We start from the raw sequence: 115343 nt of genomic DNA, 5'->3' as shown, positions 1-115343 counted from the left end.
TGTTTTACTGACTTGCTGAAAATTTATCATTTTAGTTATCAATCATCCGCAGCTAAAAAGGGAGCAAGCTCCCTTTTGAAAATTAAACTTCGTCCTCATCTTGGCTAAATAGCGCATCAATGAAGTCATTGCTATTAAATGCGCGTAAATCTTCAATGCCTTCACCCACACCAATATAGCGGATCGGAATATTAAACTTATCTGCCACAGCGAAGATAACTCCACCTTTAGCTGTACCGTCTAACTTAGATAAAGTGATCCCGGTAAGACCCACGCATTGATTAAATAAATTAACTTGGCTAATGGCATTTTGTCCGGTGCCCGCATCGATAGTTAACATTACTTCATGTGGTGCATCGGCATCAATTTTCTTCATTACGCGAGCTATTTTTTCAAGCTCTTGCATTAGGTTATCTTTATTTTGCAAGCGCCCAGCTGTATCGGCAATTAATACATCTACATTTCGAGCTTTTGCAGCTTGAAATGCGTCAAAGACCACTGAAGCACTGTCTGCCCCCGTGTGTTGTGCAATTACAGGGATTTGATTACGCTCACCCCACACTTGTAATTGCTCAACAGCTGCAGCTCGGAAGGTATCACCCGCAGCAAGCATTACTGATTTACCTTGATCTTGAAATTGCTTAGCAAGTTTACCAATAGTGGTCGTTTTACCCACTCCGTTAACCCCTACCATCAATATCACAAAAGGCTTTTTATCAGCAGGAATTTCTAATGGTTGCTCTGCCGTTTTAAGCATAGCCGCCATTTCTTGCTTCATTAACTCATACAGCGCATCACCATCTTTTAATTGCTTGCGATTGGCAGCATCAGTCAGACGGTCAATCAGCTTCATGGTGGTATCAACACCTAAGTCGGCTGTTAATAGCTGGGTTTCAAGATCTTCAAATAATTCATCATCAATTTTCTTACCACTAAAAATCGATGCAAAACCAGAACCTAAATTTACTTTGGTTTTCAGTAAACCTTTTTTAAGGCGTGCGAAAAACCCTTCTTTTTTAGGCTTTTCTGCCTGTTTAGCTTCATCTTTGGCAAGCTCTGCAGTTAAGCGTTCTTGCTCTACACGTTCAACTTCTGCTTGCTCTGCTGCAATACGTGCTTGTTCTACACGCTCAGCCTCAGCTTGCTCTGCTGCAATGCGTTCTTGTTCTACACGTTTAGCCTCTGCTTTTTCTGCAGCGATACGCTCTTGCTCTACACGTTCAGCCTCTGCTTTCTCTGCAGCGATACGCTCTTGCTCTACACGTTCAGCCTCTGCTTTCTCTGCAGCGATACGCTCTTGCTCTACACGTTCAGCCTCTGCTTTCTCTGCGGCAATACGTTCTTGCTCTACACGTTCAGCCTCTGCTTTTTCTGCAGCGATACGCTCTTGCTCTACACGTTCAGCCTCTGCTTTCTCTGCAGCGATACGTTCTTGCTCTACACGTTCAACCTCTGCTTTCTCTGCAGCAATGCGCTCTTGCTCTACACGTTCAGCCTTTTCAGTCGCAATGCGTTGTTGTTCTAATTCAGCATCATGTTGCGCTTGCTCTGCAGCTTTGCGCTCAAGTTCCAAACGCATTGCTTCTTCTTGCTGTGCTAAGCGCTCAGCTTGCTCACGACGAAGTTGCTCAGCCTGCTCTGCTGCGAGTAGCTGCTCTTGCTCTAAACGCTCAGCTTCTGCCTTTTCTGTAGCAATGCGCTGTTGCTCTGCACGTTCGGCTTCTGCCTTTTCTGCTGCAATGCGTTCAGCTTCACGTTGCGCTTGCTCAGCAGCTTGTCGTTCTTGCTCTAACAACATAGCTTCTTGTTGCTCAGCTAAACGAGCTGCTTCGTCACGACGTTGTTGCTCTGCTTTTTCAGCTGCGGCTAATTCAGCATTTGCAATTGCAACACGCTCGGCTTCCGCCTTTTCTGCTGCAATGCGTTCTGCTTCACGTTGCGCTTGCTCTTCAGCAAGTTGCTGTTGCTCTAAACGCTCTGCTTCTGCTTGTTCTGCAGCAAGTCGCTCTTGCTCTAAACCCTCAGCTTCAGCTTGTTGGTTATTGACCTCTTCGGTGTTTTGCTCTGTTTGTTGATTTTTATCTGACTTACCAAAGCCGAACCAAGACAGGAATTTACTTTTTTTTGCCATACTTGCTAATAACCACTTATAAAAATCTGATAAACTAACGGAAATAATGTGTGAATTTGCAGCCTGAATTAAAACTTAGCCGTAATAATCACACCATATTGTCTAAGATGCTCATAGTAACACTTTTAGTGCAGTTGAAAAATGACCTGCTGCTTTATGTGTACAATATTATCTGAGCTAGATTCTAGATACCATTTTTTAGTGAGCTAAATGAGAAATAAATCACCACAAAAACAAATGAGTAATAAAACTAATGATGGCGTTATTAGGATCATTAGTGGGCAATTTCGTGGCCGAAAACTACCTGTAAAAGATGTGCAAGGCTTGCGCCCAACCACAGACCGCATCAAAGAAACGGTCTTTAACTGGTTAATGCAAGATACACGTGATGCCAAAGTACTCGATTGTTTTGCAGGATCGGGCGGATTAGGGTTTGAAGCATTATCTCGCTTTGCTCAATCGGCCTGCTTTTTAGAAATGGACAAACTCGCTGCGACGCAACTAAAAGCCAATATAGAAACGTTAAAGCTCACTAATGCAGAAGTTGTGTGTACTGACAGTTTACAATTTTTAAGTAAAAATCCACATCAGCAACAATTTAATTTAGTGTTTATTGACCCACCATTTCGTCAAGGTCTGGCACAACAATGCTGTGATTTACTCACACATAATGCTTGGTTAGATAAAAATGCTCTTATTTACGTCGAAGTAGAAAGCGACATGCCAGCATTACACACACCAAGCAATTGGCTGTTACTAAAAGAAAAAGTAGCTGGGCAAGTACTTTCCCGCCTCTATGAATTACAGTGAAATTAGTAACATACAAATATTTTAGGGTTCCTATAAGAACAGACTTATATTTATCCTTTACATGTGGTGTAGCTTCGGATTACAATACTGCACCATTTTTGAACCACTTGATCATTGTTTGATCAACTTGAGCAACGCTCATTATTTAGGTAGGTGAATTTTTAATGCCAGTAATTAAAGTAAGAGAGAACGAACCGTTTGACGTAGCACTTCGTCGCTTCAAGCGTTCATGTGAAAAAGCAGGTATCCTTTCAGAAGTTCGTCGTCGCGAGCACTATGAAAAGCCAACAGCTGAGCGTAAGCGTAAAAAAGCTGCAGCGGTTAAGCGTCACATGAAGAAGCTTTCTCGCGATAACGCACGTCGCGTTAAATTATATTGATCAGTATTGGTCTTGTATAAATGAGCCTTTTAATAAAGCTAAAAGATGCGCAAAAAGATGCGATGAAAGCGAAAGACAAACAACGTCTTAATCCAATTCGCATGGTACTTGCTGCAATCAAGCAGCGTGAAATTGACGAGCAAATAACACTTGATGATGACGGTATTACCGCAGTATTAGTGAAGCTTGTTAAACAACGCCGTGATTCTTACACTCAGTACAAAGATGCTGGCCGTGAAGATTTAGCCGAAATTGAAGCCAATGAAATAGCAGCACTTGAAGAATTTTTACCTCAACAACTGAGTGAAGATGAAATCATTGCTCTCATTGATGCGGCTATTGCTGATACAAACGCAGCCGGTATGCAAGACATGGGTAAAGTAATGGGTATAATCAAAAGCAAAGCTGAAGGTCGCGCCGATTTAGGCAAAATTTCAGGTTTAATTAAGCAACGATTAACAGCCTAATACTCCCACATACAGATGTATGATTAAGCAAACCGAGCCATGTGCTCGGTTTCTTCGTTTTTAGCTTTAATAAAAATAGCATTTGTGTTCAAATCTAAATTTGTAGAACTAATACCAATCGTGTTAAGTTACTGACCATTTATAGCGACAGATAAATGGAGTGATAACAAGGCATAAATTTTGAAATGTAGTTGTTCTACATGAAAAATTTATAACGCAGTTAGCGCTTTATTTAGCCCGCTAGAATGGTTAAATATTTAAGTCGATTGGTATAAACCATTTTTCTATTTATCTCAGGACTAGACTTTACCAATGGCTGGAAAGATCCCACGTAATTTTATAGACGACTTACTTGCCAGAACCGATATTGTTGAGCTAATAGACTCCAAAATTGGCTTAAAAAAAGCGGGCAAAGATTACCAAGCCTGCTGCCCTTTTCATAACGAAAAATCACCATCATTTACTGTATCTCAAGACAAACAGTTTTATCATTGCTTTGGCTGTGGTGCCAATGGCAACGCTATTTCATTTGTAATGGAATACGACAAACTTGAGTTTGTTGACGCAATTGAAGAACTTGCCAGCCTCATGAATCTTGATGTGCCGCGCGAGCAAGGCACAAGCAGTGGCCCAGAGCGTACAGCAGAGCAAAAGCGCTCTGATTACGATTTGATGCTGCATGCTGCACGTTTTTATCAACATCAGTTAAAGCATCATGCTAATTCAGCCACCGTCATAAACTATGTAAAAGGCCGGGGATTAAGCGGTGAAACCGTTAAAAAGTTTATGATTGGCTATGCTCCCAGCGAGTGGGAGGGCCTATGCCAACAATTAGGTCGTAATAAAGAACAAAAAGAGCAACTCGTTGAACTAAAGTTGGCGTCAGAGAAAACCCCTGGGCGGCAGTTCGACTTTTTCCGTGATCGATTAATGTTCCCTATTCGTGATAAGCGAGGTCGTGTTATCGCCTTTGGTGGTCGTGTAATGCAAGCTGACCAAGGCCCAAAATATTTAAACTCGCCGGAAACCCGAATTTTCCATAAGGGCTTTGAACTGTATGGTTTATACGAGGCTAAACAAGCCCATAAAAAACTAGACCATATCCTTATTGTAGAAGGTTATATGGACGTAGTGGCGCTCAGTGAGCAAGGTATAGAATACGCAGTAGCAGCACTAGGAACAGCCACCACAGCCGAGCACATGCATACGCTATTTAGAACCACAGACCGTGTAATTTGCTGTTACGATGGCGACCGTGCCGGGCGTGATGCAGCATGGCGAGCACTTGAAAATGCCCTACCTTACCTAAATGACGGTAAAGCATTACAATTTGTATTTTTACCCGATGGCGAAGACCCTGATTCTCTAGTACAAAAAGAAGGTAAAGACGCGTTTGAACAGCGTTTATCGCAAGCTGATAACTTTACCAAAGTGCTGTTTAATAAACTCAGCCAAGAAATTGACTTAACGACCGACGCAGGAAAAGCAAAGTTACTCAGCGCGGTATTACCGTTAGTTGAAAAAATCCCTAGCGAGTTTTATCAAGAGAACCTACTAGAGCATTTAGGACGCTTAATTGGTCGCACTAAAGAGCAACTCAATAATCGCTTGAAAACGCCCAAACAACAGCATGCTATTGAGCGAAAATTTAAAATTACACCTATGCGCCGTGCCATTGGCCTGTTGATCCAACATCCGCAACTCGCTCACGCAGTACCTTACTTACCTGATTTAGCACAAATGAACATTGCTGGTATCGCGTTACTAATTAAGTTACAGCATTACGCATTACAAAAATCACCGATAACCACCGCGCAATTACTTGAATCATTTCGCGAAACACCTGAATATGAAGCATTGATCAAACTAGCAACATGGCGACATGAGATCAACGACGACCGTTTAGAAGCTGAATTTAAAAATACTTTTAAATTTATTGAAGATCAGTGTTTAAATTATCGACTCGAGACCCTATTAATAAAAGACAAGACTCAAGGCTTGAATGGTGAAGAGCGACTTGAATGTCATCTCTTAACACAAGCTTTAAAAGGCACTAACAACTAGTCAAAAATGATTTATACTGTTATACTGTGCTATTCACTGCGTCACATTATACTTAGCTTGGCTTAATAAATAAGCAAGCTGGCGCCTGTTGTATCAACTTATCAGAGTGGAAGAAACAATCTCTATGGATCCAACTCCTCAGTCACAATTAAAACTTCTGATTCAAAAAGGTAAAGAGCAAGGTTACTTAACTTTTGCAGAAGTTAATGATCACCTTCCACAAGATATTATCGATTCAGATCAAGTAGAAGATATCATTAGCATGATCAATGATATGGGTATCAAGGTTAGCGAAAATGCGCCTGATGCCGATGAATTGATGATGCAAGAAACGACAACAGATGAAGACGCAGCAGAAGCTGCAGCCGCTGCGCTTGCTACTGTAGATAAAGAAATCGGCCGTACTACGGATCCGGTTCGTATGTACATGCGTGAAATGGGTACTGTTGAACTACTTACCCGTGAAGGCGAAATTGTTATCGCCAAGCGTATTGAAGAAGGGATCAACCAAGTACAAATATCGGTTGCTGAATACCCTGAAGCAATTACTTATCTTCTTGAGCAGTGGGATAAATTTGAAGCAGAAGAGATGCGCTTAAGCGACATTATTTCTGGTTTCTTTGATCCTAATGAAGATGAAGCCCCTATTTCAGCCACGCACATTGGTTCTGAATTAAGCGAAAAAGAGCTTGATGATGAAGACGACGATGATGTGGATAGTGATGATGATGAAGACGATGAAGAAGTAGATACCGGCCCAGATCCTGAAGAGGCCCGTGTACACTTTGAAAATCTTCGTGATCTTTACAATAAAGCACGCGACACATTTGAAAGTAAAGGTCGTTCACACCCTGAATCACAAGCCGCGATTTTTGAAATTGGTGAACTATTCAGAACATTTAAATTAGTACCAAAACAGTTTGACCGCATGGTTAATAACATGCGTGAAATGATGGATAGAGTGCGTGTGCAAGAACGTATCATCATGAAGCAAGCTGTACAAATTGCTAAATTACCAAAGAAAACTTTTGTTAAGCATTTTGCTAACAATGAAACTGATACTGCGTGGATTGACCTTGAAATCGCTGCTAATGAAAAATATTCAGCGAAGTTAGATGAAATCAAACCAGAAATCATTCGTTGTATTAATAAACTGTGTGTAATAGAAGAAAGCACAGGCTTAAGCATTGAACGTATTAAAGACATTAACCGCCGCATGAGCATTGGTGAAGCGAAAGCTCGCCGTGCGAAAAAAGAAATGGTTGAAGCTAACTTACGTCTTGTAATTTCAATTGCTAAAAAATACACCAACCGTGGCTTACAATTTTTGGACTTAATCCAAGAAGGTAACATTGGTTTGATGAAAGCCGTTGATAAGTTTGAATATCGCCGTGGTTATAAGTTTTCAACTTATGCTACATGGTGGATCCGTCAAGCAATCACCCGCTCTATCGCTGACCAAGCGCGTACAATCCGTATTCCGGTACATATGATTGAAACGATTAACAAACTTAATCGTATTTCTCGTCAAATGCTGCAAGAAATGGGTCGTGAGCCAAATCCAGAAGAATTAGCAGAGCGCATGATGATGCCTGAGGATAAGATCCGTAAGGTACTTAAAATCGCAAAAGAGCCAATTTCAATGGAAACACCAATCGGTGATGATGAAGATTCGCACTTAGGTGACTTTATCGAAGACACCACTATTGATTCGCCAATTGATTCGGCAACAATGGAGTCTCTTCGTGGTGCTACCAACGATGTGCTAGCAGGCCTTACCGCCCGTGAAGCAAAAGTATTACGTATGCGTTTTGGTATCGATATGAATACTGACCATACCCTAGAAGAAGTAGGTAAACAGTTTGACGTAACCCGTGAGCGTATTCGTCAAATCGAAGCGAAGGCACTGCGTAAACTACGCCACCCTTCTCGCTCTGACTTACTGAAAAGCTTCTTAGACGCTAAGTAATTAGCTGCTAAAAACATAATCAAAAGGCCGCTGTAGCGGCCTTTTTTCTATTTACAGGAAATAATCATGGCTTGGATCCAAATTCGTATCAATGCAAATGCCACTACCGCTGATGCAGTAAGCGACCTATTAATGGCAGCAGGTAGTGCATCTGTTACCTTTATTGATGCTAAAGATACCCCTATTTATGAACCAAAAATTGGCACGGTCGAATTTTGGGCTGACACTACCGTAATTGGTCTATTCGAAGCTAACCACGATATGAATGCCGTGATTGCGCTATTAAAACGCCATGACGAGCTAAAAGACACGCTAGTATACAAAATAGAGCAACTAGAGGATAAAGACTGGGAACGTGAATGGATGGATAACTTCCACCCTATTCAGTTTGGCGAAAAATTATGGATTTGTCCAAGCTGGCGTGACATTCCAGATCCTGACGCCGTTAACGTGCTACTTGATCCTGGCCTTGCGTTTGGTACTGGTACTCATGCCACCACCGCTTTGTGTTTAAAATGGCTTGAAAGCCAAGATTTAACGGGTAAAACCGTGGTCGACTTTGGCTGTGGCTCAGGCATTTTAGGCATTGCAGCAATCAAACTCGGTGCTGAGCGCATGATTGGTATAGATATCGACCCTCAAGCGCTTGAAGCCAGCCTTGATAACGCACAACGCAACGGTGTTGCCGACAAGCTTGAAGTTTATCTGCCAGAAAACCAGCCTGAATTTACCGCCGATATTGTGGTGGCTAATATTTTAGCTGCGCCATTACGTGAACTGCATAATGTAATATTGGGCTTATTAAAACCTGGCGGTAAAATTGCTATGTCAGGTATTTTAGAAGAACAAGCACAGTCTGTAGCTGATGTTTATGCACCATTTTTAACCCTTGATGACATAGCCGTTGAAGGTGAGTGGACCCGTGTTAGCGGGACTAAACACGCATAATTAACTACTGTAAATGCGTAAGATCATTAACTCAAAACCACCATGTAAAGCCTGTAATTAACAGGCTTTACCTATTATTTACACACTGCTAAACAGAATGATTTTCTTATCGTAAATTAGTTCTGTATAAAATTCAGACAAATAAAGCCATTCGTCAAACTGTTATCAAATGTCAATACACAAAAGCCAAAAAAAAGTCACTTTTGTTCAATTTATAGCCTTTGATTTTTGCAAAAAAAACCGTAAACTTAGCGCCCCTTGAAAAGAGGCCTATTGAATACAGTGCGTATCGGATCATACCAATTAGAAAACAATGTAATTGTAGCGCCTATGGCGGGAATTACTGATAGACCATTTAGACAACTTTGCCGTCGCTTAGGTGCAGGGCTTGCTGTGTCTGAAATGCTCTCGTCAAATCCTTTGGTATGGAAAACCGAAAAATCGATGAACCGTATGGACCATAGTGGTGAATCGGGAATACGCGCGGTGCAAATCGCAGGAGCTGATCCTGAGCTTATGGCTCAGGCCGCACAATTCAATGTAACTAATGGTGCACAAATCATAGATATTAATATGGGGTGCCCAGCTAAGAAAGTGAACAAGAAACTCGCAGGCTCCGCCTTGCTACAGTTTCCTGATTTAGTGGAAGAGATTATAGATGCAGTGGTTAGCGCTGTTGAAGTACCTGTAACACTGAAAATCCGAACTGGATGGGATCAGGATAACCGTAACGGTGTTGAGATTGCGAGAATAGCTGAACGTTATGGCATAGCTTCATTAGCCGTACATGGGCGTACACGCGCATGTATGTATAAAGGTGAAGCAGAATACGCCACAATTAGGGATATTAAGCGTTCAGTGTCGATACCTGTCGTTGCTAATGGAGATATTACGTCTCCTGAAAAAGCAAAGCAGGTTTTGGACTATACGGGTGCAGATGCCATTATGATTGGTCGAGCCGCCCAAGGTCGCCCTTGGATATTTAGGGAGATAGACCACTATTTGCGAACCGGTGAACATTTACCTGTACCTCCGATTGAGGAAGTGCGTGGTATTTTGATGGAACACTTAGTGAACCTTCATGCGTTTTACGGCGAACCAATGGGAGCGCGCATCGCTCGCAAACATGTATCTTGGTATTTGCAAACCCATGACAGTGACGGTCAGTTTAGGCGAGTATTTAATGCTCTCGATAATCCACAGGCACAAATCGAGACATTAGAGCAATACTTTAAAACACTAGCAGCTAACTAAGAAAGAAAGAGATATAAACAATGTTCGAACAAAACGTGACTTCTCCATTTATCACTAACCCTCATGTTCAGTCACACGAGAAACCGCAGCCATTACGCGATGCAGTGAAGAAAGCTGTTCATCACTATTTAAAACAGCTTAACGGTCAAGATGTGCAAGACGTTTACGACCTTGTTCTTTCAGAGCTAGAAGCACCATTACTTGAAGAAGTAATGACTTACACACGTGGTAACCAAACACGTGCGGCAATCTTACTAGGTATCAACCGCGGTACTTTACGTAAGAAACTAAAGAAATACGGCATGAACTAATACCGTGCTGTGATTTATCACAGTACTCGTTTGAAAAAGCACCTTAGGGTGCTTTTTTTATCTGCAAAAAATATTACTTAATTGCAAAATCCTCACTCTTTAAACATCGTTTTTTAAGCGGTTTTCAGTTAAAATATCGCCTTTCTAAGCTAGCTCAAACACTGAGGTAATCAAACTACAATGGATATACATCGTCCAATTCGTCGCGCACTACTAAGTGTGTCAGATAAAACCGGTATTGTTGAATTTGCTCGCGCTCTTGAATCACAAGGCGTAGATATCTTGTCAACTGGCGGTACTTGTAAATTACTTGCTGATAACGGCATTAAAGTCACTGAAGTATCTGACCACACAGGTCACCCTGAGATCATGGATGGTCGCGTAAAAACTCTTCATCCAAAAATTCATGGCGGCATTTTAGCGCGTCGTGGTCAAGATGAAGACGTAATGACTGAGAACAACATCTCAGCTATCGATATTGTTGTAGTTAACTTATACCCCTTTGCGAATACAGTCGCTCAAGAAAACTGCAGCCTTGAAGATGCTATTGAGAACATCGATATCGGTGGCCCAACTATGGTTCGCGCTGCGGCTAAAAACCATAAAGACGTGACTATTGTAGTAAACGCGAAAGATTACGATCGCGTGATCAGCGAAATGCAAAGCAACAATGGTTCAACAACCTACAAAACACGTTTTGACCTTGCTATTGCGGCTTACGAGCACACCGCACAGTATGACGGCATGATCGCTAACTACTTTGGTAAAATGGTTGCTGATTATACTGATGAAGCAGCTGAGGAAACTAAATTCCCACGCACTATCAATATGCAGTTCACTAAAAAGCAAGACATGCGCTACGGTGAAAACTCACACCAAGACGCGGCGTTTTATGTTGAAAATGACGTACAAGAAGCCTCTGTAGCAACAGCTGTTCAGCTACAAGGTAAAGCATTGTCGTTTAACAATATTGCTGACACTGATGCCGCCTTAGAGTGTGTTAAAGAATTTGATGTACCGGCTTGTGTTATCGTAAAACATGCAAATCCGTGTGGCGTGTCAATCGGTGAAAATATCCTTGAAGCTTATGACCGTGCATTCAAAACAGATCCTACATCAGCATTTGGTGGCATCATTGCCTTTAACCAAGAGCTTGATGCTGATACCGCAGAAGCAATCGTGTCACGTCAATTTGTTGAAGTGATCATTGCACCTAAAGTATCAGAAGCGGCAGCACAAATTGTATCTGCAAAGCAAAACGTGCGTTTACTAGAGTGTGGTGAATTCTCTGCTAAAGGCACAGGTCACGACATTAAGCGTGTAAATGGTGGTGTATTAATTCAAGACCGTGATTTAGGTATGGTGACGCAAGGCGACTTAAAAGTTGTGTCTAAACGTCAACCTACTGAGCAAGAGCTTAAAGACTTATTATTCTGCTGGAAAGTCGCTAAGTTTGTTAAATCAAACGCCATTGTTTATGCCCGTGACGGTATGACCATAGGTGTAGGCGCAGGCCAAATGAGCCGCGTTTACTCAGCTAAAATTGCCGGTATTAAAGCCGCTGATGAAAACCTTGAAGTTAAAGGTTCAGTCATGGCGTCTGATGCATTCTTCCCATTCCGTGATGGTATTGATGCAGCTGCAGAGGCTGGTATTACTGCTGTAATTCAACCAGGTGGTTCAATGCGCGATGAAGAAGTTATCGCTGCAGCTGACGAAGCTGGCATGGCAATGGTGTTTACTGGCATGCGTCACTTCCGCCACTAATCACACAAAGAGCTAACGACATCAGTTAGCTCTTTTTGTTTGCACCAAATTCACGTATTCTGCTTATTCTATAACCTCTATAAAATTATAATGTGAAGGAACAGATGATGAAATTTGCACTAAAAACGCTACTAGTTACCACTCTTGCTATGAGCTCAACGCTAGTCGTTGCCCATAATCATGAGCAAAGTTCTGCCGTTGTTCAAGCCGTAAAGTCAACTGAGCGAAACTCTGAACGTGACCAATATCGTCACCCTGTAGAAACGCTGGAGTTTTTTGGCCTAAAGCCAACCATGACTGTGGTTGAAATTGCACCAGGCGGTGGTTGGTACAGCGAAATTTTAGCACCAGCACTGAAAGAGCACGGCGTTTATTATGCTGCTCACTTCCCTGCTGATTCATCGGTTGGCTACTATCAACGCTCACTCGCTGGCTTTAAAAAGAAAGTCGCCGAAGATGAGCGATTCAGTAAGGTAAAAATCACTGAATTTGCCCCTTCAACACATGTAGATATTGCACCTGCTGGTAGCGCTGATTTAGTTTTAACCTTCCGCAATGTGCATAACTGGTACATGAGCAAAGATAAAGACGCCGCAGCCAATGCCTTTAAGTCTTTTTACACAGCACTTAAACCAGGTGGCACATTAGGTGTGGTTGAGCATCGCCTACCTGAAGAGCGTGCTGATGATATGCAAAAGTCATCGGGTTATATGAAGCAAAGTGTCGTTATCGCACTTGCAAAGCAAGCAGGCTTTGAACTTGAAGCAAGCAGTGACATAAATGCAAACTCACTTGATACAGCCGATCACCCTAAAGGGGTGTGGACCCTTCCACCAAGCCTTAGACTTGGCGAGCAAGATGCCGCTAAATATAAAGCCATTGGTGAAAGCGACCGCATGACGCTGAAATTTAAAAAACCGCTTTAAATAGGATATTCGCCATGAATGTATTAGTCATTGGCAGCGGCGGCCGCGAACACGCACTTGCGTTTAAGGCCGCTCAAAACACCAAAGTTAACACTGTATTTGTAGCCCCAGGTAATGCGGGTACTGCGCTTGAGCCAAAACTTGAGAATGTTGCCATTAACGTTGAAGACCTCGATGGTTTGCTTAACTTTGCAAAACAAAATAATGTAGAGCTGACCATTGTTGGCCCTGAAGTACCATTAGTGCTTGGTGTGGTAGATAAATTCCGTGAACACGGTTTAGCTATCTTTGGCCCAACGGCTGGAGCTGCACAACTTGAAGGCTCTAAGTCGTTCACTAAAGACTTTTTAGCACGCCATGATATTCCTACAGCTGATTATCAAACATTTGAGCAAATTGACCCTGCCCTTGCGTACTTAAAAGAAAAAGGCGCACCAATTGTTATTAAAGCTGACGGTCTAGCTGCGGGTAAAGGCGTTATAGTTGCCATGACGGAAGCAGATGCTGAAGCAGCTATCCGCGATATGTTAGCAGGTAACGCATTTGGTGAGGCTGGTAGCCGCGTAGTCATTGAGGAATTCTTAGAAGGCGAAGAAGCGTCATTTATCGTGATGGTAGATGGTAAAAACGTATTGCCGTTTGCAACCAGCCAAGATCATAAACGTGCTTATAATGGTGATGCAGGTCCAAATACTGGCGGTATGGGTGCATACTCACCAGCACCTGTGGTGACTGACGAAATCCACCAACGTATTATGAATGAAGTTATCTATCCAACAGTCGAGGGCATGGCAAGTGAAGGCCATCCTTATACTGGCTTCTTATATGCAGGCCTGATGATCGACAGCGACGGTACACCTAAGGTTATCGAGTATAACTGTCGTTTTGGTGATCCTGAAACACAACCTATGATGCTACGTCTACAATCAGACTTAGTTGAGCTGATTGAAGCGGCTAACCGTGTAGAACTTGATAAAACCACCATTGAGTTTGATCCTCGTGCAGCTGTAGGTGTTGTTTTAGCGGCTAAGGGCTATCCTGACAGCTATCCGAAAGGTGATGCAATCAGTGGTCTAAAAGTTAGCTACCCAGAAGGCGAAAAAGTCTTCCATGCGGGAACTAAACAAGACGGCGACAACGTGGTGACTGCCGGCGGTCGTGTATTATGTGCTACAGCGCTTGGAAATACAGTAACCGAAGCACAACAACGTGCATATAAACTCGTTGATGAAATTAGTTGGCAAGGTATGGAGTACCGTACCGATATTGCTTATCGTGCTATCGCTCGTGAAAAATAGGTCTAACCAGTACCTATAAATAACTAAGCGCAGTTTATCTGCGCTTTTTTAGTGCTACACTAAAACGGTGATGTATTACAAATAAGTAGCCCTTTGGAACAACAGCCATTTAAATACCATATTATTGCAATGTTTATTTTGAGCACTTTGGTGTTCATTATCTATACCTTTGCAAATCATTTAGCTACCCCTACCCGTTATACAATTAATAAAACCGCTGCTGTTTATTTAGAGCAAAGCTATCGTGTCGATCCATCAAAATCACTCTCACTTACTGAGTTTTTAAGTGATTCGAATAAACGCGTTACAAAGCCATTTGACACTATTCCATGGGGTTTAAAGTCACAAGATTATTGGCTTTTATTGAAGCTGGAAAATAAATCAGCCAAGCCACAACAGCTATACGCTCACTTTGACAATCCTATGATTGATTACTTAACCGTGTACCAATTAGACAATCAGGGGCAATTAGTAAACACCAATAATTTAGGCGATCGGCAAACCGAGTTAAGTTTATTTAAATACAGTGTTCCTCATATCAGTTTAGCGATTGCAGCACAAAGCCACCTTTTTTTAGCCATCAAGATAGATACGACGGGGATCAGCAAAACCCCTATAAATTTATATGGTGAAGCTGAATTTAAAGATTTACTCCGCGCTCAAACAGCTATTTGGGGAATTTTCGTTGGCGTACTCATTATGGCGGCTTTATATAATTTAGTACTGTATTTTGGTATCCGCGATCGCGTATACCTGATTTACATAGGCTATATACTGTCGGCACTCATTTTAATGGGGTCAGTATTAGGCTTTGGTTTTTACTTATGGCCAATCGCGTTACAACAACTTTTTAATCACTATATTGTGGTGAGTAATTTTGCAATTGCATTTTTTACCCTCGCTTTCTGTACAATGTTTTTACGCTACCATAAAGATAAGTGCTGGCGTTATAAACTAAGCCTTGCACTATTGAGCCTCATGCTATGCTTAGGCATTGCTAGTTTTTTTATTGTCGAATATATTTCTTCACAAATATTCTTTGCTGTCTTAGTTTTACTTTATATTGTATGTATCACATTAATTTACAACAAATTACGCAGTGGCTTTCGGTGGGCTAAGTTTTATGTAATTTCATGGATCCCACTTATCATTGGCGCCGCTGTTCAACCATTAGAACTAACGGGTGTAGTAGAATATAGCTTTACTACCCGCCACGCATTCTTAGTGGCAATTCTGTGTGAAGTAACATTAATGGCCATGGCCCTCGCTGATCGCGTACGCTACCAGCGAGAAAAAGCGCTCTATCACGCCACCCACACTGAACAAACAAAACTTTTAAACAGCGCGATGCTAAAACAGGCATACACAACGTTGCAACTCAGCCAGCGCCCAAGCAACCTGTGCTTAATTAGGATCACCCATTTTCACTCACTAAATCATATATTAAATCAAACCCAACGGGCTGAATTAATTATTAATGTAGCTAAAGCGCTGGAGCTACAACTTAGTAAAGAGAGAGAGTTCATACAGTTAGAAAATGACTTAGATACTTGCCCGCGAATAGCAGACTTAGGCAACGGCGTACTCGCATTTGTTTCCGTTAAAATGCAAAGCAACCTCACTTTGCATAATAACCTCAGCAAAATAATGAAGAGTTTACCAAAGCATTATCCTGTCCAAGGGTTTGATTTACAGCTAAGTTATTCAATTGGTTATTGCGCTTTGGAAAACGACAGCGACTTTGATAACTGGCTGCAAAATGGTTACCTATCACTGACCGAAACAACCCACCTTAGCAGCCCAATAAGCTCGCCACAAACTATGCCTGCTATGATGAATATAAGCTTAGCAACCGCATTTCAAAAAGCCTTAAAAGCAGATCAGTTAGCAATTTATCATCAACCACAAATACACTTACTCTCTGGAAAAACGATTGGTAGCGAAGCTTTATTACGCTGGCCTAACGCTCCTTACGAGCAAATCAATATTGAGTCATTAATTTTATTAGCTGAGCGAACAGGGCTAATAAACGAACTCACCTTGTGGGTACTCGATAAGGCTTGCCAAGATATCGTCAAATTAAATAATGCTGGATTTATCGAGCATAAAGTCAGCGTTAATTTAAGTGCTAAAAACTTGCAGATCCATAGCTTAATTGAAAAAGTCGAAAACACTTTGATCAAACATAACGTCTCTGCCACACAGCTTAAGCTTGAATTAACTGAGTCCGCTTTAATTGATAACCAACAACAGATGGTTCGCTTAGTAAATCAGTTAACAGAACTTGGTATAGAAGTTATTTTAGATGATTTTGGTACTGGTTATTCGTCACTAAATTGCTTTGTTAGCTACAACTTTTCAACCTTAAAAATAGATAAATCATTTATCTTCGACTTACCTACACACAGCGCCAACAAGGTCATTGTTAAGGCTGCAATTGAAATGGCTCATAGCCTAGGTTTAAAAGTCACCGCTGAAGGCATAGAAGATGATGCAACACAGCAGCTTTTACACACCATGGGGGCCGACTATGGTCAAGGCTACTATTACTCTAAAGCTATTATTATTGATGATTACTTGCTGTGGTTAGCTGATAAGTAAGGGCTGTATAAAAACATCTTAAACGACTGCCTACACTATTGGACAGCCATGGTATACTGCCCTTTTTTTCACATCTTTAGGGGCGTAAAGATGCAAGGCACTATTAAAAAACTAAAATCATCACTCACACAGCCAATCCAATATCATTTGCCTGTGGGTGATGAGTTAGTCGATCTTAATGCATATATCGGTAAGCAACTCACTTTAACGTTTAATGGCGTCATTTTCTGTTCAAGCTGCGGTAAAAAAACCAAAAAAAGCTACTCGCAAGGACATTGCTTTGTTTGCATGCGCAAACTTGCTAGCTGCGACATGTGTATTATGAAACCTGAAACCTGTCACTACGACCAAGGCACTTGTCGTGAGCCACAGTGGGGGGAAGAAAACTGCATGATCCCACACTATGTTTACCTTGCGAACACATCAGGGCTTAAAGTTGGGATCACGCGTCACACACAAATTCCAACTCGCTGGATTGACCAAGGGGCAACCCAAGCCTTGCCTATTTTTAAAGTGCAAACACGTTTGCAATCAGGTTTAGTCGAAGTGGCGCTGGCGCAATTTATTGCTGATAAAACCAATTGGCGTAATATGCTCAAAGGGCAAAGCGAAGAGCTTGATTTAAAAGCGGCGGCAGCTGAGCTTATCCCGCAAATTGCAGATAAACTCAATGAACTTGCTGAGTTATTTGGCGCAACAGCCATTGAACAACTAGATGAAGAGGTTGTTGATTTGGCGTTCCCTGTCACCGCCTACCCAACAAAAATAAGCTCCTTTAATTTTGATAAAGAGCCTGTCGTTAGCGGCATATTAATGGGCATTAAAGGTCAATATTTAATTTTTGATACCGGCGTTATTAACATCCGTAAATTTACCTCTTACGATGTAACTGTAGGTTGATTTTTTAACTGATAAAACGCTAACCATTGCCGCTGCGTTAACGGGCGGCTATAGTAATAACCTTGGATCACTTCACAGCCTAGCGCCAGCAAATAATTATACTGCTCAGGCTTTTCTACTCCTTCGGCAATAACCTGTAAATTTAAACTATTCGCCATCGCGACGATGGCTGCAACCACTTCACTATTGCCATATTCATCGGGGATTTTAGCAATAAAGCTAGCGTCTATCTTTAATGTATCTATAGGCAGTTTTGTTAGGTAACTCAAAGCTGAGTATCCGGTACCAAAATCATCCAAAGCAATGTTTACGCCCATTTCTTTAAGTTGCTGCAATTCTTTTTTAGCCTGACTAAATGAACTAATAAAGCTACTTTCAGTAAGCTCAATCTCCAAGCAATGACCTAATAAATTATAACGCTGTAGCATCTGCTCAACACTGTTTGATAACTTCCCCTGACTAAGGTGAAAAGCAGAAATATTGATAGCTAAACGTCCCGCTGTGATCCCTAGCTTTTGCCATAAAGCCAACTGCGCACCGGCATTATTAAGCACCCAAAGGTCAAGCTTAACAATTAGGCCTAACTCTTCGGCTAACGGAATAAATTGTGCAGGTGAAATCACCCCTAGTGCAGGATCATGCCAACGTAACAGTGCTTCAACGCCTTTAATTTTACTTGTTTTTAAGCATTGTTTAGGTTGAAAATACAATTCAAACTCATCATTTTCCAAGGCATGCTGAAACCGACTGTTCATCGCTAGGCGCTCTAATGAGCGTGCATTCATCGATGATTTAAATAACTGAAACGAATTGCGACCCACTGCTTTTGAGCGATACATCGCAATATCAGCATGCTTTAGTAACGTTTCACTATCAAGCCCATCTTCAGGGTAAACCGCTGCGCCAATTGATGCCGTTGCCCCTACTTCAAAGCCTTCAAGTTGAAAAGGCGTGTTTAAGTGGCTAAGTATGTTATCAGCTAAGTTGATTACGGCTGTAATATCATCTATCTCACAAAGTACCACAAATTCATCACCACCTAGTCGCGCTAAAGTATCCCCTTCACACAACGCGCCCTGAAGCCGCTTAGCGACCATTTTCAGTAATACATCACCAGCACTATGGCCTAAGCTATCATTGATTTCTTTAAAGCGATCGTGATCAATAAACATGACTGCGAGCATTTCATTGTTACGGTGCGCCGCGGCTAATGCCATGCTTAATCGATCATTAAATAAACGTCGATTTGGCAACCCTGTTAGTTCATCAAAATATGCGAGTTGGACTATTTTTTCTTCTGTGTTTTTACGCTCAGTAATATCACTAAAAATAGCCGCGTAAACAACCTCATCACTAGTAGGCTCATGTATTTCAATAATGGTCAGCCACTCAACATAGACATCACCATTTTTCTTGCGGTTACAGATCTCCCCTTGCCATACCCCTTTTTCTGCGATCGACTGCCACATTTGGGTATAAAAACTTTTACTGTGCTTGCCCGAGCTTAAAATGCGAGGGTGCTGACCGATAACTTCTTCCGGTTTATAACCGGTGAGCACCGTAAAAGCCGGATTAACTTGAATGATCACTCCATCTTGTTGGGTGATCATAATGCCATCTAAAGAGGCATCAATAATTTTATTCGCTAAGAATAAATTGCGCTGTGAATGCTGCAGTGCCATATCACGTTGCTCAAGTACTTTTTCAAGTTCGCTGCAATACGCGTTTTCTATCTCATTAATAAGATGTTCGAGAGTAAGCACACCTTTAATTTCTTGTTCTTCACTCACAACCAAATGACGTACATTATTTTCCGACATTAACCGATAAGCATCAAACAAACTACTTTTAGAGTGAATTTGGTACAGAGGGTGGCTTGCCAACTGCCAGCAGGATACATAGTTATTAGGTGTAACAATCAAATGCAGTAAGTCTCGCGCAGTAATAATGCCATGTTCATTTTGTTGCTGGTTGTAGACTAAAATAAATTGCTCTGCGCGCTCTCGCATCATATTTACAGCCTCATTCAACGCACAGTGACTTGGTACTACAAGTACATTTTGATGGTATTGATCTTTGATTGGCCTAAACTGTAAATAGTGATCCAGCCCTTGATTTCGTACGATATCAGTAATACTCACAACGCCACAGGGCAATTCATTTTCATCAACAACTAATAAATGACGTACGTTATGTTGATGAAAAATAAGCGCGGCATCACTCAATAATTGTGAATATGAAATACTTAAAACAGGGCTCGACATTACATTTTGTATTTCAAGATGCTGAATTGTGTTGCTAGTAAAATCAAGTTTAATACAATCGGCTTCAGTCCAGATACCGCATATCTGCTGATCTTCTTGCACAAAAATAGCGCTAACATTATGCGCTCGCATTAATTTTACGGCATTGATAAGTTGCGTGTATTTAGTACATGAAAGTACTTTATCAGTGAATACATCACAGACTTTTTGATAACGGCTACTTTTTGGCATTAGATCACCCCTAGCTTTACACGAACTTGCAAGTATAATTAGGCAAATAAATAGAAATTTGATTTAGGACAATAAATTAGTATGCCATACCCAAAAATCATTATTTATAATGAGGAAATAGAGGTAGCTCATCAGCCAGGTGACGTAGATGATTTTTTATATGGAATGAATACAGACACACAAACGCAAATAACCGTTTTGGATCAGGACGGCAATTACCGCATCCTTGATGGCAAACTTAGCCAACCACTAAGTAGCGAAGTACTTACTCGCTGCGTAAAGCACTATTTAGCAAATGAAGGACAATGCTGCTTGAGTAAAATAGAGCAATTGACCCCTCAACAAGCATTTAATTTACTCGTTATCGACTAGCGCTTTAACATGTGCAATAGCGCTGCGTCCAAGCGCTGAGAGTGCATACCCGCCTTCTAAATAAGAGATAATACCTTTACAACCAAGTTCTTTACTAAGTATTGCAAGTTGTTCAGTAAGCCAACGATAATCATCTTCAACAAACTTCAAACTGGCCATATCATCTTCAAGATGGGCGTCGAAACCTGCACTAATAAATAACAGCTCAGGCTTAAACTCAGTTAATTTAGGCTGCCACTGTTGCTTATACAGCACTTTTAGATCATTGCCATCACTGGCAATTGGTAATGGTGAGTTAACTAATGTATCGTTATTTTCAATGGCTGTATTTGGGTAAAATGGATATTGAAATAACGAACAAAATAATACATTTTCATCATCTATAAAAATGTCTTGAGTGCCATTGCCATGATGTACGTCAAAATCAACAATAGCGATACGCCTTATTCCTTTGCTTTGCGCGTATTTCACCGCAATTGCTAAATTGTTAAAAACACAAAAACCGGCTGAAGTTGTACGATTAGCATGATGCCCTGGAGGACGCACCGAACAAAATGCAGCATCAAGGTTATCTGCTAATATTTCATCAACCGCTAAAACCCCGGCACCTACTGCACGCTCAATAGCCAATAATGAATCAGGGCACAACCAAGTGTCACCATCAAGTGACGTTAAACCCTGCTCTGGTATGGTATTTTCCACTAGTGCAACCAAGGCTTCATCATGGGCTAACAAGTAATGCTCGCGAGATGCTTTAGGTGCTTGCTTTTGCTGTATAGCAATATCTAACCCACTTGCTAATAAACGATCAGCAATCGCATCTAAGCGCTCGGGGCACTCTGGATGCTCGTCAATCATTTTGTGTTTACGACAAAAAGGATGTGAAATAATCGCAGTACGCATAACAGCTCCAAACTAGTTTACGCGATAACTATAACAAAGCCACTAAACAGTGGCTTTGCGACTTTGGTTTACTATTTTATAGTAAAGGTTACTTTTTGGCTTTCAGTGTAAGGTTTCTAAAGTCAAAGCTAAAATCGGTTACAGCTGTTGATACAGCGCGCATTTTTGCCTCAACCACACGATTTTCAGTACTCATATCAAAAGTAATGTAAGCATCAGCTTCAAGTAATTTTTCATCCCACTTTACAATGAAGGTATTGCCCGTGTAATGCTCAAGTTGCCCTTTCAAACGCTTAGTATGAGTAAAGTCAATTCGCAGCTTTTCATTTAGCTGTTCAATTACCACATCACCATACCAATTATCATGTAAGGTGCCAGTGTAACTAATATTAGGCAATTGCGGTTGGTAGTCTGCAGGGGCTTCAGGTTTAGCATTTGCATATGCTTTTTGCTTACCTTCAAAATGCTTTTTAGCTAAGTCTTCAACCCAATCTTTATCTTCAAGTTCGAATGCATCTTCTAGTACTTCATAAGTAACCGCAGATAACGCACTAAACGCTTGTTGATTACTTAAAATCACAATACCGAGGTTTTTCTCTGGCACCAAAGTTACTTGCGATACCATACCTAAAATACCGCCTCCATGGCCTAACTTTTTAATGCCGTGGAAATCTTCGATGCTCCAACCTAAACCATAACCTCGAAACTGTTGATGATATGCTTCGTACGCACTTTTTGAAGCTAATGAAGTGATATGCGGGTGCCACATTTGTGCCTGTTGTTTTTCACTGAACAATTGTTCGCCATTTGGCATTTTGCCACCAGCAAGCTGGGTACGAAGCCACTGGCTCATATCGTTAACACTGGAGGCAATAGCCCCTGCGCCACGAAAATCTTCTAAATAATTAACGAAGAATGGGTGTAATTGCCCATCCATAGGAATGTGGCCCGTTGCCCAGTTTTTATTACTTTTCGGAATACGCGAAAAGCCAGCGCGCGAGTTATCCATGTGCAAAGGCTGAAGAATATTCTTTTCAATATAATCGTTCCAGCTCATGCCTGAAACACGTGCAACCACTTCACCGGCGGTGACAAACATCAAGTTGTTATACGCGTATTGGCTGCGAAAACTACTTGCGGGTTTTAAATATTTTAGGCCAGCTAGAATATCCTCTACCGATTTATCGGTATCAGGCCAAATCATTAAATCACCTTGTCCCAGCCCTAAACCACTGCGATGGCTTAATAAATCACGAATGGTCAGTTCACGGGTTACATAAGGGTCATACAGACGAAACTCAGGAAGGTGATCAATTACTTTATCATCCCAGCTGATTTTTTCTTCATCGACTAATTTAGCCAATGCAGCTGCGGTAAATGCTTTGGTATTCGATGCGATGCCAAATAAAGTGTCTTTATTTACTTTATTACCGGTATCTAAATTACTAACACCAAAGCCTTTAGCCAAAATAACCTTATCGTTTTCAACAATTGCTACCGCCATGCCAGGGACATCAAAACGTGCCATTGAATTTTCAATTACTTGTTCAATCTGTGCAGTATCAATGTCGGCATAACTATTAAATGCGCAACCTGTTAATAGTGCGCCAGCAATCGCTAATTTTGTTAACTTCATAACAATCCTTGGGGTTAGTTCTCGTTTTTATTTTTATGCACAGCAAACTCAATGGCCGCACGTACAGTATCGCTATCTTGGCACATTGGCCGAGATTTTATGGCCTCACTGTACGCATTTGGCACGCCTGCTTCAAGCGCCCCGCGATAAACGTGCTGCATATACCAATCATAAGGCAAGGTGTTTGCGTCTGTTGTATTGGCGATATAACAATGTGCGGCTATTTTTTCTCCATCAAGAAGGGTTACTTGAATATCGACACAGTCATAACGTGGTCCTTCAATGGCATCTAAAATCTCTTTTTCGGCATCATTGAGTTGGTACACCACGCCATAAACTTGCGCATTATCGTCATCAACAGGGCGAATATTGCCTTTTCCAGAGCCATCACAACTTAGCATATCAAATGTAAGTTCGTAGCCTGCCAATGTAGCTGTACCAATACGCGTGGCGTTTGGTAAACGCGCTAATAACCGACTTGATGACATATTGGAACCAAACGAAAAATTATATACAGCCATAACTACCTACTTTACTTAATCAAAATCCAGAACACTGATACTTTCTTTACACCACAATTCTTATCGCTAATGCAATCAGAATAACGCCAATACCACGGTCAAACCAATGACCACTTTTTTGAAAAAAACCACGTACATTGGGCTTTGATAACACTAAAGACAAACACGAAAACCACAGCCACGTTGCCAACGCCATATAAAGTCCATAACCTGCTTGAATAATTAACGGTGTTGATTGGCTGATCACCAAGGTAAATAACGACATAAAAAATAAAGTCGCTTTAGGGTTTAATGCATTAGTAAAAAAACCACGGCGAAAGGCAATCCAACTTGATTCAGCCACAACAGAATGTGATGTGGTTTCGTGTTGTGCGGTTGCAGGCTTTGCAGCTCTGAGCGCTTGTACGCCTATATATGCCAAATATGCCCCCGCTAAATATTTTAATGCCATAAATACGGTTGGTGATTGCGTTAAAAGTACCGCAACACCTAACAAACAGTAGCTAACATGCAGTAAGATTGCCAAGCCAACCCCAAAGCTAGTCCATAGTGCATTCGTTCGCCCTTGTTGAATACTTTGCTTAAGTACAATTGCAAAATCAGGACCGGGGCTTGCTACAGCAAAAAAGTGAGCCAGTGCAATTAATAAAAATTCATCTAAGTAAGCCACTTATCACCCTGCTTTTTGTTCATCAAGTGCTAACAATAACGGGTTAGCAGTATCATTAACCAAGGCTTTAATTTCTTTTTGCGCTTTTTTAAATTGACTGCGTAAATGCGGCTTTAAATACTTTTTAGAATTTTGATGGCCTTTAAAGTGGCAAACCAGTGCGTGCATAAATAAAGTTTGCGGTTCACTCAGTGCTGCTTGCCTGTTTGCATACGGGTTATAACACGAACCACAGCCCCCTTTAAATTGGTAAACTGTGTTACTCATCATCACCCCAAAGCCTAAAAAGCACGCCAATGCATCTGCCGCTTGCGGTAAAAACTCTTTCCCACCAGGAGGTAATACGCCAACATGGTGGATCATTATGGTAGCTAAGGTGCCAGCAAAGCTGGCAACTAAGTCTTGCGGCTGGTTTATTTGATTGGGGTTAAACGATATATGTACATTATGACTGGCAGGCACAATTAATTGACTGCTTTCACCTCGTAGTTGATTGCTAAAAGCGAAATGAGGAAATACTTGCGGTTGTAATTGCTGCGGAGCAACTAGCTTAATAGGCCATGCTTGCAGCCCAGCATAACCAACCACTCGCTCAAACACCTTACTTGCCATTTCCTCAATACTTGATACCGCATCAGGAAAACACTGATGATTAGGGAGCACTAATTGTGAATGACTCAGAAAATAGTCACTGTCAAAGTTTTCCACCGCCCACACAAAAGTATCAATCAGCCATTGCTGCTCTTGTTGTTCTAATAATGGTTTACTTTTAAATAACGCTAACATAGCTTGCTCTTTTTACTTTTACCGATTGCATTGAATTACTCTTGCTGCTGTTGTGCCCACGCCCAAGCTTGGGTGTTATACAAAGGTACCGTAGATAGCGCATGATGATGACTACCCGTCGATTCTTTAGTCGAATATGATAAATACAATAAAGTACGAGTCGGTGCATCATAAATACGACGCACTTTTAAGGATTTGAATAAAATACTTTTTGATGATTTAAATACCACTTCACCTGATTTGCTTCGATCAATCGCCTGTAATTGCTCAGCGGTAATTGCCCCTGTTTGACGACATGAAATTGACATATCAGATGGATCTGAAAAGTCTAAATTAGCTTCAACATGACTTATATGGCAAGTAACCCCAGTAACTAAAGGATCCTGCTGTGCTACCACTTTAATATCCTTGGTGGTAAATAACCCTAAACTTACTGAAGCTGCATCATCAGAGCACCCTGATAAAGTGAGCAGTAAACTTGCCAATACACCAAATATAATCGCTTTCATAATTTTCCTTGCTCCAAATAGGTAGAACGGTTTGTGGCTTACATTTAACTATGCTTCAATACTAACTCAAATAAATCACAACAACGAGCACCGACACTATGAAAAAAGCATTCACTGCATTTTGTTTACTGTTTATAAGTCACAGCGCAGCAGCTGGCTACTCACTCAGTGTTTACACGGGTAAAAGCTTTAACCAATCATTGCAGACAGAAGAAGGTTTAGCGATTGAGCTTGATGATAGTAATCATCTTGCTTTTAGTATTGATAGAACAATCGATTCTGCTCGCTATGGATTTTATTTTTCTAATACCAAAAGTGATTTTGAATTCTCTCCTGAACTCGATGTAGAAATGCAGTATTTTTTGTTTCAAAGTGCTATTGAAGTCCCGTTAGGTAACCGCGTTAACGGCTATGTTGGCGCGCAAATTGGTGCTAACTATGTAAAACCTAATTTTGTCAGTTCAGATATCTTCTTTGCCAGTGGCTTATATGGCGGATTTGAATACTTATTTAACGACCAAGCCCGGGTTTTATTTGAAACTCGTTGGTTAGCAACGATAGTTAATAACGCCAGTAACGTTTCGTGTACATTACCGACTGATGAAGACAATCAATGTTTATGGCATTTTGATGGTGATGTACTTAATCAGTTTCAAACAAGCTTAGGCTTCACCTACCGTTTCTAAAGGAGGTCACTAGATCCCATGCCGCATATTATTATTGAGCACTCAGAAGATTTACCTGTATTACCGCAAGTATTGGTTGAAAAAATACACAATGCGGCATTTGCCACTGGTTTATTTGAACTACCAACAATCAAAACCCGCGCCATTGCCTACACCCACTATCAACTAGGCGATGGTAAAGAAGGCTTTATACATATTGCTGTACATATTATGGCTGGGCGCAGTATTGAACAAAAACAACAACTCAGCGAAAGTTTACTGCATTGTTTACAAATTTACTGTCGGGATTCTGATAGTTTAAGCGTCAACGTACACGACATGGAACACGAGATTTACCGTAAATGCTAGAGGCTGTTGACCGTTAAGGATTAACCTCGAAAGATAAACAGACCTTAAGGTAAATACTCCGCTTTAATACGTTTAATATCAATTTGCGGTGACTTATACGAGGTATATACCAACCACCCCACTTCTTTGATATAAGTTAAACCTGAGCTACGGCTAAATGCCCGCTCAGGTAAACGAATCACATCATGCTTTGTTTGCGATGCAAAATCATAATAACTTAGCCGATAATCAGCTTGCTCAACATTAAAATAATACACGCGAGATGTAGCCTGTGTAGCACCTTCGACGTAATACCATGATAAATGATTTGATAAGTTAATAGCATCAACGAGTAGTTCAGCGTGCTTGCTATCTGGTTGTTTTATCCATAACTGCCGCGCATTCAGATCAGCAAAAATGATTGCGCCATGGCGATCTTCATACCCATACAGCGTAGCTTGCTCAATCACCTTACCTAAGTTATTACCGTTAAGATCAAACCGATATAATTCATTACCATTTGACGTCAAAATACTGCGACTGTCTTGTGCCCAGCTCGGCTTACCATGATAGTTAAAGCCCGTTTTTAACTCTGTCGTTGTTTGCGTATTAAAATCATATAACTGCAAAGTATTCATAGCGTTTTTTGATGCAATAAAAGCAATATAGCGCCCGTCAAAAGACCAGACAGGGCTGTAAATAGTAGCATTTAACTCGGTAATTTTTTTTCGCTCGGTGCCATCTTTGTTAGCGATCCACAATTCAGTGCTGCCAGACTCATTAGATACAAACGCCAATTTATTTTTTATAGCACTGTAATCAGGGAAACGCGTATTAAAGTGGGTCGATAGAATCGGAAATGGCGAACTGGCAATTGCATTATCTGTCTCTACCCGCATCAACGCAGAATCGATATGCCATTGATGAAAGTATAAACTACCATCTTGACCATATTCAGGATAACTTAACCCATTAACTTGCGAGTCGATTAACCGTCCCGTTGCTAATTCATAAAAATAACCATGGCGCTTGCCTTGCTCAACGCCCGAAAACACCAGAATGTCTTTATTTGGGTGCCAATCAACACCGCGAATATCAACAAATTCTGGGGTTAGTTGCTTCGCTTGGCCAGTAGCCAGTTCAACTAAAAACAGCGCTTCATAGCCTGACGCTAAATTACGCGATACCAGCAACTGCTCCCCGTCAGGAGAAAATACCACAGACTCATCATAAAACTGACAATCATCAGGACAAGGAACTTGAGTAATCGCCATGTCCGTTCTTTGCAAATCTATAATATTTAGCTTTGTTTGACCTAGAGTCTTGTTACCCTCACTAATAAAGACCAACTTACTACCTGCTCTATTTATATCAAGGTCAAGGTTTCCACCTTGCCCGCATGAAGCCAATACCGTTACTTTTGCCGTTACGATTTGCTGTTTCACGATTTCGCAGCGTTCTTGTGCATCCAAACGAAAATAAAAAATATCATTGAGATCATCACTAAATACCGCACGCCCCTCAACATATAAACTATCGGTCAGGGCAATAGCGGCTTGCTCTGGGGAAAATAAATCTCGTAGATAAAGATTTGTTTGTTGGCCAGGACGACGCCAAGAATAAGCAAGAAAATGACTGTCGTTTGAGATAGCCGGAAATAACTCACGCCCTGGGTTAGTTGTAATGGTTTCTATATGCTCAGCTAAAGTGGTAGTAACTAGCGGCGCAGAAATGATTGGCGTGCGTTGAAAATAAAAAAATGCAATACACATCATAGTAATCATTAATACAGTGGCTATTTGTAGGTTACTAATGCGCCCTTGCTTTGTTGCAATTACAGTTGGCTGTAATTCTTGTGATGAGGTCTCACTTTTGTGTAACTCAGCAAATATCGGTGGCTGATCTAAACGATAACCGGTTTTACGCAACGTAGTGATATAGCTGCGCTCAGGATCAAGCTCTTTAAAGGTTTTTCGTAAATGCCATATCGCATTTGTCAGTGCTTTTTCACCAACAAATTGATTTCCATCCCACACGTTAGTGATTAACTCTTCACGAGTCACCGCCGCAGGGTAGCGTTCTACTAAAAAGCACAACAACTCAATAAATTTAGGCTGTAGTACATGCTCCTTGTCAGCACAAATGAGCTTATTTTCAAACGCACAAACTTGGCACTGTCCAACAAGAAATGGCTGATTTGTTTTCATAAGTAACGCTTTGACACCTTTATGTTTAGCAGTCTAGAAGGGTACCTCATTGTTAGTAGAAAAAGCAAAACAACGCGATAAACGGCACAAACTTAATTTATTAGGGTGCCACATATAATAACGCAAACAATTGATAACAAAAGAATAGATATTAAATAGATGTAAAATAGGGATATAAACGAGATACCTTTCATTGTGTTTTTGTTCACGGTTACTTAAAAACAACTCCGTAAACCCCATCCACTGATGCATTAGCCGAAGTATTTTGAACTGCCCGTCAAAATGGCTAATGCATTAGTTTTATAAAATTAAAAATATAAGGGAAATCTGTGAGCAAAATATCAACAAGAAAATGCGCTCTAGCACTGGCTATCACGGCAAGCTTTTCGGGCCATTCAATTGCAAACGATGCACAAATTGAACGCCAATTAACACCGAGTCAAACAACAATCAATGAAGCTAAGCAAGCAGAACCTGAAAAAATTGTCGTGACCGGATCTCGCTTAAAACGCGATAGTTTCTCTGTTGCTACGCCGCTAGTCACTATGGATCGCTCTGCCATTCAGGATACAGGGCTTGGTAACCTATCTGATGTACTTGTCGACAACATGCCAGCACTGAGCCAAAGCATTGGTAATAATACGAGTCAATCAAGTATTTCAGGAACCGGGCTTTCAACCGTTGAGTTACGTGATTTAGGCGCTAATCGTACTCTCACTCTTATAGACGGTCGTCGTGTAGTCTCAAATAGCTACGGCGGTAACTATGTCAGTTTAAATACCATTCCCAGTGGCATGGTTGAACGCGTTGAAATCATCAGTGGCGGTGCGTCTGCTACTTATGGTGCCGATGCCGTAGCCGGTGTGGTAAATATTATTACTCAGTCAAAGAAAGAGGGATTTGATTTTCAGGCACGTGGTGGTCAAACAACCGAAGGCGGTGGTAAAGAGTTTACTTTGGATTTAAATTACGGTGATTCATTTGCCGATAATAGAGGTTATGTATTTTTTAGTGCTAACTGGGATCGTGATTTTGGTATTAGCTACTATGATCGCGACCGGGCAAAAATAGAAGCAGCACACAGCTATAGTAACGATTTAATGTGTAATCAAATGGTAACCGCAACCGGCTCTCAATGTATGCGAGATATTACTCAAGCAGACTGGATGAGTAAAAGCGACGGTACTTTAGGGGGCGTTTTTTTAGAAAATAGCAATAACGACACCCAATTTTGGTATGACGGTCAAACTCTACGTGATGACTGGAAAGACAATGAAGAAATCTATGGTATTAACTCAAACCAATTCGTAATGCTGGATGTACCCAGTGATAACTTTTCAACGGCTGTAAAAATCGATTTTGATGTCACCGACGACATCATGAGTTACTTTCAACTGCAATACAGCAAAAGTGGTTCATTCAACGATAAATCACCTGAGGATGAATATGAAGGTGCATTTGTGCCTCGCTATGATGCTGTAACAGGCGATCCAATTGCCGATATAGCGCCTGGCTATATCCCCATTGATAACCCTTATGTACCGCAGCAAATTTTAGATGCCAACCCATACAGAGATCGAATTTACTGGGATCGTCGCTTCGGTGAAGTGGGTAACATTAGTACCGATAACGACCGTACTACAATCCGCACTTGGGCAGGATTACAAGGCACTATGTTTGATCACCAGTGGGATTGGGATGTATCAGCCGGTTACGGGCAATTTAAACAGCATCAAATTCGTAATAACGAGTTAAACGTGGTTAACTTAAATCAAGCATTACAAGCTGAAAAGTTAGCCGACGGCACTATACAATGTATTGATGACGCGGCACGTGCTGCAGGCTGTGTACCAATTAACTTATTCGGTGAAGGCTCAATCACACCAGATATGGCCGATTGGATCCGTACCAACCCAATTATTGATACTAAAATTCAGCAATACACTGTGATGGGTTATATCACTGGCGATTTATTTGAACTGCCAGCCGGTAATGTGTCAGCTGTATTTGGTGGTGAATACCGTAAAGACACCCAAAGCCTAGACACCAGTGATGATATGAAAGTGGGTGGCATTACATTTAATGTGGTTCCTTCATTTTATGGTGAAGTTGAAGTCTATGAGGCTTTTGCAGAGTTGGCTATTCCACTTCTACAAGATGCACCATTAGCAAAAAGTTTATCCGCTGAAACTTCACTGCGCTTAGCAAATTACAGTATGGAGAACGTGAACACTGTAGCCAGTTATAAACTAGGTTTGTTATGGCAACCTATTGATGGCTATATGGTAAGAGCTAACTATGCTCGTGCGCAGCGCGCACCGACTATCACTGAATTAATGTCGCCACCACGTGGAGACTTTGATTCATATGATGATATTTGTGATGGCTTAACTGCTACTTCAACTAAACCGGGTCATGCTAATTGTCGTTTAGAACCAACTTTAGCTAAACAGCTTGCTGAAAATCCAGACTTTAAATTTGAAAGTGAAGATAACAACTATTCACCGGGCACTGGTAATCCAAACCTTAAAGAAGAAACTGCAGATACTTACACCTTTGGTGTAACATTATCTCCAGAGTTTTTCAGCGGCTTCAACCTTGCTGTAGATTACTACGATATTGCTATTGTGGATGCCATCGACGAGATCAGTAACGAAAACATAATGCGTGAATGTTATGACTCAGAAGCAGCATGGGGCAGTGACAATGAGTTCTGTAATGATATTACCCGTAATAGCGAAGGTAACATCATCAAAATTCTACAACGCGAGTATAACTTAGATGAGTTAACTGCCCGTGGTTATGACGTAGTTGCCACCTATGACTTTGAGCTAGGTAGTTATGGTAACGTCGCATTAAAACTTGATTACAATCACGTTATTGAAAACTCACAAACTTATGAAGGTTTAGATGGTAACGATGTTGTCACTCAGTATGCTGGATATGGCCGCAGTAAAGATAAAGCTGCAATGTCTATTGCGTGGAGTTTTGATGACCTACGGATCCGTTGGCGTACTAACTTCTTGGGTTCTTTTAAAGCCGATCAACAAGACGAAAAAGACTACCTAGCGGCCGTGGCAGACAACGATAAAAACTGTGCTGCTGCAAATGCAGACTGTATTGCCAACCCTGAGCCCCTCGCTTATCAAGACTACGGTTCATACATAAAGCATAGTTTATCAGCCTCTTACACTATGGCCTTAACACCACAGAGCGATTTACGCGTATTTGGTGGCGTTAATAATATTTTTGACAATAAGGGAGCATTCTACCCTAGCGGCAACGGTAACTATTACAGTGGATACGGCGGCGGTACAGGTCGTTATGTGTACTTAGGTGCACAATATAGTTTTTAAGATAGCGTCTAAATTTATTGCTGTGAAGCCATAGTGCTTCACTTGCTTTATACCTACTAGGTTGTTGTCAAAGGTACGTCTCGCTAGAGCGTACCTTTTTTCTTTTTATTACTTAGCGCCAACTTTGCATTTCGATTAGCCGTGATTCAGTACGGGCATACTCAAATGCTAACTTTTGCCCTTGATATAAATCTACAATATCTACTTGCGCACTGAGTACCAGCAGTTTACCGCGATCATAAAACTCATCCACTAAGGCAATAAAACGCCGAGCTTCATCATCCAAAGTATGTTCTTGTAAATCTTGTTTTTCTCGCTGATAGCTATCTTCAATACCATGGACAATTTGCTTATTTGTTGCCAGAAACCCCATTACAGGTACACCGCAAACATACACTCGTTGGTAATACTGTGCTAAATATATGTAATCAGCAGTACTGCGAGGACCTGAGCACAACGCCATAAAATCAAACATAATGGCATTATTACTGCGTTGTAGACATTCAATGTTACGTCCACAAATAGTCACACTTTTATCTGTGAGCAATTGATCTGCAAAAGCTAAAAAATTGCTTTGTAACTGATTTTCAACAGCGCTATTAAAGTAATAAGTCGTATGTGTACCAAAACGAAAACGGTGATCAACAACGCCTTCAATATTAATAATGTGACAGTGGCTTTTTAATAGCTCGATGGTGGGCAAAAATCGCGCGCGCTGTAAACCGTTATAATAAAGCTGATCTGGCTGACAATTTGACGTAGCCACTAATACCACACCTTTGGCAAATAAAGCCTTAAACAGCCCAGCCATGATCATCGCATCACCAATATCAGAGACAAAAAACTCATCAAAACAAATAAGCTTTAATGTTTTTGACCACTCTCGGGCTATTTGCTGTAGGGGATTTTGTAAGCCTTGTAATTGTCCTAATCGGGTGTGAACTTGCGCGATAAAATGATGAAAATGCAATCGTGTTTTTTGCTCAATTGCGACACGCTCATAGAACGAGTCCATTAGCATCGATTTACCCCGCCCTACTGGACCATATAAATAGATACCTCGCGGACTCACCGACTTACGCCACCAAACTTGTGGCCGTTGTAGCGCTTGAGCAAGCTCATCAAGCGCCTTTACAGCCTTAAGTTGGGCATCATCGCGCTGAAGCTTGCCACAATTAATTTGCGTATAGTAATGCTGTAAAATTTGCCCGTTTGGCACTGTCATAGACTGTACTGATTCGTTATACTCGCCACCATTGTAGCTGACTCAAAATGTGAACCCAATGAAATTTCCTTGCCGCTTAGATAAATTTATTAGCCATCTAGCTGAAATACCACGCACTAAAGCACGAGCTGGCATTAAGCGCAAAGATGCAACAGTCAATGGTGAAGTGGTCACAACCTATGATCATCAAATCACAGCCTCCGATATAATTGTGTATCAAGGCCAGCCTCTAGCATTTTTGGGAAAGCGCTATTACATGCTCAATAAACCGGTTGGTTATGTATGTGCGAATAGCGATGATTTGCACCCTACAGTATTTGAACTCTTGGACGAGCCTAACATGAGTGATTTTCATGTTGCAGGCCGTCTTGATCTTGATACAACAGGGTTGGTACTGATCACCAATGATGGTGATTGGTCACATAAGATCACATCGCCTAAGCACAATAAATTTAAGACCTACCTCGTTGAAACACAAGAAGCACTCACCGAAGATGCACTTGAACAACTTCGTCTGGGCGTACTGTTGCACAACGAAAAAGAACGTACCCGCCCCGCCACCGCAGAACAACTTGCGACTTACAGCTTACGGCTATCAATTTGCGAAGGGAAATATCACCAAGTAAAGCGTATGCTTGCTGCCGTCGGTAATAAGGTAGTTGAATTACATAGAGAAAAAATAGCCGACATTGAACTTGATGAAAATTTAAACAGTGGTGAATATCGACTTTTAACAAGCGATGAAGTGAAACTCTAAATACCCATAATGGAAACTTGAGTAAAAGTCACGTAAAATTATCCTGTAATTATTAATTAAAACTTACTCTTGACCGATAAACATGGTAGAAATTTAAGGTCATAATAATAATAAGGGGCGCAATGTGCTGTCAGGTTTAGCATTAAGAACTAAAATAATCTTGTTTGCTGGAGCGATGTTTATAGCACTTAATGCTATTGCATTACTGGGCTTACAATCTCTTCGTCACGCAAGTGAAAGCGATAATATCGCTCGTATAAATCAGTTAATGAAAAGCACTGCTAATATTGTAGAGCAGTTTGAATTGCTAGCAAAAAACGGGCAATTAAGTGAGCAACAGGCGCGAGACTTTGCCACAAAAATGTTACGTGAGAACAAGTATCACGACAGTGAATATGTCTATGTCGTAAATGACAAACTCGACTTTATTGCCACTCCCCATGATCCTGAACTTCATAATACCAGCTTTAACGACTTCAAAGATGCCAGTGGCAAGAGCATTGGTCATATGGTTGAGCAGCTAGTGGGGAATCAAACGAATAAAATAATTACTTACCACTGGGATTCAGTCCGTGAAGGCGAAACGGTTGATTTAACCTCTGTAGTACAAAAAACACCGTATTTTGGCTGGTATGTTGGCACTGGGATCAGCGCTAAAGAAGTCGATGAGCGTTACTGGAATACCGCAAAATGGTTGCTAGGACTATCATTGCTCATTGCCCTTGGTTTAACAGCAGCGATCGCTCGTTTTGGTATCTCACTCAGTAATGCCTTAGGCGGTGAGGTAAAAGAGGTTATTAATATCGTTACGCAGGTTTCACACGGTAATTTAAATTCTCATATTAGAACGGATGCACCACCTGAGAGTATCATTGCAGCTATGCATTATATGCAACAAGGCTTACGTGGCGTAGTAGGCGGCATAAAAGATGTAACTGATAGCTTAAAAAATCAAAGTCTCGATAATGAATCTCGCTCGACAGAGCTTGATAAATTGACTCGCAGTCTGAATGAAGAAACTCATATGGTCGCATCAGCCATAACTGAGCTGACGGCATCAGCACAAACCGTTGTAGAGCATGCCGAGCAATCCGCATATTCAGTACAAGAAGCGGAGCGCCAAGGCCAAAGTGCAAATCATCTAACAACCGAAGCAGCAAACACTATTGTGCTTTTAGAGCAACAAATTGACAGCGCTGGTAATAACATCCAACTACTTGATGATGAAGTAAATAATATCGCAAATGTGTTAAGTGTTATTCAAGGTATTGCCGAGCAAACTAACCTCTTAGCACTTAATGCCGCCATTGAGGCTGCCCGTGCCGGCGAGCAAGGGCGAGGTTTTGCTGTTGTTGCTGACGAAGTGCGCCAATTAGCGCAACGCACGCAAACCAGCACTGAAGAAATTCGCACTATGATCAGTAAATTGCAATCAGCAACTAAAGATGCGAAAACATCAGTTAACTTAAGTATTGCAACTAGCGAGCAAACAGTTGCGAAATCAAAAGATGCCAGCGAAGAGTTACAACGTGTTGCGACATCATTAAGTGCTATTGCTCAAATGAGCCATCAAATAGCGATCGCCGCTAAAGAGCAACTTGATGCTGGAGAAGATACGGCAAGACGAATTGTGACCATCTCAGATACCGCATCACAAACTGCCGATGTATCACATCAAGCACATGCCGCAACAGACTTAATAAAAGGCCTGACAAGCGATTTAGAAGCTGAAACGGGTAAATTTAGGTCGTAACAATGTAGCTAAAACGTTAAATAAATATAAAATAAATTGACAGCGCTGTCTTTGATGGTTATTTTGGGAACTGGAAAAGGTAGTAAGCGTTTCCAAATTCTTAACTAAAAAGGAACTAGTCATGAAAAAAAAGAAACTCTTAACAGCAATTCTAGGTCTGTCATTTGGTATTGGAATGACAGCAACTGTTTCAGCAGTTAGTGACTGCAACTGGGAGCCCTATGGCTCTATAGATAATTATTGCGGCTATGAATATTATAAATGTGCAATGTCATCGAATAATTCTTACTTAAACTGCAGGGATGTAAAAGCAAACTGCATAAGTAAGTGCAGCAGTTAAAAGTGAGGGGGCTTTCCCCCTTTTCCAACTAACGTAATGAAAAATACATAGATGAAATCACTCGCTAAATACACGACTATTTTCTTTATTACAGTATGCTTAGGTGCGCTGCTAGGTCAGTATGCTTTACCCACGGTTAAGGGTTTATTCAAAGAACCGGCTATAGAAGTTGGTAATTATCAACATGTGGGTATCACTGATATAGATAAGGTAAAAATTTATACTGTTGATTGGTGTGACTTTTGTGCAAAAGCTAAAGAAATGTTAGATAAACATCACGTCAAGTACATCGAAATTGACATAGAAAAAAATCCGCAAGGCTTAAAGGAGTTTGAACAACTTTCCGGTGACGGCTTTCCTTTAATAATTATAGAAAACATGCTTTTCAGAGGTTTTTTCGAAGGGCCTATTAAGCAAAAGCTTATTGATTCAAATATAATTACTGCATAGCAACTACGATTTAATTTGCACTAAGTCAAAATCAGCCATACTGGGTACTATCATTTGTAATCGTGACTCAGTGACATCTAGTGAATTTAAACATTCGCAGTACTCTGAGGCTTTAAATTCGAGTTGTTGGGCTTTCTTCTGTAAGGATTTATCTATTTCTTTTGAAATAATATCCATCCGTTGACCCATATCATTAATGCGATCTTCAATATTACCTTCGCGAGATTTAAAAGCGTCGCCAAGTGATACTAATATTGCGCCAAGTGAGCCATGAACGGCCGAATGAATTTTTTTACTAATTTCTTCTGTGAAAAAATCGTCTATTTTTGACAGGGATTGTGGTGCAATGAAAAAGAAATCATCACCACGTTTAAACTTATCCATTAAAGCACGTTCTACATATTGCAGTTGTGTTTTCAATACCTCTGGTTCTTTATCAGACATACCTTCAACAACTTGCTCTATCGCACTTAACCCAAGGTTTACACCATCAGTTGCAAGTTCTACCAATTCAGGCACCGTATCACGAATACCTGCGCTGAACTGCATTAATACTTGGCTTTCTTCAGGGCTTAAATCTATCCAATACCCACGAATAAACAACTGGTTATCATTATTTATCTGTACGCGTGTTTGGCCTTTATCAACAATACGTATTACATCATCAGTAATGATCAAGCCATGCCCTAATTCAACGTCACAACTGACTTTCGCGCAGACATTAAAACTTGATAGTGCTATGGACATCGCCAATATCGAACGAGATAAGAACGCCATAAACACCTCAAAAAAGACTAAAAATGAAAGGCAGCTAGGTTAACAAAAACCCAGTTTTATGCAAGAAAAACTAAACCTAGGCCCTAGCAGCTAGGGCCTAGCTGGTTGTGTTAAATCGGTGACCCCGGTGGAATAGGAAGTACTTTGAAGTTCATAGGCCAAGCACCATTTATTAGAAACTGATTAATTTGCTCTACCAGATACTGCTTAAATGCACTTTCACCCACATCGACACTGCCAAGCAATGAACGCTGTTGATATTCTTCACTCAATTTCACTAAATAATAGCGCAACTGAGCTTGCACCTCTGGTTCAACTTTATCACTAGCAATTAAATCAGCAAATTGTTTAGCTGTAAGTAGCTGCACTCGCTGCGCAATTTTCTGCGCCATAGTCGTAGTTGTTTGAACTTTAAAAACCTGTTCATATAACTGTGCGAGGAGCTCGTCTAAACTAAAGAATGCTTCACTGCGTGCCTGCTGTTGCGCTAGACGATTTAGCCGCTGAGCATTTAGTAGTAACGATAAGCTATGCTGAGCAGACACTTCAGGTAATGCCATAGCATCAAGTGTTAAACCTGTACGGCCAATGACACTTTCGCGGTTTTTAGATTCACCGTACGCTTTGGGCGGAATTAAAGCGAGTACAGTCTCGGGTAACAGCAAATTATCGGCTTTTAACGTACTTAAAATAGCGCTTAATGCCTGCTGCTGCTGCTTTTTAGCAACCACCAGTGCACCTTTAACAGGTGAATTTCCGCGAACCTCGTAATCATAATCAACGCCGGCAATCAGTTTAACCACAGACTCCACTTGATAGCGATGAAATAAATAAAGCGGCACCAGCATTTCTTCTAGCTGCGATAACGCCGTCCCCGTTTTTATGTTATGAATACCAAATTGAGCAAGTGCCTGTTTTCTTACTTCCAGTACCCTTCTCAGTTCTTCACTGGGTGAACTACCGTTATCCCAAAGATGTGCGGTTGGGTGCGCGCCACCTTGCGCCCTAGCATCACTATCAGAGATAAACTCCAACCCTTTATTTTGATTATCAGCCAAAATAGCAGCTAACCCTTTGCTTTCATCAAAACCAGTAAAATCACTGTAACCGTACTTAATTACTTGGGTATCCCATTGCCCCATACCGTGTGCATAACCACGGCTAACATCCAGCTCACCTTTATCATTAAAGCCAACTAATGGATGAGGGTAATCCATAACAGAAGCACGATCGGCCACTGACGCTGAAAAGTTATGCGCAATACCTAGCGTATGACCAATTTCATGGGCACTGAGTTGACGGATACGATCAAGCGCCATCGCTTGCAGTGTTTTAGCCACTTCGTTGCCTTGTAAATAAGGCGCCGCTAGGGCTTCAGCAATTAAGATATCTTGGCGTACACGCAGTGATCCTAAAGTCACATGCCCTTTTAAAATTTCCCCAGTACGAGGGTCAATCACCGAGCTACCATAAGACCAGCCTCGGGTGGCACGATGTACCCACTGGATCACGTTATAACGAATATCCATAGGATCCGCGTTATCTGGTAATACTTTAACGATAAAAGCATTCTTATAACCCGCCTGGGCAAAGGCATCATCCCACCATTTGGCACCATCAAGTAACGCCGTTTTCACCGGCTCAGGTACACCAGGATCTAAATAATAAGTTATCGGTTCAACAGGTTCACTAATCGGTAGTGTCGGATCTTTTTTACTAAGGCGGTGGCGCGGTATATAGCGCACTAACATAGACTCACCAAGCGGGGCTGCATAATCTTTGTGTTCGATACTCCAATAACCAGACTGAGGATGAAATGCACGTGGTGTGTAATTATCATCCGGTAATTCGATTAAAGAGTGATGCATATGCACTGTTAACGCATACGGATCAGCACTGACTTGACGGATATACTCACCGGGCTGGCTGCCTTTAAACGTTAATACGGCTTCGAGTTCGGTATTCTTCATAAATGCTTTTGAGCGCTCAATATAGACAGCGCTGCGGCTTTCATCAAGATTAAAGTTGCCTTGCTTACGCGCAGCTAAAGTGCGACTCACCCCATGTACATCACTGAGTAAGTAAGGCGTGTAGTCAATCAAAGCGGCCTCTGAATTTTGCGCCACGACATTGAAGCCAGCCAAAATACTCGATGCAAACGCTTCTTGAATGCTTTTTTGCTCAGCTTTATTACTGGTATTAGCTCGGTAATAACTGTTAATAGCTCGCAACATCACTTTGTCGCCAAAGCGCTCAAATTGTACCAAATGAGTATTACCTAATTGACCACGGTCAAGGCCAATATCATTAGAGCCGACGCCATAAGGCAAGCTTTGCTGTAATAGAAATTGCTGCTTGAGTTTATCGACTTTTAAGTAAACTTTGCCATTTTGAGTATCATAATAAAAAGAAAAATAGCCCGGAAAATGATTCATTTGCTCAGTAAAATCACTAATAGACTTAATTGCTGCGTGCGCTTGGGTTATCATAGTCAGCAACACAGTAAAGAGTATGTAACGTATCAATGGTATTTTTTGCATAATCTTATCTTTGTTATTCGCGTTTTAAATACATTCAAGGTGTTTCCAGTATAGGATATTGCGCCTAAAATACAGTTATTTAAGACGAAATTCAGCGCTTGCTTTGATAATCCCTCTCACCCCTTATGATTATCATAGCTCATAACGTTATCAGGAAAATAGAATGCGTAGACTACCTCCAGTATTACTCGAAGACGGTTGCCCTAGAGATTTAATCTCGTTGATCCGAACAGTTTTAGCAGCATGTAAAGAAATTTCTTTTCGCGTAGGCCAAGGCGCATTATCTGGCGTACTTGGTTCAACTCTCGATGAGAATATTCAAGGTGAAACCCAAAAAAAGCTAGATGTGTTAACCAATCAGCTACTAAAAGACATTTTACTGGAATCAGGCTATGTAAAAGCCATTGCCTCTGAAGAAGAAGATTACACCGTGGCTGGTAACCCAGATGCAAGCTATATTGTTGCATTTGATCCACTTGATGGCTCGTCAAATACTGACATCAATTCATTAGTGGGCACTATTTTTTCAATAATGAAAGCACCTGAAGGCTCAGATCCTGCCGATCAAAGTATTTTCATGCAACCAGGTAAAAACCAAGTTGCGGCAGGTTATGTTTTATATGGTCCATCAACAGTGCTAGCACTAACTACAGGTAAAGGCACGCGCTTTTTCACACTAGATAAAACCCACGGCACATTCTTATTAACTGAAGATTTTGCGAAGGTTCCTGAAGAGACCAACGAATTTGCTATCAATGCATCAAACCAGCGTCATTGGCAGCCAGCCATGCAAAATTACATTAACGACTTAATTGCAGGTGAAACAGGGCCACGTGCACGTAACTTCAACATGCGTTGGATTGCAGCCATGGTTGGTGACGTGCATCGCGTATTATGCCGCGGTGGTATTTTTACCTACCCTACAGATACTAAAGATCCGAACAAGCCAAATAAACTGCGTCTACTTTACGAAGCAAATCCAATGGCGATGCTAATCGAACAAGCTGGCGGCATCGCCTCAACGGGTACTGAGCGTATTATGGATATTCAACCTGATGCTATCCACCAACGCGTAGCGGTGATTTTAGGTTCGAAAAACGAAGTAGAAACCTGCTTGGGGTATCATAAGTAGCTCTCAGCTCTCAGCTCTCAGCTCTCAGCTCTCAGCTCTCAGCTCTCAGCTCTCAGCTCAAAAATAAGGGCCATGCTTGTTAAATCAAGATGGCCTTTATTTTACAGGGCTCAGATCACTAAACTGACGGCTGACGGCTGACGGCTGACGGCTGACGGCTGACGGCTAAGTTTTCAATAATTCAACCAACTTCGCCACTTTATCTTTATCTAATTCACCCATTTGTTCGCTGTTACTCAGTGCATATATCACACCTTCAACGGCGCTGTAGTCGATGTCGGTTCTTGATTCTATTACGTTAGCCCACAGCTCAAGGTCGTCTAAATCTATTTCGCCTGCAAGGCATCGATTGAGCACATCAAGTACGCTTTCGAGCGTTAATACATAGCATGGGATCGGCTCAGCATCATTTGCTGAAATAATTATACCAATGGCTTGATCCCTGTTTTTACCAAAAGTAACGAATTCTGCTAGCGCTTGTGCTCTGTTCATAGTTGCTTATCTGTTATTCTAATAATGATTACTTTAAAAACTGAATGAATATAAATGACGATTTTAGCCTGCTCGCAATGCCAAACAACGCTAACATGTAATGTTGATAACATTAATGCCTGTTGGTGCAATGAACTGCCCGCTATTTTACCCCTTGATAGCACAACCACCAGCTGTTTATGCAAAGCGTGTACGCTGGTTAAAATTAATCAATTCTTAACTACCTTGTATAACCAACCTTTAAAAGAGCAACTGGCTTTTGCTAAACACTTTCAAAGCAATGCTAATTTAATAGAAAACCTCGACTATGAAATGCAAAATAGCTACATGGTATTCACTCGTTGGTTTTTCTTAAAGCGTGGAAAATGCTGTAAAAACAACTGTAAAAACTGCCCTTATAAAAACGCATAGAGTATTTATTCAAAATAATGACATAAAGCTGCAAATAACGCATGACTAAAAGAATAAAAATACACTATAATTGGATATAAATTCACTAAACATCCACCGTATTCTGTTTAAAAAATCAAATTACTTTGATTTTTAAGCATAAAATTACTGTAACTTATTCGGAAAATGAACATGAGCACCTTTAGGCCAGCACTTCTTGCATCAGCTGTTTCAGCTATTTTATTTAATAGCCAACACCTTGCAGCTGAAGAATCAACAACCCAACTAGACAAAGCGATTGAAACCATTCAAATTACTGCTACTCGTCGTGCGGGCTCAGTGCAGGAAGCACCACTAAATATTACTGCTCTTGATGGGGATGTGATTAAAGATCAAAACATTACTGATCTTGAAGATGTCGCACGTTGGGTGCCTGGTTTAACGATTTCTGATCAGGGTGGTCGTGAAGGCTCACCGATCATTGTACGTGGTTTAAATACCAATACCTCTGATCGTATTTCTGATGGCGGTACGGTGGCAACTTACGTTGGTGAAATCCCACTTAATATTGATTTACGTTTAACTGACGTTGATCGTGTTGAAGTGCTTATTGGTCCACAAGGGACTTTATACGGTGCAGGTACGTTAGGTGGCGCTATTCGTTATTTATTAAAGCAACCAGAGCTTGATATTACCGAAGGCCAAGTTACTGGTGACGTATTTAGCTTAAATGAAAGCGACGGCACCGGTGGTGAATTTGGTTTAGTGTTTAATACACCATTAATTGATGATGTATTGGCAATCCGCGCCAGTGTTAATTATTACACTAACCCAGGTTATATCGATTATAACTACGTGGTGCAAAACCCTGGGGTATCGAACCCAAATCCTGATTTTACGAATGAGCAAGACGTTAACGCCAACTTACGCAGTGTCAGTGACGTGAACGATGAGCAGATTACCACAGGTCGTGTATCACTGCGCTGGCAAGCCAATGAAGCTGTAGAAGCAACGCTTAACTATTTTTATCAAAAACAAGAAAATGGCGGCAACTCTACGTCACAATATAACTCATTAAGCGACAGCAGCGCCTTACACGGTATGGTTGGGCAGTATGAAAATGCCGCCCGCATACTTGAGCCGGGTGAAGAAGAAAACGACTTACTAAGCTTAGAGATCAAGGCTGACTTAGGCTTTGCTGAGCTTGTTTCAGCCTCAGGCTGGTCAAGCTACGAGCAATCTGGGCAACGCGACCAAACCGATTTACTTTACGATATTTGGAGTGGCTATGCAGAGTTTCCTGCGTTTGTAGCTCAAACTTTGGATACTTCAAAACGTGATAGTTTCACTCAAGAAATTCGCTTAGTGTCTAACTCTGATAGCGCTTTCAACTGGATTGTCGGTGGTTACTACAACAAGCTTGAGAGCCACTCAGACGATCGTGAATACACACCAGGTTTAACTGAGTTTTGGGGTGGTGGTATTCCAAATGTACAAGATGATCTTGAGTATATTTTAATCAGCGATTCTGAAACCACCGAAACGGCCCTTTTTGGTGAAGTCGGTTATGCTTTTACTGAGCAATTTAACGTAACGCTAGGTGCACGTTTTTATGAGTATGATGTATCAACCACATCAGGCTCTGCAACACCGCTGTACTCAGGTGACTTTACATCTCTTGACGATTTAGTAATGGAAAACGTTAGCGCTAGCGACAATGGAAACTTGTTCAAATTTAACGCCAGTTACACATTTGATTCTGGAGTGCTTGCTTATTTTACCGTCAGTGAAGGCTTTAGAATTGGTGGTGGTAATGGTATCGCACCTTGCCCAGAGGTACTACCTGAGCAACAAATTGTCTGTGCACTACCAAGCGAAGAAGATTATAAACCAGACACTACGGTAAACTATGAACTTGGTTTTAAATCGAGCTGGCTTAAAAACCGCTTACACTTTAACGCGGCACTTTTTAATGTTGATTGGAAAGATGCTCAGGTTGGTACTGCAACCGTAAATGGCCAAGAGCTAATCACCTCAAATGCCGGTGCAGCCAATTCAAAAGGTGTGGAAATTTCATCACGCGCTATGATTGCTGATAACTGGACTGCCTACGCCACTTATGCTTACGCAAAGGCAGAGCTAACTGAAGATGCTCCTGGATTGTTAGGCATATTAGGCGAAGATTACGCACAGTATCAATCATACTACGATGGTGCTGATGGCGATCGTTTACCAGGTGCGCCTGAGCATCAATTTTCATTCGGCCTGCGTTATGAGCAAGATGTGTTAGACGATAAACTATTAAGTATTAACTATGGTATGACTGCACAAAGTGATGTGATCACAAAAGTTGGCTTAAAAGCCGATGGTGAAACGCTTGCAGGCTATGCTCTGAGTAACTTATCAGCCAAATTAACAGGCGATATGTGGTCAGCCACTCTCTATGTTGATAACTTATTCGATAAGTACGCGTTTACCTCAGTACGTCGTGATAAATCATGGGCGGGAATGGCTAAGTATGAAGAGCTAAACAAAGACCTGCCTGAACTACAACGTGTGTATGGGCACTACACCACAGCCCCTCGTACTATCGGCATGAAGTTTACGTATAATTTTGAACTGTAATAACGGTTCTTTATAAACTAAAAAAGCCTTGGTGTTTTACGCCAAGGCTTTTATGCTTATTGCTATGCTGACATCTATACAAAAACACCTACAACAACGCGTTGAGCACGCCATTAATCAAGGTAAGCTTAATGACGCGCATTTATTCCTGATCAGTAATATAAAACAAAACCCAGATGACCACTTTAGCTACTTTTTACTGGCGCAAGTAAATATTGCAGCTAAGGATATTAACAAGGCCAATAAACTACTCGCCAAAGCGATTAGCATTGCCCCTGTGCCAGTGTACTTTGCTCACTCGGCTAAACTTGCTGTGCTCAGTGGCCAGCTATTAGATGCGCAACTAGCTATTGATGAAGCTATAAAACATCCACAATTTGCAGCTATTGAATGCGATTTAATTGCCAATGTATTAACGCGTCTAGGACACTATCAGCTCGCACTCGAATGGCAATCACGTGCCTATCAACAAGCCCCTAAAAATCCACAAATCTGTTATAACTTAGCCGTAGCCTATAAAATCATGGGGCAATTTAGTGATGCGCAACAGCTGCTACACAGATTAATAAAACAACATCCACAGAATTTTCAAGCTCACTATTCGCTAGCTGAATTAAACGACAGCCAACAGGCTAAACACCATCTACAACAACTATTATCTTTGAGCGAATCCGCTAAAACGCCCATGCAACAGCAATTTTTACACCACGCGATCGCACTGAACTATGAACATTGCGCTGATTATCAACAAGCCTTTGTACACTTTACTACCAGTAAACAAGCAATCTCTGAGCATGTGAAATATGATGCACAAACCCACCATCAATTTTGTGAGCAACTGATAACACTCAGTAATGATTATAAGGCGCGCTCAAGCGACAGCAATTTTGCGCCGCTATTTATCGTAGGTATGCCACGCTCAGGCACAACGTTGTTAGAAAAAATAATGAATCAGTCAACACAAGTACATGGAGTGGGTGAACTTAATGATATTGCCCAGCTTTGCCAAGGCAAGCATGCTCAGGTATTGAGTAAGCATGTGCTCAATGAGGCATATAAAAATACAAAGCTGCCAGTTCAGCTTAGCCACTATCAGCAGCGTATTAAGCAATTAGTGGCACCACTACTGCGTAGTTGTGACAAACAACCGTTTAATTTTTACTATATTGATTTAATTTTAGCGGCATTTCCAAAAGCAAAAATTATTTGCATGCAACGAGGACGCGAAGACAGCTGCATAGCTAATTATCGTCAACTATACAGCCCAGCCAGTGCGTTTCATCACTACAGTTATAACCTACAAGATATAGACAGCTTTTATCAGGATTACAGCGATTTGATCAATCACTTTGCAGCAAAACACTCCGCTAATGTGATGATTATGCAATACGAAACATTAGTGTCAGAACCAATAAAAAGCACGCAACAACTCTATGATTTTTGTGATTTGCCTTGGCAGGCGCAATGTCTTGATTTTTATCAGCACCTCAGCCCGTCAGCAACGGCGAGTAAAGTACAAGTGCGCCAGCCACTTAATAACAAAGCAATTGACTACTGGCGGCACTACGCGTTTGCATTTTAACGTGCGGGGCAAGGGCCTGTTTCAATAGGCAACTCTTCTCGAGCCCCCCATTCACTCCATGAACCATCATAGACATGCAAGTTTTGATAACCACATTCATCGGCAAATAACGCCAAAATACAAGCAGTCACACCTGAGCCACAACTAAATTGCAAGCAAGTGTGTAGATCAGCTTGATCGCCAAGAACTACATCAAATGCTGCTTTAATGTCAGTTAATGGTTTTGCTTCGCCGCCCTCTAACAGTTCCCCAAAAGGCAAAGCACGGCTATTAGGAATATGGCCGCTGCGCATACCCACTCTTGGCTCTGCCATTTCACCTAAATAACGCTGATAACCCCGCGCATCAAGCAGTACCGTGTGCTCATCATCAATACCGTTAAATACCGCTGCTGCATCTATAAAATAATCTGTTCTTGGGTTGGCAATAAAGTTACCTTTATGATGATTATGGCTGTATTCAACTTGGGTGAGATACCCGAGAGATTGCCATTTTTCTAAGCCCCCACTGAGAACTTTAACATTATCAAAGCCCATGGCTTTAAACATCCACCAACCTCGGGCCGAACTAAATAATCCTTTATCCTCGTAGATAACCACCAGCGAATCTTTATCAACCCCCAGCAACTGCATTTGCTGAGTAAATTGCTCAGCACTACACATAGTATGTGGTAGTGGATTTTCTTGATCGGCTAATTGCTTTTTAAAATCAAAACGTAAAGCATTCGGTAACTTAGCTTGAGGTTTATATTCACCCGGCTTACCAGGGCGCACCATGCCGGCATCAAAAATAATCAGCTTGGGGTCGTTCAAGTGCTCGTTCAACCATTGGCAAGTTACTATGTTTTTCATTATGGTCCTTTACTTCATTAATTTGCTGAGAAAAAACATCTAACCCGAGTAAACGTTGCTCCACAGCTTTAGCATGCTCTTTGCAGCAATCTTGCCACCTTCCTTCAATACTGTAAACATGCTTTAAATAATTGAAAAATTGATCCCTAAGTTGAGGGTTGAATTGCCAACCTTGGCTCATTAGTAATATTCGCTTAATTAATTCCTCGCTGTTACCTGCATGTAAAACCAATTCATCAATGTTATAGCAAGCCTGCCCTAATGTAATAACGCGTCGCCCCAACAATAGCGCCTCCAAGCCAACGGTTGAATTAATTGTAATCACATACTCTGCGTTATTAATTAAATCAGCTGCCATATTACCATTAGCAAATACTGCTTGAGGGTGCTTTTTATACAAATGAGAATAATGTTTATGCCAAGAAGGGTGTTCTTTAAATACGACTTTTAGGTCTGGATCATTTAGCTTTTCAATCGCAGTCATTACCTCTGTAAATAGCATCTCCATCGAATTAACCCAAGGCGAATAACATACTAGTTGCGTATCATGAGGAACTTGAAACGGCACAAAAATATAACGAGCTGGCAGCTTGCTTTTCATAAAGGCTTTGCGTTTTCTATGATTTACTCTAGCTGTTAATTCTGATGCTTCACAAACTACAGTTTTTGAAGGTGCAATATCGAGGTAAAAATGTTTCTCACGTTGAATTGAAGATGCATAATTAACGCCTTTGGGATCCAAACAAGTTGTATTAGGTAATAAGCCATTTTCATAATAAATAACACTAATACCTAACTTTTTGGCTGCATTTACGACTGTAACATTAGGCAGTTTATGACCATTCCAAATAACTAAATGGGTGGCCTGCTCCTTCTTGAATAACGCTAAATACTTAGCATAACGACAGCGTTCAACTACATTCATTAAAAAAGAGTAAACTAATATTAATAAGTAGTTATGCCAAATAGCATGCTTTGCTTGTTTACGCTTTAATTGCGTAGCAATAACGCTATCAAAGGATACTTTAAATGCGTCGGGTAAATATGTTAATGCACTGAGCATTGGTTTACCAAAAATATGTAAACTTGCATGCAGATCTAGTTGAGCAATTAACTTTTTATAATATCGAGCATGTATATTACGACGAGATACAAAGAGGAAATGCATAGTAAGATCGCACCCATATAGCTTCTTTAGATGGTAATACTAAGCTGTAATTATGACTAATTTATGAACAACAAAAATCGACTCGGCTTTTTTGACAGAGAAAGTACATTATTTTCTTTTAATGTAATAAAACTGTATTATAGGAAACTAATTCCGGTAAATAGAGTCTTTACCAATACCTTCGAGATGTATTTTATTGCCAACTTAAAGTCGAAAAGTGACTTCACATGCCTAAACATTATTTATTCTATGTAGAACAACCCTATAGCTTTGCTATTTTACGCCCTATTCAAGCAGCTATTAAAGCAAATGGAGATAAAGCTTGCTGGTTTATTACAAAAAAAAGCGGTATTACCAACAGCTTATTAGACGGTGAGAAACAACTTCATACTATTGAAGAAGTTAAAAACTTTAACCCGTGTGCCGTATTTGTGCCAGGTAATGTTGTTCCGGATTTTTTCCCTGGGGTAAAGGTACAAGTGTTTCATGGCTTAGAATATAAAAAGAAAGGGCATTTTGCGATCAGAGGCTTTTTTGACTTGTACTGCACTCACGGTCCTCTCACCACTGAGCCATTTAGACAACTCGCGAAAAAACACGGATATTTTAGAGTCACTGAAACTGGCTGGCCAAAACTCGACCCTTACTTCGATTATCAAAAACAACAGAATATAAAGCCGGTTATTTTATATGCGCCAACATTTTCGCCAAACTTATCTTCGCTTGAGAGCTTATTTGAGCAAATAAAAGCACTTGTAAGTAGTGGTGATTACGACATTAAACTGAAGTTTCACCCAAAAACTAAACCGCAGTGGCAACAATTGTATCAGTCACTTGCTGAGTTAGCACATTTTGAGATCTGCCAAAGTGATAACTTAATTCCTTTAATTCAACACGCAGATGTTGTTATTTCAGATACATCGAGCGCCGTTGATGAGTCCTTACTATTAGGTAAACCAGTGATCACTTTTAATAACTCTCAACCGCAAGATGCACTGATAAATATCACTAAACCGGAGCAATTAAGTAATGCTTTGGCACAAGCACTCACTTTAAGTGATGAGCAGCAACTAAAAATTAATCAGTATATAACTCAAGTACACCCTTTTACTGATGGCAACAGTGCTCAACGTGTACTGGCTGCAACCGCACAAGTAATTGAAGCTGGGGTTATGCAAAAGCCACTCAACCTATTGCGTCGATACAAAATCCGAAAAGCACTCAACTATATGAAATTAAAGTGATGTAACTGAGGGTGGGCGGGGTCCACCTTAACGGCTTATTGCGATAATGGATTACGTACCACTTCAATTATTTCAGTGGTTGAAATTGAAGGTGTGCGAGTAAGGTACTGTACATCACAAAGGCTTTTAAATTCATCAAAACGTCCTGCCCAATCATCCCCCATAACTAATAAGTCAGCTTTATGTGTAGTGATGTATTCCCCTTTCAGCTCTAACGAGTGCTCGATAAACACCTCATCAACACAACGTAATGAGCTGATAATTTTTACTCTGTCGGCTTCACTGTAAACAGGGTTGCGCCCCTTTTTTGACATATTGAGTGCATCTGATGACACCCCAACAATCAAGTAGTCGCCCAATGCTTTTGCACGCTCTAATATATTGATATGGCCAACATGGAAAATATCAAACGTTCCAAAAGTTATTACTCGTTTCATTTATTTTCCTCTAAATAGTTCGCAATTCGCTCAGCAGATAAGCCATCTATTTTACCCATGGGCGTTTTGGTAACACTAGTTTTATTTTGTTAAAAGTCAGTCCTTAATGCAACTCATCGTCACGAGCTATTAATAGTATATAGCTTACAGAGCATTCACATTGAAATAATTAATACTTCTTCTTAATCCTGCAATAAAATAAAGTAAAATTAACCATTTCAATATTTTAATAACAATTAAGTCCACTTTCATTTTTTATTATTAAAGCTATAAAAACATATTTTTATAGCTTTAATAATTCCATATTGTGGTTCAATAGACTTCACAAACACGCATTGCTACAATCGATGCACAAACCGAATGGTACAATTTAGATGAAAAAAAGTAACTGTAAAATAGCGACGCAAAAAATAATGGGGAACATCTTAATCGTCTTACCAAAGTTTATTGGTGATGCTGTTAATTGCACTCCATCGTTAAAGTTACTCAAAGAGTTGTATCCGAACAACAAAATTTTTTTATTACTAAGACCTAACTTAGTCGATTTATTTTCACGCAATCCAGACTATTCAATTATTGTTGATGAACGTTTCAATCAAAGCAAGCCTATATCAATTTTAAAACAAGCGAAAATACTCAAAGTCGCTAACATCCAGCTTGCTATAATAATGCGTAACTCGCTATCCGAAGCAATGCTATGTTTCTTGGCAAGCATTAAATATAGAGTAGGTTATGCAAAAAATGGACGTTCGTTTTTATTGACACATAAACTAAAATTAAATGCGAATCACCATTATATATTCCGTTATTGTCGGCTCGTAAATGAGCCTCATGGCAACCCCTTTAATACGATACCAAATACAGCCCTTAAAAAAGAGCCTAGTTTTCTAATACCCAATACAGGGAAAAAGTCAATTGGAGTATATTTTGGTGGAAAAAATAAAGGCCTACGCCATTATCCAAACAAGCTTTCATTTGATGCTATGGCAAGCATAGCTGTAGAAATTGATTGCGTTTTTTATATTTTTGGCGACAAAAGTGAACTTGATGATGCTCAACAATTACACAGACAATTAAATCAACAACAAATTGACTCTGTATTGCTGGCTGGAAAAACCTCCATTCTAACAATGAGTGATGCTATTAGTGAATTAGATTTGTTGCTTACAATAGACTCTGGCCCTATGCATATTGCAGCTGCATTTAATGTACCTTTTGTCGCAGTTGTTGGCTTAGGTACTTCTCCATGGAGTATTGTTGCGCCTAAAGTAAGTAACTACATAGCATTAGTTGCAAATGGCAATCAGCTACTTGAGCCTGACATCATTAACGAAATTCATCCAACGGAAATAAGTAATGCAGCTTTGAGGCTTCTGCATGCTAAATCTTAATTATCTGCGATCTTAGTGGTGCCATTCTCGCAAGTATTTTATTTTGTACTGTGTGATCAATATTTTGTTCATTCATGGCATTAATAAGTAAATCGACAACATGATTGAAGTCCGCTTCAGTGATGTGCATGCCGGTGTGGATCTCCACCATACTATCGCGCGTGTATTTACAAGGGCCATCCGTTAACACGCATAGGTGGTTAAGGAAGCCTGCACGAAAATGGCTAATATTGGCATGCTCAAAATAGTGAAAAACCTGCTCATCATTACCAATTTGATTAATAAAGCTATCAACTAACCTTTCTAGGCCTGCTTGGCCATCGAGTTGTTGGTACAAAGTTAAGTTGCTTATATTTGAGCAAGCACTGAGTATCATTGTAAAAACTATTACCGGAATAAGTTTAAGCATTACCAATACCCTGTTACCGATAAATACCAGCCCGTTTGCTCAGCAGCTCCCGCAATACTCCCTAAATCAAGGTATGCTGCGGTAACGCTAACATATTTATTAGGCATCCACGCTACAAACAGATCGTGCCAATCTTGCTCGCCGAGCCCTAGATTATTTGATTTTTGTCGATATTCAACACCAATAGCAATTTCTCGGCTTAAGAAAATAGCAGTGCTGCCTTCAAATAATAATTTTTCGCCGCCATTGGCTCCACCATAGCCAAGTAACCCTAGCTGATTTGCTTCACTATAGCGTGTAGTTATATTCCAGAACCAGTTATAACCCGCGATAGCACCTAAATGTAACTTACTCGCCGCAAGATAAATATCAGTGCCCGAAGTCTCTTTTGCGCCTACGAGTGTCGCAACAGTGCCATCGTCAAGAGACTTATGCTGCGCACCGAGTGTTAGCTGTGGCCAATCACTGTAGACAATATCGCCATAGAGCCTAACTTTGACACCTGTAATTGCTTGTTCTATTTCAGTATCAAGTGCTGGCACAGCAAAATTTTGCTGTGCATAACTAAGCTCAACACGATTAAATAAATTAATTTGTGTACCACATACATCTAGAGTGTAATCTGTCACATCTGCACGGCTACAAAAGCCATTGATGGCAAATTCATCTTCGCTGGCATACCCTGCAAGTTGCGCCCAGGGGACGATCCCCCCACCGCCACTTCCTTCTACTTGCGATACCCCGGGGGTTGCTAACAACTTACCCTGTGATGCAAAAGAATCAAAAACGGATAATGTTATAACGGTAACAAATAATAACTTAAGCTTGTTCATTATATTGCTCCAACCATTGTTCAAACACCTCCGCTTTGAGCGGCCGACTTAAGTAATAACCTTGCACATGATCACACTGCATTCTTTGTAACAATTCAAGCGAAGCTAAGGTTTCGACTCCCTCTGCAACCACAGAAAATCCAAGTTGATGACCTAAGGTGATGGTGGATTCCACAATGAATTGATCTTTTTCTGATTGATCTAGCTTTAAAATAAAACACTTATCAAGTTTCAGCTCATCAATAGGAAGCATTTTTAAACGACCTAAGGAAGTTTGCCCTACGCCATAATCATCCAACGAAATTTTTACGCCAATAGCTTTAAGGTTTTCCAGTGCATGAATACCTTTTTCTTCATTTTCGATCATATCGCGCTCGGTTAATTCGATAGTAATAAGCGCTGGAGCCACCGAAAACTGTTTTAACGTACGTATTAAATTTGCATGAAATCCTGGGTAAGCTATATCTTGGGCTGAAACATTAATAGCTGCTTGCATATAAATACCTTGCTGTTGCCAAAGCCCCACTTGTGCAACTACTGTTTTAACAACCCAGCCTGTTAACTCAACAATTAACCCTGATTGTTCTGCTAAATCAATAAATAACTCTGGAGACACCCAACTACCATCTTTACGTTGCCAACGAATGAGTGACTCAACTTTATCTATTTTTTGAGTGGCGATATGTAATTTGGGTTGATAAGTCATAAATAATTGACCATCGTCGTCATTAATAGCCTGTTTGAGCTCATCGATCATTCTCAGCCTTTCAAGGTGCTCTTCATCTTCACCTTGCTGGTAATAATGGATATTTTCATGCGCACTAGCGGCACTATCAACAGCAATCAACACCCGGCGCATTAAATCATCGGCTTGCAAACCCTGAGAGGGATATTGCACAACCCCTGCACTGAAACGTAAATTAATTTTCAACTTTTGAATCGTGTAACATGCTTGCAACTGCGCCATTAAACCAATTATGCCACTTTTAAGGTTGCTGCCAGTATTGCTCGCAAATGCAGTTAAAAACTCATCGCCTCCAATGCGGGCATGTAAACCACCTAAGTCATCTGAAAACTCAGCAATCCGTGATGCTACGGCTTTTAAACAATCATCACCAATACGTGCACCGAGCTTATCGTTAATGTGCCTGAGACCACGAATATCAATTGCGACTAAAGTATATTCTTGATTTTGGTTAAGGGTCTCATTCAATACTTCTAACATCGCTGAACGATTATAAAAACCTGTTAAGGAGTCATGTTTTGCTGCAAAGCTAATTTGCTGTTCACGTTCTTGAATATCATTACCCATATTTTTAAAAGCATCGATCAAGGTTGATATTTCATTGCTTTGTTTTTTACTCATTAGCTCAACATTGTAATTACCACGCGCAAATTGCCGCGCTAAGCTAGCCAATTGTGATAGTGGCATGGTTAAGTTTTTTGCTAATAAGCTACTGGTAATCACACCAATAAAAATGGTTATCGTGGCTAAAATAACTAACGTGTAAAACAGCCGCTCAAACTCACTGTAACTTTGCGTTAAATCAGCACTTAGTAACACATTCACAGGGTGGTTATTGAGTGAGGGTAAATGTACGTCACGATTGCTATAAACGAGTTGTTCACCAAAAATTCGTTGTGTGGTTTTATTATGAAAATATTCAGTTGGAATAAAGGGCGTTGGCCGTTCTAATAACGAACTTTTTACTAAGTCATCACTTTTAGCAATAAAGCTTACATCCATGCCGGTTAGGTTTTTTAATTCAACAGCAACCTCGTCATCAATTTTAAACCCAACAAGGCTATAAGCCACGGTGCGAGGTGCTTTGATCGGTAATAAAATAACCTGGTATAGTTCTTTATTTAGCACAACAAAGCTTGATTGCTCGGTATTATTGAGCAACTCATTCATCAGTTCTTGTAAATTACTATCAAAATCTTGCTGTCGGTTAGTTGATACTAACTTCCCTGATAGGTCTAATAACAACATCAAGTCAGCATTGATACGTTGGCTATGATTATACAATACACTACTTATAGTATTGGCATCTCGAGTCGCAACCGCTTGTTTAAAACCAAAGTCAGCAGTTAATACTTTAGCAGCGGTAAGTAGTAAACTTTCTTTTGAGGTCAGATACTGCTTATAGACATTTTCGGCCACGTTAATATCTTGTGTGACCTTTTTCTCATTAAATTGACTCGTCGACCACCAAAAACTCAATAAGCTGACCATAGTCGTCAATAGTACAAGGCCTACACATAAAATAGTAATGCGATTTTTTAAGCTGTTAGTCATTCCCGCCCTTAAACTTACTACCAAACGTATTACGTGGCTTAGGCTCTATTGTTTGCAATGTAACTTGGACACGATTAGGTGAATTTACAGTTAACGTTAAAGATTGTTTTTCTTCTAGAGCGTTTTTTTGCAGTGAGTGCCACAGACTAAGCTGAACGGGCAGTGTTAAGCCATTTAGCTGCACATTTCCATGCTCATCACTTTGATATACATGAGAACTTTTAGCGACATAAATATACCCTAACATAGAATCATGGATATTACAGCCAAGCACCACGACCCCTTGATTCTCAAATGTAATTGGGCTTTCAGGCTGCCCTGAATAAAGTTTCAACTGAAATGGTTTTGCAGGAGAGAAAGAATACACATGATGACGAATATTATCGCTATTCGGAAAATTAACCTGTTGTCCCTGCTGAGCAATTAACAATGAGGGTGAAAACTGCTTGTCGACTTGATCCATGATAAGTACGGGTAACTGCGATGATGATTTACTAGTATCTTCACCAACCAGTTCGACAACTGTATTTTTAAGTGGCAAGCCATGTTGATCAACAATATTAAGTGCAACATTCTGCGCACAGGCTGCGTATGAGAGCGCCACTGTAAAAAGAGTCACTATGCTTTTGCTTGCCATTTTTTGCAGTTTCATTTAGTCATCCTCGGTAGCGCGTAAGCACTAACCTATGAGTGTCTCTAATTAATCTTAGGTTAAGTTAATTAGAGACTGACCCGAAATGCAAGAATAAAAGCCCAGTTACACTAAATAAGAGTAAAACTTAAGGCTTTTAAACATTAGCAAATAAAAAACTCATGATTAAAGCTTGGTGATCAAGCCATATTGCTGATCTAAAATAGTAATAACCTCAGTACGTGGATCTGTTGGAATGGCGATATCATAGCCAACTATCTTACTAGCAATACCAACATAAGTTTCTGACACCGATAACATTACTGATTCTGGCAAAATATAATCTTTAGCAAGCTGTTCTCGCTCAGGCATACGGTCTTTATTTAGTAATACATCACTATCAGGTACATTGCTAATTAATAACTGACGGAAACCTTCTTTTGAATTCTCAACAATTTTACCATCACGGTAAGCTGCACCATCCCAAATGCGTGATGAGTCAGGTGTGCCTACTTCGTCGATATAGATCAGCTTATCTGTACCATCAATATCTTCTACATAACCAAACTCAAACTTTGTATCTACAAAAATTTGATCCAATTTAGCCAACTCAGCACTAATTAAAGTAAAACCTTCAACAAGCAGCTCTTCGTATTTTGCAACATCATCTTTAGACTTAAAATTAAAAACACTCAAATTATTAGTGATATTGTCACGCGTGATATTTACATCATCCACGGCAGGAATATCTGCAACGCCTGTAATAATACCTTTCGTTGATGGCGTAATTAAAACATCATCCAACTTCTGATTCGCGGTTAAGCCTTCTGGTAATTCTAAACCACAAAAATGACGAACACCTTTGCTGTAATCACGCCACATACTGCCGGTAATATACTGGCGAGCAATGGCTTCTACTTTTACTGTACTGGCTTTACGAACAATCCAAACATATGGATGTGGAATATCAACAATATGATTTCCTGCAAGACCCGCTTGATCAAATAGCTTAAACCAGTGCGATGCAACAGTGTTTAATGCAATCCCCTTACCTGGCACACCATTTAGGCCATTTTCACCTTGCCAAATGCAATCAAATGCAGAGATACGATCAGAAATAACCATAATAGCCAGCTCAGTACCTTTAGGTACTTGATAACCTTTTTCGTTAATCAAACGCGCACTATCTTCGTCTGTTAGCCAATAAACTGACCGAACTTTACCACTATGAACAGGGCCCTTAGTGCGTATTGGTAAGTCATCGTTTACATCTAAAACTTTATAGCTAGTCATGCTATCTCCGGATCTATGGCGAGCCTATTACAGGCACTAGTATGGGATTGGGGTTATAAGCTGCTAATAATAATCGAGACCGGGGAAAATCACAATTAAAGCACAATGTGATTTAACGCAGATTAGTTGGTATTTTGTTATTAACGTTATAAGATAACATCAAATTCCAGCAGTAAACTGTATGATGATTGATATAAAGCAGCTAAGTTTTAAATGGCAAAAACACCAAATTAAGCCCACTCTAGCAATTGCATCGTTGGAGGTAATAAAAGGTGAGCATGTATTTTTACATGGCCCAAGCGGTTGTGGTAAATCCACATTGCTAGCATTGCTAGCGGGGATAAATCAACCAACATCAGGGACGTTAAAAATTTTGGATTGTGAGCTTAACCAACTAAGCAATAGTAAGCGTGATGCTTTTCGTGCTGATCACATTGGCTATATTTTTCAAAACTTTAATTTACTGCCTTACTTATCACCGCTGGAGAATGTGACTTTAGGTTGTCAGTTTTCAAAGCTGCGACAAAAAAAAGCATTAACAACTAGCTCAAGTCTGCATCAAGAAGCTAGCAGACTATTGAATGCGCTTGGCTTGGACGAGCAATTCCACCAGCAAAATGTTGCTAATTTAAGTATCGGGCAACAACAACGTGTCGCTGCCGCACGGGCATTTATTGGTAGCCCTGAGCTTATCATCGCTGATGAACCAACGTCAGCACTTGATAGCAATAACCGTCAAGCATTCATTAAGTTATTGTTCGAACAAGCTCAAGCCGCTAACAGCACCCTCGTTTTTGTCAGTCACGATGACAGCTTACAACCCTTATTTAATCGTAATATTGATTTGATCGCGTTACAGGAGCAAGTTTAATGGTCCTAGTAAAGCTTGCTATAAGCAGCCTATACAACCGCCGTGCAAGTGTGTTTCTGACCTTGTTGACTATTGCTATCAGCGTAATGCTATTACTGAGTATTGAACGCGTACGTGTTGATGCCAAAAGCAGTTTTAGTAATACCATTTCAGGTACTGATCTCATTGTTGGTGCACGAACGGGTGATATTCAGCTGTTACTGTCGTCAGTTTTTCGCATTGGTCACGCTAATAACGGGGTTAGTTGGCAAAGTTATCAATATATAAAACAACAACGCGGCGTAAAATGGAGTATCCCCTTATCACTTGGCGATAGCCATAAAGGTCAAGCCGTACTGGGCACTTCTGCAGACTATTTCCAGCATTATAAATTTGCTAAAAAGCAGCCACTTAGTTTTAGCCAAGGGCGGCCTTTTCAGCATTTAAATGAAGTTGTGCTCGGCGCTCAAGTCGCCAAGAGCTTAGGCTACTCGCTTGGCGATAGTATTATTATTTCCCACGGCATGGGTAACACGAGCTTTCATCATCATGATGACAACCCTTTTACGGTTGTCGGCGTTTTAAATGCCACCGGCACCCCTGTTGATAAAACGCTGCATATCCCATTAGCTGCAATTGAACAAATTCATAGTACAAACCATACCAGCCATGAACATGAACATGAACATGAACATGAACATGAACATGAACATGAACATGAACATGAACATGAAAAGCCTACTGATTTGATTGGCAACCCAAAACAAATTACCGCATTTTTAATTGGTTTTGATTCACCACTTTATACTCTCCAGGTACGCCGTAATATCAACCAGTTTAAAGATGAAGCATTGCTCGCCATAATGCCCGGTGTCACATTACGTGAATTGTGGGAAATGCTCACCATTGTTGAAAAAATCTTACTGCTGTTTTCTATAGTCGTAGTATTAGTAAGCCTATTAGGCATGCTCACTACGCTATTAGCGAACCTCAATCAACGCCGTCGTGAATTAGCAATTTTGCGTTCAGTGGGTGCAAGACCTTGGCACCTATTCGCCTTGATCAGCATTGAATCCTTATTGACCACATTTTTAGGTTGCTTAGCGGGCTGCGGATTATTTTATTTACTCATGGCCCTCGCTTCAGGCTACTTACAAAGCCACGCAGGGATCACTATCACCATTGCTATGCTATCGAGCTATGAACTGATGCTGATCGGCGCTATTATGGCGGCCGGTTTTATCGTTGGCTTAATTCCAGCCTCCCGTGCTTATTTTTATTCATTATCAGATGGCATGAGCATTAAAATTTAAGAGGAACACCATGCAGTATTTTCAAAAACTCACTGTAGTTTGCTTAGTTATTTTTAGTTTTGTTCTAAGCTTTAATAGCTTAGCCAACGAACCTAAAGAGATATTTTGGGAAGATTTAATCCCTAAAGGGCACGTGCAAATAGACACTCAAGAGCAAGCCAGTCATGAAGGAACAGAGCAAAATTGGGTGCAACCCGACTTAGATGCCCCAGTTGTAAAAGAACTTAATGGCCAATCAGTCAGTTTACCCGGGTTTGTTGTACCGCTCGAAGGTGATAGCGAAGTGATCACTGAGTTTTTACTGGTGCCGTATTTTGGCGCCTGTATTCATGTGCCACCACCACCACCAAATCAAATTGTTCACGTCACAATTAAAGGCGGTGTGCCAATTGAAAGCCTCTACGATGCAATTGTTGTTACCGGCGTAATCAACACTGAAACTTGGAGTGGCGAAATAGCTCAAGTGGGCTATAAAATGACAGCCGTCGGCGTCGCACCATTTGAGTTGTAATTAATAGCACCTAGTTGCTAGGTGCTTATTCAGTTACTTTTTCTGTAGCTATATCTGATTGCTGGTTGGTTTCATACCAACCACCACCTAATGCTTTGTAGAGCTTAGCCATACTCTGGAGACGATTATTTTTGGCTTGAGCTAAACCAATTTCAGCAGAAAACAACTGCCGCTGTGCATCGAGCAAATCCAAAGAACTGGCAACCCCATTCGTATAACGTAAATGCGCAAGGCGATAATAGTCTTTACTACTGAGCACTAAGCTGTGCTGCGCATCATAAATTTGTTCTGAACTTTGAAAACTAGAGATTTGATCACTCACGTCTTGTAAGGCTATTAAGACTGCTTTTTCATATTCGACACTGGCCTGATACGCTCGCTCTTGGGCGGCCGATAAGCTGTCTAAATTTTTACCCATATTAAATATCGGCATTAACAACTCACCACCAAGTAGCCAAACGGCTGAGTTAGCTGTGAGTATATCACTCAAACTATTGTTCTCGCGGCCCACTTCTACATACAAATTTAACTTTGGGAATAAGTCAGCTTTAGCAATGCCAATCTCAGCCATGGCACTGTGCCACCTCATCATCGCTTGCTGTACATCAGGGCGGCGCTTTAATAACTCACTTGGTAAGCCCGTAGGTAGTGTGCGCGGCATAACTTGCGCAGACAGCTCACTTCCCCCACTAATATCTGCCGTTGCATCACCAATCAAGAACCGTAATTGATTGATCTTGATATGTTCTTGGTGACGTAGTTTAGGCACATTCACTTTGGCCGACTCCAGCTCAACTTCAGCTTGGCGTTGCTCAAGTCCTGAAATAATACCACCGGCTTTACGAATACGTGCCAACTCTAACTCTTTCGCCCGTAATTTAATGGTATTTTCACTGATTTGCAGCTCTTCTTGAATTTCTTTAAGAGCAAAAAACTGCTGAGCAATATCTGCTATTAAAGTAAGCTGTATTACGTTACGGCCTTGCTCAGTTGCATAATATTGGGCAAGAAGTGCTTCACTCGCTCTACGGTTTCCTCCAAATAAATCCACTTCCCAATTAAAATACGCTTTTAAGTCATGTGTGTTAGCAATACTGCTGGTGTCTTTTTCACGCTCTGAGGTTAAACCGATACTCGCATCAGGCCACAAGTCGGCATCACTAATATCACTGTTTAAGCGCGCCTCTATAATACGAGAACGTGCAATGAGCATATCGTGATTATTTTCCAGCGCAAGCGTTATGAGCTTTTGTAAATAGGGGTCTTGATATATTTGTTGCCAACCAATTAAAGCCTCACTGCTCGCTTGTGCTTCAGTGGTCATAAAGGTGCTGATGTCGTCATGCTCAGGCGCGGAAAAATCAGGGCCAACAGCACAACCACCCAGCAATAATGCAGTCGCCACTAGCGATAACTTATACATGGCTTTGCTCCTGCTTAGTGCCTATTTCTACTTTTTTTACAACATGCTGCTTAACAAACCGTGCAGCTGTAATAAAAAATAATGGCACCAAAATAATACCAATAGAACTTGCTAGCAGCATCCCACCTAAAATCGGCATAGACACAGATTGACGCCCAACAGAACCAGGTCCTGTAGCTAATACTAACGGTAATACTCCCAGCACAAACGATGACGCAGTCATTAAAATAGGTCTAAATCGAGAACGCGCAGCTTCTATCGCGGCTTCTTTGGCACTCATTCCATCGCGATATAGTTGGTTAGCAACTTCCACAATTAATATTGAGTTCTTAGCCGCAAGACCAATCAGAGCAATAAAAGCAACTTGGAAAAACAAATTGTTTTCCAACCCACTCACTAGTGTCAGTAATGACGCACCAAGCATGGCAATTGGACTTATCAGTAATACTGCAAACGGTAATGCCCAACTTTCATACAGTGCAGCTAAAAATAAGAATACAAACACCACTGCAAGGCTTATGGCAATCCCTAATTGGCCTGAAGAGCGTATTTCTTGAAAAGTTAATCCTGTCCACTCAAAGCCAATATTAGGCGGCAGCTTTGCTACCTCTTGCTCAATCGCTTTGATCACATCACCAGATGCATAACCCGCAGCTGGCGAGGCGTTAACCGAGGCGCTTGTAAACATATTAAAGCGATTAATGATTGACGGCCCTGTCGTGAGTTGTAGTTTAGCTAAGACATTAGATGGCACCATAGCGCCATTATCACTGCGCACATAAAATTCATTTAAATTTTCAGGGCGTTCACGGAACTCCCCTTCAGCCTGCACTTTCACACGATAAACACGCCCAAATAAATTAAAATCATTAATGGTCGATGATCCTGTCAGCACTTTCATGGTGCTATACACATCAGCAATAGGGACTTCCAGCGCCATGGCTTTTTCACGATCTAACTCTAAAAACAACTGGGGGACAGAGCCTCTTAGTGAGCTCGTTGCTTTGGCTATTTCAGGACGGTTATTTAAATTAGCCAGCAATACATCGAGCGATTCAACCAAGCTGGTAAGGTTCCCGCCGGTTTTTTCTTGTAATGCAAATTCAACCCCAGAGCCTGAACCTAATCCTGCAACTGCAGAAGGCTGATACACACTAAAAGATGCCTCTGGAATACTATAAAGCTGCTGGCGAATATCATTCATTACATTACTAACAGTGTAATTTTTATCTGCGCGATACGCCCATGGCTTTAGGATAATTTCAAACTGACCATTGGATTGCGCCCCACCGGCGCGGCGGTTTTCGCCAGCCAAAGAGAACGAATAAGCAATACCATCATGCGCCATAATATATTTATTCGCCTTGCTGATCACTTCATTAGTTCGTGATACAGTCGCAGCATCCGGTAGGGATACATCAACAAAAAAACGTCCTTGATCTTCTTGTGGCATAAAGCTACTTGGTAATTGCGCAAATACAAAATAACACCCGCCGGCAATAATGATAAACGCGACATAACTACGCTTAGCTTTTTGACAAGTAACTGTAACTAACCAGGTATATTTATCACCTAAGTTAGCCAACATAGCATTAAATTTAACAAAAAATTTATTCGTTGAAGGGGCGCTTGGGCGTAAAAATAAAGCACACATCGCAGGGCTTAAAGTTAGCGCAACTAAGGTAGAAATTAACACCGCAACAGTAATAGCAATAGCAAATTCACGATACATAATACCGGTAATGCCCGCTAAGAATGACACAGGCACAAATACCGCAGCAAGCACCAATGAAGTAGCAACTATTGCCCCTGAAAGTTCAGTCATAGCTTGCTTGGTCGCGCTGACAACATCCATTTTTTCTTCGTTGATTAATCGCTCTACATTTTCAACTACAACAATGGCATCATCGACCACAATACCAATCGCCAACACCATCGCTAATAAACTCACGTTATTAATGGTAAAACCAAATGCTGCAAGCGCTATAAAAGTGCCCACGATAGAAACCGGCACCGCCAATGCAGGAATTAACGTAGTGCGCCAATTTTGTAGAAATAAATACACCACCAAAATAACTAGAATTAGTGCTTGGATCAAAGTGTTGATCACTTCATCGATTGAAAGCTTTATAAACTCCGAAGCATCATAAAATAGCTGCCATTTTATTCCTTGCGGGAATGCGGCACTTAAACGGGCCATTTCAACTTTGACACTTTGCGTTACTTCCAGCGCATTGGAGCCGGGAAGCATATAGATCTGTAGGATAGTAGCGGGTTGCTCGTTTAATTTAGAATTTAACGTATAAGCGGATGATGCTAACTCAACTCGCGCTACATCGCGTAACCTGATCATCGAGCCATCGCTATTAACTCGCAGCATAATATTCTTAAATTCTTCGACTTTATTTAACCGCCCTTGCGCTCGCACAGGAAAGTTTAACTTGATATGTTCACGACTTGGTTGGGCACCAATCTCACCAGCAGCAGCTTCCTTGTTTTGTGATTTTATGGCATCAGTTACATCATTAACTGTGAGCTCATAGCCTGCCAAAATATCCGGTTTGAGCCAAACACGCATTGAATATGAGCGCGAGCCAGTATTACGCACCCTACCAACACCAGGCACTCGCTTAAGTGCGGCCTCTACATTAATACTGGCATAATTACTTAAGTATATTTCATCATAACGCTCATCATCAGAGGTTAAGGCCAACTTAAGTAATTCAACCGAGCTTTCATTTGAAACCGATACCCCTTCGGTTTGTACATCAACAGGTAAGTTACTCCCTGCTTGACTCGCAGTATTTTGGACATCGACTAATGCTAAATCGGGATCAGTGCCAACATCAAAAGTCAGCGTAATATTAGCACCACCAGAATTTGTGGCTTTTGATTCCATATACAACATATTGGGCGTACCGTTTAGCTCTTGCTCTAATGGTATTGCCACGGACTCAGAGGCGGTTTCAGCTGTAGCCCCAGGAAATGATGCTGATATTTTCACTGATGGCGGTGCGATGTCTGGGTATTGATCAATTGGCAAAGTAAATAACGACACCACACCCGTTAATAAAATAACTAAAGAGATCACCGATGCAAACACCGGTCTATTAATAAAAAAGTGAGAAAACACCCTTACTCTCCTTGCTTTTTAGCGAGAGTAACTGCGTTTTTTTCCTGCTCACGGGCAGTAAATTCATCTTCACTGAGCGCCATCACATGCTGTCCATGACGAATACGATGCAAGCCTTTGATCACTACTTTTTCACCAGCACTCAAACCACCACTGATCACAATGCCTTCTTCACCATAATGCTCAACCACCACAAAACGCCGCTCAATGATATTGTTATCAAGTACCACCATCACATAAATACCGCCTTGTTCAACTTGGGTTGCTTCTTCAGGCACCACGACTGCATTGCTAATTTCATCAAGCTTAATACGTGCTTTAGTGTATTGCCCTGGTAATAGTTCACTTTCAGGGTTAGGTAAAACGGCTCTCACCTTAAAGGTGCCTGTTTTTGGGCTAATTTTAGGATCAGTAAAACTTACATCTCCCCAGTAACGGTATTCACTGCCGTCAGGTAATGATATGCGTACAAAACCTTGCAGGGCTTTGCCTTTTTGCTCAGCTTCTAATTTATCAATAATGGTCGTCATACGACGTTTTGCATTTAAATAATCTAACGCCGACATATTAAAATTAACGTAAATAGGATCAATCTGCTGAATTGTAGTCAATAGAGAAATTCCGCTGCTACCAACTAATGCCCCTAGGTCAGCTTCTGAGCTTCCCACCATTCCACTAATTGGCGCCGTGATACGGGTATAAGCAAGTTCTAGCTTTGCTTCATCGAGCTCGGCCTGTGTTGCCGCTAAACTGGCTTGAGCTTGCTCTTGAGTTGATATTGCATTGTCATAATCTAGCTGGCTAGCTGCATCTTGTTCATACAAAGGTTTTAACCGGACTACATCGCGCTTCGCTTTTGCCAATGCTGCACTGTCTTTTTCATAGGCGGCTTGTACACGATTTAATTTCGCTTTATAAGGGCGATCATCAATCTTATAAAGCAAGTCACCTTCATTCACCCAGCTGCCTTCAACAAAATCAACGCTTTCCACAAAACCTGTGATCCGCGCGCGCACTTCTACATCTAGGGATGCATCTGTACGCGCGACATAGTTACCATAAATTGGCACGTCCATTTTCTTAGCCTGTACCGTCACCACTTCTTCTATTGGCTGCTCTACAATGTCCTTACTACAGGCACACAACACAGTCAGTAAAACCAAAATCGTAAACATACGATTGACACTAAAATACATTAGTTTCTCACTTGTAATTTTCTAGGTATATCGCTCATACGGGCCATAAAAGTCAATTAACGCTGACACTGACTACAAAATACAGTGCTGCGCTGACCTAACCGAATTTCTGTTAATGCTTTTTTACACATCATGCACGGCTCACCTTTACGACCGTACACTAGCAGCTGCTGAGCAAAGTAGCCTGGTTTACCGTCACTTTGCGCAAAATCTTTTAACGTTGTGCCGCCTTGGGTGATCGCCGCAGCGAGTGTATCTTTAATAATAGGCACTAATTGCTGATAACGCGCCAGTGATACTTTACCTGCCTCGCGTTTTGGGTGAATACCAGCTTTAAAAAGGGATTCATTAGCATAAATATTACCTACCCCAACAACCACGGCGTTATCCATGATAAACTGTTTAACTGGCACTTTTTTATTACGTGACTGCTCATATACCCGTTTAGCGGTAAATTCATCAGTAAGCGGTTCAGGACCAAGCTTACTTAATAAGCTATGGCACTGGTCAGGCTGTTGCCACAAGCAACAACCAAATCGGCGAGGATCATTGAGTCTCAGTGCTTTGTTATTAGCAAATATGAATTCAATATGATCATGCTTTTTTAATGGTTCGTCTTTATCAACAACCCGTAAATTACCCGACATTCCCAAATGTAAAATAACACTACCCAATTCACATTTCAGCAGTAAATACTTAGCTCGGCGCTGTACATCTAACACAACTAAATTAGTGATTTGATAAACCTCATCAGGCACTGGCCAACGCATATTAGGGTTATGAATATTCACCTTAGTGACACGTTGTTGCAAAATATGTGGGGTGATCCCCATTCGGCTAACTTCAACCTCTGGTAATTCAGGCATTCGACTTAGGCTCGCTGTGTATAAAATTAAAACTTGGAAATAACCGCTGCGCAGTCTGTTGATCAAGCAACAATACACGCTGGTTACTCTTATCAAGTAAATAATAGCCCTGTGGGGCACGGTATAATTGATATAACCAAGGTAACTGCTCACCTGCCAACCACACAGTAGCAACTGTTAGCGCGGTGGTATTGTGAAATGTAGGCTGTTCTTCTGCAACCGACAACTGCATGTTTTGCCATTGATTAATTAATTCGACAAGATTAACTGTGGTTGCTTGCCATTGACTCGGTGGGGCATTGTCAATTAATGCTATAGCACGCCAAGACGTACCGATCCGCTCTATTTTTTGATCTGGGAATTCAAGCGCTAAAATAAAACTCTGGTCAGGCAGCACGCTCTGTACCCTAGCTTCTTCTGGGCCACTGTTGAGTTTAGTGTGTAATCCATTAAAAAAGAAAATCATTAACAGCATGGAAAAAATAACAACATTGTTCCAGCCCTTGCGGCCTAACTGCATTTGAGTTCTTCCTAAAAGATTCAATTAGTTAAAGTGTAACCAAAAATATGTAAAAATGGCAGCCGAAATTTGTTATGCAATATTACTAAAATTCACCAGTGGTAATGTGCCAAAGTTAGATTACTTTGCTAATATACGGCAAAATTTAAGGAGTTCCGTCATGTCAATGTATGTAGTGGGTCATAAAATCCCAGATTCAGATTCTATTTGTGGTGCAATTGCACTGGCTTATTTGAAAAACCAAATTGAAGAGCCTGCAATTCCTACCCGTCTTGGTGAAGTTTCACCTGAGACACAATTTATTCTTGATAAGTTTGGCTTTGAAGCGCCAGAGCTAAAATTAAGCTACGCAGGTGAAGACGTTTACATCGTTGACCACACTGAAAAAACCCAAGCACCAGATGATATCGACCAAGCACGCGTTGTGGGTGTTGTTGATCACCATAAATTAGGTGATTTAACTAGCTCAACACCACTTGAGTGTTGGATCCGTCCAGTTGGTTGCTCAAACACCATCATCAAAATGATGTATGATTTTTACAATGTTGAAATACCAAAAGACATTGCAGGCATCATGATGTGCGCAATTTTAAGTGACACGGTAATTTTCAAATCTCCAACCTGCACCACAGCTGATATAAAATGTGTTGAAGCACTAGCTGAAATTGCTGGCATTGAAGATTTTAAAGAATTAGGCATGGATATGTTCCGTGTTAAATCAGCTGTTGAAGATACACCTGCGCGCGATTTAGTAATGCGTGATTTTAAAGACTTCAACATGAACGGTAAGCTTGTAGGGATTGGTCAGTTAGAAGTTATCGATCTTGCGGTATTTGATGACATAAAAGCCGAGCTTGAAGCTGATATTGCCAAGCTTAAAGAAGAAGGCGGCCGTCATTCGGTATTCTTACTACTTACCGACATTATGAAAGAAGGCTCACAAATGCTCATCGCTTCTGACGATGCAACATTAGTGGAAGCTGCTTATGGTGTAACGCCTGAAGACGGTAAAGTATGGTTAGACGGTGTATTAAGCCGTAAAAAGCAAGTAGTGCCACCACTGCAAGACGCTTTTTCTAAGCTGTAAGCTGTAATTCTAAAAACCGTTGTTATGTAAATAACAACGGTTTTTTGTTGGCTGTAAGCCATTTAAACAGATAAACCGAAGGAGTAAAAACATTCGATAATGCAGTTTTTTGATGCAGGCTGATATGGTATTTTTCGTTGGGTTTCGCGCTGCTCAACCACAACCTACGTAGCCAATTTTAACGCCGTTCAGCTTAAAACTTACAGCTTACCGCTCCTAGCAGCTCTTAACTGACGGCTAGTCTAAAACAAAAAACCCAGCCTAGGCTGGGTTTTTGATATTCAGAGAAAACTAAAATTACTTGATTTTAGCTTCTTTGAAAAGAACATGTTTACGGATTTTTGGATCAAACTTTTTGATTTCCATTTTTTCCGGCATGTTACGCTTGTTCTTGTCGGTAGTGTAGAAAAAACCAGTACCAGCTGTAGAAACTAAACGGATCTTATCACGCATGACTCAGGTCCTTAAACTTTTTCGCCGCGAGCACGGATTTCAGTAAGAACCGTGTCGATGCCTTTTTTATCGATAATACGCATACCTTTAGTAGTAGTGCGTAATGTTACAAAACGTTTTTCACTTTCAACCCAAAAACGGTGTGTTTGTAGGTTAGGTAGGAAACGACGTCTAGTCGCGTTTCTCGCGTGTGAACGGTGATTACCAACCGCAGGACGCTTACCTGTAACTTGACATACTTTAGACATGTCTATATATCTCCAATAACTTCGCTCGAGCTTAATTTTCCCCTAGGCTATGTATTTTGTGCCCCAGGGATAAATCGAAGGGCGCTCTTTATACAGCTTATACAGGCAAAGATCAAGTGATTGATCTAATCCAATCAGCTCATGTGTAAATTTGATAGCGGCTAATTATAAAGATCGAATGCCCTTAGGGAAAGTAAAAACTGCATTTAAATTAAACTAATTTGCAAATAAGTACTAAACCGCTCATTTTTAACACGCTTAGTGATTTGAATGCTCTTAAATCAAGCCTCGTTCTGCGAACGAAACGCAATTATCTCCACCGACAATGATGTGATCTAAAATATTTATATCAACTAATTGTAAAGCTTGCTGCAATTTAGTGGTAATTAATTTGTCTGCTTGGCTTGGTTCTGCAATTCCTGATGGATGATTGTGCGCTAGAATCAATGCTGCTGCATTATTTTTAAGGGCTGCTTTTACCACTTCACGCGGATAAACTGATGCAGCGTTAATAGTGCCATAAAAGAGAGTTTCTTCTTTAATTAAGCGATTCTGACTATCTAAGTACAACACCATGAATATTTCTTGCTGTAGGCCTCGTAATTCAAGCGTTAAATAGTCATACACCGATTGTGGCGAATTAAATACTGCATCGCGTTTACATTGCTCCATCATATAACGACGGCTTAACTCCAGCACGGCCTGCAATTGCACAAACTTTGCGACCCCCAAACCTTTTTGCGCACAAAAATCATCAATCGTTGCATTAAATAAATTATGAAGGGTTTGATTTTGTGTCATTAAATGCTGCGCTAACTCCACGACATTCATTCCAGGTAAACCCGTACGTAAAAATATAGCAAGCAATTCCGCATCACTGAGCGATTTAGCTCCTTTAGCTAATAATTTTTCACGTGGTCGCTGATTGCTCGGTAAAGATGTAAGCTGCATTATTTCGTCCCTGAAAAGTGTTTTATTATTTAACTGTAATGCAAAAATAGAATTTCGCCTGTTAAAGTTAAAATAAAATTCCCTATTAAAACTTCGTCCATAACGCAAAGATTTGCTATCGTTAGCGCATATCAACAAAGGTTTCAGCAAAGTATGACAAAGTTAATGACCAATTTACCTACAGAACTCATCAATAGAAAAATTGTACTGGGGATCAGCGGTGGTATTGCCGCTTATAAATGCGCCGAACTGGTAAGACGCTTAAAAGAGCATGGCTGTGATGTAAAGGTGGTTATGACCGAATCAGCCAAGCACTTTATTACACCCCTTACCATGCAAGCTGTTAGTGGTGAAATGGTATCTGATTCTTTACTCGATCCTTCTGCTGAAGCCGCTATGGGTCATATTGAATTTGCAAAATGGGCTGATTTAATTTTAGTTGCCCCTGCCACCAGCAATATCATTGCAAAAATGGCTGCAGGCATTGCGGATGACTTACTCACCACTTTATTACTGGCAACACCAGCAAAAGTAGCGGTAGCGCCTGCAATGAACCAACAAATGTATGCCCACCCGGCCACGCAAGCTAATTTAACAACGTTAGCACAACGCGACATTGCAATTTGGGGCCCTGGCAAAGGTGAGCAAGCCTGTGGTGATGTAGGCGCGGGCCGTATGCTTGAGCCACACGAATTAGTCGCACTTTGCACCCAACCTGAGCAGCCGCAACTGCTGACCGGTAAAACCATTACAATCACTGCAGGACCAACTCGTGAGCCACTTGATCCGGTGCGTTTTATCTCTAATCACAGTTCAGGAAAAATGGGCTACGCTTTGGCGCAAGCCGCCTTACTATTGGGTGCGAAAGTTAATTTAATTTCAGGTCCTGTTACACTCACTCCTCCTACGGGCGCTAACCTTATAAAGATAGAGAGTGCAGAGCAACTACTTGAACAGGCGCTTATTTTGGCTCCAAAATCAGATGCGTTTATTGGTTGTGCAGCCGTTGCTGATTACCGTGCAGCCAAGGTTGCTGAACAAAAAATGAAAAAGCAAGGAGACGAGTTAACGCTGACGTTAGTAAAAAACCCTGATGTGATTGCAGCCGTTGCCAATCTCACTGATGGCCGTCCTTATACCGTAGGCTTTGCTGCTGAAACCCAAGATGTTGCAAGTTATGCAAAAGGGAAACTAACGAATAAAAATTTAGATATGATCTGCGCTAATGACGTATCAACAAGTGGCCTTGGCTTTAATTCAGATCATAATGCGTTGACATTATTCTGGCACAATGAGCAAAAAGAATTAGCAATTGACACCAAAAGCGCACTCGCACTGAGTGTAATGAGTGAGCTTGCTAAACGATTGTAAAAAGGCTGGAAAGAAACTGAATAAAACATTAACATAGCCCCACTCATTAGCTCAAAAAGTGAGTGGTCAACGCTGGCCTACGCTCAATAAATTATCAAAAGAAAGGAATGTTCATGCCTGCGACAAAAAGAAGTAATCGCAAAGAGCAAATACTACAAGCACTCGCACAAATGTTAGAAACCAGCCCAGGTCAACGTATCACCACAGCAAAACTAGCTGCTGAGGTGGGCGTATCTGAAGCTGCGTTATATCGTCATTTTCCGAGTAAAGCACGGATGTTTGAGGGGCTAATTGAGTTTATTGAAGACACGCTACTTTCACGGATCAACTTAATTCTTGAAAATGAAAAAGAGACGCAAAGCCGTATCTATAACATTTTATTATTACTATTAGCCTTCGCTGAAAAAAACCCAGGTATCACCCGTATTTTAACGGGTGACGCACTACAAGGTGAGCAAGAGCGTTTACGTGATCGTGTACAAGGCTTATTTGAAAAGCTTGAAACTCAGCTAAAACAAGTACTTCGTGAACGAAAACTACGCGAAGGTAAAACTTTCCAAAGTGATGAGTTAACTATTGCCAATTTTTTACTTGCCTATATAGAGGGCAAAATGAATCAATTCGTACGCAGTGATTTTAAAGCAAAACCTAGCGCTCAATTTGAAAAGCAATGGCTAGAGCTGCAAAAAATCTGGCTTTAAGTTAGGTTCAAGGTTCAAGGTTCAAGGTTCAAGGTTCAAGGTTCAAGGTTCAAGGTTCAAGGTTCCCAAGAGTTGACCGTATTCATTAGACCGGTCAACATTTTGGAAATAATTCCACACAACTTCTTTTTGCGTATGATAAAAAACGTGCATAACCTTTAGTCGTTTCACGCTCATGCCTTCAGCTATATTTGAAGAAATAGAAAGAGCTGAGCGAGTAATTTGATCTTTAAGCCCAAACTCTTTGCTTGTTTTAAAGTGAATATAAACCTCACAAGCCAAATCAGCGAAGCGCTGCCAAACATGAAGCTGTTCAAATCTAATCATAACCCTTAATAAAATAGACAGGAACAAAGTTTAGTTCCTACTTTGTAACTTGCCACTTGCTACTTTTAACTTCCTTTTTAGTGCACTTATCGTATCTACTCGAATTGTTTAACAAACTCGTTATGATGGGGTTGATGAAACAAAAAGAGAACTACTAATGAAAGCACAACTTTCCCTGCTCAGCATAGCACTGGTTACCAGTCTAAGTAGCGCCACTGTAAACGCAAAAGAAGCGCTGCAATTTAAAGATGTATTCGATTTCAAGTCAGCCAAAAATACCCAACTATCAGAAGACGGTAAAGTACTCAGCTTTAGCTCAACACCCTATCGTGGCGATGCAACGGGCTTAGTTTATACGTTAAACAATAATAAATTACTCGCTGAAGTTGAGCGTGGCACTCAACCTCAAATCAATAAAGTCGCCAACTGGGTAGCATTTACCCAAATACCTACCTTGCTTGAAAAAGAGACCGCAAAAAAGAAAGACAGCTTAAAAAACAATCTGGTCTTAGTAAATACAACTACCGGCAAGCAACAAACTTTTGAAAACATAAAGGACTACCAGCTCTCTGATGATGGTAGCTGGTTAGCCTATCGATTAGATGAAAAAACCAATAAAGACGATGAAAGTAAAGACCTTGATAACGTAAATAGCACAGATAAATCTAGTGAAATCAAACCTGATAAGAAAGACAAAACATTTGATTTAGTGGTTGTAAATTTACAAGATGAAACAACTCACACTGTAAATAGCGTGTTTAGTTACGCTATTAATGCATCAAGCAACGAGCTACTTGTCAGTCAAAGCTACTCAGATGGAAGCGATAATCAGGTAGCGTTAATTTCATTAGATAGTACGTTTGAAACAAGTGTATTAATTGATGAACCAGGTGTTGTTGCAAATAAAATTACTTGGCACCCAACTAAGAATATCGCCGCTTTCACGCTGGGTAATTATGTGAATGACGATATGCGTCGTCGCGATCATCAACTCAAACTGTGGCAAAACGAACTGCTTACAGATATAGCTTCACCAGAGAAAAGTTGGACTATCGGCAAAACAGCAAAATTGAGCTGGTCTGAAGATGGTGAGCGCTTATATTTTGAGAACCATCCTAAGCTAGCAGAAAAAATTACAGCAAAGAAATACACAGATCAAGCCTCGCTATTTGACTACGATACTATCCGCGACCAAAAAGGCCTAAATGTTTGGCACAATAACGACGCCGAAATCAAACCTCGTGAAGAACAACAATGGAATGAGGTTAATAAAAATCGCCATTACCAAGCTGTTTACCACCTTAATGGCAAACAGGTTGCTCAGCTAAGTGATACAAGTATGCCGAGTCTGGCGCTCAATACTAACAGTCGAGATGCATTACTTGGTTCATCGAATTTACCTTACCTTGAACGCATTATGTACGGTGGTTTTTTTGCCGACTACTACGCTGTGAATGTACAAACAGGTGAGCGAAAAGCAATTATCAACGATTACCCGTTTAGACCGAGCCTGTCACCCAGTGGGCAATACGCGACTTACTTTGAAAATAGCCAAGTACAACTAAAAGACTTAAACAAGAATAAAGTCAGCACCTTAACAAAAGCGATTCAAGCAACATTTGCAGATGACCAACACGATTACCCATCAGCGCAGCCAGGTTATGGTGTTGCTGGCTGGCTTAACGATAGCAGCCAAGTATTGGTATATAGTAAATATGATATTTGGGCGTTTGATGTTAACACTCTTAAAGCGACTCGCTTAACCAATGGTAAAGAAATCAATACTCAATATCGAGTTATCAAACTTGATAAAGACCAAGTTGGCTTTAAGTCAGATGAAACTTTACTACTTAGCGCAACAAATTTGCAGCAAAAACAAACTGAAATAGCCAAACTTAAGCTTACCGATAACTCGCTAAGTAAAGTATTAAGCGGTCAAAAACGTTTTGATGTAGTGAAAAAAGCCAAGCACGCAGATAAGTACTTATTTACTGAGCAAACTTATCAGCAGTTCCCTGATTTTTATCAAACTGATTTTAGCTTTAAAAAACCACAACGTGTTACCAACTTAAATCCACAAGTTAATGACTTTGCATGGGGACAAGAACCAGAGCTAATTAGTTATAAAGGCTTTGATGGTGAAGACTTACAAGGTGTGTTAATTAAACCTGCCGGCTATAAAAAAGGCGATAAAGTACCAGTAGTGGTGTACTTTTATCGTTATATGAGTCAACGCATGTATGATTTCCCTAAAATGGAGTTAAACCACCGCCCTAACTTCCCCATGTTTACCTCAAACGGCTATGCGATTTTCTTACCAGATATTCGCTTTGAAATTGGTCATCCCGGTAAATCATCAACCCAAACCATGATCAATGCGACCCAAAAACTGATTGATTTAGGTATTGCGGATCCGGATAAAATTGGCTTACAAGGCCACTCATGGGCAGGTTACCAAAGTGCCTTTATGATCACTCAAACCGACATGTTTAAAGCGGTTGTATCGGGTGCACCAGTGTCTAACATGACCAGTGCTTACAGTGGTATTCGGTTAAAATCAGGCCTTGCGCGTCAGTTCCAATATGAGACAGGGCAAAGCCGCATCGGTAAAACCTTGTTTGAAGCGCCTGAGCTGTATATTGAAAATTCACCGGTGTTTTTTGCTGACAAAGTAAATACCCCTATCTTGATTATGTTTGGAGATAAAGATGACGCTGTACCATGGCACGAAGGTGTGCAGTATTATTTAGCGCTGCGCCGTGCAGGTAAAGACGCTACATTCTTGCAATACGAAGGTGAACCGCATCATTTAAAGAAATTTCCAAACCAAGTGGATTTTTCAATTCGTATGATGCAGTACTTTGATCACTACTTAAAAGGCAAACCAGCCGCTAAGTGGATGACGGAAGGTGAAGCGTTTATAGAAGAATAAGGTTATAAGCCATAAACGAAAACGCCCAGCAAATGCTGGGCGTTTTAACTTAAGCGGCCGAAAAACTACCTTGCCCGTTGGCGATTGCCGCCTACTCTCGGCTTAGTATTCGCTTTTTTAAACTGACTAAAACCTGTATGGCGACTCAGTGCTGGACGCCCTCCCTTACCTGCTTTAAGCGATTTTTCATCGCGGGTTTCTTCAGGTACTAAGCAATTAGGCCCCTTACCAATGAGTTTAGCTTTACCCATTTTACGAAGAGCTTCGCGGATCATCGGCCAACCAGCTGGATCATGGTAACGTAATATCGCTTTATGTAAGCGGCGTTGGCGTGCCCCTTTAGGTACAGCAACTTGCTCAGTATTATTTTTAATATTACGTAACGAATTCATTTCGGTATGATAAATCGTCGTCGCATTCGCCATAGGGGATGGATAAAAGTTTTGCACTTGATCAAGTTTAAAATCATTCTCTTTTAACCACAACGCCATATTTACCATATCTTCATCTTTTGTCCCTGGGTGTGCAGAGATAAAATAAGGAATAAGGTACTGCTTTTTACCCGCTTCTTTTGAGTACTTATCAAAGAGTTCTTTAAACTGATCATAGGCGCCCATGCCTGGCTTCATCATTTTTGATAATGGGCCATCTTCAGTATGCTCTGGGGCTATTTTTAAATATCCGCCAACATGATGCGTAACGAGCTCTTTTACATAGCGTGGGTCTTGCACTGCCAAGTCGTAACGCACACCTGAAGCAATGAGAATTTTTTTCACCCCTTTTACTTCACGGGCTTTCTTATATAACTCAATTGTTGGCGTGTGATCAGTATCCATATGCTTACAAATATCAGGGTAAACACACGATAGGCGACGACAGGTACTCTCTGCTTTTTTGCTCTTACAACGCAGTTTATACATGTTGGCGGTTGGGCCACCCAGATCTGAAATAACCCCCGTAAAGCCCGGTACTTTGTCACGAATTTGTTCAATTTCATCAATAATCGATTCTTGCGAACGGCTCTGAATGATCCGCCCTTCATGCTCTGTGATAGAGCAGAACGAACAACCACCAAAACAGCCCCGCATAATATTAACCGAGGTTTTGATCATATCGTATGCGGGGATCTTCGCATCACCATAACTTGGGTGTGGAATACGTTGATAAGGCAGGCCAAATACCGCATCCATCTCATGCGTTTCCAGTGGATACGCTGGCGGGTTTACCCAAATTGAACGATCGCCATGACGTTGGAATAAGGCACGCGCACAACCTGGGTTGGTTTCTTGATGTAAAATACGTGATGCGTGGGCGTATAACGGCTTGTTAACGCTTACTTGCTCAAATGCAGGTAACTTAACATAGGTTTTTTCCCACGGCTTAGGGCGTGCTGGCTGAATTGTAATTGGTTTTGCAGCTTCAGCTTGTAAATCAATACCCGCTTGTTTAAATTCACTTTTACTGCAGCCTACATCATCCGCCCCATAAGGGTTAGGAATTGGATCAATTTTGCCAATTTTGTCGATTGCTGTTGAATCACTACCACGCCAACCAGGTAATGGCTCTTTGCGGATAACCGCTGTACCACGAATATCTTGAATGGTATCCATGGTTTCGCCCGCAGCAATACGGTGCGCAACTTCCACCAACGGACGTTCAGCATTGCCGTAAATTAAAATATCGGCTTTGGCATCAAATAAAATACTGCGGCGCACTTTTTCTTGCCAATAATCATAGTGGGCAATACGGCGGAGGCTTGCTTCAATACCACCAATAACAATAGGTACGCCTTTATAAGCTTCGCGACATTTTTGCGAATAAATCATTACCGCGCGATCAGGACGTTTACCACCAATGTTACCCGGCGTGTATGCATCATCGTGGCGCATACGCTTTTCAGCCGTATAGCGGTTGATCATCGAATCCATGTTACCAGCGGTAACACCAAAGAATAAGTTAGGTTTACCAAGTGCCATAAAGGCATCTTTTGACTGCCAGTCAGGCTGCGCTATGATGCCAACCCGAAAGCCTTGCGCTTCTAGCACGCGACCTATTACGGCCATACCAAAACTTGGGTGATCAACATACGCATCACCACTTATTATGATTATATCGCAGCTATCCCAGCCAAGGGCGTCCATCTCTTCGCGTGTTGTAGGTAAAAATGGAGCTGTGCCGTAACACTCAGCCCAATATTTGGGATATGAGAATAACGCTCGCTTGGCTTTAAGTGCGCTCATAAAAAGTAACCAATTGCTTTAAAAAAGGTCGCAAAGTATACTCGAATTAATCCCCAAGCGATATTAACTATTTACGATGATAGCCGATAGTTCCAATAATCTTGCTACTTTTTGTTTTCAATATACTGAATAAGCTCAACTTCTGGCATTGGTTTAGCGTACATAAAACCTTGTACTTCATCACAGCCTAATTGCTTAAGAAAGTCAGCTTGTGCTTGTGTTTCGACCCCTTCAGCAATGGTTTTTAAACCGAGCTTAGCACCCAATGCAACCACTAACGCAGCAATCGCGCCGTCGTCTTGATCAGGAAGATCTTTAATAAATGCTCGATCGATTTTCAATCGATCTAATGGCAGCTTTTGCAAATAGCTCAATGATGAAAAACCCGTACCAAAGTCATCAATGGCCACTTCAACACCAAACGCTTTAAGCTCATTTAAGGTATCAATCACCACACTAAGCTCATCCATCACCACACTTTCAGTGACTTCTAATTCAATATTTTTGGGGTTAACCTGATATTTTAATAACGTCTCTTTGACTTGTTGGGCATAATCCTTGACCTTAAATTGCGGCACCGACACATTCACTGCAATACGTATTTCTACACCTTGCGCAGCTAAACGCTTTTGTTGCTGACAAGCCTGTTCTAACACCCATTGACCAATATCAACAATTAATCCTGCATCTTCAGCCAGCGGCACAAAAACTGCTGGGGAGATATAATTACCATTACCCGACGGCCAACGCAGTAACGCTTCACAGCCTATTAAGGATAAATCACTAAAAGCCAATTGCGGCTGATACCATACTTCTAGTTTACTATTTTCAAAATCTTGGCGCAGCTGGCGAATGATTCCTAGTCGCCAAGTCATTTGCTCTTCCATATCAGGCGTATAATAAACAGCATTACCTAACTTACCTTGTTTAGACTGGTTAAGTGCTATATAGGCGAGTTTTAGTGTTTCGATACCCGTGGCTTGGAAGTCTTGCTGTTCACATAAGCCAATTTTAAAATTAACCGGTAATAAGTGCTCTGCAGCAGTAAAAGGAAGATTTAAGTTTTCCCGCAATATATTTAAATTAAATTCATCACGGGCAATTAAAAAGCCAAATACATCGGCGCCAATTCGAGACAGTAATTTAGCCTGTGGGTACTCTTGTTTAAGCCGTTCAACAATTGCAATAAGTAAGTGGTTACCTACTTCTTGGCCTAGTCCATTATTGATATCTGAAAAGTGTGCGACATCAATTAAAACAAATATGTATTCATTACTATTTAAGCGATGGTATTTTTCAATCTGTTCAATAAAGTCCGTTCTATTCGCAAGCCCTGTCAGTACATCTTTATAAGCGGCATCTCTGAGTTTATTAAATAGCCTAACATTATCTAATCCTACACTGACATTGGTTAAGAAAATTTCAGCAAATTGTAGTTGGGTTAAGCTTGGCTGACTGACATACTCTAAATAAATAGCCGCTTGGCGATTCTTACTCTTCAATAAAAATGTCGTGTCATGCTCGGTGTGTTGATGTTCGCCAAATTCAAAACAGTTTTGTACCTGAAGAATTATTCGTCCATCATCTAATTGCTCAATACCTTGACCAATAAAGGCGCTAAACTCAGCGCAGCCACCTAACACTCGTACTTGATGACTGTCATCCAAACTGCCGCACACAACCCCTCTTGGTGCACAATCTAAAATGACCGAGAGTTGCTTAATCACCGCCATCGTAAAAGCTTTGATGTCGGTAAAACCTAATATAGCTTTAGAGGCCAGTAGAATATTATTTAACGCTTTGCTTTGGTATTCAAGTTGGCAAACTTGTTCATACGAACGAATAGCGGTCACTAAAGATGTCACTAATTTACTGCGAGTAAGCTCTGTTTTCGTTTTGTAATCATTTATATCGTATTCACGAATAACCTTTTCTTCAGGCGCGTAACCCGGTTGGCCTGTACGTAAAATGATACGTACATTATGGTTTTGCAACGTATCGCGTACTTCTTTAACGACTTTTAAACCCGCATCATCTGATTCCATCACGACATCTAACAGCAATACCGACACATTATGAGTATTAGCTAATACTTCAACCGCTTCGACACCAGAGTAAGCATGATGAAAACGCAATGTTTTCCCCCAGAACTTAACCCCTGAAAGTGCTAATTCAGTAACAGTGTGAATTTCAGGATCATCATCAACAATCAAAACATCCCAATACCCAGCAGGCACAACTTCCGCATGAAGTTCCTCTTCATGATTGGCAAACAAAAAATCATTGTGTTCTGACGTCATTCCAAACCCTTTAAATGCAAATATCCCGCGCTATCATTTAATATTGAGACTATCCAACTATTGACTAATAAGTTATCACTATTTAGCTTATGATACAGTACTAATGTTGATAAATAATGAAGCTTGATAGACAGATTATAGTCAACATTCAATGCCTCATGGTACAACAGTGGAATTTATCACCTAAGGAATAGCTATTAAAATTTTACCCAGAGTTACTCAATTTATTTTTCTTATTGCTTTGATTCTTTTAGTAATTGGGCTGCTATTGCCCCAGCAATACCAAGTTCAAAAAAGCATTACAATACATGCTACGCAAACAAACATAGCCCCCTTGATCAGCGACTTTACAAAGTGGTCAAGTTGGTCACCTTGGCAAAAAGTAGACCCAAGTATTGTTTTCACTCTTGGTGAACCAAATTCAGGGGTGGGGGCTCATCAATTTTGGCAAAGTAGCTGGGGATTTGGTGAAATGACCATTACCAATATAAGCCATACTAAAATTGATTTTAATATTTTATTTAATGAAGAGCATATTGTTACCGGACAAGTTTCTTTTTCACCACAAGACAATGGCAATTTAGTGACATGTACGTTATCCGGCGAAGTTACCACGCCAATTTTTGGAGGCTATTTAGCACTCTTTAGCCAATACATCTTAGAAAACACCTTAAGACTTGGACTTAATAACCTAAAAACGACAGCACAACTACAAACAATACCAGAGTTAGAGAACGCTAATGACGATTCAAACAGCCCAAGCAAAAATTAATCTCGCTCATATTATTGAAACTAAGCTCGGTTACTCCATGCGTAAAACCAGCTCAACTCGCCTTACCAGCACCAGTGACGACAGTTATGGTCCACAAGGACAAAGTAAGCTCCCCTATCAAGTAAATAGTGATAACTCTACACTCGGCAGAGCACAACATCGCCAACAATTACTACTAGTCAAACAACAGCAAAATATTGAAGCTATTATGGCCATGGCAATGGACTTTTGCCCTGATGTCACCAGTAATGGCCAACCTGACAGTGATTGGGTTGAGCGGTTTATTGCACTGTGTGAAGACACTGCTAATGAATCAATGCAAAAATTATGGGCAAAAATTTTAGCCGGAGAAACGGTATCCCCAGGTACGTTTTCAATTAAAAGCTTACAAACACTAAAGCAAATGACCCAACGCGAAGCAGATGCACTGCAAAAGTGCACCGCACTTTGTGGCTATAACGAAAAAGATCACAGTCATTTAATTTTATTAGGCTTTTACAAAAAACCCTCATTATTTGATTTGCTGCGCAAAGGCAATAAAGTGTCCTTTAACTTAGGCAAAGCTGGGATCAGCTTTCCAGATATATTAACCTTAATGGATATTGGCCTAATATATCGTAAAGAAATTGAGTCTGCGGCGCTAAAAGCAGGCCAAGAAATAAACCTAACCTTTTTAACCCAGCGAATAGCACTTAAGCCCAAAAGTAACGATTTAGTACTGAGTTATTATAAATTTACGCAGACAGGTGATGAATTACGAAAATTAATCAACACGCCCATAAATAAAGCTTATAAACAATTATTAAGCAGTGCGCTTGAAGAGGAGTTTGAAGTAACGTGGCACGCAAATAAATAACAGTGCCACGTAAAAGCTAACAAATTAGAAGTGAATTTGTACGCCTGCAAATGGACCTGATGCATCGATATTAGTATATAGATCATCAATATCATCTAGTTCTAAAGTCATTTGACGGTAGCCCGCTTTGATATCTAAATCAATCGCAAGGTTATCAAGTAAAGCCCACGCAATACCCGCTTGGTAATCTTGCACTTTGCTATCATCAATCGCTAATAAACTGCCTTCAAAAAATACGCTTAATCCGGTTAATGGTAAGCCTACTTCAGCACGACCATAAACAAGTGGTACAAAACCTGAGAAATCAACTGTCTCAGTTGTTGCTTGGCCGTTTGAAGTACCCGAAACAATAATATCGCCATCAAACTGCTTAGCATTCACACCCAAGTCAATAGACACTAAGTCATTATCGAAAATCTCATAGTAAAGAATATAGTCGATATGTGATAAGTCACTGATGGTGTTGGCTTGAGTATTTGTAGTAAACGTTGTATCACCAAATACAAAGCTTTCATCAAGAAGTGCAGAACCATTGAGCTCAAGTTCGGTATACTTTAATTTAATGTTTGGTACTAACGGAATTGGGTGTTCAAGCGCCGCATAATAGCTAGTGAAAGTTTCATCTTCAAAATCAAAATCTTGCATATTGCCTTGATCAGCAAAGCTACCTGAATTATCAGATTGCCAGCCATCAACACCAACATATAAGCCTAATAAAGTATCAGCGTGTGCCGCTGGTGCTAAACAAGCCATAGAAAGGGCGGCAGCTAAACAGTACTTTTTCATGTTTTATCCTTGTGCTAAAAGTTCGCTAAGTTCAATAAGAGCCGCATTGGCTCTTGAGATATAATTTGCCATTACTAATGAATGATTTGCAACAAAACCAAAGCCATTGCCATTTAAAATAATAGGACTCCACACTGTTTCTTGCGTTGCCTCAAGTTCACGTATAATTTGCTGTAAGCTTACTCGCGCATTCTTTTTCTCTAATACATCTGCAAAATCATATTCCACTGCTTGCAAAAAATGTAATAAAGCCCAAGTAGCTCCTCGTGACTCATAAAATACATCATCAATTTTCCACCAAGAGGTTTTCACTTGGTTTTGTAATGGGGCATAAGTTGCTTGATGCGCTTCTTTATCACCGGCTAAATCGGTATTTAAGCGCTCTTGACCAACACTGGCACTTAAACGCTGGCTTAAACTACCGAGGCGCTTTTCAGCCTCCTTTAACCAGCCACGTAAATTATCAGCACGTGCATAAAACTGGCTCTCTCGAGCATTTTGATCGGCTATTTGAGTTCGGTACACAATTAAAAAATCGATACCTTTTTGATATTCACTTTCAGCACTTGGCCATGCCCAGGCTTCTGAGCTGATATTAAATTGTGGTTGCGCTTTTTTTAAAGCTTCATGTTCGGTTGACTGTGACTGTGAGCGGCTAAAATCTTTACGCATCGACAGTGCTAAATCGCGAGTCATTTCAAGTGCACCGTATTCCCATGCCGGCATATTGTCCATCAACACACTTGGCGGCATCATATCATTCGATAAGTAACCGCCCGGTTTATTTAATAAGGTAGTCGCAACATTAATCAACGCTGAGGTGGTTGTATAGCCGGTAACAAATTTCTCTCCACGCAACTGCGCCTCTTGCTTTGCTTGAGTAATTACATTTACGCGACTTGGTTCAACGCTCCAATACACAGAAATAACATAAAAAATAATAAAGACTACTATTAGCCCAGTGATGATTTTCCCTTTATGCTGTGACATTTAACCTCCTAGTGATGTGTATGCTGCTGAGATTGTGGCACTTCTTCAATTTGGCTCTCTAATGAAACCACCGTTGCTTGAGTAAATACACGATCTCCATTGCTAAAATATAGCGTGAGTTTGAGTTCTTGCCCTATTTTTAATGGCTCTTCAGGCTCAAAAACCATTAAATGATAACCACCTGGCTTAAAATCGAGTTGTTGATGAGCCTTGATCTGTAGCATATCTACCTTTTGCATTTTCATCATACCATTAACATGTTGATGTTCGTGAACCTCAACACGCCCCATGCCATCAAGAGTCACTTTTGTTAGCTCAATGGTTGTATCACCATGATTTACTAGTGTTAAATAGCCAGCGCTGGATTTACTTCCAGGTAAAAAATTTCGCACTTGAGCATTGCTAACAACCACTTTATTTACAGTTTCATGTTGGTGTCCTGTATGAGCAAATAACTCGGAAGAATAAAAGCTTATTGCAAAAATAGCAGATGAGAGCAAAGTAAGTAATGGCTTAAGAGACATTTCGATCCTTGTTATGATAATCAAGTTTAAGTGCTAAATTTAGCATATTTACGAAAAAATAGTCAGCTAAATTAGCATTTAAGATTATTTCAGTGGCCCAAATTAAGCCACTTTTTGGTTATCCGCAACAAGCCAACACAAGCAAACGATAAGCAATAATGGCCAAGCAATCATTAAAGAACCAAAAAGCAAGGCTAATATCACACCAACTCCTACAATGAGACCCGCACCAAGCAAGCCAACACTCACCAGCGCAACCAAAGCGATTACAACGATCACCGCCACTAATGCACCAAATAACTCAATACCAACCCAGCTTAAGTCTGCAATCCATAGCGGTAGCTGCCATGAATCAAATCGCCCTACTTCAAATGGGTTAAATGCTATGCACAACACAACCAATAAGCAAAATGCAATAATTTTCATGGCTCTTCCCTAGTGCACTTTATTATCTAAACAACAATGAGCAATTAAGTAACCTGCACCTATAAAAACAGGAAACTGAATAAAAAGCACGATTGTAGCAAGCCTAGTCGCCCAAATAGGAAAGTCGAACCTGCGTGCTAAACCACTACATACACCCGATATTTTTTTATTTAACGGATCTTTACTCCAACGAGCATGATTAAATGTATTCATTGTTTATTACTCCTAAGCGGTTTGTTGCAATTTAGCTTTAAGCACTGCAAGCTCTTTATCTAACGCTTCATCTTTTACTAATGCATCTATCTGCTCTGCAGTTGAATGCTGCTTTGCCGTTACATCATAGGCGTCAACTTGTGCTTCAATTGACTCCACACGCTGCTCAATAACATCAAAGCGTGCAAGTGCATGCGCAACTTTATCGCTATTTAATTGTTGATTAACACGCACACGAGCATTTAGAACATGATGAACCTGCGCCAAGCTACGTTGTTTAGCTTTAGCCGCACTCAGTTTGTCTTGTAAACGCTGCGCGTCATCACGTAACTTCGCTAATGAATCTGATAATTTAACAAGCTCTGGTTCAATCGCAGCTAACTCAGTTGCAACACGTTGCTTTTCTTTAAGTGCTGCAGTGGCTAAATCATCACGCCCCTTAGTGACCGCTAACTCAGCCTTTGCTTGCCATTGTGCTATCGACGTTTTTTTATCAGTTTGCTGGCGCTGTAACACTTTTTGTTCACAGAGTATTGTCGCGGCAGTAGTACGGCATTCATCCAATGCTTGCTGCATTTCTTGAATTAATAAGTTGAGTAGTTTTTCTGGATCTTCTGCTTTATCTAACACAGCAACGAGGTTTGATTGAATTAGATCATTAACACGATTGATTAAGCCCATGATTTTCTCCTGTTGATTATGGGTGATTACAACAAGGAGATTCCAAGACTTGTGCCAAGTGACAAAAATTAAAATTTAAACAATAAAAAACAAAAGGATACACTTAAAAAGTGAAGACTAAACTGACTCTGAAATGAATATACATAAGTTAATTTGACTAAAAAAATGATTTTTTAACCATTATTTAGGATCAAAAAAACCACTAAAAAAAGTGGCTTTTTAATTTAAAAAGGTACTGCTATTCGGGAACAAAACTAAGTGCTTTATCCATCACTGACAAATCAGCCTGTTTGCCATGACCATGTTCTGAAAGGTGGCGTCTATAACCTCGCGCACCGGGTTGGCCTTGAAAAATCCCCAGCATATGGCGAGCAATATGCCAAAAGTTAGCGCCTTGGCGCATTTCATCTTCAATATAATCATACATAGCACGCACCACATCATGACGAGACAAAGTGCATGCACTTTCACCATAAATTTTTTCGTCTACTTCACTTAAAATAAACGGATTACTATAAGCTTCACGACCTATCATTACGCCATCAATATGCGCTAAATGGGCAAGGCTATCAGCGATCGTTTTAACACCACCATTTAAACTCAGGTCAAGTTGTGGATAGTCTTTCTTTAATTGATAAACTCGTGGGTAATCAAGTGGCGGTACTTCGCGATTTTCTTTCGGGCTCAAACCACTTAGCCATGCCTTACGAGCATGAATAATAAAATCGTCACAGCCAACGTTATGGCTAGCTTCTATCAATGCACATAAAAATTCATACGAATCTTGCTCATCAATACCAATACGTGTTTTTACCGTAATTGGGATATTAACTTCTGCCTTCATGGCCGCAACACACTCAGCAACCAGTTGTGGCTCAGCCATTAAACACGCACCAAAACGACCATTTTGAACACGATCTGATGGACAACCAACATTAAGGTTGACTTCATCGTAGCCGCGCTCAGCAGCAAGCTTTGCACACTTAGCTAACGCGTCTGGATCAGAGCCACCTAATTGCAAAGCAACCGGGTTTTCATGATGATTAAAATGTAGATAATCACCGCGGCCAAATAAAATGGCCCCAGTTGTCACCATTTCAGTATACAACACCGCGTGTTTTGTCATTTTACGATGAAAAGTACGGCAATGGCGATCAGTCCAATCCAGCATAGGTGCCACGGAAAAACGTCTATTCAAAGTAAAATCCTCAGGTTAATTAGTCGCTACCATTAGCCACGTAAAAAGCGCTGTATTTTACACAAGTAGAGAGGCTGCTTCAATGATAAGCAGTGAGCCAATTGCAAGCCTCGAGTGATAGCTGTAAATGGCTCGATTAAGATTTATTATCGTGGCTGAGGTTACTTAACTAAATAATCGTAATTCACACCGCTGACTTCCACAACAGTCACAGCAAGCTCAGTGTAATTTTTAATTTTAGGATTAACTAATTTAGCCCCGACAGCTATTTTCGCAATTTTATTAGTTTTATCTAGCTCTACAATCTGTACAGTCGCTGATGTATCAAAATCCGCTGACTGAGTATAGTATTCTGAGCCAACACTAGCACTTACGGCTAGATTTGGTTCACTGTTAGAGGTGGACTGCAGCAAAGTTCCTTTTTTCAAGTCACTTTTTAAAATTGTAAAACTAAACTTAGGGGTGTTTTTTTCACCAACAAATATAGTTACAGCGCTTTGCCCATTTAACTCAAAATCATGCTCTGTAACTTCAACAACTCTTATTTTATCACTATCATAACTAGGTTCTACGCAAGCCACAGCCCCAAAAAGAAGTAACGCAGATAAAACAATACTTTTAAGCTTCATTTTTATTCCTTAAATTAAAAAACCTATAGTGTAAAACTAGATAACACTTAACGATATTTCAATAATTAAATCAATGAAATATATTTAATTCCATTTATCAGTTAAATTACGCTCTTTTATGGATACCTCTCATCAATAACGTCTTGCACGAAAATACTGATGCTTAGGTTTAACTTATAGCGTTATAGCGTAGCAACTGATGATGATATTAACTCCACAATTAACAGTTATCATAAATGCTGTGATTTATACTTAAGCTACGTGTAATTAGTATTACAAGTCATCAAAACAGTATTGATAATACCCATAAGTAAGCGACACTGTGAAACACTCAAACTTGCCATAATGACCACAATAGACCATAGCCACTTCTAGAATAAAACTGTTGAATAAAAACACTGCAACTACAATACAGTATGTTAGTATATCGCGGGTAGCGTAAGGATAAGATGAAGATGAATATAGAATCACTCGTTAGTAAAGCCAAGCAAGTGTGTGATAATCGCGGCGCGCGGTTTACACCCATCCGTGAAAAAGTATTTCGCCTATTAGCAACTGCTCAAGGCGGTGTAGGCGCTTATGATTTATTAGAGCAACTCAAGTTGACCGAATCTGGAGCAAAACCAGCCACTATTTACCGCGCCTTAGACTTTTTAGCTGAACTTGGTTTTATCCACAAAATCGAAAGTACTAACGCATTTATGCTGTGTCATCATTTTGATCATATTCACCCAGTACAACTATTAATTTGCGACAGTTGTGGTTTTGTCAAAGAACTACATTCAAGTGTAATTTCGCACGAACTTAACAGTCTTGCTGCAGAAAGTGGCTTTATCGTCTCTGGGCAAACAATTGAAGCCCATGGTAAATGTGGCCAATGTAAAGAATAATTAAGTGCAGAGCTAAAATAAGTCACTACACTTTAATGTATAACCGCAGTAAAACTGCTCAATTCGAGGGATAAACAACAATGAATGTAGAGTTCATCAATCCTTTTTTATCATCTTTGTTGAACGTGCTCAGCACAATGGCACAAACCGAGCTAAAGCCAGGAAAGCCAAAAATTAAAAAAGATGAAATTGCCTGTGGCGATGTTTCTGGATTAATTGGCATGGTAGGACCACAAACTAAAGGGTCATTTTCAATCACATTTGATGAAAACCTTGCACTAACAATTATGGAACGCATGCTAGGTGAACGCCCTGATTCAATCAACGAAGAAGTTACCGATATGGTAGGAGAAATTACCAACATGGTAACAGGTGGTGCCAAAAACCTACTTGGTGAAAAAGGCTATGATTTTGATATGGCAACCCCGATTGTTGTGTCAGGTAAGGGCCATACCATTACTCATAAAAGTGAAGGCGCAAAAATACTTATGCCATTTACCTCAGATGCGGGTAATGCCAACATAGAAGTTAGCTTCGACAAATTATGAGCTGGTTACAAAAAACCATCCAACTGAAGCCTCGCTCACGAGGCTTTCATATTATTGACAATGAAATAATTAGCCAACTACCTGAAATAGCTGATTATCAAATTGGCTTATTACATCTTTTTATTCAGCACACTTCAGCAAGCTTAACTATCAACGAAAATGCCGATCCAACGGTTCGTATGGATATGGAAAGCCACTTCAATAAATTTGTTCCCGAGTGCCAACCTTATTACCGCCATGACTATGAAGGCGATGACGACATGCCTGCTCACATTAAATCCAGTGTTTTAGGTTGTGAACTGACTATTCCAATTAATCAAGGGCGCTTACAACTAGGCACTTGGCAGGGAGTTTATTTAGGTGAGCATCGTGATCATGGTGGCGCAAGACGTATTGTTGTGACATTGCAAGGGCAAATATAAAGCTATCAGCTATCAGCTATCAGCTATCAGCTATCAGCTATCAGCTATCAGCTATCAGCTATCAGCTATCAGCTATCAGCTATCAGCTATCAGCTATCAGCTATCAGCTATCAGCTATCAGCTATCAGAAAAGCATTACTCCAACAGCTGATTAAGTAAAACTATTAACTTCTTTTATTTGTGGCGGTTTTAATAAATAAAAGATGAATATTCACTTAGAAGAGAATCCAGCGGCACATGAGGCTCGAACTGCTTATGGCTTAGTTCGACCTTGGCATGTTTTTTTGATATTAGATAAAGATTGGAGCGGCACACGAGGCTCGAACTGCTTATGACTTAGTTCGACCTTGGCATGTTTTTTTTTGATATTAGATAAAGATTGGAGCGGCACACGAGGCTCGAACTGCTTATGACTTAGTTCGACCTTGGCATGTTTTTTTTGATATTAGATAAAGATTGGAGCGGCACACGAGACTCGAACTGCTTATGGCTTAGTTCGACCTTGGCATGTTTTTTTTGATATTAGATAAAGATTGGAGCGGCACACGAGGCTCGAACTCGTGACCTCGACCTTGGCAAGGTCGCGCTCTACCAACTGAGCTAGTGCCGCATTCAAAATAGCCAGTAATTTGTCCGTTGGTGCGCGACAAGTCGCGGTAAAACGTTCTGGCAACTGAGCTAGTGCCGCATAAAAAGTTTCTAGTTACAAGATTCAAGTTAAAAGTTAGAACAGCTTGGAGCTTTCAACTTTCCCCTTGAAACTTAAGCCAATTTCTTTGGTGAGAAATTGGAGCGGCACACGAGGCTCGAACTCGTGACCTCGACCTTGGCAAGGTCGCGCTCTACCAACTGAGCTAGTGCCGCATCATATTCAGGTTCTAGGTTCTAGGTTCTAGGTTCTATCAATATTAAACTTCGTTCCTTTAACCTGCACTCAAACACACTAACCCCGCGGGGGTTATCGTCTTAAGCGGGGCAGGATTCTACAATATTTCAATGTGTTTGCAAGTGTTTTTTACAAATTAAAGAATTTTTCTTGGTAGACTTTTAATTCCATGATCGAATCTTTGATGTCGTCCAAAGCAAGGTGTGAGCCTTTTTTGTTCACTTGCGCTAACACCTCTGGTTTCCAGCGTCGTGCAAGCTCTTTAATGGTGCTCACGTCTAAGTTACGGTAATGGAAGTAATCTTCCAATTCGCGCATATACTTATTCATAAAGCGTCTGTCTTGACCAATAGAGTTTCCACACATAGGTGACGCGCCAGCAGGAACCCATTGCTTTAAAAATGCTAAGGTTTGCTCTACAGCATCTTGCTCTGTAAATGTACTTGCTTTACAACGTGCTGTTAAGCCAGATTGACCATGTTGAGTGGTACACCATTCATCCATGCCATCAAGTAACTCATCGCTTTGATGAATAGCAATAGTTGGCCCTTCAGCCAAAATGTTTAACTCACTGTCGGTGACAACAGTGGCTATTTCGAGTATTTTATCTGTGGCTGGTTCAAGACCTGTCATTTCAAGGTCGAGCCAGATAAGATTTGATTTATGAAAAGACATAATTACCTAAGCGGTACTTTCCTTTAGATCCAACGCATTTAGTTATATCATATTAGTATCATCAGTCGACCTAAAGCTTTTTTTTCAAAAAGCACGACATTTAACCAAGTTATAGGCCAAAAGTGGCAAAACAGAAGAAATTAAGTAAAGGCCAATCCCGTCGGATCAAGGCCAATCACCAAAAGCGCTTGTCGAATGCCGATGCAGGCACTGCCCAAGGTGCATCAAACCAATGGCAAACGGACAATTTAGGCCCTGCAGAAAATGCCGTGGTGATCAGCCGGTTTGGCCAACATGCAGACATTGAAACCGATGCCGGCGATGTACTACGCTGTAATATTCGCCGCACCGTAAAAGGCATTGTTTGTGGTGACGAAGTACAATTTCGTCGTGCTAAAGTCAGCGAAGGTGATTTAGCTGGTGTAATTGAAGCGATGCATGAACGCCGTTCGCAATTAACTCGCCCTGATTTTTACGACGGTGTAAAAGTCATAGCAGCCAACATTGACCAAATATTGATGGTGTCAGCAGTCTTACCCGAGTTTACCCCAAGTATTATCGACCGGTATTTAATCGCGTGTGAAGACATGGGCATAGAGCCTATTTTAGTGCTTAATAAAATAGACTTAATTGACGAGCAAGGCTTAGCAGAAATCAACCAAGTACTCGATATTTACCGTGGCCTTGGTTATCAAGTTTTTTTAGTGAGTAATAAAAGTGGTTATGGCATTGACGCACTAAAAGAAACGTTAGTTGATAAAAACAGTATTTTTGTTGGTCAAAGTGGCGTAGGTAAATCAACCTTAGTGAATACTGTTTTACCTGATGCTGAAATACTCACCAAAGAAGTCTCTGAAAACAGCGGTCTTGGTCAACACACTACGACAGTATCACGATTACACCATCTCCCTTCTGGCGGTAATTTAATTGACTCGCCAGGCATTCGTGAGTTTGGTTTATGGCACTTAGATGTAGAACGTGTTACATGGTGCTTTAAAGAATTTCGTGAATTCATCGGTGGCTGTCGTTTTCGAGACTGCAAGCATTTAAACGATCCAGGTTGTATAATTCGTCAAGCAGTAGATGAAGGTGATATTTCGCAGTTACGTTTTGATAGTTACCACAGAATTTTAGAAACAATGGCCGATGGCCGTGCCGGAGCTCGCGCTCCGCGCGTATAAATTAGGAAGAAATCAGTGAGTTTAGATAAGTTCAAAATAGCAATGCAATATGCAATGCCAAAACACTTTGTATCGCGCATGGTGGGTAAATTAGCCGCAGCGAAAGCTGGCGCACTTACCACTACCTTGATCAAGCTATTTATTAAACAATACAAAATTGATATGAGCGAAGCGCAATATAGCGATCCTGCTCACTATAAAACCTTTAATGAATTTTTTACTCGCCCATTAAAAGACGGTGTGCGCCCATTAGCAACAGAGAGTGATATCATTGCTCACCCTGTCGATGGGGCGATCAGCCAACTAGGGCCGATTGTTGAAGGTCAACTGATCCAAGCTAAAGGCCATGATTACAGCTTGCAAGCACTACTAGGTGGCTCAGAGCAAGATACAGCACCATTTTTAGGAGGTGACTTTGCAACTATTTATTTGGCCCCAAAGGACTATCACCGTATTCATATGCCTATTGACGGCACATTAAGCAAAATGATTTATGTACCGGGTGATTTATTCTCAGTGAACCCACTTACCGCACAAAATGTACCAAACTTATTTGCACGTAATGAACGCGTAGTAGCTATATTTGATACTGAAATTGGCCCGCTTGCTATGGTATTAGTAGGAGCGACTATTGTTGCTAGCATTGAGACTGTTTGGGCTGGCACAGTGACACCACCCGCAGGTAAAGATGTATTTAGCTGGAACTACCCAACCACAGGTGACAACGCCATTACCTTGAAAAAAGGTGAAGAAATGGGCCGCTTTAAATTAGGCTCAACGGTTATTTTAGCTTGGGGAGCGGATAAAGCAGACATTTTTGATGATCAAAAACCTGGCACTATAACCCGTATGGGCACACCCTTCGCTGAGATTGATGATTAATTAATTTTTCAATAAAAACGCGGCTGATCCTGTCATGCCGCGTTTTATTATATCAAGCCAGTTCCCCACCACATTCCGTACACTGGGGCGCTTTGCTTAATTTAAACTGCTGCTGCGCTAAACTTAATCCATCAAAACGAATAAACTGACTTCCTTGATGATGACCAAGCACAATATTAACTGCTAATAGTGCCTGCATTGAACCGATTACCCCTAATAGCGGGCTTAATACCCCTGCATTACTGCAATTGAGCGTTTGCTCTTGGGGTTGTGCTCCAAATAAACAGCCGTAACAAGGGCTTTGTGGCTGGCGAAAATCAAAACACATCAACTGACCTTCGCTCGCTATAGCCGCCCCTGACACAAGCGGGATCCCTAGTGCCAAGCATTGCCGATTCACCACATAACGCGTGCTAAAGTTATCACTGCAATCAAGTACTAAAGTCGCGCCAGAGAATACTTGTGGGGCATTATCAGCACTGAGTTTAGTACTAACTGTATTAATTTTTATTTGATTATTTAAGCTACTTAACACTTTACCCGCAGCGCTGACCTTGTCTTGTCCTAAGTGATTTACCTTATAGAGCACTTGGCGCTGTAAGTTCGAAAGCTCAACTTTATCGTCATCTAACAAGGTTAACTCGCCAATACCAGCAGCAGCTAAATACAGTAACGCAGGACTGCCTAGGCCACCTGCGCCTACAACCACTATATGAGCTGCTTTTAATTTTAACTGCCCTTCCAGCCCTACTTCTTTGAGCATTAAATGACGGCTGTAACGCAGCTGCTCTTTGTCTGATAACTCAATCATTATTCATGACCAATAATACTTTGTAAATCGGCTATAGCTTGCTGATAATCTGTAGATTCGGTAATCGCTCTCACTACCGCCACACTACCAACCCCCGTTGCCGCAACGTCACTGGCACGTGCTAAATCAATACCACCAATGGCAACGGTTGGGTAATCTTGCATTAACGGCACAAAGTGTTTTAACTTTTCAAGCCCTTGTATTTGCCCTGTCATATCTTTGGTGGTGGTGGGGTAAATAGCGCCAATCGCCATATAACTCGGGCGGTAATTATGAGCGCGTAGCATTTCATAAAAACCGTGAGTTGACAGCCCTAATCGCATACCGGACTCTTTAATGGCAACTAGGTTAGCCTCCAGTAAGTCTTCTTGCCCTAAGTGCACGCCATAAGCACCATGCTTAATGGCTAATTGCCAATGATCGTTGATGTACACATTACCATCATACTTTTGACCAAGTGTAACAGCTGCGGCAACTGCGTGTTCAAGCTCCTCATCAGTGCCATTTTTCATTCTAAGCTGTACAGTTTTAACTCCTTGGGCCAAGCACTTTTCTAGCCAGTCAAGCGTATCAACCACCGCATACAAACCAAGCTGTTTGCTTTCACACTCTGCAAAGCCTGCCGCCATAGTAAATTCATTCGGTTGTTCAAAATCAAGTTCATCCCCCAGCCAACTGCCCGCTTCTATTACTTGTGGGTAATCGGCAAGATTTTCTGGAAAGCTCGTTTGTGCCACAGGACCAATCCCCTCACCGTAGCGAGTAGCCGCTTTTAAACCTTGATTGATATACGCTTTCGCTAAAATAAAGGCATCTTTTAGTGGGTAATCTTTTGCTAAACAGGCAGCAATCACCGACGCCATACTACACCCTGTACCATGACTATGTGGGGTTTGAACTTTTTCATTGCCAAGCCAGTATTCGCTTTCCCCCTCACTGCAGTAATCAATGCAATATCCACTTGGGTAATCCCAATGACCACCTTTGATCACCACCGCTTTCGCGCCCCAACTATGTAGTTTAGCTGCTGCCTCTTTTACAGCGCTAGGGCCTATTAAATACACGCCTGTGAGTAACTGCGTTTCATGCGTATTGGGGGTGATCACATCCACCAGCGGCATTAAGCATTCTTTAATTGCACTAACAGTATCTTCTTCTGTCAGTAAGTCACCACTGCTAGCAATCGCCACGGGATCATAAACAACTAAAGGTGTAACAGGCCATGTGGCTTTATAATGTTTAAGGTGCTCACTGATCAATTGAATTTGCTGCACATTTGCCAACATGCCAATTTTAATAACTCGGGCTTTCATGTCGCTTTCAAGCGCAAGTAATTGTGATTCAATCACTTCGGTTGAAATTGGGTTAAGTGCTTCAACGCCTAAACTATTTTGCGCAGTCAACGCGGTGATCGCCGTACAACCATGGACGCCAAAACTTTGCATCGCTTTAATATCCGCTTGAATACCTGCACCACCGCCAGAGTCAGAGCCAGCAATTGTCCAAACAACATGATTCATAGTTACGTATTTCCTAATTTTTATTCTTAATACCAAAATCTTGATGCCAAAAAGGCATACCCATCGTGGGAGTAGATGGGGCAGCAACGTCTTTTTCTGGCATCGCCTTCGCTCGGTACGCAAAACGGCCAGCCTCAACCGCTGCTTTAAATGCATGACTCATGGTAACAGGGCAGCCCGCGCCTGCAATAGCCGAATTTAATAACACTGCATCATAACCTAATTCAAGCGCTTGGCAGGCGTGTGATGGTAAACCTAAGCCTGCATCGACTATTAATGTGGTATCGGGTAATCGCTCTCGAATAGTTCTTAAATTATATTGATTTAATAACCCTTTGCCTGTGCCAATCGGCGCTCCCCATGGCATTAGTACTTCACATCCAGCTTCAGCTAAACGTTGGCATAATACTAAATCGTCGGTGCAATAAGGTAACACTTTAAAACCGTCAGCTAACAATATTTTTGTGGCTTCAAGTAAAGCAAACGGATCGGGTTGTAGGTTATAGTCATCACCTATTAATTCTAGCTTGATCCAATCGGTGGCAAACACTTCACGGCACATTTGCGCAAGCGTAACAACTTCCTTAACACTATGACACCCTGCTGTATTGGGTAATACTTTTAACCCTGTGTCTTTGATCAACTGCCAAAAGTCATCACCAGCTGCGGCGCTTTGCTGACGTCGTAATGACACAGTAACCACCTGCGCACCACTGGCTACAATGGAATCGGCCATAATCGCAGGTGACGGATACAATGCTGAGCCAATTAATAGGCGGCTAGTGAACTGCTCACCATAAATACTAAAACTATCTGATATTAAACTACTCACATTAACCACCTTGGATCGGTGATAGTAATTCAATGCTATCGCCTTCATTGAGTAAGTGTGTATCACACTGACTACGCGGAATAAATTGACCATTAATCGCAACCGCAAAAGGCTCCTTTGCAGCAAATTGCTGTAATGCTTGGGTTAAATTGGCAGTATTTACCAACTCAAAACTTTCACCATTAATTGTTATTTTCATACTCATTTTCATACTAACCCTTAATTGATCCGCGCCACAGCATCAGCGACTAAACTCGGTGCAAGCAAATAGCCATGGCGATACAAGCCATTAATGCTGATCAGCTGTTGCTGCTGAGTTACCTGCGGGCGATTATCGCTAAACGCAGGGCGCAGGCCAGTTTGAATGCTTAACACCCGTGCTTCTGCAAAGCCACTATGTACTGTGTACGCTGCCGATAATAGCTCAAGAGTTGAGCGTACCGTAGCTGGGCCATGATCTTGTGACTCGATTTCTGTCGCACCAATCACATACTGGTCGTTAGGCTTAGGGGCAATATAGATTGGATAGCGCGGATGCATTAACCGCACCGGACGCGTTAACTTTACCTCAGGGGCGAACAAACGCACGACCTCACCACGTACTCCACGCAACTTACACGCTGCACTTTTAGCGCCTAGACCTCGACAATCAACAATATAATCAAATGATTGCTGCAAGTTTCCAGAGTCTACATCAACTGTTTGTGCAAACTTAAAGCTCACATTCCGCTGCTTCAGAGTCTTAAAACTCGCTTGATAAAAAGCGTGATTATCAATTTGCCCTTCGCACGGTAAAAACACACCTTGATTAAAACGCCCTGCAAGTTCCGGCTCTAACTCACTGATTTGCGCTCCTGTTAACCGGTGTCCATGATGGCCAGCCAAAGGTTTTAAGCGTTGTATAAAACTCTGTAAATCGCCTTTGTCTTGCTGGTGAGCGACCACTAAAGAACCTTGCTGTTGAAAAAACACTTCATCGTCAAGCTGCGCTAAAATACTTGGCCAGCGCCTGATCGAATCCAGTCCTAGCAAAGCTAAATCTTGTTCACATAATACCGATTCAGCTAAAGGCGCGAGCATCGCCGCAGCGACTTTTCCCGCACTATCAAGCGCCTGCTCATCTCCCGATTCATAAACAGTCACCTTATGCTTTAAGCTCAGTTCAAGCGCCGCTAAGCGCCCAGTTAAACCAAAGCCTATTACCGCAATGTTATAAGACATAAGAGCTCCTCAGGTTCTAGGTTCTAGGTTCTAGGTTCTAGGTTCTAGGTTCTAGGTTAACAACATCCTAAAACCTAGTCTCTTCCCTAGAACCTAGCGCCTTTTAGTTAAACCGCTTTATGATAAATCTCTGAGCCGGTTTGTTTAAACTCGGCTGACTTAGCTTTCATTTCGGCTTCGACATCGACCATTTTGATCTCAATCGCATCGCCTACGTTGTTGGGATCGATACCTCTGGCTTCGAGATCTTTGGCGTAATCACGCACTTCTTGGGTGATTTTCATTGAGCAGAACTTTGGCCCACACATAGAGCAAAAATGTGCCACTTTGCCCGATTCTTGCGGCAAAGTCTCATCGTGGTATTCCCGAGCACGAACAGGGTCTAAACCAATATTAAATTGGTCATGCCAGCGGAACTCAAAGCGCGCTTTTGATAAGGCGTTATCGCGCTCTTGCGCACCAGGGTGGCCTTTCGCTAAATCGGCTGCATGGGCGGCAATTTTATAGGTGATCAAACCTTCTTTAACGTCTTCTTTATTTGGTAAACCTAAGTGTTCTTTTGGTGTTACGTAACACAGCATCGCACAACCATACCAAGCAATTTGTGCCGCACCAATCCCTGAAGTGATATGGTCATAACCTGGAGCGATATCAGTCGTCAGTGGACCAAGAGTATAGAAAGGGGCTTCATCGCAATGCTTAAGTTGCTCTTCCATATTTTCTTTGATCATATGCATTGGCACGTGACCTGGGCCTTCAATAAACACTTGTACATCGTGTTTCCACGCTATTTTGGTCAATTCCCCTAAAGTACGTAGCTCGCTAAATTGCGCTTCATCGTTAGCATCCGCAATTGAGCCTGGGCGCAGGCCATCGCCTAATGAAAAACACACATCGTATTGCTTTAAAATTTCGCAAATATCTTCAAAGTGAGTGTATAAGAAATTTTCTTTATGGTGCGCTAAACACCATTTAGCCATAATTGAACCACCGCGCGATACAATACCCGTAACGCGCTTAGCTGTCATTGGTACATAGCGCAGCAATACACCGGCATGAATTGTAAAGTAATCAACACCCTGCTCGGCTTGTTCAATAAGCGTATCGCGGAAAATCTCCCACGTGAGATCCTCAGCCACACCATTTACTTTTTCAAGCGCTTGGTAAATAGGCACAGTACCAATTGGCACTGGTGAATTACGTACTACCCACTCACGCGTTTCATGAATGTACCGACCCGTTGATAAATCCATTACGGTGTCAGCACCCCAACGGGTTGACCACACCATTTTTTCAACTTCTTCTTCAATTGATGAAGTAACAGACGAGTTACCAATATTGGCATTTACTTTTACTAAAAAGTTACGGCCAACGATCATTGGTTCGGTTTCAGGGTGGTTGATATTATTTGGTAAAATTGCACGACCGCGAGCAATTTCATCACGGACAAATTCAGGGGTAATAAATTCAGGAATACTCGCGCCAAACGACTCGCCTTTGTGCTGCTGCGCTAACAATTCTTGTTGAATTTGTGCACGGCCCATGTTTTCCCGGATCGCTACATATTCCATTTCAGGGGTAATAATACCTTGGCGAGCATAATGCATTTGCGTGACATTTTTACCCGCTTTAGCACGACGAATTTTAGGAAGGTGCTCAAAACGAATGTGATCAAGGCCTTCATCAGCCATGCGTTGCTGCGAAAACTGTGAGGTCACGGATTCTAAAATTTCTGTATCGCCACGGCTTTCAATCCACTGCTCACGATATTTATCAAGCCCTTTACGCACATCTAACTTAAAGTCAGGATCTGTGTATGGACCAGAGGTATCGTATACACGCAATGGCGCATTTGATTCATATACTGGGTTTTCTTCTGTACCACCTATAAAAGTATCGCTTAGAGTAATTTCACGCATACCAACGCGTACATTCTCTTGCGTGCCTTGTACGTAGACTTTGTGTGAACTTGGGAATGGTTGCCCAGTCAGGTTGTAAATATAATCTGATGCAGCCGCACGGGTTTCGCGGCGAGACGGTTTATTTGATGTGTTTGACATGACTTACCTCATTGCTAAAAGGGTTGTCTTGTCAGATATTGCTATGCAATAGAGAGTAGCAACAGCTACATGGATCGTAGGCGGGTGTTATAAAAGTACACCTAACCTTGGCAGCCAGAGTACTTATACGCCAAACAGGCGCACAAGCACCCATTTAAGGCAGCTTGTTCCCTACGCAGGTGTTAGCCTGATCAGGTTCACGGATCCCGCTTTCGCGATCTCAGCCTTTAAGTTAAAACTCAAGGCACTCCGACAAGTAAAAATTCTATATATTGTTCGTCGACGAGTGTACGTCAGATACAACTCGTCTGCAAGCGCTTAACCCGCTGGAATAAATGCAAACGTTTGCTCGCCGCTTAAGACAAGCTGCTGATCTTGCATTTGCAACGGCACGCCTTGCTTTAACGCATTTAAAAACTGCTGTTCAAACTCATCCAGCTCATTACCACACGACTTCCGGGTCATCCCTAATTTATTCACCGTGAGATGATTATCATCAAGTTGCCCTTCGCCAAAAAACTTATTACAACCAGCAAACCCATTGACTTGCAAAGCTTCAATAAAGCTCAATGAGGCAGAATAAGATGCTGGGATCGCTAAACCATCAACCCGTGATAGTTGCCACTTGGTGTATTTCAATTGCTCACTAGTGACGGTCCCTGTCGATGAGCAGCCTACACATAAACCGATAACAAGCATCGGTATTGCTGCTAATTTCATGTGAATACTAACCTAAAACTCAATCACATTATAATAACAACAAATAACCATCTATACCGTTAAAAATGCATGTTTTTAATGTAAAAAATTGTTCTAAGATAGTAAAAAACATTCAAATTCGAGAATTATTCGACTTTAAATAGCTGATCAACCTGCGCTGGCAAAAATGGGCGACCTTGCTCATTCACCGAGGTACCAATTACTAATGCCTTTAACATCACTTTCTCATCATGCTTTCGTACAACCGTTTGCCGAAAACCAAACTTTAAGCGGCTAATACGCTCAGGCTCTACAACTACGTAAAATTCATCCCCAGGCACTAATGATTGCTTATAATCCATTTCACTGCGCATCACTACAAGGTTAATTTTATCACGGGCGAGCTGTGCAAAATCAATCCCATTGGCATGTAAAAATTCATGACGCGCATGTTCTAGGTAGTTAAAATACACACTGTTATTTACAATACCTTGCAGATCACATTCGTAATCACGCACTTTAAAGTCAACTTTAAAGGTCATATTTGTATTCCTTATTATGTATACTGTGCGCGTTTATAGCACATTAATATATCGCGTATCACGACTTTAATAAGAATAGTTGCTATCATGCGAGTCCCTGAAATGGAGTTAAGTAACCGAATGAAACTACGCTTGTCTTTAATTACTGCCGCGCTCTTACCTTTAGTAAGCGCCCCTACTTTTGCTGATGATTCTGAACTTGAAAAAATACTCGTTACTGGGGATTTTCAAAAAGAAAGTATTCAAACCCTTAGCGCCAGCGCTAGCTTATTTAGCGATCGTGAAATTAATGAGCGTGGTGCTAGTTTTCTAGATGAAATGCTTGCCAGTGCCGCCAATGTAAACTTTACCTCTGGCGCATCGCGTGGCCGCTATATTCAAATCCGCGGAGTGGGGCTACGCTCGCAGTTTGTTGATCCAATCAACCCGTCTGTTGGTTTAGTAATTGATGGCATTAATTATTCAGGCCTAGGTGGCAGCTCACTGTTATTTGATGTTAACCAAGTTGAAATATACCGCGGCCCACAAGGCACACGCTTTGGTGCTGATGGCATGGCAGGGATGATTCAAATGGAATCAGCCGATCCAAGCTTTGAGCCAAGTTTAAAAGTACAACTGGGCGCAGGTAACTACAATAGTTATGAAGCGGGTGTTGCCGCAGGTATTGGTATTACAGATAGCACCGCAGTACGCGCCAGTATTTACCAGCGCGAATCTGACGGTTATCAAGATAATTTATACCTTGATAAACCAACACAACAACAAGACGAAATGGTTGGCCGCTTTAAACTTCATAGCCAACTTACCGATCACTTGCGCTCTGAATTAAGCGTTCACTATATTGATATCAACAACGGCTATGATGCATTTACTCTAGATAACAGCCGCAATAGCGTAGCTGATGAACCAGGCCAAGATAACCAAGAAAGTATTGCCGTAGGCCTTGCTAATATATACACCGGCTTTGATTGGTTTGATGTAAGCCTTAACTTATCAGGAATAGATAGTGACCTAGTCTATAGCTTTGATGAAGATTGGGTATGTAACGATATTAACCAGCCACAATTATGCGCAGCTGGGCTACACCCTGACGGTTATAGCTCAACCGATGCTTATTTCCGTGATCGCCAAGATCAGGCTGCTGAACTGCAATTTAATGGCAAAGGCGGTAACTGGGTTGCAGGGCTTTATTACCAAGGCCGGGAAGTTGATTTAGAACGCCAATATACGTGGCTTGCGAATCCATTTGCTTCAAATTATCAAACTAGTAATAGCGCCATTTATGGTCAACTAGCAACGCCGATTGGTAATAAGACCACCTTAATCACAGGCTTGCGAGTTGAGCAATACCAAGGTGATTACACTGATAATAACGGCTTTATCGAAGAAACTGACGATGTCATGGTCGGTGGTAAACTAGCACTTGAATACCAAGTGATTGACCGTACTATGATCTACACCAGTTTAACCCGCGGTTATAAAGCCGGCGGTATTAACTCTGAAGCGCTCGCAAAAGCCAAAGACGATGGTTTGAACCTTGATGCCGATTTTTTCCAAAATCATGTTAGTTTTGCACCAGAATATTTGTGGAGCGGTGAGTTTGGTGTGAAAGGCAGCTCTCTCGATGACAAGTTTGTCCTGCGCTTAGCGGCATTTTATATGTACCGTGAAGACATGCAATTAAAAGCATGGAAAGTAGAAAACCAAAAATTTACCGGTTATGTTGATAACGCCAGCTCAGGTGAAAATTACGGTCTTGAAATAGAAGGGAGTTACCAGTTAACAGACGATTTAGTTTTCACTGGTAGTGCCGGTTATTTAGATACCAAAATTAATGACTTTGTTGCGCAATCAGGCTTAAATCAAGATGGTCGTGAACAATCACAAGCCCCTAAATACCAATACGCATTTACAGCGCGTTATAACTTTACTGATGAGCTATATGCTACAGTGGGTATTGAAGGCAAAGACGACTATTACTTCTCTGACAGCCATAATTCACAAGCACCCAGTGTTAATTTAGTTAATTTTAGTGCGGGTTATGAAGCGGATCAATGGTCAATCCGCGCTTGGGCACGTAACGTGTTTGACGAAGAAGTACCCACTCGAGGTTTTGAATTTGGTAACGACCCTCGTGATGGTTATGCAACTCATACTTACACCCAGCTTGGTGAACCTATGGTCGCCGGTGTCACCTTTATTTACGAGTTATAAAAACGAGTTTCAAGGGAAAAGTTCCAAGGTAAAAGTACCAAGGTAAAAGCTAGATTACTTTTACCTTCCCTTGAATCTTGAACCTTTTAAGCCCTACCTACATCAAACGCGATCACTTCTTTTATGGTGTCTTTTTTAGTTGCTAACATCACCAACCTATCAATACCTAATGCGACTCCAGCACATTGCGGTAAACCGTGCTCAAGAGCCGCGATTAAACGCGTGTCCATAGGCACCTGTGTTAAGTTGTTAGCTTTTCGATAAACATTATCTTCAGTAAAGCGTTTAGCTTGCTCCTGCGCATTGGTAAGCTCATTAAAGCCATTTGCCAGCTCCATGTTCTGATAATAAAGTTCAAAGCGCCCCGCCACACGTGAGTCATGCTCACAAATACGCGCTAAAGCAGCTTGTGACGCAGGAAAGTGATAAATAAAACAGGGCTTATCTTGGCCGATTGTAGGCTCTACTTTCATACAAAATAATAATTGCAGTAAGGTATCTCGGTGAGTCTCTTGTGCGGCTATATCAGCAAAACCGTGTTCAATAGCCAGTTGCTGTAATTGCGCCAAGGTAGCAGTCAGCGGATCAAGTCCTAAAGCATGTTGGAATGCTTGTTGATAAGTTAATCGCTGCGCAGCTGGAACATTTAAAACTAGCTGCATTAGCTCATCTATCTCATCCATCAAGGCAAACTCATCAAACCCAGGACGATACCATTCCAACATAGTAAATTCTGGGTTGTGATGACTACCCGCTTCTTCATTACGAAACGCCTTACAAAGCTGAAAAATAGCACCACTACCGGCCGCTAACAAGCGCTTCATAGCAAACTCAGGAGACGTTTGTAAGTACAGCGGCAAGCCTTTAGCATGACCAGGCCCAACAAAAGAGGTATTAAAACTAACTAAGTGTACATCGGTAACACTGGCTGCACTTAGGCTCGGAGTATCAACTTCCATCACCTTTCGGGCATAAAAAAACTCACGGATAGTTCTTACAATACTCGCGCGTTGCTGCAAGGTTGCTATTTCGGCACTAGGCATCCAAAGATCTGCTGACATATTTTCTCCAAAAAAAATCCCAGCCTAAGCTGGGATTTAATTAAGTCATGTTATTGCTTACTTAACACGGCTTACGTATTCACCACTGCGAGTATCTACTTTGATCACTTCGCCAATTTGTACGAATAATGGTACACGTACTACAGCACCAGTACTTAAAGTAGCTGGTTTACCACCAGTACCTGCTGTATCACCTTTTAGGCCAGGATCGGTATCAGTGATCTCAAGCTCAACAAAGTTAGGTGGAGTTACAGCAATTGGGCTGCCATTCCATAATGTAATAGTACATACATCATTTTCAACTAACCATTTGCCTGAATCACCTAGCGCTTTTTCATCTGCGGCAATTTGCTCAAAAGTTTCGTTGTTCATGAAATGCCAAAACTCACCGTCAGTGTATAGATACGCAAGATCAGTATCCATTACGTCAGCACCTTCGACTGTATCACCTGATTTAAAGGTTTTCTCAAGAACTTTTCCTGAGATCAGTTTACGGATGCGAACACGGTTAAATGCTTGACCTTTACCAGGCTTTACCATTTCATTTTCTAAAATACTGCAAGGCTCGCCGTCCATCATAATTTTTAGGCCGCCCTTGAACTCGTTGGTGCTATAATTCGCCATCGTTTCCTCTATCTAATAATTTTTCGAGTAATCTACGTGCCAATGATACAAAGAAATGAAGCAAATTTGCATAAAAACTGGCAAAAAGAATTAGCTAATGTTGTTACTTGCCCACGCACCTTGCTAGAAATGCTAGGTTTATCAAGCATGGCCGATGAAAAAGACCTTAAAGCACGGGCTCTTTTTCCGGTTCGTGTACCTGTGCCTTTTATCAAAAAAATGCGTTATGGCGATATAAACGACCCATTACTGTTGCAGGTCATGCCACGCCACCAAGAGTTTATCTCTAAAACCGGATTTGATAAAGATCCTTTGCAAGAGCAAAACAATGCGCAACCTGGGCTATTACATAAATACAAGTCGCGGGTTTTAGTGATGTTTAAAACTGGGTGTGCTGTAAATTGCAGATATTGCTTTCGTCGTCACTTTCCATACCAAGAAAATCAACTGAATAAACGCAGTCTCATTGAAGCTCTCGATTACATTAAGTCGGATCATAATATCAATGAAGTGATCTTAAGTGGTGGCGACCCTCTAATGGCCAAAGACGATGCTATTAGTTGGTTTATGGATGAGCTGGAACAATTACCACAAATTAAGCGGATGCGAATTCATAGCCGATTACCTGTGGTGATCCCTGCGCGTATTACCGAGCAATTATGCCAACGATTAGAAAAATCACCGCTTAAAATCGTATTCATTAATCATATTAATCACGCCAATGAGATTGACGATGAATTTAAAGCCGCGATGCAAAAGCTAAAACAAGCTGGAGTGATGTTACTAAATCAAGCAGTAATATTAAAAGAAGTGAATGACTCAAGCCAAGCGCAAATTGCACTGAGTGAAGCATTATTTGCAGCTGATGTACTGCCTTATTATTTATACCTACTTGATAAAGTTGCAGGAGCTAGTCACTTTGATATTGATGAATCGCAGGCACGCAAAATCATGGCTGATATGCTGCACGCATTACCAGGTTACTTAGTGCCTAAACTTGTACGCGAGATCGGTGGTCAAAAAAGTAAGACCCCTATTGACCTCAAACTGATTTAATAGCGCTGTGCGCTATTAAACGTACACGTTTACATTATTACCAAGCGTTGCTGTTACAGACTTTGCTGGTGTTTGCGCTGCACTGCTCGTGCCAGCAGCTTCAATTAACGCCAGTGCTGCTGCGCCATCAGCCTTTTGCTGTTTTTTGGCCAGCGCTGCGCTGTAAACTTCACCGCTTTGTCCGGCACCACTCATGGCCGGTAGGTTTTCACCTGATATATTCATAGCTCATACCTGACTTTTTAGTTCATTACCCGTATTATATCGGCAATGCAGTCGAAAGCTTTAGGAAAAAAATGGATTCTATTATTGAACAACTCAATGCCAACTTAAAAATTGTTTATCGTCAATCACTTGATGCTGATAAAAAGTTAGATGAACTTCAGCAACAGGGCCATGGCAAATTTAAAGCATTATTTCCTGCAGATGCAGGATTTAGTTTTGAAGCAAAGCGCTTTAAACCTTATGTTCTGGATGTTGCCGCTGATGTCGAGAGCCTAAGCACAAACGGCCTTGACGAAGAAAAGCTTAAAGCTACGGTAATTAAACTCCAACAAATCCTGCAATTATTAGCGACCTTTAAATAGCAAAAAAGCGCTCACAGTGTGAGCGCTTCTTCATCCTAGCTAGGATGTAATTAACTAGGAACAATTTGCGGCATTAATTCTTTATTAAACCAATCTGTAATTAAACGTTTATCGTAATAAAACTCTTCATCACGGCCCATTTTAATTTTATCCATAAAGCCCATGTCTTTTAACTCGACTTTATCGCTTTCACTCAGCACTTTGCCATCTTTATCAGTCACTGAGTATTTAAACTCGATGCGTGGAAAATAAATAGGTTTAATAATACGTAAATCATTCATACCGCCAAAACGTACATCACCAGCTAAATCAAGTTCAGTCACTTCAACGTTAAATTTATAACCTTCTGGTAAATCTTCAGCCAATTTATTGAAGTGCTTTTCAAAGCTTGTCGCAATATGTTTATGATATGACCCTTTAGGTTCATTGGATGGTCGCGTATCGCGGTAATCATTAAAGTCTTGCCATTTAACTACAGCCTCGCCAGCATGAGCAAAAACAGGAAGTGCTACTAGCATTGCCATTGCTATTTTTTTTACTGTATTCATAACATTCTCCAATAAAGGCGTTACCCTATGTTAGGTGCAAGATTAGCACTTTCAACTTAACTATAGCTTAATACTAATTTTCTTAATTGTTATCATTTATAGCAAAAATGTAATCAAGCAGATAGTTTTACTAACACTAAAAAAAATTAATGACAGATAAAACAGGCAATCAATCACTATTTGTGATGAAATTAGCTTAATTGAATAAAATTACTTAAATGGAGATAGTATGACTATTTTAGTCACCGGTGGTGCAGGCTATATTGGCTCACACACAGTTTTAGAACTACTACAGCAAGGACAGGATGTTGTCGTTATTGATAACCTAAGTAATTCGTCACCAGAATCACTCAACCGAGTCAAAAGCATTACAGCAAAAGACGTGACTTTTTATCAAGGTGATATTCTCGATAAAGTATTTTTAGACCACGTGTTTGCTAAACATCAAATCGAGAGTGTTATTCATTTTGCAGGTCTAAAAGCGGTAGGCGAGTCAGTCGAAAAGCCAATTGAGTACTATCAAAATAACGTACAAGGTACGCTAAGCCTCGTTGATGCTATGCGTGATGCGGGTGTATTCAAGCTAGTATTTAGTTCATCTGCTACCGTTTATGGTGACCCGGCAAGTCTGCCAATTCGTGAAGACTTCCCTGTAGGTGGTACTACCAACCCTTATGGTACATCAAAACTGATGGTTGAAATGATGCTGCAAGATATCGCAAAATCAGACGAGCGCTTTGCTTTTGCGATATTGCGCTACTTTAACCCTGTAGGTGCACATGAATCAGGTTTAATTGGTGAAGATCCAAATGGTATTCCAAATAACCTGCTTCCTTACATTTCGCAAGTTGCTGTTGGTAAGTTAAAGCAGTTAGGTGTATTTGGTGATGATTACGATACCGTCGATGGTACTGGGGTTCGTGATTATATCCACGTTGTAGACTTAGCACTTGGCCATTTAAAGGCACTTAATAAAATAAACCAAGATAGCGGCGCCCACGTTTACAACCTTGGCACAGGCAATGGTTATTCAGTGCTGCAAATGCTCAACGCATTCAGCCAAGCCTGCGGTAAAGATGTTCCTTATCAAGTATCCCCTCGCCGTCCAGGCGATATCGCAGCCTGTTACGCGGCACCAGAAAAAGCCCTTAATGAGCTTGGTTGGCAAGCAGAGCGCGGGATTGATAGTATGATGCAAGATACTTGGCGCTGGCAAAGTAACAACCCTAACGGCTATAAATAGTTCGTTTTAATCAAGCTAGACAATTATTGTCTAGCTTGATTAAGTCTGTGCCCATTGCCTAAGCAGATTATGATAAACCCCTGTTAATCGCACTATCTCTGGGCTATCACTGACTTTTTCACGCAAACTTTGAATTGATGAATCCAATTCAAACAGTAAAGTACGTCTTTCATCACTATTGACCATACTTTGTAACCAAAAAAATGACGCTAAACGGCGCCCACGCGTAACGGGTGTCACTTTATGCAAACTACTTGATGGATACAACACCATGCTTCCTGCTGGGAGTTTTACCGAATGTGATCCATATGTGTCTTCAATAATAAGTTCACCGCCATCGTAGTCTTCTGGATCACTGAAAAACAATGTCATAGACAAATCTGTACGAATTTTTACTGGCGTGCCAGGGACTTGCCTAATAGCATTATCTACATGAATACCAAACGACTGCCCACCTTGGTAACAATTGAATAAGGGCGGAAATATTTTTGCAGGCAACGCACCAGACATAAACAAATTGCTACGCGCCAAAGCGCCCATAACAATATCGCCAAGCTCTTTAGCTTCAACGCTTTGCTCTGGTAATTGTAAATTATTTTTAGTTTTAGTTGACTGATAACCAGCGGTAACACTGCCATCTGTCCATTGCGCGGCTAATAACACCTTTCGGCAATAAGCAACTTCATCAGCACTCAGTAAATCAGGTATTTTTAATAACATGGAGGTTCCTGAATTTTTAAAACAAAAACAGGTTAATGTACATTAACCTGTTTCATTAAGCTCTAACCTATTCAACAAACATTTGGTTGTAATTAGAAAGAGTAACTAGCCGTTAGAGTAAAGTAACGACCTTGACCTGGAATAAAATGCCCACCACCGAGTTGATCTTCATAATCTTCATCGGTTAAGTTTTCACCATTAAACTGAATACTTAACTGTTCAGTAGCTTGGTAAGAAAGCATCATATCTAATAACACATAGCTATCGGCTTTACGGCTGGTCGATGAATTACCATTATAACGTTCGCCAATATATTGTGCACCAAAGCCTGCGGCTAGCGCATCACTAAAGTCGTATCGCGCCCATACACTAAAACTGTTTTTAGGCGCACGCGCTAAATCATGACCGACATCACCATCTACAGTTGACTCCGTCACCTCACTATCTTGGAATGTGTAAGAGCCGATAATACTAAGCTCGTCAGTAATTAGGCCCGTAGCAGAAAGTTCCAAACCCTGTACACGTTGTTCGCCATCAAGCACTTCAACACCACGTTCATCGCTTGTTGGATCATCGACTCGCGCATTAGTCTTAACCGTTCTAAAAATAGCAGCTGTAGTCATCAATTTATCGTCGAGGAGATTCCACTTAGTTCCCAACTCATAACTTTGGCTTTTCTCTGGTTCTAACTCGCTGGCATTACCGCGTGTAGAAACTGCGATCCCCTCTGCTGATGGGTTATACGAGTTACCAGCGCCAAAGTAAATACTGCTATTTTCACTTGGTTTGTATACCGCAGACGCATTCCAACTGGTCATCGTATCACTGGTTGAAATCGTCAAACTTGGATCATTGTAATCATACTGATAATCGCTGTCATACTGCTCTGAACGTAAACCTGCAGTGACTTCCCAATACTCATTAAAAGTTATAGTGTCAAAAGCATAAATAGCACGGGTTTTAGCAACCGCTTCAGTACTAGTACCATCACGACCATACTGACCGCTGTAAGGTAAATATGCATCCGGATTATATAAGTCATTTAATGCCGGCTCATCTTTTAAATTATCAGCGACCAGCGCAGTTACGTTCCAGCGACTAAACGTCTCGTTAGTTAATTCAACACCAGCGACCACATTATGTTTTACACCCGCAAAATCATACTCACCCACCAAATCAAGCTGTAATGTTGCTAATTCATTGCGTGTATCGCGGTTTTTAACATCGCTCATTCTGATATCTGTGGTTGTCGATACATCAATAAAGCGCGGTGCAGTTACTGTATCTTTACGCTCAACGCTACCGATACGCCCTTGCGCACGTAACATTGTGGTTTGTGATAAGTCATATTCATATTTGGCTGTTGCTGAGTAAGCCTCTATATCTTCAAAATCACGGTATACATTGCCGTAAAAGTTGTCAAAATCCACTGGTGGTGCCGCATTTTCGCTACCAGCTAATTCAGCAACCACAGGTGCAGAGCCAACCCACGGAATACCATAATCAGACATATTATCTTGGTTCTGGTAATCGGCATTAAGATTAAAACGGCTTTCAGTGCCCAAACCAGAGGCAAATGAAATAGCTGCAGCTTGTTTTTCGTAATCAACATGATCACGCCCAGCAACATCACCTTCATCAACTAAAGCATTTACGCGTAATGCAGATGTTTCACCTACTTTGAAGTTACTATCGATTTGCCCACGATAATCACTTTCGGTTCCTAAACGTAATGACACATCATTAAATTCATCTAATGTTGCTGTTTTAGTGGTTAAGTTGATACTCCCACCGGTTGAGCCACGGCCAGTCATTGCTGAGCTTGGACCTTTAGCCACTTCGATTTGCTCAACATTATAAGTATCGCGATCGTACCCAGCAATATCACGAATACCATCAATGAAAATATCGTTCGCCGCACTAAAGCCACGAATAGATAAACTATCGCCAGCAGGAGCACCACCTTCGCCTGCTGCTAATGAAATGCCTGACACATTACGCAAAGCGTCTTGCAAACTATCTACATTTCGATCTTTCATCACCGCTTTGTTAATAACCGTAATTGATTTTGCAGTATCAACGAGTGGTTGGGTGTTCTTGATTGATGAAGATTTTTCAACTTTGTAGCTTTGTTCCGATTGTGTGGTAGCTTTGGTTACTGATAATTCTTGCACATTTTCAGCTCCTTGAGCAGATACCCAAGTTGATAAAGTTGCGGTTACGAAAGCAGCCAAAGGTTTTACATAAGTTCGGCGTTTACTAGACATTTTACCCATTTTAACTCCATATGTAGGTCGCTCGCTAACATAATTATTTGTAGCAAGTCGTTTAAGCACGTTGATTTTAATTCGGCGAAATCCTAGCACTCGATAAAAGCAATGTAAATGCGAAATATTATCACTTGCGTTATTTTGTCAGGCATTGTACTATTTTTCGCACTTTTAAACATACGTAATACCATTGTTAAATAAACATCAATTTAGATGTACCGATTACGCTATAAAAAATATTAAAGCACTTAAAAATTTACAGTTTTAGGCATGACTTTCATCTAGCCTAAACTCTGTGCCGTGCTACATATCGTCATCACTTTTAGGGCATTAATTATCATATGCAACGTTTTATAAAATCTCTTGGGGCAGTTATTTTACTCAGCTCATTCTCAAGTACCGCAGATCCAGTTAGCGAACTTGAAAGCCTTGTCAATCAATGGCTACAAATAGAACAACAAACAAATGAGCTAGAAACACACTGGTTAGAAAAAAAAGCCACTATGGAACAAACTCTCACGCTACTGGATGCGGAGCAAACCCAACTCAAACAGTTCAATCACAACCGTCAAAAGAACAGCTCTGAACTTGCAGAAAAGCGCACTGCACTGATCCAAAAACAAGGGCAACTTGAAGTCGATGAAAGCGCTTTAAACACTCAATTAAATCAGCTCATTCAGCAACTGCGTTCACTGCAAGTACAATTACCGCCACCATTATTCACTAGCTGGCAAGAAATTGGCGATCTAACTGATGAAAATTTGGATGCAAATGAAAAACTCCAAATTGCTTTAAAAATGTTAGGTCAACTTGCTGATTTTCAAAATCGAATTTCGATTCATGAGATGGCAATTACTAACGATCAAGGTAAAGAAATTTGGGTCAAACAACTCTATTTAGGTGCCGCTCAAGCATGGTTTGTGAGTAATGATTTAAGCTACACGGGGATCGGTTTTCCTGCTGAGCTAGGGTGGCAATGGCAGTTTGACAGTGAACTTGATGGCGAACAAATTGCACACGGCATTGCAGTGCAAGAGAAAAAGCAAGCAGCAAACTGGTTAACCCTACCTGTATTTAGTTATGCAGCTAAGGAGTCTATTCAATGAAATTAATCAATTTATTGTGTTTTGCTCTTTTATTCGTAAGTCAACTAACTACAGCCGCCACAGCAAATGATGCTAAACAGCAATTACTAACAGATATAAAAAGTGCGCAAAGCACATTAAATAAGTCACAACAGCGAATTACTAAGCAACAAACGGCCCTTGCACAAAAAATATTTGATAAACAACAAGCACTAAAAAAAGAACGCGAACAAGCAGCTATAAACCGTCGCCTTGCAGATGAAGACACACTTAGTTTAACTCAACTGCAAACTCGCTTAGATACTTGGCAACAACAGCAACAATATCGCCTTAATTTACTGAACCGCTTTACTCGCCAATACGCTAAAGCTGCTCAAAGTAATAACGATCAACAAACACTGTTGAATAACGTATTCTCTGTGATAAAACAGCAAACTGCGGCGCTCTATCCGCAATTTAAACAACAAAATATTGTACTGAAAAATGGTGAGCTTACCCCAGCTACAACGTTACAAGTGGGGCCCGTTGCTTGGTTTAGCGTTACCCAGCCACAGTTAATGGGATTACTTGCTACAACAGACCCAACCCAAGCTCCACCTAAAGTTGCATTAGTGCAATCAACAAGCGGTGAAACGCCATTTGATGAAGCATTATCACAACTTAGTAAGAACTCGGAAAAAGCAACCGTATCACTAACATTTGATCCTAGTTTAACGCGCTTAGCTGCGAGCCAAGCTCAGCAAGAAGGTACTGTTGAGCATCTTGAAAAGGGCGGCTTGTGGGCAATTCCAATTATTCTGTTTGCATGCTTTGCTTTATTGATTGCTTTATTTAAAGCGTATCAATTGTTTGGTTTAAGCAAAATAAAATCAGTCTCAGCTCTGACATTACAAAATACATTTAACGCGCCAGAGCAACATAACTTTAGCGGGATGCAAGCTACGCTCTTCAAGCTATCGATTGATAACCACAAAGGGCAAATACGAGACGATCAACTGTTTAATCAACTGATGCATGATAAACATAAGCTCGATAACTACATTGGCGCGATTGCAATTACTGCATCTGTCGCACCACTATTAGGATTGTTAGGCACCGTCAGTGGAATGATTGAAACATTTAAAATGATGACATTGTTTGGCTCAGGTGATCCCGAGGTCGTATCAGGCGGTATAGCTCAGGCTTTGATCACTACAGAGCTTGGTTTAGTAGTCGCAATACCTGCATTAGTGCTCAATGCTCTACTATCGCGTAAAGCTAAAGCCTATTACAGCCAACTTGAAGCATTTGCACTGCAACTTAGTCAGCTAGAGGTAAAAGATGTTTGATCAACTACTTGGTAACTTTATCTGCTGGCTGATCATCTTATTAGCGCTTTATGTTTATCAGCTTATTTGGCACGATATTTTGCATATAAAGCAGTATAAGCTTCAACGTCAAGGCTATTGGCATGATGTTAGTTCTATTTTAACTGCAGCCCTGCCATTACTTGGCTTACTCGGTACTATTATTGGTTTGCTTGATACATTTAAAGTGATGTCACAAGGACAAAACGAGCTAATGAGCCAAGCGATCAGTGATGCTTTGCTAACAACACAGTTAGGGTTAGTCTGCGCTATTCCCGCATGGCTGATGCAGGCATATTTATTGTACGTTACGCGTCGCAGTGCGATTAAATTACCAGTGAGCTAACCAATGCAAGCACGATTAAAACAGCGTCTAGAGCAGCAATCAGCTCACCATATCGATATGTCACCACTGTTAGATGTGGTGTTTATTTTATTAATATTCTTTATCGTTACCACTGTGTTCGTTCGCGAAAGCGGTGTTGAAGTTGATAAACCGCAAGCAGTCTCAGCCAGCCGATTAGAGCAACAAGTGATCTTTATTGCTATAACGGATAGCCAACAAGTTTACTTTGATGGCAGCCAAATAGGTGTTGCGGGTGTACGCAGCAGTGTTGAGCAAATGCTAAAACAACAACAGCGCCCAGTAGTGATCCAAGCAGATAAAACCGTGCCAACCGAGTTATTAGTCAAAGTCATAGACGAAGCTAAACTCGCTGGTGCTGCAACTGTTAACTTAGCGACCCAACAATAATATGCACAGTAATACGCTTACATCAGCAACAAGCAATAAGCGACATCCATTTTTTGCTTTTATATTAAGCCTTGCCGTACTTAGCATTGCATTACTCTTGCTATGGCTTGGGCAAATAGCCGAACATGTTATCAATGATAAAGTGATCGTGCGAGAAGTTGCTTTAGTACCGTTGCCGCCCCCCCCACCGCCAACAGTTACCCAGTCTACAGTAGCAGAACCAATGCAAAGCTTAGTCGTCGAGGGAGCGGGTGCAACAATTCAAGCTATTAATATAAAAGTTGAGAGCAAAATATCTTTAAGCAAGCCAACACTTACTAACATGCCAATAGCAACCCCTGAATTTCAATCAATTGAGGTAAACTGGGATGCGTTTAGCTTAAACCAACTAGACGGTCTTCCGACACTACTCACTCCGGTAAAGGCCATATTACCAAAAAAGCTAACCCGCCAAGGAGTAAGCTCTTTTATAGTAAAACTCGATGTATTTATCGATGAAAATGGTCGCTTAAGTTTAATAAATGTAGTGCAAAACCCGTATCCAGAACTAAAACCCGAAATAGATAGAATAATCAAACAAAGTCGTTTTAGTTCACCTAAAAAAGACGGTGATATAGTGCGTGCCAGATTTATTTGGCCCATTGAATTTAAACCTTAGCAAGTCAGTATTAAAGTGAAAATACAATGAAAAAATTAACGACAAAAAAATGGTTTGCTTGCTGTGCAATCATGCCATTAACACTTTATATAAATGCCAGTCAGGCTGCACCTTTGAGTGTTAAATTACAGCCCAGCGATCCGCACTGGCAATTGCTTATTAATAATAATTTACTGAGTCCAACAGATATAAAAATAGAGCCAAACGAACGTAGTTTCGCCCAACAAGTAAAACCATTGTTAGAGCAAGGAAATTATCAATCTGTTGCAAACTTATTCAAACAACGAGAGCTTAATAATGACAGTCCCGCACTCCAACTGTTACGTGGTCAAGTATTATTGACCCTAAAGCAGTTTAAAGAGGCTGAACTGGCATTAAAGGCAAGTTTATCGACTACCCCAGATCTAGTTAAAGCACACCAAGGGCTAAGTCTGCTTTATATGCAACAAGGTAGTTATAAACAAGCACAACCTCATCTAACTCGTTGTATTGAACTTGGTCAAGCGGATGCTCAAGTATATGCACAACTTGCTTATATTCATGTACAAGCTGAGCAACCATGGAGTGCTATAGCCGCATATCGACAAGCACTCATGCTGGAACCACAGCAAACACAATATCAACAAGGGTTATTATTTTCATTGATCTCCGCAGGTGATCTTAGTCAAGCCCAAGTGCTGTTAAAAGAGCTGCTCAATGCGTCTCCGGAGAATTCTGAGCTTTGGCTACAACGGGCACAAATCGCACTTCAGCAAAATAATAATAAGCAAGCATTAGCCAGCATTGAAGTGGCGCTAAAATTAGCGCCTACTAACGCCAATAACCAGCTACTTGCAGCACAGCTACACCTTACTCAAGGCAGTTATTCTCGATCAGTAGATCTACTGAATAAGGCCCTTGAAAATACAGAATCAGCACACCTAGATGAAGCCACTGCGGTAAGCATGCAAACCCTAAATTGGCTTATCGCCCAACAAAAATGGGCTCAGGCAAAACAGCTTATTGCTAAACTAACGCCGTTTAGCAATAAGTTATCAAAACAATCACAAGCTGAACTATCAGTTTACAGTGCACAATTAGCAATTGAACAAGGAAACTTAAAACAGGCTACCAAGCGGTTAAACAAAGCGTTGGCTATTGATCCAAATCTAGGTGATGCGCTGTTAAGTCTGGCAACTATTTATCAACAGCAAAACCAACTAACACAAGCAAGGTTAATGTACGTTAGAGCTCAAGCGTTACCTGATTTCCAACTATCTGCATGGTTAGGATTAGCTCAAATAGAAATTGATAGTAAGAACTACAAACAAGCATTAAACCAGCTAAAAAAGGCATTTAATGCCAATCCTCAACGCCAAGACTTACTCACCAATATCCGAGCTCTAGAAGGCTTGATCCAACGAGAAGGTTAAACCGATAAAAAGCCGCTTCATTTATAAAGCGGCTTTCTTTAATTTGGAGCCATCATACACTACGCAGTAGGATGAGTTTCGAGTTTCGAGTTTCGAGTTTTGAGTTTTGAGTTTTGAGTTTCGAGTTTCGAGTTTCGAGTTTCGAGTTTCGAGTTTCGAGTTTCGAGTTTCGAGTTTCGAGTTTCG

At 41.0% G+C, this 115343-nt stretch carries 107 protein-coding genes, 2 tRNA genes and 1 riboswitch (1 of these 110 running past the window's edge); of the genes, 51 read left to right on the top strand and 58 right to left on the bottom strand.

What is annotated here, in order from left to right; all coding sequences use genetic code 11:
* Both ftsE and ftsY read right to left on the bottom strand, forming a co-directional pair.
* Window positions 1–30 carry the 5' end (the start) of a cell division ATP-binding protein FtsE gene (ftsE, locus tag PHAL_RS0111105; RefSeq protein WP_016708478.1) on the bottom strand. 648 nt of this gene lie to the left of the window's left edge, so only the first 30 of its 678 coding nucleotides appear in the window; it begins with the start codon at window positions 28–30; its stop codon lies beyond the left edge, outside the window.
* Window positions 31–82: 52 nt separating this feature from the next.
* A complete protein-coding gene (gene ftsY / locus PHAL_RS0111100; protein ID WP_016708477.1) occupies window positions 83–2131 on the bottom strand; it encodes a signal recognition particle-docking protein FtsY in 2049 nt (682 codons plus the stop codon).
* Window positions 2132–2341: 210 nt separating this feature from the next.
* Between ftsY and rsmD the strand changes: the two genes are divergently transcribed.
* The 13 genes from rsmD to PHAL_RS0111035 all read left to right on the top strand — a co-directional run bounded on the left by rsmD (window position 2342) and on the right by PHAL_RS0111035 (window position 17826).
* Window positions 2342–2941 carry a 16S rRNA (guanine(966)-N(2))-methyltransferase RsmD gene (gene rsmD / locus PHAL_RS0111095; protein WP_016708476.1) on the top strand — a complete coding sequence of 200 codons (600 nt, stop codon included), beginning with the start codon at window positions 2342–2344 and terminating at the stop codon, window positions 2939–2941.
* Between the two features lie 164 nt (window positions 2942–3105).
* Window positions 3106–3321 (top strand): 30S ribosomal protein S21, encoded by a 216-nt coding sequence (gene rpsU, locus PHAL_RS0111090; protein WP_002957797.1) that lies wholly within the window; start codon window positions 3106–3108, stop codon window positions 3319–3321.
* A 20-nt stretch (window positions 3322–3341) separates the two neighbouring features.
* A complete protein-coding gene (locus PHAL_RS0111085) occupies window positions 3342–3788 on the top strand; it encodes a GatB/YqeY domain-containing protein (RefSeq protein ID WP_016708475.1) in 447 nt (148 codons plus the stop codon).
* 312 nt (window positions 3789–4100) lie between these two features.
* Window positions 4101–5852 (top strand): DNA primase, encoded by a 1752-nt coding sequence (gene dnaG / locus PHAL_RS0111080; protein WP_016708474.1) that lies wholly within the window; start codon window positions 4101–4103, stop codon window positions 5850–5852.
* A gap of 124 nt (window positions 5853–5976) precedes the next feature.
* Entirely contained in the window at window positions 5977–7821 is a 1845-nt protein-coding gene (rpoD, locus tag PHAL_RS0111075) for an RNA polymerase sigma factor RpoD (protein ID WP_016708473.1), read from the top strand.
* A 66-nt stretch (window positions 7822–7887) separates the two neighbouring features.
* Window positions 7888–8769: a 50S ribosomal protein L11 methyltransferase gene (gene prmA, locus PHAL_RS0111070; RefSeq protein WP_016708472.1), complete on the top strand. Its 882-nt coding sequence runs from the start codon at window positions 7888–7890 to the stop codon at window positions 8767–8769.
* 282 nt (window positions 8770–9051) lie between these two features.
* Window positions 9052–10023 (top strand): tRNA dihydrouridine synthase DusB, encoded by a 972-nt coding sequence (gene dusB, locus PHAL_RS0111065; protein WP_029216118.1) that lies wholly within the window; start codon window positions 9052–9054, stop codon window positions 10021–10023.
* A 20-nt stretch (window positions 10024–10043) separates the two neighbouring features.
* Window positions 10044–10334 carry a DNA-binding transcriptional regulator Fis gene (gene fis, locus PHAL_RS0111060; RefSeq protein ID WP_002957804.1) on the top strand — a complete coding sequence of 97 codons (291 nt, stop codon included), beginning with the start codon at window positions 10044–10046 and terminating at the stop codon, window positions 10332–10334.
* Between the two features lie 180 nt (window positions 10335–10514).
* Complete coding sequence (gene purH, locus PHAL_RS0111055; protein WP_016708470.1) at window positions 10515–12101, top strand: bifunctional phosphoribosylaminoimidazolecarboxamide formyltransferase/IMP cyclohydrolase; 1587 nt, start codon at window positions 10515–10517, stop codon at window positions 12099–12101.
* Window positions 12102–12208: 107 nt separating this feature from the next.
* Window positions 12209–13027: a class I SAM-dependent methyltransferase gene (locus PHAL_RS0111050; RefSeq protein ID WP_016708469.1), complete on the top strand. Its 819-nt coding sequence runs from the start codon at window positions 12209–12211 to the stop codon at window positions 13025–13027.
* A gap of 14 nt (window positions 13028–13041) precedes the next feature.
* Window positions 13042–14325: a phosphoribosylamine--glycine ligase gene (gene purD, locus PHAL_RS0111045; RefSeq protein ID WP_016708468.1), complete on the top strand. Its 1284-nt coding sequence runs from the start codon at window positions 13042–13044 to the stop codon at window positions 14323–14325.
* A gap of 93 nt (window positions 14326–14418) precedes the next feature.
* Window positions 14419–16926 carry an EAL domain-containing protein gene (locus PHAL_RS0111040; protein ID WP_016708467.1) on the top strand — a complete coding sequence of 836 codons (2508 nt, stop codon included), beginning with the start codon at window positions 14419–14421 and terminating at the stop codon, window positions 16924–16926.
* Window positions 16927–17016: 90 nt separating this feature from the next.
* Window positions 17017–17826: a DUF2797 domain-containing protein gene (locus PHAL_RS0111035; RefSeq protein WP_016708466.1), complete on the top strand. Its 810-nt coding sequence runs from the start codon at window positions 17017–17019 to the stop codon at window positions 17824–17826.
* Here the strand turns inward: PHAL_RS0111035 and PHAL_RS0111030 are convergent.
* Window positions 17805–20321 (bottom strand): EAL domain-containing protein, encoded by a 2517-nt coding sequence (locus tag PHAL_RS0111030; RefSeq protein ID WP_016708465.1) that lies wholly within the window; start codon window positions 20319–20321, stop codon window positions 17805–17807. The two genes, PHAL_RS0111035 and PHAL_RS0111030, sit on opposite strands and share 22 nt — an antisense overlap.
* A gap of 81 nt (window positions 20322–20402) precedes the next feature.
* Between PHAL_RS0111030 and PHAL_RS0111025 the strand changes: the two genes are divergently transcribed.
* The gene (locus PHAL_RS0111025; RefSeq protein ID WP_016708464.1) at window positions 20403–20693 is read left to right on the top strand and encodes a DUF4144 family protein; all 291 of its coding nucleotides are present in this window, start codon (window positions 20403–20405) and stop codon (window positions 20691–20693) included.
* Here PHAL_RS0111025 and PHAL_RS0111020 read toward each other — a convergent pair.
* The 6 genes from PHAL_RS0111020 to PHAL_RS0110995 all read right to left on the bottom strand — a co-directional run bounded on the left by PHAL_RS0111020 (window position 20676) and on the right by PHAL_RS0110995 (window position 25718).
* Complete coding sequence (locus tag PHAL_RS0111020; RefSeq protein WP_016708463.1) at window positions 20676–21596, bottom strand: histone deacetylase family protein; 921 nt, start codon at window positions 21594–21596, stop codon at window positions 20676–20678. The two genes, PHAL_RS0111025 and PHAL_RS0111020, sit on opposite strands and share 18 nt — an antisense overlap.
* Before the next feature lie 88 nt (window positions 21597–21684).
* A complete protein-coding gene (locus PHAL_RS0111015) occupies window positions 21685–23232 on the bottom strand; it encodes a serine hydrolase (protein WP_016708462.1) in 1548 nt (515 codons plus the stop codon).
* A 14-nt stretch (window positions 23233–23246) separates the two neighbouring features.
* Window positions 23247–23753, bottom strand: coding sequence for a gamma-glutamylcyclotransferase family protein (locus PHAL_RS0111010; protein WP_016708461.1), 507 nt, complete (start codon window positions 23751–23753; stop codon window positions 23247–23249).
* Window positions 23754–23799: 46 nt separating this feature from the next.
* Window positions 23800–24423 (bottom strand): LysE family translocator, encoded by a 624-nt coding sequence (locus tag PHAL_RS0111005; protein ID WP_016708460.1) that lies wholly within the window; start codon window positions 24421–24423, stop codon window positions 23800–23802.
* Window positions 24424–24426: 3 nt separating this feature from the next.
* Entirely contained in the window at window positions 24427–25209 is a 783-nt protein-coding gene (locus PHAL_RS0111000; protein WP_016708459.1) for a hypothetical protein, read from the bottom strand.
* 35 nt (window positions 25210–25244) lie between these two features.
* Entirely contained in the window at window positions 25245–25718 is a 474-nt protein-coding gene (locus PHAL_RS0110995; RefSeq protein WP_016708458.1) for a CreA family protein, read from the bottom strand.
* A gap of 98 nt (window positions 25719–25816) precedes the next feature.
* On the opposite strand from PHAL_RS0110995, the gene PHAL_RS0110990 reads away from it, so the two are divergent.
* Together PHAL_RS0110990 and PHAL_RS0110985 are read left to right on the top strand one after the other, a co-directional pair.
* Window positions 25817–26404, top strand: a complete 588-nt coding sequence (locus PHAL_RS0110990; RefSeq protein ID WP_016708457.1) for a hypothetical protein — start codon at window positions 25817–25819, stop codon at window positions 26402–26404.
* An 18-nt stretch (window positions 26405–26422) separates the two neighbouring features.
* Window positions 26423–26752 carry a 5-carboxymethyl-2-hydroxymuconate Delta-isomerase gene (locus PHAL_RS0110985; RefSeq protein ID WP_016708456.1) on the top strand — a complete coding sequence of 110 codons (330 nt, stop codon included), beginning with the start codon at window positions 26423–26425 and terminating at the stop codon, window positions 26750–26752.
* 44 nt (window positions 26753–26796) lie between these two features.
* On the opposite strand, the gene PHAL_RS0110980 is transcribed toward PHAL_RS0110985, so the two are convergent.
* Window positions 26797–28938, bottom strand: coding sequence for a winged helix-turn-helix domain-containing protein (locus PHAL_RS0110980; RefSeq protein ID WP_016708455.1), 2142 nt, complete (start codon window positions 28936–28938; stop codon window positions 26797–26799).
* A 329-nt stretch (window positions 28939–29267) separates the two neighbouring features.
* Here PHAL_RS0110980 and PHAL_RS0110975 point away from each other — a divergent pair, with 329 nt between their 5' ends.
* Window positions 29268–32294, top strand: coding sequence for a TonB-dependent receptor domain-containing protein (locus tag PHAL_RS0110975; protein WP_016708454.1), 3027 nt, complete (start codon window positions 29268–29270; stop codon window positions 32292–32294).
* A 112-nt stretch (window positions 32295–32406) separates the two neighbouring features.
* Here the strand turns inward: PHAL_RS0110975 and zapE are convergent, their stop codons facing one another.
* Entirely contained in the window at window positions 32407–33519 is a 1113-nt protein-coding gene (gene zapE / locus PHAL_RS0110970) for a cell division protein ZapE (protein WP_016708453.1), read from the bottom strand.
* A 58-nt stretch (window positions 33520–33577) separates the two neighbouring features.
* Here zapE and rsuA point away from each other — a divergent pair, with 58 nt between their 5' ends.
* The 4 genes from rsuA to PHAL_RS23595 all read left to right on the top strand — a co-directional run bounded on the left by rsuA (window position 33578) and on the right by PHAL_RS23595 (window position 36819).
* The gene (gene rsuA, locus PHAL_RS0110965; protein WP_016708452.1) at window positions 33578–34276 is read left to right on the top strand and encodes a 16S rRNA pseudouridine(516) synthase RsuA; all 699 of its coding nucleotides are present in this window, start codon (window positions 33578–33580) and stop codon (window positions 34274–34276) included.
* A gap of 124 nt (window positions 34277–34400) precedes the next feature.
* A complete protein-coding gene (locus PHAL_RS0110960) occupies window positions 34401–36029 on the top strand; it encodes a methyl-accepting chemotaxis protein (protein ID WP_016708451.1) in 1629 nt (542 codons plus the stop codon).
* Between the two features lie 121 nt (window positions 36030–36150).
* Window positions 36151–36369, top strand: a complete 219-nt coding sequence (locus tag PHAL_RS24545; protein ID WP_138554240.1) for a hypothetical protein — start codon at window positions 36151–36153, stop codon at window positions 36367–36369.
* 51 nt (window positions 36370–36420) lie between these two features.
* Window positions 36421–36819: a glutaredoxin family protein gene (locus PHAL_RS23595; protein ID WP_016708450.1), complete on the top strand. Its 399-nt coding sequence runs from the start codon at window positions 36421–36423 to the stop codon at window positions 36817–36819.
* Between the two features lie 3 nt (window positions 36820–36822).
* Here the strand turns inward: PHAL_RS23595 and PHAL_RS0110950 are convergent, their stop codons facing one another.
* Both PHAL_RS0110950 and PHAL_RS0110945 read right to left on the bottom strand, forming a co-directional pair.
* Complete coding sequence (locus tag PHAL_RS0110950) at window positions 36823–37596, bottom strand: YggN family protein (RefSeq protein WP_016708449.1); 774 nt, start codon at window positions 37594–37596, stop codon at window positions 36823–36825.
* Window positions 37597–37706: 110 nt separating this feature from the next.
* On the bottom strand, window positions 37707–40136 hold the full coding sequence (locus PHAL_RS0110945) for a zinc-dependent metalloprotease (protein WP_016708448.1): 2430 nt from the start codon (window positions 40134–40136) through the stop codon (window positions 37707–37709).
* A 163-nt stretch (window positions 40137–40299) separates the two neighbouring features.
* On the opposite strand from PHAL_RS0110945, the gene PHAL_RS0110940 reads away from it, so the two are divergent.
* A complete protein-coding gene (locus tag PHAL_RS0110940; RefSeq protein ID WP_016708447.1) occupies window positions 40300–41268 on the top strand; it encodes a class 1 fructose-bisphosphatase in 969 nt (322 codons plus the stop codon).
* 165 nt (window positions 41269–41433) lie between these two features.
* Here the strand turns inward: PHAL_RS0110940 and PHAL_RS0110935 are convergent, their stop codons facing one another.
* Entirely contained in the window at window positions 41434–41760 is a 327-nt protein-coding gene (locus tag PHAL_RS0110935; protein WP_016708446.1) for a hypothetical protein, read from the bottom strand.
* Window positions 41761–41814: 54 nt separating this feature from the next.
* Here PHAL_RS0110935 and PHAL_RS0110930 point away from each other — a divergent pair, with 54 nt between their 5' ends.
* The 3 genes from PHAL_RS0110930 (at window position 41815) to PHAL_RS0110920 (ending at window position 46357) form a co-directional block, all read left to right on the top strand.
* Window positions 41815–42171: a DUF5522 domain-containing protein gene (locus PHAL_RS0110930; protein WP_016708445.1), complete on the top strand. Its 357-nt coding sequence runs from the start codon at window positions 41815–41817 to the stop codon at window positions 42169–42171.
* Between the two features lie 171 nt (window positions 42172–42342).
* On the top strand, window positions 42343–44775 hold the full coding sequence (locus PHAL_RS0110925; RefSeq protein WP_016708444.1) for a TonB-dependent receptor: 2433 nt from the start codon (window positions 42343–42345) through the stop codon (window positions 44773–44775).
* Between the two features lie 64 nt (window positions 44776–44839).
* Window positions 44840–46357, top strand: a complete 1518-nt coding sequence (locus tag PHAL_RS0110920; protein ID WP_138973944.1) for a tetratricopeptide repeat-containing sulfotransferase family protein — start codon at window positions 44840–44842, stop codon at window positions 46355–46357.
* Here the strand turns inward: PHAL_RS0110920 and PHAL_RS0110915 are convergent.
* Window positions 46354–47208 carry a sulfurtransferase gene (locus tag PHAL_RS0110915; RefSeq protein WP_016708442.1) on the bottom strand — a complete coding sequence of 285 codons (855 nt, stop codon included), beginning with the start codon at window positions 47206–47208 and terminating at the stop codon, window positions 46354–46356. The genes PHAL_RS0110920 and PHAL_RS0110915 overlap by 4 nt on opposite strands.
* The gene (locus PHAL_RS0110910; RefSeq protein WP_016708441.1) at window positions 47141–48376 is read right to left on the bottom strand and encodes a capsular polysaccharide export protein, LipB/KpsS family; all 1236 of its coding nucleotides are present in this window, start codon (window positions 48374–48376) and stop codon (window positions 47141–47143) included. Before PHAL_RS0110910 ends, PHAL_RS0110915 begins: the two co-directional genes overlap by 68 nt.
* A gap of 227 nt (window positions 48377–48603) precedes the next feature.
* Between PHAL_RS0110910 and PHAL_RS0110905 the strand changes: the two genes are divergently transcribed.
* Window positions 48604–49620 (top strand): CDP-glycerol glycerophosphotransferase family protein, encoded by a 1017-nt coding sequence (locus PHAL_RS0110905; protein WP_016708440.1) that lies wholly within the window; start codon window positions 48604–48606, stop codon window positions 49618–49620.
* A gap of 35 nt (window positions 49621–49655) precedes the next feature.
* Here PHAL_RS0110905 and PHAL_RS0110900 read toward each other — a convergent pair whose 3' ends face one another.
* A complete protein-coding gene (locus tag PHAL_RS0110900; RefSeq protein WP_016708439.1) occupies window positions 49656–50057 on the bottom strand; it encodes an adenylyltransferase/cytidyltransferase family protein in 402 nt (133 codons plus the stop codon).
* Between the two features lie 374 nt (window positions 50058–50431).
* On the opposite strand from PHAL_RS0110900, the gene PHAL_RS0110895 reads away from it, so the two are divergent.
* On the top strand, window positions 50432–51448 hold the full coding sequence (locus tag PHAL_RS0110895) for a glycosyltransferase family 9 protein (RefSeq protein WP_016708438.1): 1017 nt from the start codon (window positions 50432–50434) through the stop codon (window positions 51446–51448).
* On the opposite strand, the gene PHAL_RS0110890 is transcribed toward PHAL_RS0110895, so the two are convergent.
* The 5 genes from PHAL_RS0110890 to PHAL_RS0110870 form a co-directional block, all read right to left on the bottom strand.
* Window positions 51438–51824: a group I truncated hemoglobin gene (locus PHAL_RS0110890; protein ID WP_374954834.1), complete on the bottom strand. Its 387-nt coding sequence runs from the start codon at window positions 51822–51824 to the stop codon at window positions 51438–51440. The genes PHAL_RS0110895 and PHAL_RS0110890 overlap by 11 nt on opposite strands.
* A gap of 32 nt (window positions 51825–51856) precedes the next feature.
* Entirely contained in the window at window positions 51857–52690 is an 834-nt protein-coding gene (locus PHAL_RS0110885) for a DUF3034 family protein (RefSeq protein WP_016708436.1), read from the bottom strand.
* Complete coding sequence (locus PHAL_RS0110880) at window positions 52677–54989, bottom strand: bifunctional diguanylate cyclase/phosphodiesterase (RefSeq protein WP_016708435.1); 2313 nt, start codon at window positions 54987–54989, stop codon at window positions 52677–52679. Before PHAL_RS0110880 ends, PHAL_RS0110885 begins: the two co-directional genes overlap by 14 nt.
* Window positions 54982–55641, bottom strand: coding sequence for a methylamine utilization protein (locus PHAL_RS0110875; protein WP_016708434.1), 660 nt, complete (start codon window positions 55639–55641; stop codon window positions 54982–54984). Before PHAL_RS0110875 ends, PHAL_RS0110880 begins: the two co-directional genes overlap by 8 nt.
* A gap of 165 nt (window positions 55642–55806) precedes the next feature.
* Window positions 55807–56913: a phosphoribosylaminoimidazolesuccinocarboxamide synthase gene (locus PHAL_RS0110870; protein ID WP_016708433.1), complete on the bottom strand. Its 1107-nt coding sequence runs from the start codon at window positions 56911–56913 to the stop codon at window positions 55807–55809.
* A 184-nt stretch (window positions 56914–57097) separates the two neighbouring features.
* On the opposite strand from PHAL_RS0110870, the gene PHAL_RS0110865 reads away from it, so the two are divergent.
* Genes PHAL_RS0110865 through PHAL_RS0110855 form a run of 3 tightly spaced genes read left to right on the top strand, consistent with a single transcriptional unit; the run spans window position 57098 to window position 59587 of the window.
* A complete protein-coding gene (locus tag PHAL_RS0110865; RefSeq protein WP_029216116.1) occupies window positions 57098–57784 on the top strand; it encodes an ABC transporter ATP-binding protein in 687 nt (228 codons plus the stop codon).
* Window positions 57784–59076 (top strand): ABC transporter permease, encoded by a 1293-nt coding sequence (locus PHAL_RS0110860; RefSeq protein ID WP_016708431.1) that lies wholly within the window; start codon window positions 57784–57786, stop codon window positions 59074–59076. Before PHAL_RS0110865 ends, PHAL_RS0110860 begins: the two co-directional genes overlap by 1 nt.
* Before the next feature lie 10 nt (window positions 59077–59086).
* Window positions 59087–59587, top strand: coding sequence for a DUF3299 domain-containing protein (locus tag PHAL_RS0110855; protein WP_016708430.1), 501 nt, complete (start codon window positions 59087–59089; stop codon window positions 59585–59587).
* A gap of 25 nt (window positions 59588–59612) precedes the next feature.
* On the opposite strand, the gene PHAL_RS22965 is transcribed toward PHAL_RS0110855, so the two are convergent.
* The 5 genes from PHAL_RS22965 to PHAL_RS0110830 are packed head-to-tail and all read right to left on the bottom strand — an operon-like array spanning window position 59613 to window position 66725.
* A complete protein-coding gene (locus PHAL_RS22965; protein WP_016708429.1) occupies window positions 59613–61010 on the bottom strand; it encodes an efflux transporter outer membrane subunit in 1398 nt (465 codons plus the stop codon).
* Window positions 61003–64143, bottom strand: coding sequence for an efflux RND transporter permease subunit (locus PHAL_RS0110845; RefSeq protein WP_016708428.1), 3141 nt, complete (start codon window positions 64141–64143; stop codon window positions 61003–61005). Before PHAL_RS0110845 ends, PHAL_RS22965 begins: the two co-directional genes overlap by 8 nt.
* 2 nt (window positions 64144–64145) lie before the next feature.
* On the bottom strand, window positions 64146–65339 hold the full coding sequence (locus PHAL_RS0110840; protein WP_085999747.1) for an efflux RND transporter periplasmic adaptor subunit: 1194 nt from the start codon (window positions 65337–65339) through the stop codon (window positions 64146–64148).
* Window positions 65340–65395: 56 nt separating this feature from the next.
* Entirely contained in the window at window positions 65396–66205 is an 810-nt protein-coding gene (gene mutM / locus PHAL_RS0110835) for a bifunctional DNA-formamidopyrimidine glycosylase/DNA-(apurinic or apyrimidinic site) lyase (RefSeq protein WP_016708426.1), read from the bottom strand.
* The gene (locus tag PHAL_RS0110830; protein ID WP_016708425.1) at window positions 66198–66725 is read right to left on the bottom strand and encodes a hypothetical protein; all 528 of its coding nucleotides are present in this window, start codon (window positions 66723–66725) and stop codon (window positions 66198–66200) included. The genes mutM and PHAL_RS0110830 overlap by 8 nt, the downstream gene beginning before the upstream one ends.
* Before the next feature lie 160 nt (window positions 66726–66885).
* On the opposite strand from PHAL_RS0110830, the gene PHAL_RS0110825 reads away from it, so the two are divergent.
* Complete coding sequence (locus PHAL_RS0110825; RefSeq protein ID WP_016708424.1) at window positions 66886–67812, top strand: manganese-dependent inorganic pyrophosphatase; 927 nt, start codon at window positions 66886–66888, stop codon at window positions 67810–67812.
* A gap of 297 nt (window positions 67813–68109) precedes the next feature.
* Here the strand turns inward: PHAL_RS0110825 and rpmG are convergent, their stop codons facing one another.
* The 3 genes from rpmG to radC all read right to left on the bottom strand — a co-directional run bounded on the left by rpmG (window position 68110) and on the right by radC (window position 69464).
* Complete coding sequence (gene rpmG / locus PHAL_RS0110820; protein ID WP_004335545.1) at window positions 68110–68265, bottom strand: 50S ribosomal protein L33; 156 nt, start codon at window positions 68263–68265, stop codon at window positions 68110–68112.
* 11 nt (window positions 68266–68276) lie between these two features.
* A complete protein-coding gene (rpmB, locus tag PHAL_RS0110815; RefSeq protein WP_016708423.1) occupies window positions 68277–68513 on the bottom strand; it encodes a 50S ribosomal protein L28 in 237 nt (78 codons plus the stop codon).
* 276 nt (window positions 68514–68789) lie between these two features.
* Window positions 68790–69464 carry a RadC family protein gene (gene radC, locus PHAL_RS0110810; RefSeq protein WP_016708422.1) on the bottom strand — a complete coding sequence of 225 codons (675 nt, stop codon included), beginning with the start codon at window positions 69462–69464 and terminating at the stop codon, window positions 68790–68792.
* Between the two features lie 153 nt (window positions 69465–69617).
* Between radC and coaBC the strand changes: the two genes are divergently transcribed.
* Together coaBC and slmA are read left to right on the top strand one after the other, a co-directional pair.
* Window positions 69618–70835 carry a bifunctional phosphopantothenoylcysteine decarboxylase/phosphopantothenate--cysteine ligase CoaBC gene (gene coaBC / locus PHAL_RS0110805; protein ID WP_016708421.1) on the top strand — a complete coding sequence of 406 codons (1218 nt, stop codon included), beginning with the start codon at window positions 69618–69620 and terminating at the stop codon, window positions 70833–70835.
* Window positions 70836–70948: 113 nt separating this feature from the next.
* Window positions 70949–71536 carry a nucleoid occlusion factor SlmA gene (gene slmA, locus PHAL_RS0110800; RefSeq protein ID WP_016708420.1) on the top strand — a complete coding sequence of 196 codons (588 nt, stop codon included), beginning with the start codon at window positions 70949–70951 and terminating at the stop codon, window positions 71534–71536.
* Between the two features lie 42 nt (window positions 71537–71578).
* On the opposite strand, the gene PHAL_RS22960 is transcribed toward slmA, so the two are convergent.
* Window positions 71579–71890: a four helix bundle protein gene (locus PHAL_RS22960; RefSeq protein ID WP_237405626.1), complete on the bottom strand. Its 312-nt coding sequence runs from the start codon at window positions 71888–71890 to the stop codon at window positions 71579–71581.
* Window positions 71891–72020: 130 nt separating this feature from the next.
* Here PHAL_RS22960 and PHAL_RS0110790 point away from each other — a divergent pair, with 130 nt between their 5' ends.
* On the top strand, window positions 72021–74795 hold the full coding sequence (locus tag PHAL_RS0110790; protein WP_016708419.1) for a S9 family peptidase: 2775 nt from the start codon (window positions 72021–72023) through the stop codon (window positions 74793–74795).
* Between the two features lie 65 nt (window positions 74796–74860).
* Here the strand turns inward: PHAL_RS0110790 and PHAL_RS0110785 are convergent, their stop codons facing one another.
* Complete coding sequence (locus PHAL_RS0110785; RefSeq protein WP_016708418.1) at window positions 74861–77035, bottom strand: YgiQ family radical SAM protein; 2175 nt, start codon at window positions 77033–77035, stop codon at window positions 74861–74863.
* Window positions 77036–77139: 104 nt separating this feature from the next.
* Window positions 77140–79335, bottom strand: a complete 2196-nt coding sequence (locus tag PHAL_RS0110780; protein WP_016708417.1) for a bifunctional diguanylate cyclase/phosphodiesterase — start codon at window positions 79333–79335, stop codon at window positions 77140–77142.
* 268 nt (window positions 79336–79603) lie between these two features.
* Between PHAL_RS0110780 and PHAL_RS0110775 the strand changes: the two genes are divergently transcribed.
* A complete protein-coding gene (locus PHAL_RS0110775; protein WP_308700768.1) occupies window positions 79604–80107 on the top strand; it encodes an SRPBCC family protein in 504 nt (167 codons plus the stop codon).
* Window positions 80076–80963: a TIGR03899 family protein gene (locus PHAL_RS0110770; RefSeq protein ID WP_016708415.1), complete on the top strand. Its 888-nt coding sequence runs from the start codon at window positions 80076–80078 to the stop codon at window positions 80961–80963. Before PHAL_RS0110775 ends, PHAL_RS0110770 begins: the two co-directional genes overlap by 32 nt.
* A 24-nt stretch (window positions 80964–80987) precedes the next feature.
* Here PHAL_RS0110770 and PHAL_RS0110765 read toward each other — a convergent pair whose 3' ends face one another.
* The 8 genes from PHAL_RS0110765 to PHAL_RS0110730 all read right to left on the bottom strand — a co-directional run bounded on the left by PHAL_RS0110765 (window position 80988) and on the right by PHAL_RS0110730 (window position 86410).
* Complete coding sequence (locus PHAL_RS0110765) at window positions 80988–81749, bottom strand: TIGR04219 family outer membrane beta-barrel protein (protein WP_016708414.1); 762 nt, start codon at window positions 81747–81749, stop codon at window positions 80988–80990.
* 3 nt (window positions 81750–81752) lie between these two features.
* Window positions 81753–82739 carry a DUF2333 family protein gene (locus PHAL_RS0110760; protein ID WP_016708413.1) on the bottom strand — a complete coding sequence of 329 codons (987 nt, stop codon included), beginning with the start codon at window positions 82737–82739 and terminating at the stop codon, window positions 81753–81755.
* Between the two features lie 8 nt (window positions 82740–82747).
* Entirely contained in the window at window positions 82748–83263 is a 516-nt protein-coding gene (locus PHAL_RS0110755; protein ID WP_016708412.1) for a copper chaperone PCu(A)C, read from the bottom strand.
* A gap of 102 nt (window positions 83264–83365) precedes the next feature.
* A complete protein-coding gene (locus PHAL_RS0110750) occupies window positions 83366–83689 on the bottom strand; it encodes a hypothetical protein (RefSeq protein ID WP_016708411.1) in 324 nt (107 codons plus the stop codon).
* A 9-nt stretch (window positions 83690–83698) separates the two neighbouring features.
* The gene (locus PHAL_RS0110745) at window positions 83699–83902 is read right to left on the bottom strand and encodes a PspC domain-containing protein (protein ID WP_016708410.1); all 204 of its coding nucleotides are present in this window, start codon (window positions 83900–83902) and stop codon (window positions 83699–83701) included.
* A 12-nt stretch (window positions 83903–83914) separates the two neighbouring features.
* Entirely contained in the window at window positions 83915–84583 is a 669-nt protein-coding gene (locus PHAL_RS0110740; protein ID WP_016708409.1) for a PspA/IM30 family protein, read from the bottom strand.
* A 238-nt stretch (window positions 84584–84821) separates the two neighbouring features.
* Window positions 84822–85781, bottom strand: coding sequence for a tRNA dihydrouridine(20/20a) synthase DusA (dusA, locus tag PHAL_RS0110735; protein WP_029216112.1), 960 nt, complete (start codon window positions 85779–85781; stop codon window positions 84822–84824).
* A gap of 161 nt (window positions 85782–85942) precedes the next feature.
* Window positions 85943–86410, bottom strand: a complete 468-nt coding sequence (locus PHAL_RS0110730) for a hypothetical protein (protein WP_016708407.1) — start codon at window positions 86408–86410, stop codon at window positions 85943–85945.
* A 455-nt stretch (window positions 86411–86865) separates the two neighbouring features.
* On the opposite strand from PHAL_RS0110730, the gene PHAL_RS0110725 reads away from it, so the two are divergent.
* The 3 genes from PHAL_RS0110725 (at window position 86866) to PHAL_RS0110715 (ending at window position 88270) form a co-directional block, all read left to right on the top strand.
* On the top strand, window positions 86866–87300 hold the full coding sequence (locus tag PHAL_RS0110725; RefSeq protein WP_016708406.1) for a transcriptional repressor: 435 nt from the start codon (window positions 86866–86868) through the stop codon (window positions 87298–87300).
* Between the two features lie 80 nt (window positions 87301–87380).
* Complete coding sequence (locus PHAL_RS0110720; protein WP_016708405.1) at window positions 87381–87848, top strand: chemotaxis protein CheX; 468 nt, start codon at window positions 87381–87383, stop codon at window positions 87846–87848.
* Window positions 87845–88270 (top strand): secondary thiamine-phosphate synthase enzyme YjbQ, encoded by a 426-nt coding sequence (locus PHAL_RS0110715; RefSeq protein ID WP_016708404.1) that lies wholly within the window; start codon window positions 87845–87847, stop codon window positions 88268–88270. The genes PHAL_RS0110720 and PHAL_RS0110715 overlap by 4 nt, the downstream gene beginning before the upstream one ends.
* Window positions 88271–88804: 534 nt before the next feature.
* On the opposite strand, the gene PHAL_RS0110710 is transcribed toward PHAL_RS0110715, so the two are convergent.
* The 3 genes from PHAL_RS0110710 to orn form a co-directional block, all read right to left on the bottom strand.
* Window positions 88805–88880, bottom strand: a tRNA-Gly gene (locus PHAL_RS0110710).
* A gap of 178 nt (window positions 88881–89058) precedes the next feature.
* Window positions 89059–89134 (bottom strand) — tRNA-Gly (locus PHAL_RS0110705).
* A gap of 151 nt (window positions 89135–89285) precedes the next feature.
* Complete coding sequence (gene orn, locus PHAL_RS0110700) at window positions 89286–89831, bottom strand: oligoribonuclease (protein WP_016708403.1); 546 nt, start codon at window positions 89829–89831, stop codon at window positions 89286–89288.
* Window positions 89832–89953: 122 nt separating this feature from the next.
* On the opposite strand from orn, the gene rsgA reads away from it, so the two are divergent.
* Together rsgA and asd are read left to right on the top strand one after the other, a co-directional pair.
* Entirely contained in the window at window positions 89954–91012 is a 1059-nt protein-coding gene (rsgA, locus tag PHAL_RS0110695) for a small ribosomal subunit biogenesis GTPase RsgA (protein WP_016708402.1), read from the top strand.
* Between the two features lie 15 nt (window positions 91013–91027).
* Entirely contained in the window at window positions 91028–91894 is an 867-nt protein-coding gene (gene asd, locus PHAL_RS0110690) for an archaetidylserine decarboxylase (protein WP_016708401.1), read from the top strand.
* A gap of 52 nt (window positions 91895–91946) precedes the next feature.
* On the opposite strand, the gene PHAL_RS0110685 is transcribed toward asd, so the two are convergent.
* The 8 genes from PHAL_RS0110685 to PHAL_RS0110650 form a co-directional block, all read right to left on the bottom strand.
* Window positions 91947–92705: a HesA/MoeB/ThiF family protein gene (locus tag PHAL_RS0110685; RefSeq protein WP_016708400.1), complete on the bottom strand. Its 759-nt coding sequence runs from the start codon at window positions 92703–92705 to the stop codon at window positions 91947–91949.
* Window positions 92705–94225: a thiamine phosphate synthase gene (gene thiE, locus PHAL_RS0110680; protein WP_016708399.1), complete on the bottom strand. Its 1521-nt coding sequence runs from the start codon at window positions 94223–94225 to the stop codon at window positions 92705–92707. The genes PHAL_RS0110685 and thiE overlap by 1 nt, the downstream gene beginning before the upstream one ends.
* Window positions 94226–94238: 13 nt before the next feature.
* Window positions 94239–95057, bottom strand: a complete 819-nt coding sequence (locus PHAL_RS0110675; RefSeq protein ID WP_016708398.1) for a thiazole synthase — start codon at window positions 95055–95057, stop codon at window positions 94239–94241.
* Window position 95058: 1 nt separating this feature from the next.
* The gene (gene thiS / locus PHAL_RS0110670) at window positions 95059–95256 is read right to left on the bottom strand and encodes a sulfur carrier protein ThiS (protein ID WP_029216111.1); all 198 of its coding nucleotides are present in this window, start codon (window positions 95254–95256) and stop codon (window positions 95059–95061) included.
* Between the two features lie 20 nt (window positions 95257–95276).
* The gene (locus PHAL_RS0110665) at window positions 95277–96278 is read right to left on the bottom strand and encodes an FAD-dependent oxidoreductase (RefSeq protein ID WP_016708396.1); all 1002 of its coding nucleotides are present in this window, start codon (window positions 96276–96278) and stop codon (window positions 95277–95279) included.
* A gap of 107 nt (window positions 96279–96385) precedes the next feature.
* Window positions 96386–98338 (bottom strand): phosphomethylpyrimidine synthase ThiC, encoded by a 1953-nt coding sequence (gene thiC, locus PHAL_RS0110660; protein WP_016708395.1) that lies wholly within the window; start codon window positions 98336–98338, stop codon window positions 96386–96388.
* A 151-nt stretch (window positions 98339–98489) separates the two neighbouring features.
* A riboswitch (TPP riboswitch) is annotated at window positions 98490–98600 on the bottom strand.
* A 56-nt stretch (window positions 98601–98656) separates the two neighbouring features.
* Window positions 98657–99058 carry an META domain-containing protein gene (locus PHAL_RS0110655; protein ID WP_016708394.1) on the bottom strand — a complete coding sequence of 134 codons (402 nt, stop codon included), beginning with the start codon at window positions 99056–99058 and terminating at the stop codon, window positions 98657–98659.
* Window positions 99059–99183: 125 nt separating this feature from the next.
* Complete coding sequence (locus PHAL_RS0110650; protein ID WP_016708393.1) at window positions 99184–99579, bottom strand: acyl-CoA thioesterase; 396 nt, start codon at window positions 99577–99579, stop codon at window positions 99184–99186.
* Window positions 99580–99699: 120 nt separating this feature from the next.
* Between PHAL_RS0110650 and PHAL_RS0110645 the strand changes: the two genes are divergently transcribed.
* Window positions 99700–101793 (top strand): TonB-dependent receptor, encoded by a 2094-nt coding sequence (locus tag PHAL_RS0110645; protein WP_016708392.1) that lies wholly within the window; start codon window positions 99700–99702, stop codon window positions 101791–101793.
* A gap of 86 nt (window positions 101794–101879) precedes the next feature.
* On the opposite strand, the gene epmA is transcribed toward PHAL_RS0110645, so the two are convergent.
* A complete protein-coding gene (gene epmA / locus PHAL_RS0110640) occupies window positions 101880–102854 on the bottom strand; it encodes an elongation factor P--(R)-beta-lysine ligase (RefSeq protein WP_016708391.1) in 975 nt (324 codons plus the stop codon).
* Window positions 102855–102911: 57 nt separating this feature from the next.
* Window positions 102912–103478 (bottom strand): elongation factor P, encoded by a 567-nt coding sequence (gene efp / locus PHAL_RS0110635; protein ID WP_016708390.1) that lies wholly within the window; start codon window positions 103476–103478, stop codon window positions 102912–102914.
* Window positions 103479–103520: 42 nt separating this feature from the next.
* On the opposite strand from efp, the gene epmB reads away from it, so the two are divergent.
* A complete protein-coding gene (gene epmB, locus PHAL_RS0110630; protein WP_016708389.1) occupies window positions 103521–104534 on the top strand; it encodes an EF-P beta-lysylation protein EpmB in 1014 nt (337 codons plus the stop codon).
* Window positions 104535–104549: 15 nt separating this feature from the next.
* On the opposite strand, the gene PHAL_RS0110625 is transcribed toward epmB, so the two are convergent.
* Window positions 104550–104759 (bottom strand): hypothetical protein, encoded by a 210-nt coding sequence (locus tag PHAL_RS0110625; RefSeq protein ID WP_016708388.1) that lies wholly within the window; start codon window positions 104757–104759, stop codon window positions 104550–104552.
* Between the two features lie 71 nt (window positions 104760–104830).
* Between PHAL_RS0110625 and PHAL_RS0110620 the strand changes: the two genes are divergently transcribed.
* Window positions 104831–105121 (top strand): hypothetical protein, encoded by a 291-nt coding sequence (locus PHAL_RS0110620; protein ID WP_016708387.1) that lies wholly within the window; start codon window positions 104831–104833, stop codon window positions 105119–105121.
* Between the two features lie 50 nt (window positions 105122–105171).
* Here PHAL_RS0110620 and PHAL_RS0110615 read toward each other — a convergent pair whose 3' ends face one another.
* A complete protein-coding gene (locus PHAL_RS0110615; protein ID WP_016708386.1) occupies window positions 105172–105669 on the bottom strand; it encodes a DUF3016 domain-containing protein in 498 nt (165 codons plus the stop codon).
* A 229-nt stretch (window positions 105670–105898) separates the two neighbouring features.
* Between PHAL_RS0110615 and galE the strand changes: the two genes are divergently transcribed.
* On the top strand, window positions 105899–106912 hold the full coding sequence (gene galE / locus PHAL_RS0110610) for a UDP-glucose 4-epimerase GalE (protein WP_016708385.1): 1014 nt from the start codon (window positions 105899–105901) through the stop codon (window positions 106910–106912).
* Window positions 106913–106951: 39 nt separating this feature from the next.
* Here the strand turns inward: galE and PHAL_RS0110605 are convergent, their stop codons facing one another.
* Both PHAL_RS0110605 and PHAL_RS0110600 read right to left on the bottom strand, forming a co-directional pair.
* Window positions 106952–107632 (bottom strand): Fe2+-dependent dioxygenase, encoded by a 681-nt coding sequence (locus PHAL_RS0110605; RefSeq protein ID WP_016708384.1) that lies wholly within the window; start codon window positions 107630–107632, stop codon window positions 106952–106954.
* Window positions 107633–107724: 92 nt separating this feature from the next.
* Window positions 107725–109908, bottom strand: coding sequence for a TonB-dependent receptor (locus tag PHAL_RS0110600; RefSeq protein WP_016708383.1), 2184 nt, complete (start codon window positions 109906–109908; stop codon window positions 107725–107727).
* A gap of 335 nt (window positions 109909–110243) precedes the next feature.
* Here PHAL_RS0110600 and PHAL_RS0110595 point away from each other — a divergent pair, with 335 nt between their 5' ends.
* The 6 genes from PHAL_RS0110595 to PHAL_RS0110570 are packed head-to-tail and all read left to right on the top strand — an operon-like array spanning window position 110244 to window position 115157.
* Window positions 110244–111008 (top strand): DUF3450 family protein, encoded by a 765-nt coding sequence (locus PHAL_RS0110595; protein ID WP_016708382.1) that lies wholly within the window; start codon window positions 110244–110246, stop codon window positions 111006–111008.
* Window positions 111005–112315, top strand: coding sequence for a MotA/TolQ/ExbB proton channel family protein (locus PHAL_RS0110590; protein ID WP_016708381.1), 1311 nt, complete (start codon window positions 111005–111007; stop codon window positions 112313–112315). Before PHAL_RS0110595 ends, PHAL_RS0110590 begins: the two co-directional genes overlap by 4 nt.
* Window positions 112308–112679: a MotA/TolQ/ExbB proton channel family protein gene (locus PHAL_RS0110585; RefSeq protein ID WP_016708380.1), complete on the top strand. Its 372-nt coding sequence runs from the start codon at window positions 112308–112310 to the stop codon at window positions 112677–112679. Before PHAL_RS0110590 ends, PHAL_RS0110585 begins: the two co-directional genes overlap by 8 nt.
* Window positions 112680–112682: 3 nt before the next feature.
* Complete coding sequence (locus PHAL_RS0110580) at window positions 112683–113087, top strand: ExbD/TolR family protein (RefSeq protein WP_016708379.1); 405 nt, start codon at window positions 112683–112685, stop codon at window positions 113085–113087.
* Between the two features lies 1 nt (window position 113088).
* A complete protein-coding gene (locus PHAL_RS0110575; RefSeq protein ID WP_016708378.1) occupies window positions 113089–113745 on the top strand; it encodes a hypothetical protein in 657 nt (218 codons plus the stop codon).
* A 26-nt stretch (window positions 113746–113771) separates the two neighbouring features.
* A complete protein-coding gene (locus PHAL_RS0110570) occupies window positions 113772–115157 on the top strand; it encodes a tetratricopeptide repeat protein (protein WP_016708377.1) in 1386 nt (461 codons plus the stop codon).
* The last annotated feature ends 186 nt before the right edge of the window (window positions 115158–115343 follow it).

Origin of the sequence: Pseudoalteromonas haloplanktis ATCC 14393, from assembly GCF_000238355.1 — a bacterium.
GTDB classification, from domain to species: domain Bacteria; phylum Pseudomonadota; class Gammaproteobacteria; order Enterobacterales; family Alteromonadaceae; genus Pseudoalteromonas; species Pseudoalteromonas haloplanktis.
Note: the sequence above shows the minus strand (reverse complement) of the source record. Positions and strands in the feature narration are given on the sequence as shown.

Coding starts and splice junctions, on each gene's coding strand:
- ftsY (WP_016708477.1), bottom strand. CDS start 2,131: ATGGCAAAAAAAAGTAAATTCCTGTCTTGGTTCGGCTTTGGTAAGTCA.
- rsmD (WP_016708476.1), top strand. CDS start 2,342: ATGAGAAATAAATCACCACAAAAACAAATGAGTAATAAAACTAATGAT.
- rpsU (WP_002957797.1), top strand. CDS start 3,106: ATGCCAGTAATTAAAGTAAGAGAGAACGAACCGTTTGACGTAGCACTT.
- PHAL_RS0111085 (WP_016708475.1), top strand. CDS start 3,342: ATGAGCCTTTTAATAAAGCTAAAAGATGCGCAAAAAGATGCGATGAAA.
- dnaG (WP_016708474.1), top strand. CDS start 4,101: ATGGCTGGAAAGATCCCACGTAATTTTATAGACGACTTACTTGCCAGA.
- rpoD (WP_016708473.1), top strand. CDS start 5,977: ATGGATCCAACTCCTCAGTCACAATTAAAACTTCTGATTCAAAAAGGT.
- prmA (WP_016708472.1), top strand. CDS start 7,888: ATGGCTTGGATCCAAATTCGTATCAATGCAAATGCCACTACCGCTGAT.
- fis (WP_002957804.1), top strand. CDS start 10,044: ATGTTCGAACAAAACGTGACTTCTCCATTTATCACTAACCCTCATGTT.
- purH (WP_016708470.1), top strand. CDS start 10,515: ATGGATATACATCGTCCAATTCGTCGCGCACTACTAAGTGTGTCAGAT.
- PHAL_RS0111050 (WP_016708469.1), top strand. CDS start 12,209: ATGAAATTTGCACTAAAAACGCTACTAGTTACCACTCTTGCTATGAGC.
- purD (WP_016708468.1), top strand. CDS start 13,042: ATGAATGTATTAGTCATTGGCAGCGGCGGCCGCGAACACGCACTTGCG.
- PHAL_RS0111035 (WP_016708466.1), top strand. CDS start 17,017: ATGCAAGGCACTATTAAAAAACTAAAATCATCACTCACACAGCCAATC.
- PHAL_RS0111030 (WP_016708465.1), bottom strand. CDS start 20,321: ATGCCAAAAAGTAGCCGTTATCAAAAAGTCTGTGATGTATTCACTGAT.
- PHAL_RS0111025 (WP_016708464.1), top strand. CDS start 20,403: ATGCCATACCCAAAAATCATTATTTATAATGAGGAAATAGAGGTAGCT.
- PHAL_RS0111020 (WP_016708463.1), bottom strand. CDS start 21,596: ATGCGTACTGCGATTATTTCACATCCTTTTTGTCGTAAACACAAAATG.
- PHAL_RS0111015 (WP_016708462.1), bottom strand. CDS start 23,232: ATGAAGTTAACAAAATTAGCGATTGCTGGCGCACTATTAACAGGTTGC.
- PHAL_RS0111010 (WP_016708461.1), bottom strand. CDS start 23,753: ATGGCTGTATATAATTTTTCGTTTGGTTCCAATATGTCATCAAGTCGG.
- PHAL_RS0111000 (WP_016708459.1), bottom strand. CDS start 25,209: ATGTTAGCGTTATTTAAAAGTAAACCATTATTAGAACAACAAGAGCAG.
- PHAL_RS0110995 (WP_016708458.1), bottom strand. CDS start 25,718: ATGAAAGCGATTATATTTGGTGTATTGGCAAGTTTACTGCTCACTTTA.
- PHAL_RS0110990 (WP_016708457.1), top strand. CDS start 25,817: ATGAAAAAAGCATTCACTGCATTTTGTTTACTGTTTATAAGTCACAGC.
- PHAL_RS0110985 (WP_016708456.1), top strand. CDS start 26,423: ATGCCGCATATTATTATTGAGCACTCAGAAGATTTACCTGTATTACCG.
- PHAL_RS0110980 (WP_016708455.1), bottom strand. CDS start 28,938: ATGAAAACAAATCAGCCATTTCTTGTTGGACAGTGCCAAGTTTGTGCG.
- zapE (WP_016708453.1), bottom strand. CDS start 33,519: ATGACAGTGCCAAACGGGCAAATTTTACAGCATTACTATACGCAAATT.
- rsuA (WP_016708452.1), top strand. CDS start 33,578: ATGAAATTTCCTTGCCGCTTAGATAAATTTATTAGCCATCTAGCTGAA.
- PHAL_RS24545 (WP_138554240.1), top strand. CDS start 36,151: ATGAAAAAAAAGAAACTCTTAACAGCAATTCTAGGTCTGTCATTTGGT.
- PHAL_RS23595 (WP_016708450.1), top strand. CDS start 36,421: ATGAAATCACTCGCTAAATACACGACTATTTTCTTTATTACAGTATGC.
- PHAL_RS0110950 (WP_016708449.1), bottom strand. CDS start 37,596: ATGGCGTTCTTATCTCGTTCGATATTGGCGATGTCCATAGCACTATCA.
- PHAL_RS0110945 (WP_016708448.1), bottom strand. CDS start 40,136: ATGCAAAAAATACCATTGATACGTTACATACTCTTTACTGTGTTGCTG.
- PHAL_RS0110940 (WP_016708447.1), top strand. CDS start 40,300: ATGCGTAGACTACCTCCAGTATTACTCGAAGACGGTTGCCCTAGAGAT.
- PHAL_RS0110935 (WP_016708446.1), bottom strand. CDS start 41,760: ATGAACAGAGCACAAGCGCTAGCAGAATTCGTTACTTTTGGTAAAAAC.
- PHAL_RS0110930 (WP_016708445.1), top strand. CDS start 41,815: ATGACGATTTTAGCCTGCTCGCAATGCCAAACAACGCTAACATGTAAT.
- PHAL_RS0110925 (WP_016708444.1), top strand. CDS start 42,343: ATGAGCACCTTTAGGCCAGCACTTCTTGCATCAGCTGTTTCAGCTATT.
- PHAL_RS0110920 (WP_138973944.1), top strand. CDS start 44,840: ATGCTGACATCTATACAAAAACACCTACAACAACGCGTTGAGCACGCC.
- PHAL_RS0110915 (WP_016708442.1), bottom strand. CDS start 47,208: ATGAAAAACATAGTAACTTGCCAATGGTTGAACGAGCACTTGAACGAC.
- PHAL_RS0110910 (WP_016708441.1), bottom strand. CDS start 48,376: ATGCATTTCCTCTTTGTATCTCGTCGTAATATACATGCTCGATATTAT.
- PHAL_RS0110905 (WP_016708440.1), top strand. CDS start 48,604: ATGCCTAAACATTATTTATTCTATGTAGAACAACCCTATAGCTTTGCT.
- PHAL_RS0110900 (WP_016708439.1), bottom strand. CDS start 50,057: ATGAAACGAGTAATAACTTTTGGAACGTTTGATATTTTCCATGTTGGC.
- PHAL_RS0110895 (WP_016708438.1), top strand. CDS start 50,432: ATGAAAAAAAGTAACTGTAAAATAGCGACGCAAAAAATAATGGGGAAC.
- PHAL_RS0110890 (WP_374954834.1), bottom strand. CDS start 51,824: ATGATACTCAGTGCTTGCTCAAATATAAGCAACTTAACTTTGTACCAA.
- PHAL_RS0110885 (WP_016708436.1), bottom strand. CDS start 52,690: ATGAACAAGCTTAAGTTATTATTTGTTACCGTTATAACATTATCCGTT.
- PHAL_RS0110880 (WP_016708435.1), bottom strand. CDS start 54,989: ATGACTAACAGCTTAAAAAATCGCATTACTATTTTATGTGTAGGCCTT.
- PHAL_RS0110875 (WP_016708434.1), bottom strand. CDS start 55,641: ATGAAACTGCAAAAAATGGCAAGCAAAAGCATAGTGACTCTTTTTACA.
- PHAL_RS0110870 (WP_016708433.1), bottom strand. CDS start 56,913: ATGACTAGCTATAAAGTTTTAGATGTAAACGATGACTTACCAATACGC.
- PHAL_RS0110865 (WP_029216116.1), top strand. CDS start 57,098: ATGATTGATATAAAGCAGCTAAGTTTTAAATGGCAAAAACACCAAATT.
- PHAL_RS0110860 (WP_016708431.1), top strand. CDS start 57,784: ATGGTCCTAGTAAAGCTTGCTATAAGCAGCCTATACAACCGCCGTGCA.
- PHAL_RS0110855 (WP_016708430.1), top strand. CDS start 59,087: ATGCAGTATTTTCAAAAACTCACTGTAGTTTGCTTAGTTATTTTTAGT.
- PHAL_RS22965 (WP_016708429.1), bottom strand. CDS start 61,010: ATGTATAAGTTATCGCTAGTGGCGACTGCATTATTGCTGGGTGGTTGT.
- PHAL_RS0110840 (WP_085999747.1), bottom strand. CDS start 65,339: ATGTATTTTAGTGTCAATCGTATGTTTACGATTTTGGTTTTACTGACT.
- mutM (WP_016708426.1), bottom strand. CDS start 66,205: ATGCCTGAATTACCAGAGGTTGAAGTTAGCCGAATGGGGATCACCCCA.
- PHAL_RS0110830 (WP_016708425.1), bottom strand. CDS start 66,725: ATGCAGTTAGGCCGCAAGGGCTGGAACAATGTTGTTATTTTTTCCATG.
- PHAL_RS0110825 (WP_016708424.1), top strand. CDS start 66,886: ATGTCAATGTATGTAGTGGGTCATAAAATCCCAGATTCAGATTCTATT.
- rpmG (WP_004335545.1), bottom strand. CDS start 68,265: ATGCGTGATAAGATCCGTTTAGTTTCTACAGCTGGTACTGGTTTTTTC.
- rpmB (WP_016708423.1), bottom strand. CDS start 68,513: ATGTCTAAAGTATGTCAAGTTACAGGTAAGCGTCCTGCGGTTGGTAAT.
- radC (WP_016708422.1), bottom strand. CDS start 69,464: ATGCAGCTTACATCTTTACCGAGCAATCAGCGACCACGTGAAAAATTA.
- coaBC (WP_016708421.1), top strand. CDS start 69,618: ATGACAAAGTTAATGACCAATTTACCTACAGAACTCATCAATAGAAAA.
- slmA (WP_016708420.1), top strand. CDS start 70,949: ATGCCTGCGACAAAAAGAAGTAATCGCAAAGAGCAAATACTACAAGCA.
- PHAL_RS0110790 (WP_016708419.1), top strand. CDS start 72,021: ATGAAAGCACAACTTTCCCTGCTCAGCATAGCACTGGTTACCAGTCTA.
- PHAL_RS0110785 (WP_016708418.1), bottom strand. CDS start 77,035: ATGAGCGCACTTAAAGCCAAGCGAGCGTTATTCTCATATCCCAAATAT.
- PHAL_RS0110780 (WP_016708417.1), bottom strand. CDS start 79,335: ATGACGTCAGAACACAATGATTTTTTGTTTGCCAATCATGAAGAGGAA.
- PHAL_RS0110770 (WP_016708415.1), top strand. CDS start 80,076: ATGACGATTCAAACAGCCCAAGCAAAAATTAATCTCGCTCATATTATT.
- PHAL_RS0110765 (WP_016708414.1), bottom strand. CDS start 81,749: ATGAAAAAGTACTGTTTAGCTGCCGCCCTTTCTATGGCTTGTTTAGCA.
- PHAL_RS0110760 (WP_016708413.1), bottom strand. CDS start 82,739: ATGTCACAGCATAAAGGGAAAATCATCACTGGGCTAATAGTAGTCTTT.
- PHAL_RS0110755 (WP_016708412.1), bottom strand. CDS start 83,263: ATGTCTCTTAAGCCATTACTTACTTTGCTCTCATCTGCTATTTTTGCA.
- PHAL_RS0110750 (WP_016708411.1), bottom strand. CDS start 83,689: ATGAAAATTATTGCATTTTGCTTATTGGTTGTGTTGTGCATAGCATTT.
- PHAL_RS0110745 (WP_016708410.1), bottom strand. CDS start 83,902: ATGAATACATTTAATCATGCTCGTTGGAGTAAAGATCCGTTAAATAAA.
- PHAL_RS0110740 (WP_016708409.1), bottom strand. CDS start 84,583: ATGGGCTTAATCAATCGTGTTAATGATCTAATTCAATCAAACCTCGTT.
- PHAL_RS0110730 (WP_016708407.1), bottom strand. CDS start 86,410: ATGAAGCTTAAAAGTATTGTTTTATCTGCGTTACTTCTTTTTGGGGCT.
- PHAL_RS0110725 (WP_016708406.1), top strand. CDS start 86,866: ATGAATATAGAATCACTCGTTAGTAAAGCCAAGCAAGTGTGTGATAAT.
- PHAL_RS0110720 (WP_016708405.1), top strand. CDS start 87,381: ATGAATGTAGAGTTCATCAATCCTTTTTTATCATCTTTGTTGAACGTG.
- PHAL_RS0110715 (WP_016708404.1), top strand. CDS start 87,845: ATGAGCTGGTTACAAAAAACCATCCAACTGAAGCCTCGCTCACGAGGC.
- orn (WP_016708403.1), bottom strand. CDS start 89,831: ATGTCTTTTCATAAATCAAATCTTATCTGGCTCGACCTTGAAATGACA.
- PHAL_RS0110685 (WP_016708400.1), bottom strand. CDS start 92,705: ATGATTGAGTTATCAGACAAAGAGCAGCTGCGTTACAGCCGTCATTTA.
- thiE (WP_016708399.1), bottom strand. CDS start 94,225: ATGAATCATGTTGTTTGGACAATTGCTGGCTCTGACTCTGGCGGTGGT.
- thiS (WP_029216111.1), bottom strand. CDS start 95,256: ATGAAAATAACAATTAATGGTGAAAGTTTTGAGTTGGTAAATACTGCC.
- PHAL_RS0110665 (WP_016708396.1), bottom strand. CDS start 96,278: ATGTCTTATAACATTGCGGTAATAGGCTTTGGTTTAACTGGGCGCTTA.
- thiC (WP_016708395.1), bottom strand. CDS start 98,338: ATGTCAAACACATCAAATAAACCGTCTCGCCGCGAAACCCGTGCGGCT.
- PHAL_RS0110655 (WP_016708394.1), bottom strand. CDS start 99,058: ATGAAATTAGCAGCAATACCGATGCTTGTTATCGGTTTATGTGTAGGC.
- PHAL_RS0110650 (WP_016708393.1), bottom strand. CDS start 99,579: ATGACCTTTAAAGTTGACTTTAAAGTGCGTGATTACGAATGTGATCTG.
- PHAL_RS0110645 (WP_016708392.1), top strand. CDS start 99,700: ATGAAACTACGCTTGTCTTTAATTACTGCCGCGCTCTTACCTTTAGTA.
- epmA (WP_016708391.1), bottom strand. CDS start 102,854: ATGTCAGCAGATCTTTGGATGCCTAGTGCCGAAATAGCAACCTTGCAG.
- efp (WP_016708390.1), bottom strand. CDS start 103,478: ATGGCGAATTATAGCACCAACGAGTTCAAGGGCGGCCTAAAAATTATG.
- epmB (WP_016708389.1), top strand. CDS start 103,521: ATGATACAAAGAAATGAAGCAAATTTGCATAAAAACTGGCAAAAAGAA.
- PHAL_RS0110625 (WP_016708388.1), bottom strand. CDS start 104,759: ATGAATATATCAGGTGAAAACCTACCGGCCATGAGTGGTGCCGGACAA.
- PHAL_RS0110620 (WP_016708387.1), top strand. CDS start 104,831: ATGGATTCTATTATTGAACAACTCAATGCCAACTTAAAAATTGTTTAT.
- PHAL_RS0110615 (WP_016708386.1), bottom strand. CDS start 105,669: ATGAATACAGTAAAAAAAATAGCAATGGCAATGCTAGTAGCACTTCCT.
- galE (WP_016708385.1), top strand. CDS start 105,899: ATGACTATTTTAGTCACCGGTGGTGCAGGCTATATTGGCTCACACACA.
- PHAL_RS0110605 (WP_016708384.1), bottom strand. CDS start 107,632: ATGTTATTAAAAATACCTGATTTACTGAGTGCTGATGAAGTTGCTTAT.
- PHAL_RS0110600 (WP_016708383.1), bottom strand. CDS start 109,908: ATGGGTAAAATGTCTAGTAAACGCCGAACTTATGTAAAACCTTTGGCT.
- PHAL_RS0110595 (WP_016708382.1), top strand. CDS start 110,244: ATGCAACGTTTTATAAAATCTCTTGGGGCAGTTATTTTACTCAGCTCA.
- PHAL_RS0110590 (WP_016708381.1), top strand. CDS start 111,005: ATGAAATTAATCAATTTATTGTGTTTTGCTCTTTTATTCGTAAGTCAA.
- PHAL_RS0110585 (WP_016708380.1), top strand. CDS start 112,308: ATGTTTGATCAACTACTTGGTAACTTTATCTGCTGGCTGATCATCTTA.
- PHAL_RS0110580 (WP_016708379.1), top strand. CDS start 112,683: ATGCAAGCACGATTAAAACAGCGTCTAGAGCAGCAATCAGCTCACCAT.
- PHAL_RS0110575 (WP_016708378.1), top strand. CDS start 113,089: ATGCACAGTAATACGCTTACATCAGCAACAAGCAATAAGCGACATCCA.
- PHAL_RS0110570 (WP_016708377.1), top strand. CDS start 113,772: ATGAAAAAATTAACGACAAAAAAATGGTTTGCTTGCTGTGCAATCATG.